This is a genomic window from Methylophilus sp. Leaf416, from assembly GCF_001424665.1.
Taxonomy (GTDB): Bacteria; Pseudomonadota; Gammaproteobacteria; order Burkholderiales; family Methylophilaceae; genus Methylophilus.
On the sequence record NZ_LMQS01000001.1, the window covers coordinates 173014 to 288356 of the forward strand.

The window sequence follows — 115343 nt, forward strand, 5'->3', positions numbered from 1 at the left end:
AACGAAACCAGATAGCCGAGTGCATTCAACAACCAGATAAAACCAAAGCTTAATACTTTGACGATGATGGGACCAATCACCGGTAACAAACCGATTAATCCGACTATCCACACAAATGCACCAGAAACAAAGCCTACCAGCAATGCCACGCCGGCCAGCATTTTGACATCCCACTGATGTTGCAGGCCCCAGTAAAGAAAAACAACCGTCAATATGGTGACTGGCAACATGACTTTCCAGTCTTGCCATCGCCATGAAGCTGCACTGTCTACAGGTTTGGCCGAAGGACGTCGAAGTCTGTTCTTGACCATGGCCCTATCCTTTTAAGTCGGCAATGGTGGTTGCCAGTGCATCCACTTGCGAACAGCGGTGCCAATGCGGTTTTTTTTGTGAGGCATCTGCGGCATAGCCCCAGGTCACCAGCACAAAATCCATATTGTGCGCATCTGCGGCCAGGCCATCTTCCAGCCGGTCGCCGATATACAGGCATTCCTCAATCGGCAATGCCAGGTCCTGCACAATACGGCCAACCATATCCGCTTTGCGACTTAGTGCAGGCTGAAAATAATCCAGGGCATACACACCCTGGAAAAACTGATCCCACTGCAAATGCCTGACAATTTTTTCGGTAGGGAATAATCGCTTATTGGTGGCGATGTATAACTTGTAGCCAGCCTGATGCAGTTGCTGCAACATCTCTGCCACACCATCAAACACAACCGATTTCAGGTAGCCGCTTGAGTCATAGTGTTCTTTAAACACCTTTGCCAGTGATTGCAATAATGCATCATCGTCTTGGCCGGAAAGCAATTGAAGGCTTTCAATCAGTGGCGGGCCAATCACATCATTGCTTAATGGCATTTTTAAAGGCGTCGCTGTGCTTTTGAATGCATGGGCATAGCCTTCCAGGATACTGGGGGCAGAATCGATCAAAGTGCCGTCCAGATCAAAAATCAGGTGTTTTTTCATGAGGTGCTTTATCTAAAAAAAAGTCGCATTGTTACGACTTGTATTGCGAGTAATGGCTATGTGGCAAAGCTGGGAGATTATTCCAGCCAGATGAAAGTCGCCATGCGCCCGGTATCCCCATCACGCCTGAAGCTAAAGAAAGATTCAGGTTCACTATAGGTGCATCTTCCGCCACCATAAATACGGGTAATTCCTGAACTCTGCAAACGTTGCCTGGCGATGGTATACAAATCACCCAGCCATTTATTGCCATGAGGACGGAATGCAGCTTCTGATTGCGCGTCCTGCACTATAAATTGTTGCCGTACTTCACCGCCGACTTCAAAGGCTTCCGGACCGATTGCAGGGCCTAGCCATGCCATTAAATGACTTGCCTCACCTGGCATCACTTCAACGGCAGCTTTAATGACACCATCACAAAGACTGCGCCAGCCGGCATGGATGGCGGCAACGACAGTGCCAGCTTCATCACAAAGCAACACCGGCAGACAATCTGCGGTCATGGTCACGCAAACGACTTCTTTGCGCGTTGAAAAACTGGCATCAGCAGTTTCAAGGCAACTCGAAGTACTGGCATCAATTACGCGTATGCCATGCACCTGCTGCAGCCAGACCGGTTCCGTCGGTAAAAACGGGCTTAATGACTGGCGGTTGTGCGCCACGTGTAATGGATTATCTTTAACATGATCACCCAGGTTCAGGCTGGCGTAGCTGCCGGTGCTGATACCCCCTGCCCGCGTCGTTTGTAACGCTTTAACGTTCGCAGGCGCAGGCCAATCTGGAATGATAAATTCGGGTTTATGCATCATCCTCGTCCGCTATCAGCGCTTCATCATCCCACTCTTCACTATCTTCCAGGTCGTCCTCAAGATCTTCATCGCCCCAGTCTTCATCATCGTTACCAATAAACAATCCGTTTTCGTCAACATTGAGGTCAACTGGTGATAAGGGTTCATCTGGCACTTCGGTGGCACGCATGGCCTCGAGCAAAGCACGCATATCATCCGCCAGCTCAATTTGCCACTCCATGTGTTCATTGGTTACCGGATGTGTCAGACCCAGTTTAATGGCATGCAGGGCCTGGCGTTTGAAATCGCCAATCACCGCACGCAATTCTGCAGACATCATTTTATGCGGGATGATATTGCCGATGCCGTACAAGGGATCGCCCACCATGGGCGCTTTTAAATGCTGTAAATGCACGCGGATCTGGTGCGTGCGCCCGGTTTCTAGATTGCAGCGCAGATAGGTATTGGTCCCAAAACGTTCCAATACCTGGTAATGCGTTACAGCAGACTTACCGCGGCGTATCACCGCCATCTTGACGCGCTGGTGTGGATGGCGCCCTATGGGCTGATCTACTTTGCCGTTGCGCCAGAGCTGGCCCCAGACAATCGCACGGTATTCACGCTTGACCGTATGCGCCTGTAACTGGCGCACCAGGCTGGTTTGCGCCTCTAGTGTTTTCGCCACGACCAGCAAGCCGCTGGTATCTTTATCCAGCCGGTGCACAATACCAGCACGTGGCACCTCTTTAAGTTGCGGCCGGTGGAACAGTAGAGCATTCAGTAAGGTGCCGCTCCAGTTCCCTGCAGCAGGATGCACCACCAGTCCGGCTGGCTTGTTGATCACAATCAGTGCATCATCTTCATAAACAATATCCAGCGGAATATCTTCGGGTTCAAATGCGTTGTCTTGCACGTTCACTGGTGGCGTGACGGTAATGCTCTCGCCTCCCCACACTTTGGTTTTGGCGGTTGGTGCTTTGTCATCAAGTAGCACCAGGCCTTCTTTGATCCAGCCTTGTAACCGGCTACGTGAATGGTCAGGCAGCATTTGCTGCAACACCAGATCCAGCCGCTGCCCACCAAGGTTGGTAGGCACGACCAGCTGTAAGGAAGCGCTTTCTTTCATATTTTCAAACGGCATCAGTTATAATGCCCTGAGTTTCCTTATATATAACGATATTGAACAACATGCTTCGCATTTTACCGCTTAACGCCCTGCTCACGCGTGCTTTTATTTTCATCGCCGCGCTTACCTTAAGCGCTTGCGCTATTTTTGGTGATCCCAATCCGCTTGATGAAACAAAAGGCTGGCCTGAGCAACGCCTGTACGCCGCCGGCCAAGAAAAAATGGTGGATAAAAACTACGATAAGGCGATCGAGTACTTCCAAAAGCTGGAAGCGCGTTATCCGCACGGTGCTTATGCCACCCAGGCACAACTTGAAGTGGCCTATGCTTATTACAAGAAAAGCGAACCGGTGTTATGCCTTTCTGCCGTTGACCGCTTTATCAAACTGCACCCGAACCACCCTAACCTCGACTATGCCTATTACCTGAAAGGCCTGGCCACCTTTAACGAACGCGGCGTTATCGAAAAATACACCAAACAGGAAATCAATGATCGCGACCCGAAAACATTGCGCGTGTCATTCAATGCGTTTAAGGAACTGGTCGAACGCTTTCCCAATAGCCGCTATGTGAAAGATGCCACGCAGCGTATGATTTTCCTGGTCAATACACTGGCTATGCATGAGATGCACGTAGCCCGTTATTACATGCAACGTAAAGCGTATGTCGCAGCGGTTAACCGCACCAAATATGTATTGGAAACCTATCCTAACTCAAGTGCTGTTGAAGAAGCACTGGTAACGATGATCAGCGCTTACGACGCTATGGGCCTCGATGACCTTAAAGAGGACACCTTGCGTGTACTCAAAACAAACTATCCGGAAAATCCTATGATTACCGGAAAAATCAACGAAGACGAAAAAGTCTGGTGGAAATTCTGGGAAAGCCTGTACCAGTAATTGATTAAAGTCTCGCCGGATACCGAAAAGCGCCAATCTTATGGCGCTTTTTTGTTTGGTAGTGACTCAAACCTTTTTATGGGTGTTGGTCTTTGCTACCAGTGCATCCATCGCGAAAGCTTCCAGCTCAAAAGGATTGTCATAATAAATATGCCGCCCTCTCAACCCCTGCCAAAGTCCCGCTAACAAATAAGCCGGGATAAACAGAATCCCCCAACGTTCAGCCTGCCGCACATGTACATGTTCATGCGGACGTAGCTGCTCAAGCCTTGTGGCTGAGAAACCCAATATTACATGCCCAAGCGTCATCGCCGCGAATCCGCGACGCATCATCCAGTATGCGAACCTGCCGCCATGCACCTCAACTACACCATGTGCAAGACGCGCTTTTGCGCCAAATAACATCCAGACTCCTGCAGCCAGCATACCGATCAGCGTGGTAGGTAACGTCCATAAAAGAATAAGTAAGCGCAAAATTTATTATCTTAAATATAACTAGCAGCCTGGTGGAGAAATTGACTTCAGAGTTGTCTTGGTGAAAACATAATGATAGCCATTCCCAACATTGCTACACCGGCACCGACAATATCCCACCCGGTCGGACGTATACCTTCTACCAGCCACAGCCAGATGATTGCCACGCCAATATAAACGCCGCCATAAGCCGCGTAGATACGTCCAGCTGCCGCAGGATGCAATGTCAGTAGCCACGCAAACACCGCCAGGCTAATGCCTGCAGGCACCAGCAACCACATGCTTTTTCCCTCTTTCAACCAGAGATAAGGCAGATAGCATCCTACAATTTCAGTCACTGCGGTCAGTGCAAACAACAAAAATGTTTTAATCAACTTATGCCTTATTGGTTTGATGCAGCAAAGCTTTCTTGGCTGCAACTTTCGCATCAAATTTGTCTTTGAGAACCACGAAACGCTCATGGGTGCCTGTAGCAATCAGGTCAATGTCATCGTGCGCTTCTACCTTGAATACTAATTTTCGATCATTTATTTCGATGAGCTCAACAGTAGCAGTGACGGTTAATCCAGGTGGCGTAGGCGACTGATGACTGACATTGATATGCGTGCCCACAGTTTGCTCATGTGGCTGATCAAGATAAGGCTGTATCGCCTTGATACATGCCCATTCCAGAAAGCCAACCATAAAACCTGTTGCAAACACTTCCGGCATCACCTGAAACTCTTCGGATTCCGGGTATAACGCCGGAACAGTTTTTGAAACAGGTACCAGGAACTGGTGCTGATATCTCAGGCCAGGTTGCAGCGCAGCATCCATAAAAATTACTCCTGCTCTGAAATAAGCAATTGATTATGGTCAGTTTTCAAGTAAAAAGTGCCGTTAGCATCAATCTGGATGGCTCGTATTCGGTAATCACTTAATACCGGCTCTGCATATACTAGCGTCGTGCCTTCACGGCGAACGCGGTACAAAGTGGTATTCCCCATACCGGCGACAAAAAAATCGTTATCCCAGAAATCGTTGCGACCGGTTTTCGGATATTTTGCGAGTGGGCCGATCCCAATCGAAGGCACAAATGTCATCAGCGGCTTCTCATGTCCCTCGTGGCTATTAAATTTGTTGCCGTAGTAGCCACTCATGCCATCACGCTCATAAATCGTGCCATAGCTGACTATTGGCCAGCCGTAGTTTTTGCCACGCTTGATCAGGTTGATCTCATCCCCACCACGCGGACCGTGATCGGTTAACCACAACTCATTACTTTCCCTGTCGTAAAACAGGCCGCCTGAAGGTGAGCGGAAACCGGTGGCATATACTTCTGTATTCAAACGCTGCAAGTCAATACGCATGACTTTACCAAGAGAAGTAGTTTTGTCCTGCACGCGGTCAGGTTTGGAAAAATCACCTATGCTTAAGTACAAGGTACGTTCATTTTCCCCCAACACCAGCTTGCCCCCCACCTGGTGACCGAGAATCGGTTCTTTAATGGCTGGTCGGCTGATATAAATCTCGCGGTCAAAGCTAACCTCGCTATTTTCAACATCCACCGCAAACTCGCTCACTGCCAGGCGCACACCGTTGGTTACTTCATCCCAGGCCGTATAGGCGACATAGAGGGTTTTGCCAATCAGCAGTGAGTCTTTGACGCCAGAAAGCTCTTTGCAATAAACGAGTTGCTTGCTGCTGCTCTCATCTGCCGAAGTATCACCGCCAGGTATAAATTTTGCCAATTGCTTGCCGGGCTTAACCAGCTCCATGGTTTCATTCTGGCGAACAAAATATACATCACCACACTTGCTGATAAACAAAAATAAATGTTTATCCAGGCGCTCAAACGGTCCACTTGGATATTGGTCTTCAAAAGGGAGCTTATAAACTTTTAGGGGTTGTGTGCCAAACACCGAGCTGATTCTTGGTGGCTCAGGCTCTTTGTTAGCATCTTTATCCGCTTGCGCAGCTTCACTGCCGGATAGCAGTAATCTTGGCACCACATCATCAGCAGCCTGTACATTCGGTGCAAGCATATTCAAGCTGAGTATCAGCCAACAGAGGGTAAATAATGTGGATTTTAAAAGTGGTCGGATTAACAATCGATGAGGTTGATAAAGCAAAACAAGGTTCTCCATTCTTATACTTACATACGAGTCGCAAGCACAGAAAAAAGTTTATAAAACGATTATATAAATTTTAAATTTACTACATAAATCAATAATATATTATTTTTTATTCATCCAATTTGTAATCATTATTTTCAGTAATAATGCAGCAATCATCACTGCCCATGCCACTAGTGTCAGTTTAATAAATACTGCAAAAGTATCCTGCTGGCAAACTTCAGCCAATAAGGGGTTAACAGTATCACAGCCAAAAGCCATTACCGCAAATGCAAAACCTGGCCCAAGGTGCAAAACGGCCAGGCCGTAAATCAATCCACGTAACATATGTTATTCCATGACAATGTTGCCATTAATTCCAGTTATCGATTTTGACATCGTCGCAAACTTTTGCTTGTGTGGCTTTGATGCTTACTCTATGAAAAATATCTGCAATACCGTCTACCAATACACTCAACAGCTTAACGTTTAAACGCCAGCACCAGTACCCCCATAGCTACCAACGCGACACCTAGCCAATCTCGCGCAGAAAGGCGTTCGCCCAAGAACAGGAAGGCAAATAACGCGACCAGCACCAGGCTGAATTTATCGACTGGCGCCACTTTCGAAGCTTCGCCCAATTGCAGTGCGCGAAAGTAACATATCCAAGAGGCTCCTGTCGCGACAGCGGATAAGCCTATGAATAATAATGAGCGCGCCGGCATGGTGAACGGATTGCTCCATTTACCTGCAAACCAGACAAAGGGTGCAAGCACGGCGGTGATGACCAGCGTGCGGATCAAAGTAGCCAAATCAGAATCAACGCCGGTGATACCGATTTTAGCAAAAATAGCTGTGAGGGCCGCAAAGCAGGCTGAAAGTGCTGCCCAGAAAAACCAGTCATTGATCATCACACTGCCCTTGTTTGCTAATCAACATTCTGACCAATGCGCCACAGCACACCTGAAGGATCGGTGATACAAAAATCGCGCATTTTCCATGGCTGTAGTTCTATCGGCCAAAGTTTTACGCCGTATTTATTGACCACACCGCTTTTCTCTACTTTCTGCCACCATGCGTCAACGTCTTCCACCAGCAGATGCATCATGAAATTTTCGGCAAAACCCTCAGCACAAAAATTTTGCAGTAAAAAACTCGAATTCCCAAAGTGGAAATAAGCGATACCGCCACCTTCTGAGGCCATGGTGAACCCAATGTCCTGATAAAACTGCCTGGATAATTCAAAGTCTTTGGCCGGAACGAATGCCTTGATTTCTGTAACTTTCAGGTTTGTCATGATGAGGTGAGCCTATCTAGTGAATTGCTTGTATGACTCAAGTATAAATCAAGCTCATCCCTTGCGTGTACCTGCCTCATATTCAAGGTACAAAGCCATGGCTACCTGCCCTATCAACTCCAGCGGCAAAGGCTGATCGAGTGGAAAGGATAAATTGCCTTTTTTGCCACGGTAGGGTTGCAATACATTGATTAATGCTAAATCCTTGGTGACAGGAGGATAGATGCCGATGTGTTGCTTGAATGCTGCGAAATAGAAAAATACATGTTGATTGGCGCGGAATGCAGGTATTTGATAACTGATACAACGCATTGCTTCCGGTAGCAAGGTCTCGACTTTTTCCTGGATAGAAAGCATTAAAGCCTGAATCTCAGGACTCAGGCTTTTGATATATTCCTCATGTGCGCTAAATGCCAAAGATGGCTCCTGGAAAGTTTAAGCTTCAATTTGCCAATCAGGATTCCAGACCACTTCCCAAAGATGTCCATCCGGGTCTTGAAAGTAGCCACCATAGCCACCCCAGAAAGTATCCTGTGCAGGCTTGGTGATGGATGCACCGCTTTTGCTGGCTTGCGCCATAACTTCATCAACCTCTGCTTTTGAACCGACGTTGTGTGCAATCGCAAAGCTAGTCGGGCTTGAAGGTAAAACTGGCAGCTTTGTATCATGTGCAAGGCTGTCCCGCGGCCAGAGTGCCAGCTTCAAGCCACCTTTCAGTTCAAAAAACACCACGGCACCATGTTCAAACTCTGTTCCCATGATCCCTTCAGTCGCTAACCCCATGCCATCGCGATAAAACCTGAGCGAGGCTTCCAGGTTATCTACGCCTAGCGTAATCATGGCAATCGAAGGTTTCATCGTTTACTTATCTGGTCAGGATGTATACGCATGTTGAAACGGCAGCGATAGACAAGCCAAAAGAAACAAACAGCATGGTTTTATAAGCGGCTACCTGTTTGTTTGCCACTTGTGCAGCCGCTTCAATTTGCTGGATAGCCTGCTGCATTTTCTCGGCCAGCACATGTATTGATTCTGCATTCTGCACAGCCGCAGCCTGAAGCTCTTGAATTTGCTTGGCCAGCAAAGGGTCAACCTTGGCAGCCGCTTCAGATTTGGAAGTAAAGGCAGGCACAGCAGAAGTGGCTACTTGCGCGATATACGGCGCCAACGCCTTGATAATAGGTAAAAACTGAATTGCCATAATAACCTCGCCAACATTATTTAACTTTGTCTGCATAGTACGGGCTGAATGCCTATACGTCCACTCTTGATAGCGAAACAGGTAGGTTGCGGAGTTTCAAATTGCTCCACTCTATTCGACAAAGTTATCTCTATCCTCAAGTAAGCTGAGAGTGATATCAACCGCGGCGAGCTGCTTCAATAGTGGCGATATCAATCTTTTGCATCTGCATCATCGCTTCGAAAGCACGTTTGGCCGCAGCACGGTCCGGATCGGTAATTGCAGCCACTAATGCGCGTGGCGTGATTTGCCACGAAATCCCCCACTTGTCCTTACACCAGCCACAGTCGCTTTCTTCGCCTCCATTATCCACAATCGCGCTCCATAAACGATCAGTTTCGGCCTGATCATCAGTAGCTACCTGAAAAGAGAAGGCTTCATTATGTTTAAAGACCGGGCCGCCATTTAATCCAAGGCAAGGAATACCTATTACCGTAAACTCAACCGTCAATGCATCACCTTGTTTGCCTGAAGGGTAATCGCCAGGCGCATAATGTACCGCACCCACCGTGCTATCAGGGAAAGTGGCGGCATAAAACGTTGCCGCTTCCAATGCATCGCCATCGAACCATAGACAAATTGTGTTTTTTGCAGCCATATCTCCTCCGCCGTGACCTTTAATAGTGCTGAGATTGGATCATAAATTAGTCATTAATGATGACAAAAAAATTTCAAAGCTGGTTCAATTGATGATCTTCATTGAATTTTATTTAAATCCATGCCTACAATTAATTTCATTAACCATATTGTTATATATTTCAATATATAAATAAAATTTAGTGCACCTGATAATAGAGATTAAAAAATGGATAGCCCACCTTTATCATCATCTCCGCCCAAGCTTTTCCCGAGCATTACTGAGCGTTTAACGACACTTCAATACAGCAAGCGCACCGAAGAATCTTATATTCAGTGGATTAAACGGTTTATTACTTTCCATGGCAAACGTCACCCACGGGATATGGGTGGTGAAGAAATAGAGGCTTATTTAAACCATCTGGCTGAAGAAAAGAAAGTTTCGGCCAGCACGCAAAACCAGGCCAAAAGCGCCCTGCGTTTTTTATATGAACAGGTGCTGGAACGTGAATTACCTGTGATGGAAAACTTGGTGAAAGTGAAAGCTCATAAAGCGCTGCCTCTAACCCTGACCAAACACGAAGTACAGGCCATCCTTTCAAACCTGAATGGCTCGATATGGTTGATCGCCAGCTTGCTATACGGCAGCGGCCTGCGTGTCATGGAGTGTTTACGGCTGCGCGTCACCGATATTGATTTCGCCAAACTTGAGATTTTTGTACGTGATACTGAAGGGTATAAAAACCGCATTACCCTGTTGCCTGCTAGCCTGGTTGAACCGTTGAAAGCGCATTTACTGGAAGTACAGTCATTACATGAAGAAGACCTTGCTAAAGGATTTGGCGAAACCAGAATGCCAGCAAGCTTAGCCAGGAAATATCCTGAGGCGGGTAAAGATTTGGCATGGCAATATGCCTTCCCTTCGAGCAGGCTTTCAGTTACCCAACAAACAGGGGCTATTTATCGCCATCATGCTGATGAAAAAACTGTACAACGTGCAATTAAAAAGGTGGTGAAACAGGCGGGGATTAAAAAATTAGTCACCCCCAATACATTCCGCCACAGTTTTGCTACCCATCTATTGCAGGGCGGGCAGGATATTCGTACCGTGCAGGAGTTACTGGGTCATGCCGATATAAGCACCACCATGATTTACACGCAGGTGGTGAATATTGGCGGGCGCGGCGTGGCTAGTCCACTCGATGTTATTTAGTGCTGCATTGATTGCAGATAATAGCGAATCGCACATAAGTTATGCAGCCGAAGATAGAATTTTAAGGCTGATTAAACGGGCAAACTGCATGGCTGGCATAGGATTGCCAAACAGGCTTCCCTGTCCTTCCTCACAGCTTTTCTCCCTTAAGTAGTTGTATTGGCTGCGGGTTTCAATGCCTTCTGCAATCGCTTGCAGATCAAAACCGTGTGCTATATCGAGCGTGGCACAAACCACTGAATCATCTTGCTTGTGCTCCAGCATGCCATGCACAAATGAGCGGTCAATTTTAATGCGCGTTAAAGGATAGGTCTTGAGCAAACTTAAAGAAGCATAACCAGTACCAAAATCGTCAAAAGCAATACCTACGCCAGAACTTTTTAACTTGCGCAGCGTTTCAAGCACCACTTCATCGCTATCCAGTGCAATATTCTCAGTCACTTCCAGCTCAAGAGCCTCGGGAGGCAAGCCATGTTTGGCCAATGTCTGCATGACTTCTTCCAGCAAGTTGCCTACTCTGAACTGTGCTTCAAACAGGTTGACGCCGATACGCAAATGGCTCGCGCCATGGCGTCGCCAGTATGAAACTTGAGCACATGCTTCATCAAGCACCCACGAGCCGACGATTGCAGCCAGCGGCCCGCCTTCCAGCGCTTGCATGAATGCAGCCGGTGCCAGGATGCCACGTTTGGGGTGATGCCATCGAATTAAGGCTTCTGCACCGGTAATGGCACCAGTGGCTAAACTGACTTGCGGTTGATAATAGAGCAGAAATTCGCCTTCATCAACCGCCCGGTGCAATTCCATGGCATATAGGCGACGTGTGACGGCTTCCATCCTTAGCGCTGAAGTAAACAGAAACGCCCGCCCACGCCCACCTATGCTTTTGGCTTTAAACAAGGCAAGGTCTGCATTGCTGACCAGCTCTAATGCTTCATGCGCTTGCAGAGGTGCCAGTGCTACACCACAGCTTGCTGCAACGCGTATTTCGTGACCATTAATGATGATTGGCTGCGCAATTTGAGAAATCAATACATTCGCAAACGCCAGTGCCTCTTCAGCATTGGTAATATTCGGGACGATGATGGCAAACTCGTCGCCGCCAATTCTGGCGACCAGGCCAGGCGCATTGACCACTGCAGACATGCGCATCGAGACGGCTTGCAGAACTTTGTCTCCGATCGTGTGGCCCAGTGTGTCGTTGACGTCTTTAAAGCCATCAAGGTCAATGATGAAGACAGCTGCCGGCTTGGGGATGAGCAATGTTTCTTCGACCACGCGATAAAACCTGCCGCGATTGGCCAAGCCGGTGAGTACATCAATATTGGCGCGCTGGCGCAGCTCAGTTTCTTCAATGCGCTGTGCAGTGATATCTTTCAAAATGGCTTCAAAACGCATTTTGCCGGCTTCTTTCCAGCTAAACAGTGATAAGCCCAACAGGAACTCGGTACCGTCTTTGCGCAAACCAAAAATTTCTGTTGGCGTTTCCAGGTAATCCAGCGAACCTGTTGCTACAGCACGATCTATAATATCTTTCAGAACAAAACGTTCACGCTCAGGGATAAGTATATCGATCGGCTGGCCTATCCCTTCTAACACCTCATAACCATGCGAGTCGGCTGCCGCCCGGTTCCAGGCAACAATCTGGCGATGCTCGTTAAACCAAACCACTGGTGAACCTGAGCTTCCGGCGTACTCTTCAAAACTGGGGCGGTTGCGGTTACTTGCAGTTTCAATACGCCTCAATTCCAGGCGGTCAGAAACCATTTGCGCTAACTCTTTCAGGCGGCGCTGATCTTCTTCTGAAAAATTAAAATGTGGCTGGTTATCTACCACACAGAGTGCGCCCAGCGCCAAACCATTTGGGGATAATAGTGGTACACCTGCGTAAAATCTGAGATTGGTTGCGCCGGTGACGAGGGGATTATCGTAAAACCTGTCATCAAGCGTTGCATCGGGCACCACCATGACTTGCGTCTGATTGATGGCATGCGCGCAGAATGAAACATCGCGGCTCATATCCGCTTCACCAATCCCCAAACTGGCAGCAAAGAACACTTGGTCGCTGCCTATGATGTTCACGGCGGCCACTGGCATGCCAAACATACGTGAAGCAATATGTACGACAGGATCTAAACTGGGTACCAGGCTTTCATTGTCGAGGCCATGCTCTGACAAAGCAGCTAATCGTTCTTGTTCAGTGACTAGTATTGCAGGACATTTCATCGCAGTCTCATGTTCCTGGAGCTTTGGATTAATGGGCTATGCCTAATAACTACTGGCTACTGACACATCATGCAAGTATCATGACATATATTTACATAAATACTAACCAGGAACTAGTCTGACTTTGCGGATTTATTTACACTTTGGCAACTATATTTTGCCAGTTTAATTCTTTTGTTTGTCCCCGATATGGCTTTGTCCGCGCACCTTGGCTAGCTTGACCTGTTTTTGACGCTCACGCAGCGATTCACGTTTGTCTTCTGTGAGTTTTTCAGAGCAATAAGGGCAAGAGATGCCTGCTTCGTATTGCTCACTCAACTTTTCTTCACTGGTCAGCGGCATGCGACAAGCGTAGCACTGGTCATGATCACCAACTTCCAGGCCATGTTTGACTGCAACGCGCTGATCAAAGACGAAACAATCGCCCTCCCATAAACTTTCTTCTTTCGGCACGGTTTCCAGGTATTTGAGGATGCCGCCCTGTAAGTGATAGACCTCTTCGAACCCTTGCTGCTTCATAAAGGAGGATGCTTTTTCGCAACGGATCCCGCCGGTACAAAACATGGCTACTTTTTTGTGCTTGGTTTTATCCAGATTGTCTGCGACATACTTCGGGAATTCACGAAAGGTGGTGGTTTTCGGGTCAACCGCATTTTTAAAAGTACCGATATGCACTTCGTAATCGTTACGCGTATCCAGCAAAATCACATCCGGATCAGAAATCAGCGCATTCCAGTCTTCCGGTTTCACATAGGTACCGACCACCTCGTTCGGGTCTACCCCCTGCACGCCCATGGTGACGATTTCTTTTTTCAGTTTGACCTTCATGCGATAGAAAGGGTGCGTGTCAGCCCAGGATTCTTTATGCTCAAGGTCAGCCAGGCGCGGGTCCTGACGCAGGTAATTCAAAATTGCTTTAATATCTTCCGGCTTACCGGCAATGGTGCCATTGATACCTTCATTCGCCAGCAGCAAAGTGCCTTTAATCCTGAGCATCAGGCATTGTTCCAGGATAGGTTGTTGCAGAGCTTTGTAATTATCCAGGGTAACGAATTTGTAGAGTGCGGCGGTAAGGTATTGACTCATTTGCGAAGTAGCTTTGTTTCAAAGAGTCGCATTTTACCACCCTAAGCCGCTGAATGAAAAAGGGAAATGTGCAAAAAAGAAAACGGGCTTAGCGCCCGTTTCATAATAATTGATCCAGATCAAATTTATTGAATCACTAAAATTTCTGCTTTGCCCAAACCGCCCATATCACCCATCCAGCGATGTACACGCAAACTGCTAATCTCGGCAAACCGGCTATCCAGCAATTTGAATGATTTATAAAGGATATTCAGGAAAGGTAATTTATGCGGCCCACAATCAATCCAGGTTGCTTGTGCCGCAGGTGTTTTTGCCAGCAAAAGCGTGCCGCGTTTCATGCCGTAACCTAGATAAGCACTGGTAGTGCCCAGCACACCCAAGGTTCCCGCCATCATGTCGGAAGCACAATAGTCTCCGACATTGCCTTCAATCAGCAACATGCCTCGGCGCATGCGATCACCAGCACGTGCGCCAGCATTACCCTTGCAGATGAGCACCCCATTTTGGAGTTGTGCACCCAGAAAATCGCCGGCATCCCCTTCAACAATCACCTGGCCAGTAGTCATGCCAAAACCAATATAAGCATGCTGTGAGTCGGTGTTTTTAAAGGTGACTTTCAATGTTTCAACACTGTTATCAACGCTTACCTCGAATACTTCACCCACAGTTGAATGTTTAGTCAGTTTGATAGCGGTAATTTCAGAGACTGTTTTACCCTGCAAAGCTTGTGGCGACAATGCACGGCAATCAATCTGGCGCGAGACGGGTTTGGCGGTTAAGACGATATGGCTCATACGGCCTCCCCACTTAAAATTGGACGCAGCTTGAAGTGATGCGGACCCAGTTTTCCACCATAGTTACCAGCAGAAATACGCAAAATGCCATTCTCTTTGCCCAAACCGCAAGCAGCTTCAATACCGGCTTTCATAGAAGCGGCAATATCTTCAAATGCCAGGCCATTCACCACAATCTCCATCACACTTTCTACACGCGGATCAAGCTCGCTTTTTACCGCGCCTTTTAATGTCGGACAGAAAGCATCATTGGTACTGGCAAACATTTTGGGATATTTGCTACCAACTTTGGAGCCTGAACGCACCACGCCACCCGGAAACGGCATGATCACATTCGGGAAAGTGCGCATGGCATCAATCGCCGCTTCACACGCAGTCAACACTTGCGCCTGGCTTGTGCCTAACACCAGAAAGTTACCGCCACCAATCGCGCGCACCATGCCAGTGGTTTCTTCGGTGAGAAACTCGCCATCCATCACGGGGATACGCCAGTAGCGCTTGAGCTTGCCTTCAGCATTGGGAATCTGTTTGGAGATTTGATTACCATCACCAAAAAAGCGCAAATGCTTGCCTAGGCTGATCATATCTTCGGACTCGATACCCGCAAAGGCGGCCGCAGTCGGACAAGTCAGGATACATTGCCCCATGCGGGTTTCCAGCTGCTGCATAAGCACTTTACTACCCATGGCAAACAACAGCACACTGACACCCGGACGGCCATCAGGCGTTTCGTTCTCAGTCAGTTCGCGTTCTATGCCTGCCTCTACACCACAGCCGATCACGCTGGTAGCAAAACCGGTCATGGCATTGGCTGCGTTGTAAGCCCAGCGCAAATTTTGCGCAGTGATCAATACGCGCGTGGCGCGCATATTGAAGGCTTCAGCAAAAGTGTCGTCTATTTCTACGCCGTTAATAACCATCATGCCCCCTGCACATGGTTAATGACATGGTTGCGGCCATCTTCCGCAATATGGTCATTACTGATTTTGAAGTGTTGCATTTGCATGGTGTGATAGCGATCAAAATACTGCTTGATGTCTTTCTCAACGCCCAGGTCAAATGCAGGCTTGGCAGTATGGGTAGCGCCCCATACTACTTTAATGACTTTTCCTTCTTTCACTACCAGTTCACCATCCTTAAACACCAGGTCAGGCTTGCTAAACATGGCTTCTTTGTCAGGCTGGTCGGTATAAACGGTAATATCGGCGGCGGCACCCACGCCCAAATGCCCCCGGTCTTGCAAGCCTATCAATTTGGCCGGCGCTGAACGTGTCATGGTGGCGATTTCGTAAAGCGTGTATTCGCGATCCAGCGCTTTCAGGTTACTCATCGCCTGCGCATCCAGGTTCAGTTTATCGAAAGCATCATTACGGAATGATTTGTCCATCAGCAAGCGGATCAAATGCGGATAGGTCGTAAATGGTGCACCGTTTGGATGGTCAGTCGTCAGGAACACACGCCATGGATCATCCACACTCAGGAACACCTCAAGGCCAATCGCCCACTGCAAGGCATTCACATAATTTTCGTCACGGTATTTGAATGGCACTACGCCGCAACCGGCATCGCACTCAATATCCATAATCACCGATTTTTTCGGGTTAGCCACTTTGGCGTTCAAATGCTGCATCATGTTGTCGCCAGAGGCAGTCACGGTCTGCCCGAACAGTATCTGGCCGACATCGGCAGTAATGTGTTTGTTTTGATTGATCGCTTCCGCAATATTGGCGGCGGCGGAAGAGAATTTCTTGTCGCCTTCAGTGCCGTAGCTATGGAATTGGATATGCGTTAAGTGCATAGGCAAACCATCACTGGCACCCATTGTATCCAGGGTAGTCTGGAAGTTGCCAGCTACCCCCAGGTTGTTACAGTGCACATGTAATGGTTTGGCGATACCAAGGTCATTCACAGCACGGCTCAGCGCCTGCAAAATACGGCGCGGCGTGATGTGGTAATGGCTGTGCTGCTGGTCCAGATCCTGGCGACGCTCGTTGAACTTGAACGCGGAGATACCACCCGGGTTTACCACCTTGATGCCTATGGTCTGTGTAGCATGCAAGGTCCAGGCAACGTAATCATTAATCGTTTTCTGGTCGGCATTCTGGCTGAGCAGGCGTAACAGGTAATCATCGTTGCCCAGCATGGCGTAGCCGCCTTTATCGATCATGGGTGTATCGCCCATTTCCATATGGGCCTGGCGGGCATTCACGGCCAGTATCGCCGGCTCAAATGCTGCGGTATAGCCCATCTCGATATAGCGCATACCTGTATCGGTGGTATTCGGCGTTGCGTGGTGGCTGCAATTGGCACCGCAAATATGCGCTTCAGGTTCCTGCATGCGGCGCATATCCTGGTATTCAGGGAGCAGCATGCGTGCAATATTCACTTTGCCGCCACCAATATGGCTGTGCATATCGATCGCACCAGCCATCACAATTTTGCCGTTCAACTCATGCGCCTGGTCGATTTTCTCGGTCTCGGCGGGCTTGGCGATAATGCGGCCATCACGGATATAGATATCTTCCAGTACGCCATCTTTATGATGGGCAGGATCAATTACCCTGGCATTTTTTAGCAACGTAATCATGCCTGCTTCCCTTCATTGGCTATGGCTTGTTCAATCAAAGCAACTACTTTAGATAAAGTAGGGACATCAGAAGGTTTGGCGGCTGTCAGCGGCAAAGTCACCGAGCCATCGACGCGGAATTGCTGACCGCCAGTATCCAGGCCTGGTGTGGCTACCGGGATAAACACCGCTGGCGGTGTGGTAAATTTGCTATCGGCTGCGCCCAGCACAATCACTGGCGAAACTTCGGCAGGCGGCATGGCTTCCGGGCTAAAACTGTTTACCCAGACGACTGCATCATGGTCTTGCCAGTGAGGCGCATCAATAATCACGCCATTGAGCCAGGTATGTGCGTAATTCACGCTGGTATCACCATCGCTGCCTCCCAGTGACAAGCCCATGGCGCGCGATTTCTGGTTCAGGGCAACCACGGTTTCGGTAATATTTTCTATGGTTAATTCTGCATGCTCGAAATGCAAGTCTTTGGACACCCAGACCAGGGTAGCGTATTTTGCGGCTTTTAGTGTTTCAGCCAGCGCGGCAAGGGTGCTGACTGGCACACCCGCAATATTTTCACCAGCCACAGGTTTGTTCATAATCAGTGCGCGCAAGGCAGACACAACTTCTGGCAAATGCTCCGAAGCACAGGCTATCATTTGCGGTGCGCGACCATCCGGCGAAACACCCGCCTGCGTTTTTAGCTTATCGCCACCCAGGTAAATAATCTGCCGGGCTGACGGTTCGGTAAACATGGCTTCGTCTACCCATACTACGCGCTCAAAAAAACGCGCATTGTGTGTGACCACATCGGTGCCTATCATGAGGATCACATCTGCGCGGTTGCGCACTTCAGTCAATGTCGTCGTTTGCCAGCCTCTATGCTGCAACACTTTCATATTGCGCAAAGTACTATCTGCATTCAAGTGTGTCATATCCGCACCGTTCTGGTTTGCAAGGCTGACCAATGCACGCGCGCCATGCACATCAGTACTGCTACCGGCGATCAAAGGCGATTGTGCCTGCTGGAGCAATTCGGCCGCTGCTTTTACCGCTTGCGCCAAGGAAACAGCTTGTCCATTAACCTGAGGCTGCACATTCAAAGAGGTAGACCGGGCGTAGAATTTCGCCGCCTTGCCACAAGAAAACTGCTGTTTGGCAATTGTATCCGCCGAAATATCGTCGCATAACAAGCCACACGCCGGGCAAGCATGCATAGTCTGTTCTGTATTTACCATATGTGGAAAGATCTCTCGTCTACGCTGAAAAAACTAACGCCATCGTTGAAAACAATCACATCATACAAACATCTAAACTAGATGGATAGAAAAAATAAAGCAGGGAATGCGCGTTATTTAGGCTATTGAAAATAAAGCTACCGGGAATCAATGATCCACTCATACATAAACAATCCGTAATCAAGGTTTATCAATCACGTTAAAAATAGTAGAATAGCTGTTTGATTTTTCTTGTTAATTAACTATATTGGAGTTCTCATGGCTTTAGAGCGTACACTTAGCATTATCAAACCAGATGCCGTTGCAAAAAACGTGATTGGTCAAATTTACACACGTTTTGAAAACGCTGGCTTGAAAATCGTGGCTGCTAAATTCACGCAATTGACACAAGCTGAAGCTGAAGGCTTTTACGCTGTTCACAAAGAGCGCCCTTTCTTCAACGACCTGGTTAAATTCATGATTTCCGGTCCTGTGATGATCCAGGCTCTGGAAGGCGAAAATGCTGTCCTGAAACATCGTGAACTGATGGGTGCAACCAACCCTAAAGACGCTGCCCCTGGCACTATCCGTGCTGACTTCGCTGAAAGCATTGATGCGAACGCAGTGCATGGTTCTGATAGCTTGGAAAATGCTGCGATTGAAATCAAATACTTCTTTGGATAATCATTGAATCGACGCCGGAAACGGCGTTTCCTGCTAAAAATGATTTCCTTATGGATTCATGTTTTAAAGCGTCATCATTTTTTAGCACGCCTTCACTGATTTAGCAGCCTGATGATTTAAAGGCGAATAATGCAGAAGGCCAATGATTGAAATCGAGAAATGGAATTTTGGTTAATTTACTGAATTTGAACCAACCGCAACTCGCCGAGTACTTCACCAGTATCGGCGAGAAGCCTTTCCGCGCCAAGCAGCTCATGCGCTGGATGCATCACTTCGGGGTACTAGACCTCGACCAGATGACCGATATCGCCAAAGTCCTGCGTGAAAAACTACGCCAGGAAGCCGAATTTAGATTGCCAGATGTACAGTTGGAACAAGTTTCCGACGACGGTACCCGCAAATGGCTCATCGGTACAAACAACCTGAAAGACGGCACTTCAAACAGTGTAGAAACCGTTTTTATCCCTGAAGATGACCGTGGCACTTTATGCATTTCCAGCCAGGTTGGCTGCGCACTTGAATGCACCTTTTGCAGCACAGGTCGCCAGGGCTTCAACCGTAACCTGACAGTATCTGAAATTATTGGCCAGCTTTGGGTAGCCAATCACTCTTTACGACAGGCTGAAGGCTATAACATGCTGCCCGCGAGTGACCGCATTATTTCCAATGTGGTCATGATGGGCATGGGCGAACCGCTCGCCAATTATGAAAATGTCGTGACTGCAATGCAGATCATGCTGGATGACAGTGCTTATGGCTTAAGCCGCCGTCGTGTGACTTTGTCGACTAGCGGCATGGTGCCGGCTATGGATAAACTGAAAGAAGATTGTCCGGTCGCGCTGGCCGTATCATTGCATGCGCCTAATGATGCCTTGCGTGATGAAATCGTGCCTATCAACAAAAAATACCCAATTAAAGAGCTGATGGCGGCATGTGAACGCTATCTTGTCAAAGCGCCGCGTGACTTTGTCACTTTTGAATATGTGATGCTGGATGGTGTGAATGACACACTTGAGCATGCCAGACAATTGCTGGACGTAGTGCGCAATGTGCCATGCAAGTTCAACCTGATCCCGTTCAACCCTTTCCCGAATAGCGGTTACGGAACTTCCAAACCAATGCAGGTGCGGGCGTTTCGTGATATGTTAATGCAGGCTGGCTACGTGGTCACTGTACGCAAAACCCGTGGGGAGGATATTGATGCTGCTTGTGGTCAACTGGCCGGTAAAGTGCTCGACAAAACCCGCCGAACAGAAAGAATCATCGCCATACAATCTGGTGCTATCCAGCCTGATGCTTTGCAATCTGGCCAATAAGTCATGAAAAAGAATTTTTTTGCGCAACACTTACTGATATTGCTGACTGCATGCGTGTGGCTGGCCGGTTGCGCACAAAATCCTACCACCGGAGCCAATACTGCGCCTTATGATCAGCAGCCCATCGGCCGTGAAACTGGCGATGTGGAATCCGCCCGTGTGCATACCGAACTGGGTGCAGAATATTTCCGCCTCAAACGCTACGATGTGGCACTGGAAGAATTCAATACAGCGATTGAACGTAGTGCCAGCTATGCGCTGGCTTATAACGGCCAGGGGCTCGTATATGCAGCCTTAGGCGATAAACCCCGTGCTGAAGCGGCGTTTCAGCGTGCGATTCAATTGCAGCCTGTAAACTCAGAATCTCATAACAACTATGGTCGCTTTTTGTGTGACCAGGGCCGTTACGAGGATTCGCAAAAAGAATTCATGCTGGCGGTTAAAAATCCACTGTACAAAACTCCGCAGGTGGCTTACTACAATGCAGCCGTCTGCGCCCTGCGCAGCAAACAGAAACCGCAAGCCGAGGCGTATTTCAGCAAAGCACTGCAAGTTGATCCCTTGGCGCATGCCAGTGCTTACCAATTAGCCAATTTGCAATTTGGCCGAGGCGACGCCACTGCCGCGATGAATACTTTGCAGAATAGTGTCAGCGTTGCCCCTACCCCTGAATCACTGTTGTTAGCCGTCCGCATCTACCGTGCTTTACAAATGCCGGATGAAGCGCATCATTACAGTGTGCAACTGCATAAATTGTTTCCAAATTCCAACGAAACCAAACAATTGTTGAAAATGGAGTAAATGCAAGTGACGTCAGAAGACAGAAATCACGTCAGCGCTCTACAGGCAGAGCAGGCAGAGAAACCCAAACGTGGGCGCAAGCGCAAAGTTGAGACCGGGGCTACGCCTGATCTAAGCTCAGGCAACGGCGCTGAAACCCACACTTTTGATACGCTTTCACCGGCAATTACAGGCGATAATGACAGCATGCAACCTTCTTCACCAGATAACGAATCACCCATCACTGAAGAGTCCCCTGTGGTTTTAACTCCAGGCTCAGGCTGCGGGAATATTTTAAAAGCCGCTCGTGAATCACAAGGCCTCAGCATCCATGAAGTATGCAGCCATCTGCGCCTCGGTCCAAAGCAGATCCAGGCGATTGAACAGGATGATTTTGACAAACTACCGCAACCCAGCATCGTGCGCGGATTTATCCGCAACTACGCCAAGTTGTTGAACATTGATGTCGCGCCAGTGCTGGAAGCCTATCAGCGCATGGTCCCTAGCACTGCACCTTTGCCACTGAGCGTCAGATCTAACGCCAGCCCGTCTATTATTGACAAGCCTGCGCGCGCTATTCGCCCGCAACGTATATTAACGTTTTTTATTTTTCTGATCCTGGCTGCGATTCTGGCTTACTTTTACGTGAACCATATCAAACCGCAAGCGCTCAAGAATGCCTCTCTGGCGCTTGATGTAGATGAAATCAGTGAAACTACCGGCCAGGAAATTAATGTTCCTGCACCCATGACTGACCCTGCTGTTCAACCTGGCATAGCGGCTGATGCAACAACGGCGCCTGAAGCCACTGTTGTACCTTCAACATTGCCAGCGACAGAACCTGCGGCTGGCAATCCGGCTGAAGTTGCACCAGCCATCGCTGCGGAACCGGCAAGCACACCTTCATCAACCTCTGATAGCACGATTGTCAGCACCCCTACCCCTGCTGCCAACAATGTTATAGAGAGCACGACGCTTAAATCTGCTGATCCGCAAAAAGCCGTCCTGGTATTTAAAGTCACTGAAGATTCCTGGGTGCGCATCGAAGATATGCAAGGTAAAAAAGTCTTAAGTGAAGTGCTGACAGCAGGTAGCGAGCACAATGTGACGGCTGAAAAACCAGTTAACGTCATTGTCGGCCACGCCCAGGGGACGCAACTGACGATTGATAATCAACCTTATGATTTGACGCAGGCGACACGTGGCCGTGTTGCGCGTATTCAACTGAAATAAACATGCTACCACGTCGAAATACACGCCAGGTGATGATAGGCCATGTCGCAGTCGGTGGTGGCCTCTATGGCACGACATCCTCACCGGTGGTCGTACAAAGTATGACCAATACCGACACGGCAGATGCTGAAGGCACCATACGCCAGGTGTACGAGTTATGGCAGGCCGGTTCTGAGGTGGTGCGTATCACCGTGAACACCGCTGAAGCCGCCGCACAGGTCGCTACCATACGCAAAGGCCTGGATGCATTGGGTTGCAATGTGCCGTTGGTAGGTGATTTCCATTTCAATGGCCACAAGCTGCTGCAAGCTTACCCCGATTGCGCAGAAGCCTTGGCTAAATACCGCATTAACCCTGGTAATGTCGGTAAAGGCAGTAAACGAGATGAACAGTTTGCCGCCATGATTGAGGCAGCCATCCATTACAAAAAGGCTGTACGTATTGGTGTGAACTGGGGTAGCCTGGACCAAGCCAAGATGGCGCAAATGATGGATGACAATGGCAAATTGGCCGAGCCGTTATCTGCCGATGCTTTGATGCGTGAAGCACTCATTCAATCAGCGCTGGAAAGCGCGCAACAGGCCATCGATCTGGGCCTGAGCCCCGACCAGATTATCATTTCCTGCAAAGTCAGCAACGTACAGGACCTGGTGCAGGTTTATACCGACCTTGGCCAGCGTTGCGATTATCCCTTACATTTGGGGCTCACCGAAGCAGGCATGGGCTCAAAAGGGATTGTCGCCTCAACCGCTGCGCTGGCGATTTTATTGCAATCAGGCATAGGCGATACCATACGCGTATCCCTGACACCGGAACCTAACGAATCACGCACTAAAGAGGTCGTTGTCGCGCAGGAAATCCTGCAAACCATGGGCATTCGTTCGTTCACCCCATTAGTGACTGCCTGCCCTGGTTGTGGACGTACCACCAGCACTTATTTCCAGGAACTGGCTTTGCAGATCCAGACCTGGTTACGTAACCAGATGCCGGTCTGGCGCAGCCAATACCCGGGCGTAGAATCATTGAATGTAGCCGTGATGGGCTGCGTGGTGAATGGCCCTGGGGAGTCCAAACTGGCCAACATAGGTATTAGCTTGCCGGGCACTGGCGAAACACCGGTCGCGCCAGTGTTTGTTGATGGGGAAAAAACGGTGACCCTCAAAGGTGACCATATAGCCGAGGAATTCCAATTGATCGTTGATGACTATGTGCGCGCACATTACGCAGAAGGCGGAAAATTGCGCGCAAGCAAACCCAGCGTGATTCCTATCGTCGCCATCTCCCAATAATTCAAGCAACAAGCGTTAGCAATGACCCAAAAATTCCAATCCATCAAAGGCTTCTATGACATTTTGCCGGAAGCCACCCCGCTCTGGTTCAAACTGGAAGACACCGCACGGAAAATCCTGAGCCAGTATGGCTACAACAATATTCGCATGCCGGTGGTTGAACCCACGGAATTATTTGTACGCAGTGTGGGTGAACATACCGATATTGTCGAAAAAGAAATGTATGCCTGGGAAGATGCGCTCAACGGCGACAAACTCACCCTGCGCCCGGAAGGCACTGCAGGCTGTGTCCGCGCCGTGGTCGAGCACAACCTGACTTACAACGGCCCTCAACGCCTGTGGTATATGGGCCCAATGTTCCGCCATGAAAACGTGCAGAAAGGCCGCCAGCGCCAGTTTCACCAGATCGGTGTTGAAGCATTTGGTTTTGAGGGCCCGGATGTAGATGCCGAGCAAATCGTGCTATTGGCTCGTTTGTGGCAGGCGCTAGGTATCCAGGACGTAGAGTTACAGATTAATAGCATTGGTGATGCCGATGAGCGAGCGCAATACCGTGAAACACTGATCAGCTATTTTGAGCAACATGCTGAGCTGTTGGATGAAGATGCCAAACGGCGTTTGCACCATAACCCCTTACGCATACTGGATAGCAAAAATCCGCGTATGCAAAACATCTGTGAGGCAGCGCCTAAACTCATGGATGGTCTGGGTGAAACGTCTAAACAACATTTTGCACAGTTGTGCGCCCTGCTTACTCAGTCCGGCATTGCTTACACCATTAATCATCGCCTGGTACGCGGCCTGGATTACTATAACCGCACCGTTTTTGAATGGGTGACAACAAAACTGGGTGCACAAGGCACCATCGCTGGTGGCGGGCGCTACGATACCCTGGTAGAGCGTATTGGTGGCAACCCTACCCCTGCCTGTGGCTTTGGTATTGGCCTGGAGCGTGTATTTCTGCTCATGCAGGAATACGGCATCAACGCTCAGAACCAGCCTGATATTTACCTCGTTAACGTGGGTGAGCTGGCAGAACAAAAAGCCTTTACCGTGGCGGAAACCCTGCGTAATATGGGGCTGAGTGTGGTCCTGCATGCTGGCGGGGGTAGCTTTAAATCACAGATGAAAAAAGCAGACCGTAGCGGTGCCCGCTTCGCTGCCATTTTTGGCGATGATGAAGCAGCTGCCGATGAAATTAGCTTGAAACCTATGCTTGGTCAGGGCGAACAAACCCGCGTCAGTATTGAGCAAGTGCCGGTTATCGTACAACCGGCTTGAGAAACACAAGGAAAACGGATGTCTGAATATACATACTCTTTTACATCCTTTTCAACGAAGTTGTTGCCTGCATCCAGAAAAGTCGATTGCGTATTTTTATAGCTTCATGAACGAAATCTTACGTATTGATCAGTTAAGTATCTATCCTGCCCATGCGCCGGAACGAAAACTGGTGCATCACGTATCCCTGTCATTAGCGCGCGGAAAAACCACCTGTATTGTCGGCGAATCCGGTAGCGGAAAAAGCCTCACTGCACTGAGCGTGATGAAGTTACTGTCTCCACAATTACATATGCAGGGCCAGGTGTTATTCCAGGGGCAAGACATCACAGGCCTGGGCGAAAAAGCCATGCAAAGCATACGTGGCCGACAAATAGGCATGATTTTTCAAGAACCCATGACCTCGTTAAATCCCGTGTTGACCGTAGGCTTTCAAATCGGTGAGCCATTGCAAACCCATTTAGGGCTTAAAGGCGTTGCACTCAAACAGAAAGTCGCCGATTTATTGCAGCAAGTAGGCATTGACCCGACCCGTGCCAATAGCTATCCAGATGAGCTTTCTGGCGGCCAGCGGCAACGGGTGATGATTGCCATGAGTATTGCTTGTGAACCGGCTTTACTGATCGCAGATGAGCCAACCACCGCACTCGATGTAACTGTTCAGGCACAGGTATTGGCTTTGTTGAAAGCACTCAAAGACCGCATGCAGATGGCGATGCTGTTTATCACGCATGATTTCGGCGTAGTGGCGGATATTGCCGATGAAGTCATTGTCATGTTCAGGGGTGAAATTGTGGAAGTGGGCAGCGTAGAGCAGGTACTGCATAGCCCGCAACACCCGTATACCAAAGCCTTGTTAGCTTGCGTACCAGACGCTGAAGGTAAAAAAACACTACAGCCTATGACCTATGATTGGTTAACCCCTGCCTGAGGGAGTGCATATGTCTGATTTCATTCTGCAAGCACATCACCTGGTAAAAACTTACACCCAGCGTACTGGCGCACTCGGGTTAGGCAATCATAGTATTCGCGCACTGGATGATGTCAGCCTGCAATTGAAACGCGGTACCACACTCGCGATTGTCGGTGAATCCGGTAGTGGGAAATCCACCTTGGCCCGTGGAATATTGCGCTTGTTACCGCTGGATAGCGGCCAAGTGGTATTTGACGGGGTAGATTTCCTGGCACTGGACAAATCTGCCTTACGGGTTGCCCGTCGCGATATTCAAATGATCTTCCAGGATCCATTTGCCTCGCTCAACCCCAGAATGCGGATAGGCGACATTATCGGTGAAGGCCTGGTCATCCACCGTATCGGCAATGCCAGCCAGCAGCGAGACGAAGTCATCAACATGCTGGAAAAAGTAGGATTAAAAGCTGAAGATGCGCAAAAGTATCCACACCAGTTCTCAGGTGGTCAGCGGCAACGCATAGGCATCGCACGTGCCTTGATTTTGCAACCCAAGCTCGTGGTATGTGATGAGCCGGTTTCTGCACTTGACGTCTCTGTACAGGCACAAATCCTGTTGTTGTTAAAACAATTACAACAGGAAATGGGGCTGAGTTACCTGTTTATTACCCACGATTTAAGGGTGGTCAGACATATTGCAGATGAAGTGCTGGTCATGCAAAAAGGCAAAGTAATTGAGCAAGGAAGCGTAGAAAACATTTATAATGCACCCCAGCAAATTTATACACAACAATTACTTAGCGCAATTCCCGGTCAGGGCTTGCGTGCAGCAACCGCATAATCACTCATACTAAAAAATAAGCAGGAAATATCATGGCGTACGATTTGGAAGAACAGGAACAACTCGACGAATTCAGAGTTTGGTGGAACAAAAACGGCAAGATGGCAATCCGCCTGGTATTGGTTGCTATCGTTGCCTATGCCGGCTGGCAAGGTTACCAATCCTGGATGAACAGTAAAGCCACAGCGGCTTCTACTGCCTATCAAACACTGGTCAGCACTTCATTGCTCGACGTAGATAGCAAAAAAGCCGAGCAAATCTCTAAAGATGCACAAGCATTACAAAATGATTTCAGCATGACACCTTATGCAGGCAGAGCTGCTTTGTTTGCAGCGCGCGCCTTGCATCTGGCGAAACAAAATGAAGCCGCCGAAAAACAATTGCACTGGGCGATGGCTGAAGCCAAAGAACCTGCTATCAAACAAATGGCTGCGATTGAAATTGCAGGTCTGCAAATCGAACGTAATGCACTGGATGATGCCAAGAAAACTCTTGAAGCTATCAACGACAAAGGGTTTGATGGACTGAAAAACACCATGCTGGGTGATATCTACATTGCAAAGAAACAGGATAAAGAAGCGAAAGAAGCCTATCTGCAGGCGCTTAAAGGTCTGGATCCTGAAGGTAAACTGTTTTACCTGACTCAGCAAAAACTGGACGCATTGGGTTAACATGCAACGCTTGTCCAGTCTCCCTGCCCTGCGTATGAAAAAACCAACCTCGATTAATGCTTTCACGCTGGCTGCCTTGTTATTGCTTGGCAGCAGCCTCACCGCGTGTACCGCGTTTAATGATGTGAAAACCAATTTGAGTGAAAGTATTTTCGGGGCTGAGCCTGCTAATCCGCCAGTTGAACTTGAAGATATCAAGAGTTCATACGAAACGCGCGTAGCATGGTCAACAGATGTGGGCGAAGCGGGTCGTTATACCTACGCGCCGGTGCTGGCTGATAACATGATTTATGCCGTCAATGCCGAGGGCAGCGTGATGCAACTCTCTGCTGACAATGGCAAAATCTTATGGCGCACTGAGCTGGATGAAGCCATTAGCAGCAGTGCTGGCATTGGTGGCGGGCTGGTACTGGCTGGCACCAATAAGGGTCATTTATTTGCGCTGAACATGAATGGCAAAAAGCTGTGGAGTGCGATTCTCAGCAGCGAGATTCAGGGACAACCGCGTTACTATGACGGTACCGTCATTGTCCGCACCAGTGATCATCATATTTACGGCATTGATGCTGCTGACGGCCGCCGCAAATGGGTATACGAACGCGCCACCCCATCGCTGTCACTTAAAAACCAGGCCGGGATTGTCGTGGATGGCGGTGCTATCTACGCAGGTTTTCCAGGTGGCAAACTGGTTGCTATCCGCGCCGACAATGGCAAACTCCTATGGGAAGCCACCGTCGCCCAGCCTAAAGGCGTGACTGAAATCGAGCGTATCGCAGATATCACCAGCCTGCCGTTTGTGGATGGCGCTTTCGTTTATGTAGTTGCTTACCAAGGCAAGGTAGCTGGCGTTGATCGCCAGCGTGGGCAGATTGCCTGGAGCCGTGATATTTCCAGCTATGTTGGCCTGACGGTTGATAACAGCAAAATTTATTTAAGCCACACCATTGGTTCTGTTTACTCTTTGGATAACAGCAATGGTAAAACTTACTGGCGCCAGGGTAACCTTGGTTACCGCCACCTGACCGTGCCATTACCGTTAAGTAATGTGGTTGCAGTGGGCGATCTCGAAGGCTATATACATTTATTAAGTCAGGATGATGGCAGCTTTGTAGGCCGCATTCAGCTTGGCTCCAAACCAATCATGTCACTGGTTGCGGGAACGAATAACCAGTTTCTGGCGCAATCACGTGATGGGCACATTTATGCCGTCACATACAAGTAATGTTACCTACCATTGTTCTAGTTGGCCGACCAAACGTCGGCAAATCCACTTTATTTAACCGCCTGACCCGGTCAAGAGATGCGCTAGTCGCTGACCTGCCTGGGCTGACACGTGACCGTCACTACGGCCGCGGCATGGGCGCAAGCCAGCCGTATCTGGTGATTGATACCGGTGGCTTTGAGCCGACTGCTGATAGCGGCATTCTGAAAGAAATGGCGAAGCAGACTTTACTAGCCATTGATGAAGCGGATGTGATTATTTTCCTGGTGGATGCCCGTGCTGGCCTTACGCCACAGGAATTCACAATTGCGCAGACTTTGCGTAGAGCCCAGCGCCCTGTATTACTAGCCGTCAACAAAACAGAAGGCATGCGCAAAGCCGTTGTCAGCGCAGATTTTCATGAGCTGGGCATCGGCGAGCCACTGTCGATTTCGTCTGCGCATGGCGAAGGCGTACGCGACTTGATCGAAATCGCACTTGAAACCATTGCTGATAAGCTGGAAGAAGAGTCCGCCCCCGTCAACCCAGATACGCCAAGAATTGCGATTGTTGGTCGTCCAAACGTGGGTAAATCTACCCTGGTGAATGCCCTGCTTGGTGAAGACCGGGTCATTGCATTTGATGAGCCTGGTACTACACGCGACTCAATTGAAATTGAACTTGAAAAAGACGGCAAAAATTACATCATTATTGATACCGCGGGTGTGCGCAAACGCGGCAAAGTGTTTGAAGCGGTCGAGAAATTTTCTGTCGTTAAAACCATGCAGGCGATTGAAGACGCCAACGTCGCCATTCTGGTAGTCGATGCCAAAGAAGGTATCACCGAACAAGATGCGCACGTGGCTGCGTATATCCTGGATTCTGGCCGTGCATTAGTGGTCGCCATTAACAAATGGGACGGTTTGCAAGACGATGAACGTGAGTGGATCAAACGCGAAATTGACCGTAAATTGCAATTCCTGGACTTTGCCAAATTCCACTATATTTCTGCCCTGCGTAAAAAGGGCCTGAATGAATTACTGGGTTCTGTTGATGTCGCCTTTAAAGCGGCCATGGCCAAACTGGCAACGCCTCAATTAACGCGCGTACTGGGTGAAGCGACCACGCAGCACCAGCCACCCATTACCCGTGGAATCCGCCCGAAATTGCGCTATGCGCACCAGGGTGGTAGTAATCCGCCGATTGTGGTTGTGCACGGCAATCATATTGATGGCATCAAGGATAGCTATACCCGTTACCTCGAAGGCATTTTCCGCAAAGCTTTCCAACTGGTCGGGACGCCATTAAGAGTGCAATATCACAAAGGTGATAACCCGTTTGATAAAGAAGACGAGCGCAAACAAGGCGAAGGCCTAGTAACCATGCGTCGCCGCAAGAACGAACTCAGAGCAAAACTCAAGCAACGCAACGAAAAAAATAAAACCAAAAAATAATACTCACTTGCATTCAAATAAAAAAGGGACATTGCTGTCCCTTTTTTATTGCTTCATTTCTATGATTTCTCTTGTGCGATTATCTAAGTATTGGCAAAAGGTTTTTGGCGTTCAATCCTAATTCTTGACCCATACTCGCACCCAGTTTTTTGGCAAAGCGGTCAACCACTGTTTCCTGGTAAGTGAAATCTACAATATCAGATTGCTTGATGATTTCACGTGCTACATAATCCGCGCTGCCTTCAGCATCGGCCAAGCCAAGTTTGATACTTTCTTCACCATTCCAGAACAAGCCACTGAACGTCTGTTCATTTTCTTTCAGACGGTTACCACGGCCTTCGCGCACCACTTTAATAAATTGTTGGTGAATCTGGTCCAGCATGTTTTGTGCAAAGGCTTGTTGTTTTGGATTCACGGGTGAGAATGGATCCAGCATGCCTTTGTTTTCACCAGCAGTCATCAACCGACGTTCTACGCCGACTTTTTTCATTAACTCGGTGAACCCATAGCCATCCATCAGTACACCGATAGAACCAACGATACTGGCTTTATCGACAAAGATTTTATCAGCCGCCACGGCTATGTAGTATCCGCCCGAAGCGCAGATATCTTCAACGACCGCGTATACGGGCACTTCAGGGTGCAATTTACGCTGACGATGAATTTCATCATTAATAATTCCAGCTTGTACCGGGCTGCCGCCTGGGCTGTTGATACGCAGAATAATGCCTTTGGTACCTTTATGGTCATAGGCGTCTTTCAGGCTGCTGATGACAGCATCAGCATTCACCTGGCCACCAGCCTCAATCACACCATTGATGTCTATCAGTGCAGTATGTGCCAGTGAAGAGTTTTTGTTTGCCCCTACCCAGCCCAATAACATCAGTAGCAAGAAAAAAAGGTAGATAAAAGTTAACGACTTGAATAACACAGACCAGCGTCTTGATACTTTTTGCTCTTGCAAGCCGGCTAATGCTATTTTTTCCAGACTGGAAATCGCGGCCCCTTGTGAAGGCTGGTTATTATTCAGTTCTGGCGACTGCTGGTTTTCTTCTTGCATATCAACTTTCATTAATAAATTTTAGTCACTCTAGTTTTGGTTACTTCAACAATTTTAATCAGTTTGCCACTAATTAGTCATTCTGCGCTAAAAGAAATGGCTAAAACTGATCCAGATGCACTGTCACAATACCGTCCTGTTCACTGACTGGGATAGGCGACAATGATTTACCCTGGCATGGTCCCACGATACAACGTCCGCTCTGAGGAGAATACATGGCGCCATGAGTCGCGCAAATCAACCATTCCTGGGTCATATTGAAAAATTTCCCATGTTCCCAGTCCAGCTCTACCGGTACATGCGCGCAACGATTCACGTACGCATAGGGTTTACCCTGAAAACGCACGACAAAACCAGTGGCGTGTGGCCCCAATATAGGCATGGCAAAGCGCAGCCCATCGCCCTTCTCCAGCAGATCGTCGCTGTTAAATTTCAATATGGTTTCATTCATATGGATTCCAGCAACCATGCGCTCAATGTTGTCACATCATTAAACATATGATTCGGCGAATACTGCTGTAAATGTGTGGCAGTTTGCGAGCCGTATGTCACGGCAGCTGTGATTACACCGGCATTCTTGCCCATTTGCATGTCATATTGCGAGTCGCCTATCATCAAGGTGCGCTCAGGCATGACCACCAGTTCATCCATCAACTCATCCAGCATTTGCGGATGTGGCTTCGAAAAACATTCATCTACCGTTTTGGTAGCACTGAAATATTTAGCAAGGCCAGATTGCTGCAAGGCAGTGTTCAATCCTCGTCGGCCCTTACCGGTAGCAACAGCCTGCTTACAGCCTTTTCGGGCGATGCTAGCAATCGTCTCAGCAATACCGGAAAACAGCAGAATAGTATTTTCAGCTGCGTAATAATGCTGGTTGTAATGGGTGATCAGCGCCTGTGCCTGAAAGTTGGGAATATCGCCAAAAAGTACCTCAATCGATTCACGCAAACCCAGACCGATGATGCTGCGCGCACGCGCTTCACTTAATGCGGGCAACCCTGCTTCGGCGGCCGCTTTAATCAGCGCCTGCGTAATCATGCCGGTGGAGTCCGCGATGGTGCCATCCCAATCCCAGACAATTAAATCAAACTGCTTCACATGTAACCTTCGTTTTTTAGATCAAGAAAAACATTATTCAGCATTTAGTTGACGCTGATATTGCAGGAAATTTTCCAGTTCTTCCGGTAAAGGAGCCACTAAATGTAACGGCTCTCCGGTTAATGGATGCGCAATACGCGTTTCGCTGGAATGTAAATACATGCGCTTCAAGCGCTGTTTGCTTAGCTGCTTGTTTAACGCAAAATCACCATATTTATCGTCACCGAGAATAGGAAAGCCCAGATGAGACAATTGCACGCGTAACTGATGCGTGCGTCCGGTAATCAATTTCGCCTGTAATAAACTATATTGCCCAAGTGGTTCTTGCAAATAAAACCAGGTTTCAGAAACTTGGGTTTCAACCTCAAACCTGCCTTTGGCTGCCTGCTGTTTTGCAATCACACCACTGGATTTGAGCGATTTCCGGCCGCCAGGTTCAGTGTTGAGTAAAGGTTGCTCAACTACATGTACTCGCCGCTCGCCACTTTCAGTGACAAACTTTTGCAAATCCAGCGTGACTTTCTTTTTCGCATCCTGCCACTGCCCCTGCACCATCATGACATAGCGTTTATCCATCTTGTGCTGGCGCATGGCTTCATGCAAAGCTGTTAAGGCAGAGCGCTTCTTGGCAATCATCAGTACGCCGGAAGTTTCCCGGTCCAACCTGTGCACTAACTCAAGAAATTTCGCTTGTGGCCTTTCCAGGCGTAATTGCTCAATCACACCAAGGCTGATGCCGCTGCCACCATGCACCGCCATACCGGCAGGTTTATTCAAGGCTAGCATGGCGTCATCTTCATAAATGACCATCTCTGCAAGCTTGGCTTTCACTATTGGCAAACCAGGTTTAGGCGCAGCTTCCGCAATACGTATGGGTGGCACCCTGACCTCGTCACCGAGTTGCAAACGATATTCGGCAGTGACCCGCTTTTTATTGACACGCACTTCACCGCTACGCAAGATGCGATAGACATGGCTTTTAGGGACGCCTTTGAGCACCTTAGCCAGGTAGTTATCCACGCGTTGTGTTTCAGACGCTTCATCTACAAGCAATAGCGTTACCCGGTCACTGGCCGGTTTATCCTGATGGCTGAAAGGCTTTTCAGGGCTTGCAAACGCCACCTGTAATGGTGATGATTGTGAATTCGAGGTCATATGCAGGTGTTGCTTTGCTTTATCAGGACTTATAGATATACTGTCGGCATTCTGGGTCTGCGTTTTTTCCGGTTTCGTCGACGATTTTTTATGATGCCGACATCGAATTAACCATTGTTACAGCCGCCATTTTACTGGCTCCGCGTGTAAATTCAGAATCAAAAAATTTTGGTGAATACCGCTCGCCATCAAGTAGCGATAATTAATAGAAATACGAAACGCGAAGCTCAAGCAGAATAATTAATGATATGAGCCCGGCGTTTGCCAAACCCGAATTTTAACGAATTTAGACTCTGCATAGGGTTTTATTTTAGTAGATAAATAGTGTTGGATCATACAGGTGGATAACAATCCTACACCTGCCAAACCTTTCATCAAGCTAGACTCTGTCAGATATATTGAGTATCAATATGATTGCCCTTGCGGTTCATTGACATACTTAAATATTGTGCATATTGATGCATGCATTGCTTTACTGCTTTGCAATTGCCATTGCACCTTACCCCACGTTAGATTCAGGTGGTTGATTCACAACCCTGGCTCGCCCTGTACTCATTCGTATTCTGCAGCTTCGTTTAGGAGCACTGCATGAAAAGAATGTTATTTAACGCAACGCAATCAGAAGAATTGCGCGTTGCCATTGTCGATGGACAAAAACTGATTGACCTGGATATTGAACATGCTGGCAAAGAACAGCGTAAAAGCAATATCTACAAAGGGGTCATCACCCGTATTGAACCTTCCCTCGAAGCCGCCTTTGTCGACTATGGTACCGACAGACACGGCTTTTTGCCTTTCAAGGAAATCTCTCGCAGCTACTTCAATGATAAACCTGAAGGTCGCGCCCGTATCCAGGATGTGATCAAGGAAGGCCAGGAAGTCATCGTCCAGGTCGATAAAGATGAGCGCGGCAGCAAAGGCGCCGCCTTAACTACCTTTATCTCGCTGGCCGGCCGTTACCTGGTGCTGATGCCTAACAATCCACGCGGAGGTGGTGTTTCCCGCCGTATTGAAGGTGAAGACCGCAATGAATTGCGCGACACCATGGCACAACTTGAAGTGCCAAATGGCATGAGCATTATTGCGCGTACTGCCGGGATTGGCCGTACCGCTGAAGAATTGCAATGGGACCTGAATTACCTGACTCAATTATGGCAGGCCATTGAAGATGCTTCCAACTTCCAGCCTGGCGCCTACCTGATTTACCAGGAAAGCAGTCTGGTCATCCGTGCGATCCGTGATTACTTCAGTGCTGATATCGGCGAGATCCTGATTGATACCATTGACGTACATGAGCAAGCATTACAGTTTATGAATCACGTGATGCCAGGCAATGTCACACGCGTCAAACTGTATCAGGATGAAATTCCGTTATTCTCCCGCTTCCAGATCGAACACCAGATTGAATCGGCATTCTCACGTGAAGTGCGTCTGCCTTCCGGCGGTGCGATTGTGATCGACCATACCGAAGCACTGGTATCGATAGATGTCAACTCAGGCCGCTCAATTAAAGGCGCTGATATTGAACAAACTGCATTCAATACCAACCTGGAAGCAGCGGAAGAAGTGGCACGCCAGATGCGCCTGCGTGACCTGGGTGGCCTGGTCGTGATCGACTTTATCGATATGGAAAACCAGCGCAACCAGCGTGACGTGGAAAACGCACTGCGCGATGCATTGCACCACGACCGTGCACGTGTACAAATGGGCAAGATCTCACGTTTTGGTCTGTTAGAGCTTTCACGCCAGCGCCTGCGTCCTAGCCTGGGTGAAACTAACCATATGACCTGTCCGCGTTGTAATGGTACCGGTCATATCCGTGGCATTGAATCAACTGCATTGCATATTCTGCGCATTACACAAGAAGAAGCGATGAAGGACAACAGCGCGATCATCCAGGTGCAACTGCCTGTTGAAGCCGCGACTTTCCTGCTCAATGAAAAACGTGCAGATATTCACAAAATTGAACAACGCACCGGGGTAGAAGTCATCCTCATCCCTAACATTCATATGGAAACGCCAAACTACAATATCGTGCGTATCCGCCTGGATGATGTAAACGAAGAAACCAATCAAGCCAGCTACAAAATGGTAGATCTGCCAACTGAGTCAGATTACCAGCATCGTTTAGAACAGGCAGCTGCCCCAGGCAAAGTTGAAGCATTGGTAAAAGGCATTACCCCGGCAACCTCTGCACCCATCGTGGAAGAGAAGCCTGTTTACGTAGCCGTAGAACCTAAAAAATCATTCTTCGGTGTGATTAAATCCTGGTTGGGCCTGGAAGAAAAAGAAGCCGTAGTAGAAGTCACCAAGCCAGCCAGAGAAACCAAAGACAATGGTCGTGACCGTAATAAAAACCGTAATCGTCGTGACCGTGACCGCCAACGCGAACGTCCACAACAAGAACGCGGCGAACGCCAGGCTAAAGACCAAGATACTTCTAATAAACCAAGACAGGAGCGTCCACAACAAGAACGCCCGCTGCAGGAAAGAAATAATCAGCAAGAAAGAAACAATAAAGACAGGCAACCACGTCAACCCGCGCAAGAAGCAGTAAAAACGGATGCTAACCAGGCGGCATTAACTGCGCAGCCAGCTGAGAATAGAGAGCGTAGCGAGCGTGGTAATCGTCGTAACCGTCATGGTCGTCGTGATCGTCGCCCGCGTGATGAATCTGCTAACAGCGAAAATGCAGAAAATTTAAACAACAACCAGACGGTTGAAGCGCAATCAGTAACGCCTACGCAAGCGCCTGCTGTAACAGCGCCCGCGGCCAATACTGAAGCAAATACACCAGTCGTTGAAACCAAGTCAGCGGCAAAAGCTAATGTTGCTGAAACTATTGAAACGGCTACGCCAGCAAAAACAACTGCTGAAGTGAAAGTCAATGAAAACGCTGGATCTGACGAAGCCGGTGCAGAAAAACCGGCCCGTAATCGCTCACGTGGCGGAAAAGCCGCTAACAAAACGCGTAGTAAAGCTGCAGATGAAGCGTCGGCTAACGCTGCGCCAGCCATTGAGTTAGTTGAAACCGCAGCATCTAGCAAAGTCAGCAATGATGCGGCTGCTGAAAAACCAGAAGCCCAGAAGAAACCGGCAGCTGCTCGCAAGCGCAAACCAGCCGCCGCCAAAGAAGCTAACGCTTCAACTGCAGATTCAGGTATTCAACTGGTAGAGACTAATTCTGGTGAAAGCAAAGCTGCAGAGACTAAAACTGATGCGCCAGCTAAACCTAAGAAACCACGTGCTACTGCCAAGTGGAAAAAAGATGAAGCTGCCACTGGCGAAGCGAATCAAATGGTGATGGTAGAAACGCAGAAGAAAGAGTAGATTTCACTTCTGGTGCTATACCTAACCAGCAAAAAAGAGAGCCAGTGATGGCTCTCTTTTTTATGGGGTGCTTTTAAAGATGCATTTCTACATGCTTACTGCCAGCGCAGCACACACCAATAACCAATCATGGTCAGTACAATCGATACAATCACATGGCTGCTAATGTGGAGTACCGCCCAACCATAATTTTGTTTCTGCATGAGGGTAAAAGCCTCTGCCGAAAAGGTGGAGAATGTTGTTAATCCGCCGAGGAAACCGGTAGTCATCAATAAACGCCACTCGGGTGATAAATTTGGCACACTTTGCAATATGCCAAGCGCAACGCCCATTAATAAACCGCCTATCGCGTTGGCTAGAAAAGTCCCCAGGGGTATGACCCCTACCCCATTCAAACTGACAGACAAGCCCCAGCGTATCCATGCACCAACACTCGCTCCTACCGCTACTGCTAGCCAAGATTTCATTTTATTGTCCTTCTAAAACCAATTCAGGCAATGTATCATAACTCGTTAACGATACTGCCTATCCACCTCATTCTGTTTGATTTAAAGAGATTCCCTTGCGTTTATTATTTGCCACCTCAGAAATTTTCCCACTTATCAAAACAGGAGGCTTAGCAGACGTCAGCGGCGCTTTACCAACAGCACTATTTGCCGCCGGTATGGATATACAGATTGTGTTACCCGCCTACCGTGGCATGCTGGCCACCTGCGAATCACCGCGATGGCTTGGATCATTGCAGGTGTTTCATGATATCAACTGTGATATTTACCAGACCAAACTTCCAGGTACGCAGATTCCACTACTCCTGATTGATTACCCCCAACTTTATGACCGAGAAGGTGGGCCTTACCACCATCCCGTGTATGGCGAATGGCAGGATAATGCTTTACGTTTTGGCGTACTTTCTAAAGTAACCGCCTTACTGGCGACTCCTAATGCATTACAAGCATGGCAACCGGAAGTGGTCCACTGTAATGACTGGCAAACCGGCCTTACCCCTTACTATCTACGCCAGATGAACAGTGAGGCCAAGTCTGTTTTCAGCATTCATAATTTAGCATTCCAGGGTAATTTTCATGCAGATTGGCGCTTCCGCCTCACCCTGGGTGAACAGGACTTCAAAGTAGAAGGCTATGAGTTTTATGGCCAGATCTCCTTCATGAAAGCAGGTATTTATTACGCTGATTCCCTATCTACAGTCAGCCCGACCTATGCCAGAGAAATTCAAACCGAGCAATTTGGTTTCGGCTTTCAAGGCTTGCTGAAACATCGCGCAGCAGACTTGACCGGCATTTTAAATGGCATTGACACGCAGGTATGGAATCCGGCGACGGATGCCTATCTGCCAGTACATTACCATGTTGATAAATTGCGCTGCAAAAAAGAGGTTAAACATGCGCTGCAAACTGAACTGGGATTAGCACAACAGGCAAATGTGCCTTTGCTTGGCGTTGTCAGCCGGCTGACACACCAAAAAGGCCTGGATATGCTGGCTACGATTTCCCATCAACTGTTGGAAAGCGGCTGTCAATTAGCGGTATTGGGAAGCGGTGAACCTTTGCTGGAGCAACAGTATCAAGCGCTCATGCAGCAATATCCGGGGCAAGTGTCTGTCACCATCGGTTATAACGAACCGCTATCTCATCGCATCATGGCAGGTACGGATATTTTTGTGATGCCTTCTCGCTTTGAACCCTGTGGCCTAAACCAAATGTACGGCTTGCGCTATGGCACAATTCCCCTGGTCGCTAAAACCGGCGGCTTAGCGGACTCAGTGCATGGTGGTGAAATTAAGGCAGAAGGCGTGCCTGCAAACATGACAGGATTTGTAATGCCGCAAAATAATCCGTGGACACTTTTGGTCACATTACGTCAGGCAATAAAGGTATTTGCCAATCCTAGTCAGTGGCAACAGCTACAAAAACAGGCCATGCTACAAGATGTCAGCTGGGAAACCAGGGCTGAAAACTATTCAAACCTTTATCAAACCGTTGTTTTAAAATAAAAAAATCAACTCTCACTTTTAAGCCATAAAAAAGGAGGAGAGCTGGCACAGAAGATGCTTATTACTAATCAAGCTTCTCCAAAGCTAACTTCTCCTCCCTCAGGACGCCCAAGTAGGCGTCCTTTTTTTATCTATTACTCAGTCTTGGCTGGTGGTGTCATGACCAGGAAATGTTCACGGTAATACTTCAGCTCATCAATAGATTCATAAATATCAGCCAATGCTTCATGGCGACTGGCTTTTTTAAAGCCTGAATAGATGTCCGGGCGCCAGCGACGTGACAACTCTTTAAAAACGCTGACATCCAGATTGCGGTAATGAAAGAATTGCTCCAGACGCGGCATGTAACGCGCCATAAAACGTCTATCCTGACAGATAGAGTTGCCACACATAGGTGATTTGCTCGCAGGTACATGTTCTTTCAGGAAAGCCAGCATTGCATCAGTAGCCGCTTCTTCATCCAGCGTAGAGGCTTTTACTTTATCAATCAGGCCACTGCGGCCATGCGTACCTTTATTCCATGCATCCATGCCATCCAGCACAGCATCAGATTGATGAATGACCAAGACGGGAGACTCTGCAATCACGTTGAGTTGCGCATCTGTCACAACGGCTGCCAGTTCAAGAATACGATCTGTATCCGGTAGCAAGCCACTCATTTCCATATCCAGCCAGATTAAATTGTCCTGATTAGTCGCCAATTGTGTGCCTCATGTCATGATTTCCATTAAAATGAAACATTATATTCAGTTCAGTGAACAAGGTGGATATAAATCCATCAAAATAGCTATCAATTACTCTAAGAATCCGTAACCTTTATGACTGAACTCTTTACTCAAATTTTTGTTGCTGTCATTGCGATCAGCCTCATCATCCGTGTCTGGCTTGGCTTTCGTCATATCCGTCATATCCAGCAACATCGCCAGCAAGTCCCTGCCGCCTTTAGTGAAAGCATCAGCTTAGAAGCGCATCAGCGCGCAGCTGATTACACATCGGCAAAAGTGAAATTGCGCCTGAGTGAAACGGTAATGGAATCAGTCGTCCTGCTGGCCTTAACATTAGGCGGTGTTCTGCAAATGTTGGACCAGCTTTGGTTACAGTGGCTGCCAGAACATGAAGTTATCCGCGGCGCTTTAGTTATTTGCTCGGCCATGTTAATTTCGAGTGCCGCTACCTTGCCTTTCGACTATATCCAGACGTTCAACGTGGATGAGAAATTTGGCTTTAACAAAATGTCCCGGGCGATGTTTTTCGCAGATTTGATCAAACACTCAATCGTAGGCCTTTTGCTAGGTGGCCCGATATTATTCGTGGCGCTTTGGCTGATGCGAGGCGCTGGCGACTGGTGGTGGTTGTACCTGTGGTTAATCTGGAGTGCGTTCAACCTGTTTATGCTGGCCGTATACCCTATCTGGATTGCGCCTTTGTTCAATAAATTCACACCGATGGAAGACCAAGGCCTGAAAGCACGTATTGAAGCATTGCTGAAAAAATGCGGTTTTGCCAGCCAGGGTTTGTTTGTGATGGATGGTTCTACCCGCTCTGGTCATGGCAATGCTTACTTCACTGGTTTCGGTAAAAACAAGCGCGTTGTGTTTTTCGATACTTTATTGGAAAAACTGAATGCGGATGAGATTGAAGCCGTGCTGGCGCATGAGCTAGGGCATTTCAAACATCAACATGTAATCAAGCGTATCGTCATGATGTTTGGCTTGAGCCTGTTGGGATTGGCTTTGCTAGGCTTTTTAATGAAGCAGGACTGGTTTTATAACGGGTTGGGCGTTGCCCAAGCAAGCAATCATATGGCCTTGCTGCTGTTTATGATTGTCAGCCCGGTATTCATGTTTATTCTGCGCCCATTGCTGGCAGCTTATTCACGTACCAATGAGTTTGAAGCCGATCACTATGCGTCACAACAATCTCGCCCTCAATACCTGATTGATGCACTAGTTAAGTTATATCGCGATAATGCCTCGACACTGACACCTGATCCACTGCATTCGGCGTTTTATGATTCGCACCCACCTGCAAGTTTGCGCATTGCGAAATTGCAGACCTACGCATGAAAACATTAGTCATCATCGCTTTATCAACATTCGTATTCAATAACGCCTATGCTGCTGGCTCTCCCGACTTTCAAGCAGGTGAAAAGCTGGTTAAAACGCACTGCATTTCCTGCCATGCCAGCAGCTTCGGTGGCGATGGCAGCGGCATTTACACCAGGGAATACCGCAAAGTGCGCTCATTTAATGGCCTGAAAGCCCAGGTCACCAACTGTAATACCATGCTTAATCTCAAGTGGTTTGATGACGATGAGCAACAGGTAGTACAGTATCTTAATCACACCTACTATCATTTCTAATATGCTTGAAGAAGGATTGATAGTCTCTGCGTTTGGCAAGCGCTATAACGTTGAATTGGCTGATGGGCGCGTACTCAGTTGTGTTACGCGCGGCAAAAAAGTCGATAACGCTGCGGGTGACCGTGTGTCAGTCAAACTGACTTCACATAAAGAAGGCGTGATCGAGAAAACCCTGGTGCGCGATACCCTGCTCTACCGCAGCAACGCCTTTAAAAGCAAAATTCTTGCAGCCAATGTCACACAGATATTGATCGTGCTGGCCACCCAGCCCAGTTTTTATGAAGACCTGCTAAACCGCTGCCTGATCGCGGCTGAAGCTGCTGGCATACGCGCAGTGATTATTCTGAACAAGAGTGATTTGCCTAACCCAGATGCGGTGGAAAAGCTTGCCCGATATGCACAGTTAGGCTACATCTCCTTACCACTCAACGCCAAAGAATCGGTAGATGCTTTACGGCCTATCCTCGCCGGACATACGAGCATACTGGTTGGACAATCCGGGATGGGTAAATCAACCATTATTAACGGCTTATTGCCCGAGGTACGTAGTAAGACCCAGGAAATCAGTACTACCCTAGATAGTGGCAAACATACCACTACGGCTACCCATCTTTATCATCTGGATGTTGACAGTGCCATCATAGACTCCCCCGGCCTACAAGAATTTGGGTTATACCACATCGACAATATCGCGCTCGAATATGCTTTTGTTGAGTTTAGGCCGCATATTGGCCACTGCAAATTCAATAACTGCACGCATACACATGAGCCTGAATGCATGATCCTGGAAGCCGTTGCCAAAGGTGAAATCGCCCCAGCAAGACATCAGATTTTCCAGCAGATACGTGCTGAAAACGCTGTCCATATTTACGGTTAGGCGCTAACTACTTCTTCTTTAGTCCAATGATTTTTAATGCAGATTAAACTGCTGCCCGCTCTGAATTTTATTTTTATTGTCAGCACTCTATAAAGCAAAACACCCTGCCGAAGCAGGGTGTTTTTAAGTCTACGCTTTTCTACGCGTAATGTGAGACAAGTCTCAAATTACAGTGCAAAAACGTTTAGTGCACCGCCGCCAGGAGCAGCGTTGTACTTGGTCAACTCTTTGTAACCACCAGCAGCACCCAGTGCGTCGGTGTCACTTGTCATACCCAGGTTCATCGCCACGCCAGCCCAACCACCGATACCTGAAAAGATACCAACGTATTGTTTACCTTTGTTACCGTAGGTGAATGCGTTACCAATCGCACCTGAACCAACCTGGAATTTCCACAACTCTTTACCGGATTTGGCATCAACCGCTTTGAACCAACGATCCAGAGTACCGTAGAACACCAAATCAGATGCTGTTGTCAGAGCGCCACTCCATGCAGAGAATTTCTCTTTGTTGTACCAAACTTTTTTGTTGGTCATTGGATCATAAGCGCCGAAGCCACCCATCACACCGTCAGGACCAGCAAACATAGTCAAAGTCGCACCCACCCATGGTTGGCCAGCAACGTATTTGGACTCAACTGGCTCGTATGTCATACATACGTGGTTCAGTGGAGAATACATCAAACCGGTTTTTGGTGAGTAAGCAGCTGGTTGTTGGTCTTTAGTACCCAACGCAGCCGGGCAAATGCCTTTAGCGTTGTAGTCCTGGTGAGTTGAATAACGGCCATCTTTGCTTGGTACGCCTGTTTTCAGGTCTACGTCATTTGCCCAGTTAACGAATGGATGTACTTTTTCAGCAGCAATCAAAGAACCTGTGTTTGCATTCCATGTGTAAGCAAAACCGTTGCGGTCATGGTGCCAAGCGTATGTTTTGCCACCTTTGTCGAACAGGATGACTTCGTTTACGCCATCGTAATCCCACTCATCATGTGGTGTCATTTGCATCGCCCATTTGGCCACGCCAGTGTCCAGATCACGTGCAGTCACAGTCATGGACCATTTGTTGTCGCCTGGACGTACATCCGGGTTCCAAACAGATGGGTTACCAGCACCGTAGTAAACCAGGTTTGTTTTTGGATCATACGGCCACCAGCCCCACACGGAACCACCACCATGTTGCCAGCCATCTTTGATCGCTTGTGGTTTCAACCAGGTACGTGTACCCAATTCTTTTTCGCCACCTTTGATTTGTTCAGCCGTCAAACGTTTGAAAGAACCACCTTCTCTGTTACCGCCGTTTACGTCTTGGTAAACTGACAGTGCGTTATACAGAGGATTGTCTTTGTTAGTGTTTGCGTCATGCAATGTTTCGCTGTCCGGGCCTGTTGAGTAGGCTTTCCATGCAGTGGAACCATCTTTGATGTTATAAGCCTGGATAAAGCAACGTACGCCGAATTCAGCACCTGAACAACCGGTCAATACTTTGTCTTTAATCACGTGTGGCGCGTTAGTGTTAGTCGCACCTACTTTTGGATCTGTGTTTTTAACTTCCCAGATTTTTTTGCCGTCTTTAGCATCTAAAGCAACCAGCATACCGTCATTCTGTTGCAAGAAAATTTTACCGTCGCCGAAACCCAGGCCACGTGTCACGTTATCACAGCACAGTACCGCTTGAACGCTAGGGTCTTGTTTAGGGAAATAGGACCAAACGATTTTTTGGTTATCATTCAGATCCAGAGCGTAAACGTTGTTTGGGAAAGCAGATACCAGGTACATCATATTGCCCACAACCACTGGTGAACCTTCGTGACCACGGTTTACACCGGTAGCGAATGTCCAGGCGGCTTTCAGGTTTTTGATGTTGCCCTTGTTAATTTGTGCCAAAGCGCTATAGCCCTGGTTATTGTGTTGGCCACGTGGATGTGCCCAGTTATTTGGGTCTTTCATCGCGGCTTCTTGGTCAGCAGCTGCAAACGCCATCACTGGCAAGGCAAGTGCTACGCTAGCAGCAACACCAAAAGCAGTTTTGATTTTCATCATAGTTATATCTCCGAAGATAAATCACATGTAGCAATATTGAAGAAACATTTAAACATTGCGGAATGCTTAAAGTTTGCAACCGGACTAGGCTTCCAGAGCTTTTTAACCATCTGGTAACAGATGTATCACTTTATTAAGCGGTTGTAACTGTAATATAGATAGCCAGGGATAACAGCCAGCCAGTTCAGGGTTTTATTCATGGGCCAGATAGGGAATTTTTCCGAAAACTTTGTTGAATTGATTTTTTTTTGTATCATTCTGTTATTGAGGGACATGTCCTAGTGTGACCTTCAAGTAATTTCGACATCTTCATTTGCAAAGATGATGCTTTTTTACTTGATAAATTTAAGGTAAACACTGGCTGTGCTCAGACCCTGGCATTACTCTCTGGTATTAGACAAAGACTCCTCTTCGTCCATCCATCAACAACTCATAGGGCATTTCCGCACCATGATTGAAGGCGGAGCCTGGCTTGGCGGTAGCGCCCTGCCCAGCTCACGCGACATTGCACAACGCCTGGGGATTAACCGCAAAACAGTTTCCCGTGTGTACGAAGAGCTTTCAGCCTTAGGCCTGATCTATACGCAGCCTAAGCGCGGTACTTTTGTATCAAGCGCATTACCATCAGCTTTAAATGAATCAGAGACATACCCCCCTTTGCAGCGCCAGCAGGTAGACCCTTATTCGAACAGCATTCACCACCTGATCCAGAAAACCAGTTTGCACCACATCCGTAGAGCAGCTTTGCACATGCACAAGCTGCAAGCGCATGATTACGATGCCACCGGATTGTTTAACCTTAAACATATGCTGGCTAATCTATTGGCGCATGAAAGAAGGTTCCTGGTGTCTCCTGACCATATCGCCTGCGGAAGCTGGCTAGCGCTGCAATACGCTGTCATCCAAAGTATCAGGCCCGAAGATGGATTGTTGCTGGCGGATCATCATACAAGCGCGGTGATGATCAAGAGCCTGCAAAAACAAGGTATTAGCGTTATTCAACTGCCGGAAAGTAATGGCAATCAGGCAATAAACTTTACCGAGCAGATCGAAAAGTATTGTATTAATTATCCCGTAGCGGCGGTCTGGTGTAATAGCTCGACACTCTTTAATCATGAGAGTGATGCAGCCGGCCAAACGCTGCTTATCCAAAAATTAGCTGACTACCACTTATTGTTGATTGATGACCAGCGTGGCAGTTTTCCATTAAGCCAGCAAAACCATCCACCCTTAGCCAGCAAATACGCTAAAAGCATGATGCTGGGAAGCTTGTACGGCAACTTTTGCGACACTTTTAACTTGTGCTTTGTCGCCAGCAATGAGAACCTTTCCAGCGAGTTTCTGAACGCCTTGAATGAGCAACACCAACAATCCTCATTGCTCAATATGCTGGCTCAAAGTGAGTTGATCAAACGCGGAGAATACAAAAAACTGCTGACTGGTATTTATCGCTTCATGCAAACCCCTGATGCCAAATTGTTGACACCAGCATAAGTTATGCATACAACCAAATGGTTGTAATCAACCACCTAAAATTCAGGAAAAACTCCCATTGACTGAAAAAAACGTTTTTTCAATCATCAGTTTAAATGCACACCTCAAACTGGCATACAAAATGCTGGTTACAAGCAGGGAGTGAACTATCACTAGGACCGATATGGGCAACTGCAAATTTGCCCATATCGGGGTAGACACTCCCTAACTTGCATATTGATCTCATGCAAAAAAGGCACCGCTGCCGCGGTGCCTTTTTGAACATCTTGAATGCCTGAGTAAACTTACAGGCTATTCAATTCACTTATTACTCTTGGCCAATTTGGTAAACTTCATAACTGGTTTCAACGATTTTGCCAGTCGTTGCGTCTACTTCAACTTTCACTTCTTCGTTGTCAGCTTCAAGAATATCAAACTCGTAGGAAGCTTTACCATCGGGCTCAAGTTCGTATTCTGTTTCTACGACCTTGCCTGGATGTGCTGCTAAAGCGGTGGCTTTTGCATCTTCTTCAGATACTTTTGCCAGAGCCTTGAATCTTTCATCATCAGCAGTCACTTCTTCTTCTACCTCAGTGATTTTGCCAGTTTTGGCATTGCACTCGATATCCCAGGCCTTACCATCGTTAGATTGTACGTCAAACTCATAAACCAGTTGCTTACGCTCAGACTTGGCTTCCAGTTTAACGATTTTGCCGTCATGCTTGGACAAAGCTGCTTTTACGCATTTACCCAGGCTGTCATAGGCTTTTGGCTTGATAGTTTCGTGGTCAGCAAACGCCTGACCAGACAATAGACCGCACAGGGCGGCAGTGATAATTGACACTTTTTGCATTTTTGATCTCCGTGTTAAAGTCATGATGAGGGTGCGATGCGCAAGCTAGGTACTCTCACACCGCGATTCATAACGCGAAAAGGATATCAAAAACGTAATTAGTTGTTTTAAATATTACATTCTGTTAACAAAATGGCTAAAAATAGCCATTTGTGATGAATTTTACAAACTGGACTATACAGCGACTGGCGCCTTAATGGCCGGATGTGGATCATAACCTTGCAGCGTAAAGTCTTCAAAACTGAAAGCGAAGATGTCCTTTACTTCCGGGTTAATAAGCATCGTAGGCAACGCACGTTCTGAGCGCGACAATTGTTCCTTCACCTGTTCCATATGGTTATTATAAATATGCGCATCGCCAAGCGTATGGACGAAATCACCTAATTGCAGATCGCAGACTTGCGCGACCATCATGGTCAGTAAGGCATAAGAAGCAATATTGAATGGCACACCGAGGAAAATATCTGCGCTGCGCTGATACAGCTGGCAGCTCAATTTACCATCCGCCACATAAAACTGGAAAAATGCGTGACACGGCGGCAGCTTCATTTGGTCAACATCAGCCACGTTCCAGGCAGACACGATCAAACGACGTGAGTCTGGCGTCTTCTTGATCTGGTTTACGACTTGTGTGATCTGGTCTATGTGAGAACCGTCAGGCTTAGGCCAGTTGCGCCATTGGTAGCCATATACAGGGCCAAGATTGCCTTCAGCATCCGCCCACTCATCCCAGATTTTTACGCCGTTTTCTTTCAAGTAGGCAATGTTGGTGCTGCCTTTTAAAAACCACAGAAGCTCATGAATAATAGATTTTAAATGGACTTTTTTGGTCGTCAGTAACGGAAAGCCTTGCGCCAGGTTAAAACGCATCTGGTAACCAAATACAGAAATCGTACCGGTGCCGGTACGGTCAGTTTTCTGGTGCCCGTGTGCAAGCACGTGGTTTAGCAGGTCATGATATTGTTGCATACATGGACTCCGTCAGTTTGAGATGGTTAGGTATTGGCAACAATGAAGCTTTTGATTAAATCTACATTGGCATCCAGTACGGTAGACTTCTGTGGCAAGTCTTCCAGGCCTTCCAGGCTGGCCGGACGTTCAGGCACTTCACCCAGCGCTTCCACGATAGCATCTTCGAATTTGGCGGCCAACGCTGTTTCCAACACTAGCATGGGCACATTCGGGTCGCGTTTTTCCAAGGCGACTTTTAAGCCATCTGCAGTATGCGTATCGATAGTGACGCCGTATTTTTCTTTGGTTGCGCGTATGGTTTGCAGGCGATTTGCATGATTGCTGCTACCGGACACGAAACCGAAATCACCTACCTGGTCGAAATAGCCCTCGGTGTTCAAGTCAAACTTGCCACCGTGATCAACTGCCGTCCATAGCTCGCGTATCCTGGCGCTATCACGGCCTACCAGGTCATAAACAAAACGCTCAAAATTGGAGGCTTTGCTGATATCCATGGACGGACTGGAGGTCTGGTAAGTATTAGCAGCGCCACGTGGCGCATAAACACCGGTCTTGAAGAATTCATCAAGAACGTCATTCTCATTCGTCGCTACTATCAATTGCGCAATCGGCAAACCCATCATGCGGGCGATATGGCCAGCACAGACATTACCAAAGTTGCCACTTGGGACGCTGAAACTGACTTTCTGGTCATTACTGGTGGTGACTGCCAGGTAACCCTTAAAGTAATACACGATTTGTGCCGCAATACGGCCCCAGTTGATGGAGTTCACGGCACCGATTTTATATTGCGCTTTGAAAGTGTGGTCGTTGGATACGGCTTTAACGATATCCTGTGCATCATCAAACACGCCTTTCACGGCAATATTGAAAATATTGTCATCTTGCAGGCTGAACATTTGCGCAGTCTGGAAGCGGCTCATTTTCTGGTAGGGCGATAGCATAAATACGCGCACGCCTTTTTTGCCGCGCATGGCGTATTCAGCGGCGGAGCCGGTGTCGCCTGAAGTGGCGCCCAGGATATTGGTCGTCTGGCCGGTTTTGGTCAGCACGTATTCAAACAGGTTACCCAGCAACTGCATGGCCATATCTTTAAAAGCCAGGGTTGGGCCATTGGAAAGACTTAACAGGTACAGGTTATCTTCCAGCTTAATGGTCGGTGTGATATCTTCGGCAGATTGCCCCGCACGTGTATAACCATATACGTCAGCGCGATAGGTTTTGTCGATAATGGCTTGCAGGTCGGTATGCGGGATATCGTTGTTATCCACCAGGCGCGACAAAATCGCAAACGCCAGCTCACGGTAATTCATACTGCGCATGGCCGTCAAATCAGCGTCACTGAATTGCGGGTATTGCTCAGGCAGGTATAAGCCGCCATCTGGCGCCAGGCCACCCAGCAAAATTTCACTAAAACTCGAGGCGGCAGACTGTCCGCGGGTACTGATATATTTCATTACATTAAACCTAATAATTTATAGCCACATTATGCAAAACTAGCTTAGCGCGACAATGTTTCCAGACGGATTTTGGTCACTGCGCCGGCGATTGCAGGTAAGGCTTCAATCTTGGCGATACCGGCATCCATGGTTTTTTCTTGGGTGGTATGCGTAAGAATAATGATATCTGCCTCGGCTTCACCTTCTTGCGGTTCTTTTTGCAGCATGGCATCAATCGAGATCGCTAAATCTGCCAGGATCTTGGTCACATCAGCCATCACACCTGGCTTGTCGGAAACACGTAAGCGAAGGTAATAACCAGACTGTATTTCGGCAATCGGCAATACCGGCAACGCTTGCTGCTGATCCAGTTGGTAACCCAGGAAAGCCACTCGCTGCTCTGCAGTAGTGCCATGCAAGCGCGCAATGTCGACCAGATCAGCCACCACCGCACTGGCGGTAGGTTCAGCACCGGCACCAGCACCGTAGTACAAGGTTGGCCCTACTGCATCACCTTTCACCACGACAGCGTTCATCGCGCCATCGACATTGGCAATCAGGCGTTTTTCAGGGATCAAGGTTGGATGCACGCGCAACTCAATGCCCGCTTCGGTTTTTTTGCTGATGCCCAACAATTTAACTCGATAACCTAACTCTCCCGCATACTGGATATCCTGGGTGGTCAGTTTGGTGATGCCTTCAGTAAAGGCCTGTTCAAACTGCATCGGCGTACCAAATGCAATGCTGGCCATGATGGTCAGTTTGTGGGCGGCATCAATGCCTTCCACATCAAAGGTCGGATCGGCCTCTGCGTAACCCAGACGCTGTGCTTCTTTGAGCACGTCCGCAAAGGCCAGGCCTTTGTCACGCATTTCAGTCAGAATAAAGTTGGTGGTGCCATTGATAATGCCGGCTACCCATTCAATTTTGTTCGCACTCAAACCTTCACGCAATGCCTTGATGATAGGGATACCACCCGCCACTGCCGCTTCAAAGGCCACAATTACGCCCTGCTCAGCCGCTGCCTTAAAAATCTCGTTGCCGTGTACGGCCAGCAAAGCCTTGTTAGCGGTAACCACATGCTTACCATTAGCAATGGCTTGCAACACCAGTTCTTTGGCGATGGTATAGCCGCCAATAAGCTCGACCACCACATCCACTTCAGGATTATTGACAACCGCAAATGCATCATCGGTCACAGCAACCTGGCCGCCAGTCACTTGCCTTGCCAGTTCCAGGTTTCGGTCAGCCACTTGCACGATGCGGATATTGCCGCCAATGCGGCGCGCGATATCAGACTGGTTGCGCGTCAGCACGGTATAAGTGCCGCCGCCAACTGTACCTATGCCCAATAAACCTACTTTTAATTCTTTACCGACTTTTAGTTCTTTCATATCCACATTCTATAACTTAGCAAACCTCTAAATAAATCATTGGCACGTGCTTGCACGTGCTATTTGGTATGTTTCTTACGGTAACCGTCCAGATAGCGGCCTATGCGCGTCATCGCTTCTGTCAGGTCATCGACATTGGGTAAAAATACCACCCTGAAATGGTCAGGTGACGGCCAGTTAAAGCCCGTGCCTTGTACCAGCAATACTTTTTCTTCCAGCAATAAATCCAGGATAAATTGCTGGTCATCATGGATCGGATAAACCTCAGGATCCAGTCTTGGGAAAAGATACATGGCTGCTTGCGGCTTGACACAGCTCACACCAGGCAAGGCGGTCAACATGTCATAAGCCAAATCGCGTTGCTTACACAGGCGTCCGCCGGGTGCGACCAGATCATTGATACTTTGATAGCCGCCCAGCGCTGTCTGGATAGCCAACTGCCCAGGCACATTGGCGCAAAGCCGCATGGAGGCCAGCATATTCAAGCCTTCAATGTAATCCTTGGCAGGTTTTTTATCACCTGAAATGATCATCCAGCCCGAACGGTAGCCACAGGCGCGGTAATTTTTTGACAAACCATTGAAGGTCACGAACAGGACATCATCTGCCAGCGAAGCAATTGAGGTATGCGTGTTACCGTCATACAACACTTTGTCATAGATTTCATCTGCAAAGATCACCAGGCCGTGATGACGCGCAATCTCGATAATGCCTTCCAGGATTTCTCGCGGGTACAAGGCACCGGTCGGGTTGTTCGGATTAATAATCACAATACCCTTGGTATTGGCAGTGATTTTATTTTCGATATCTTTCAGATCCGGCAACCAGCCAGACTGTTCATCACAGATATAGTGACGTGCACTACCACCAGCCAGATTTACCGCAGCGGTCCACAGTGGGTAATCCGGCATTGGAATCAACACCTGGTCGCCATTATTGAGCAAACCCTGCATGGCCATTACGATCAGTTCAGACACGCCATTACCGACAATAATGTCGTCTATGGTCACCCCTTCAATTTTCTTTTGCTGGGTGTAGTGCATGATGGCCTTGCGGGCTGAAAAAAGGCCTTTGGAATCAGTATAGCCGGAGGCCTGATCCATATTCAGGATGACATCCTGCACGATTTCTTCAGGCGCGTTAAAGCCGAAAGGCATCGGGTTACCGATATTCAGCTTGATAATCCGTTGACCGTCTTCTTCCATCTGGCGGGCACGCTGTAAAACCGGGCCGCGGATGTCGTAGCAGACATTACTTAATTTATTTGATTTATTGACTGGCTGCATACTCTGTTAACAAACACATTTGGCGTGTGTTAAGCTCTTAAAGTAAAACTTTCATTCTACCTGCAAAGCCTTTCTTCATCAATGAACGCCTGATGAACCAGACGATGAAGTGACGGTCATGCACGGTATAATTTCTGTTTTATTTTTGAATGTGAGAGATGAACACAAAAGCATGAAATTACACTTGCACAGCAGTGATCAGCAATACCAGATTAATGGGGTAGATAGCCAGTCAATTACCATCAATCACCAGCCATATACACAACCCCTGATTGTCAGTGATGATGCACTCACTACAGACTGGTTTAGCGGCGCATGGGAGTCTCTGGATGCAGAAAGACTAACCGCAATATTGGCGTTCACGCCTGAAATAGTGCTACTGGGTACGGGTGATAAGCAACGCTTTATTCACCCCAAACATACCCAGGTTTTTCTGTCGCAAAATATCGGTGTCGAATGCATGACTACCGCGGCTGCCTGCCGCACCTTCAACATACTGACAGCAGAAGGACGCAAAGTCGTCGCTGCCCTGCTGCTGGAAAAACACCTGGTGACTGACTAATCATTGTGGCTTTAATGTCACCTGCACTTCGTCAGCGGTTACACGCAAATTAGTCGGCTGGTATCGTGTCCCGCCATAGGTCAACTCTTCCGGTTTTACTTCATACAACACCAGCTGATTCAACCATTTCCCGCCCATATCTTTAGCCACCTGCTGCAACATGCCATTCCATTGGTTGTTGGCGCCATCGAGTTGAATAGTGTCGATTGCTGGCTGATCCAAAACCACGGCATTTCGCTCAGTATCGAACTTCAGTAAGCCTGACAGAGTCGCCTTGCCGGTTGCCGTATTCGCCAATAAATCACTGGCAATACTGGCGTCCATAGTGGTATGCACCCGGCCGGTCGCCGGATCAAGCTGCACCTGTGCATTAGACAATTGCACATGAAACGCGCGCATGACGGTGAATGGTTTTTCCAGTTTGTGATTCAGTTTCTGCTGAATCTGGCTCGCACTCATCCTGACAGTGCGTTCGCCCATCATGGTGGCACACCGGCTGAGCAAAAATATGACTAACAATCCTGAAAAAATAATTTTAAAAAGACGCATTTGTAAGCCTTCTTTAACACTTGCAACATTGGTCAAAAATTGACATTCACTTATCCTAGCTATTATAAAATGCTTCGCAATGAAGAAAAGTTCTTATTCTCAACTAGACTCGTTTAAACAGCCTGGTGTTGCACGCGGTTTTACATTAGTTGAACTAGTGATTGTCATGCTGATTTTATCAATCCTGGCGGCCACCGCTTACGCCCGTATCTCGCAAACCGGCTCCCAGGCAAGACTGGCCTCCCTGCAATCATTTAAAGCAACGGTGCTGTCGGTAGCCACCATGGCAAAAGGCGTATGCATGGCGGATCCCCAGTGCGATATTGATCCCAGCAATGTCACTTCATCCACCATGATTGAAGGTAATAACATTTTATTCACCGGCAGATACCCGGTAGGCTTGGCACCTAATAACGCCGCGGGCCTGGATCAATTGATACAGCCCGGTAGCAGATTCACCATCCAGCCTGAACTTTCGGATATCAATCGCGCCACTTATTTCCTGGCCGGCGCACATGACGAGCAACATTGCAAATTGGAATACAGCATCACTTCCGCCGCATCTACACCTTCAGCATTATCTGTCACTATTGATAGCAGTGGCTGTTAAAAACTTGGGAATGCAGCCTGAAGAAAAAACGCGAAAGTTAGAATCAGGCATGCAGAAACCGGAATAAAATAAAGTGTACTTCTGAAGCCAGAAGTACACTTTATTTATTTTAGAGATTTTTGGTTGATAAGGTCAAAGTAGCGTTAGTACCACCGAAACCAAAGCTGTTTGAGAGTGCAGTTTCAATCTTGGCCGATTTGATAGGCTCACGCACGATGTTGAGGCCTTCTGCAGCCGGGTCTAGATTATCAATATTGGCAGAGGCAGCGATAAAGCCGTGCTGCATCATCAACAAGGTGTAAATAGCTTCATTCACACCTGCAGCCCCCAATGCATGACCTGACAATGACTTGGTGGAAGCAATTGCAGTTTTGCTATCGCCAAATACCGTGCGGATAGCTTCCAGCTCTTTAGTATCACCTACTGGTGTGCTGGTACCATGGGTATTGATGTAATCAATCTGGCTGATATCCAGCCCCTGCAAAGCTTGCTGCATGCAGCGCACTGCGCCTTCCCCACTAGGCGCGACCATGTCGTAGCCATCTGAAGTTGCGCCGTAGCCAACAACCTCGGCGTAAATCTTGGCACCACGCGCTTTGGCATGTTCATACTCTTCAAGCACCACAATGCCGCCACCGCCGGATATCACGAATCCATCGCGATCAGCATCATAAGTGCGCGAAGCTTTATCCGGTGTATCATTATATTTGCTGGATAGCGCACCCATGGCATCAAACAGGTAGCTCATGGTCCAGTGCTCTTCTTCGCCACCACCGGCAAACACTATATCCTGTTTACCGAGCTGGATTTGCTCAACACCAGCACCAATACAGTGTGCACTGGTTGAACAAGCTGAGCTGATACCGTAATTCACACCTTTGATTTTGGCGCCAGTGGCCAGGCAGGCAACAATACCGCTGCTCATGGTTTTGGTCACCATATAAGGGCCAACCCGGCGTATGCCTTTTTCTTGCAGCGTATTAGTACCTTCGAGCATACTCTCAGTCGATGTGCCACCCGCACCTACAATCAGGCCGGTGCGCACATTGGAAACCAGGTCTTCAGGCAGGTTGGCATCAGCAATGGCTTCTTGCATGGCTAGCCACGCATAAGCATGTCCTTTCGCCATAAAACGCAATAACTTGCGGTCGATGAGCGCTTCGATATCCAGATCTTTGATAGACCCAGCCACATGCGAACGCAAACCGCGCTCAGCATACTCCGGTTGATAGGTAATCCCTGAACGGCCTGCTTTCAGGCTGTCCAGCACTTCCTGTTTGTTATTACCAAGACTTGATACGATACCAAATCCTGTAATCACTACGCGACGCATTGCGCCTCCTTAAGACTTCAAAAACGGTAAGGACCTCCAGGTAAGCTACGATCAGCTCACCTTCGTTACCATACATTGTTACTTGTAAAAAATTTTACTGATATATCAACTATATAACGCGTCAAATTTTTTACTCACCAAGTCTGGCTTATAAAGTTAAACCTATAAAAGCTTCCCTAAAAATTATCGGTGGTGGTAAACAAACCAACACGTAAATCACTGGCATTATAAATCTCGCGGCCATCGACTTCCATACGTGCATCTGCAATACCCATCACTAGCTTACGCATGATCACCCGCTTTAAATCGATGTGATAGCGGATCAGTTTAGCCTTAGGCAACACCTGGCCCGTAAATTTAACTTCACCTGAACCAAGCGCGCGTCCACGACCCAGGCCACCTTTCCAGCCCAGGAAGAAACCAACCAGTTGCCACATGGCATCCAAGCCAAGACAGCCAGGCATTACCGGGTCACCAGTAAAGTGGCATTGAAAAAACCATAAGTCAGGAGTGATATCCAACTCAGCAATAATTTCACCCTGCCCGTATTTGCCGCCATCATCAGATATTTTTACAATCCGGTCAAACATTAGCATAGGAGGCAAAGGCAGTTGTGCATTGCCCTCACCAAACATCTCACCCCGGCCACAGGCCAACAACTCTTCTTTACTGAAACTACTTTTCCTAGACATGTAATTTTGATTTATTAGTATAAAACAATATTTTCGCCGGAAATTGCGTTTAGTCAAAGCTTTTTGTCATTTCAAAAATATACAGACCTGTATACTTTTAAATAAAACCTAGGTAAGATTCCCTTAATTGTTACGGAATTTTACAAATTCAAAACCAAGGTTTTATTAAGGCTTGAATAATAATTCGCAACAAACGGCTGTTTAGAAATTACAATTTAGTTACAATTACCTTTCAAAAAATTATCTTACGTCAGGAAATCAGCAATGCAAGATCAACAATTAGCCGATTGGCGAGCACACGCGTTAAAACTTGAATCAGAAGTCAATAAAGTGGTGGTGGGTCAGGAAAGCCCAGTGCGCCTGATCACCACAGCCGTATTTGCTCGCGGCCATGTATTGCTTGAAGGTGATGTGGGTGTTGGTAAAACGACTTTGTTACGTGCATTTACCCGTGGTATTGGTGGCGGCTACCAGCGTATTGAAGGTACGATAGACCTGATGCCGAATGACCTGGTCTACCACACTTACCTGGGTGAAGACGGCAAACCGCACGTTAGCCCAGGCCCGTTACTTATGTCCGGGCAAAACCTTTCTATTTTCTTCTTTAACGAGATTAACCGTGCCCGCCCACAGGTACATTCGCTGATGCTGCGGGTGATGGCCGAGCGCACCCTGACTGCGTTTAATAAAGAACATTACTTCCCGCACATGCTGGTATTCGCTGACCGTAACCAGGTGGAGCGTGAAGAAACATTCGATATTCCGTCTGCGGCGCGTGACCGCTTTATGATGGAAATTCCGATTCTGGTGCCTCCTGCGCACGACATTATGGAGTCGCTGATTTTTGATACGCGCTTCCATGATGTGGATCAACTTATCAGCAATGTTGAAGAAGACATCTTGAAGTTTGATCAACTCAACAGTTTTGCCAAAGTGATCCAAGACAATATCTCTGCCACGCCTGCCCTGCGTAAATATGCGTTGAACCTGTGGCTGGCAACTAAAGACCCACTGGCGTATGGCATTAAAGTATCTAACGTCGATATGAAACGCCTTGTGTTATCAGGTGCTAGCCCGCGCGGTATGGGTATGTTGTTACGTGCAGCACGTGTTAATGCCTGGTTAAACCAGCGCGATGCCGTCATTCCGGAAGATATTCATGCTGTATTCCACGAAACGATTGCTCACCGCCTGGTATTCAGCCCTGTTTATGAAATGCGCCGTACTGAAATTGCGCGTGAAATGCTCTCCGGTATTGTTAACGCCGTTGCTGCGCCTTAACGTGGGTTTGAGTTCATAGCAATGGATTACATCAAGGAATTCAGTTATCACATCAGCTGGCGCTCCCGCTCCCGCCGTCCTGGCCGCCATAAAAGCAACCAGCGCGGCATGGGTATGGAATTTCGCGGGCACACAACTTTACTTGCCTACCCTGATCCGCGCCGGATTGATATACGCCAAACCATCCGCGACCCGATGGAACAGGTGTACGTGCGAATTTTCAACCAGAAAAGTGCCACGCCGGTATTTGTCATGTGTGACTTGTCCGGTTCAATGCAGTATGGCGTGCCACATACCAAACTGACTACCGCCGCAGAAATTACACGTTCAGTGGCACAGTCTGCCACTCGAAATGGTGACCCGGCAGCGTTCGTCGGCTTTGATGATGAATTACGCGATGAATGGCTGAGCACGCTTTCAGCCAGGCCGCACAGCATGCTGGAACTAGCAGACAGGCTGGAAAATCATTTGCCAAATGAAGTAGGTGCCGGGGCATTGCTTGATAGCGCCAGGGTATTACCGCGCGAACGCTCGCTGATTTTCCTGGTTTCTGACTTCCATATGCCGCTAGGGCAACTGGAAGAAGCGTTGCTATTGATGTTGCGCCACCACATTGTGCCGGTTGTGTTATGGAACAGTACCGAATACAAAGACCTGCCGGAATTTGGCGTAACCAGCATTAATGACCCGGAAACCGGCGAGCGCCGTACGCTTTTTCTGCGTGCCTCTTACCGCCAGCGGATTCTGGATACCTTTGCCGCGCGTCGCCAGGCGATTGAAGATATGTTTATGAAATTTGATATGCAGCCATTTTTTGTGGAAGACCAGTTTGATGCAGATATGCTGACTGATTATTTCCATCAATATGTGACTGTCTGAGGAAAGCGATTGATGAAAGCGCAAAAAACCTTATTCGCCTGTTTGCTCATGGCAATGCTGACCGCAACCACGTTGCCAGCCATTGCCGATGTAACATTGCCGAATGTAGACAATAAATATGTGACGGTGAAGGAAATAAACCCTACGCGTGATGCAGGCTATGTGGTCGGCGACAAGCTGGAACGCACCATCATCCTGACCGTGAAGAAGCCTTATGAACTGATTAAAGAATCATTGCCGATTGTCGGTTATGAACATCGCTATCGTGGCCAGGTATCCGGCGTCGAGTTGGCAAACATCAGTGTTGAAGATGAAACATTCTCTGACCGCAGTGTGCATACCATCCACCTTATTTATCAAGTGTTTAAATCTGGTCGCGTAGTGCGTCCGGCCATCCTGCGCGGTGAAATCGTCAAACTACGTCACAACGGTAAAACAGAATTACGTCAACTGCGCTTTCCATCGTTTAATTTCAGGACTTCCCCACTATCTGTATATGGTGAAGTCAACCTGAAAAACGAGATGAGCCCGTTCATTCCGCCCTTCACTATAGATACCAAAAAAGAAGAACAAGCCCTGAAGATCGCTGCCGGCGTACTTGCCCTTAGCCTGCTGGGATTATTATATATTCTGGGCGCCCGCACCTGGCTGCCGCGCATGGGGGGTGCCTTTGCCAAGGCTTATCGAAGTGTAGGCAAGTTACCCGACAACCAGCAAGGCTTGCAACAGGCGATTGAGGTTGTCCATCAGGCAATCCAGAAAGTCGCCGGGCATAGCGTATTTGGTAATAATGTAGACCAATTTTTGCAGGAAAAACCTGCCTACCAGCCCGCAAAACCAGAGATCGAGCGTTTCTTCAATTTATCACGCCAAGTCTTTTTTGACTCCAAAACACCGCTAGATCTTGGCATGCCTGCCAAGCAATGGTTACGTACTTTCTGTCGCCATATGCGTGATTGCGAACGCGGCCTGACACCTGACTTGAATTCAGTCTCGAAACCAGGGGCAAAATAGCATTATGGCATTCACTCACCCCTGGGTTTTGTGGGCGTTACCGCTGGCATTGCTGCCGCTGTTGCTTGAACGCTCACATAGCAAACATTATTCATGGATAGGCCTGTTACCTCCGGATCCATTATCAAGCATCATTGGCCTGCTGTTAAAAGCCCTGGCTGCATTAAGCATCTTATTTGTGATCTTAGGTCTGGCAGGCCCGCATACACTTGAGCAAAAAGCACTGCGCACCGGTATTGGCGCTCAAATCGGTCTGGTGCTAGACCGTAGTGCCAGTATGGATGATGCTTTTGTAGGCGACAAAGATGGCCATATCGGCGAAACCAAATCAGTCGCGGCTGCGCGTATCATCACCAATTTTATTAAAGGTCGCCGTAATGACATGATGGGCGTGATTACCTTTAGTAACTCGGCCATGTATGTATTGCCATTAACCGAGAATAAAGAGGCGGTGCTATCTGCGGTGCAGGCCACTGCCGGTAACTCTTTATTTCAAACTAATATCGGTGGCGGCCTCACCAGTGCGGTGGAACTGTTTAAAGATGTGCCCGACTCCGGTTCACGCGCGATTATCCTGATCTCGGATGGTGCCGGACGCGTCAGTGATATGGTGCAACAAAAACTGCGTGACTGGCTGCAACGCTACAACATCGGCCTTTACTGGATTGTGTTGCGCCAGCCTGGCGGCATCACCATTTTTGACCCTAAATATACCGAAAGTGGTTACGACGGCCATATGCCAACAGAAGTATTGCTTTATCAATATTTCCAGACCTTGCGCACCCCTTTCAGTGCATATGAGGCATCAGACCCGCGCTCACTGGAAGCAGCGATTGCCGACATTAACAGCAAAGAAAAAAAACCAATTCAATATATGGAAAAAATCCCCGGCCATGATTACACCAATTTGTGTTACTGGATTGCCATCGTCATGATTGCGATTCTGCTGGCGGTTAAATATCTGGAGATCAACACATGGCGCTCAGCGTAAAAAAACTGGTCATTGGCCTGATCGTGGTAGCGGTTGCCGCGACGGCGACCATCATATATAGCTGGCAACGGATTCAGCAAGCCAAGGATTTCAACCAAGCGATCACCACGGCCAAGACACCGCAAACGGATCAGCAAAGTTTTGAAGCCAAATATGCAGTGGCTTACTGGCTGGCAAAAAATGAGCGTTACAAAGAAGCTACCTTGCTGTTTGCCAAGCTGATTGATGGTTCGACGCCTGTGCAACGCGCGGCCATTTTGCATAACATTGGCAATATGTTTTTCCTGAAAGCGATTCAGGTCACTGGTGGCAACGATAACAGCACGCGTGATGAAGTTGAATACCTGTTAACCCAGGCGATGACCTCTTATAAAAGTGCACTTAAGGCAGATAACAACCACTGGGGCACCCGCCGCAATTATGACCGCGTCATGAGCTTGTTGCCTGAGAAACCCACGCCAGGTGTAGGCGAATCTGATAATCCGGGTTTGATCATGGGCAATATCCCTAATGGTCTGCCTTAAATGCAGGCGTTTATGCTTGCTTACTCACTTGATCAGTTAAAAGTATGAATATCTGGCTCAGACGATTTGTTAAACACCGTGATTCTGCCCTGCTCGGATTAGCACTGCTATTCCTGCTGGCGGCAGTTTTACGCCCTAGTATTCCGTTCAAACATAATATCTATACCTACTTTCTGGTTGCAGATATTTCGCAGAGCATGAATACGTCAGATATGACTATCCGTGGCAAAAAAGTCACGCGTCTGGCTTATATGCAAAACATGATGCATGAAGTCGTAGGCTCGCTGCCATGCGGCACTAAAATCAGCATTGGCCTTTTTGCTGGTAACTCAGTCGCGGCCATGTATTCGCCGATTGAAGTCTGCAAAAACTTTGCGGCCATCCAGGATACGATAGATCATCTGGATTGGCGTATGGCCTGGTCAGGCAACAGCCGCTTGCGTGAGAGCCTGTTAGTGACCGCAAAAGTGGTTCGCGGCATGTCTGAGGCTTCGCAAGTAGTCTATTTTACAGATGGCGAAGAAGCCCCGAGATTGCATGCTTTCAACACTAAAAATCTGGAAGAATTTCAAGGTGGTGACGACTGGATTTTTGTCGGCATAGGTTCAGAAGAAGGCGATGCTATCCCCAAGCTCAGCGAAGATAACCAGGTGATCGGTTACTGGTCTAATGAAAGCTTCGCCATGCAACCAGGCATTGCGCAGATTTCTGAAAGCACCCTGGGTGTGCGTGATGACAACGTCGCGGGTGAAAATGATCGCTATATATCCAAAATGGCCGCTGAATACATGCAAAGCCTTGCTCAGGAGATAGGTGCCAAGTTTATTAAAGGTGATAGCAGCTACACGGTGATCCAGGCCATGAAGGCCCAAAAACCTGCACGCCGTGATATTGCCCCATTACCCCTGGGCTGGTTATTCGCCACTTTGGGCGGTTTGTGTATTGTAGGCACTTATGCCAGCCGTCATCCATTACGCCAGATCAAGCAGAATCTTAAAATCTACCGCAATGAAATTAGAGCAAAATTGTTTGCACGTAGCGAGGCAGTTGCCCACGACAACCATTTTCAATAACTTTATAAACCAGCCTGATTTACCTCTGTCATCCTAGGCCAGTGATGCAGGCACTCATGAGAAGTCACCATGAAAAATCATTGGCTAAGATTCTGGCTGCACCATCGCGACACCATTTTACTTACTACAGCGTTGCTCTGCCTGCTGGGCGCAGTCTTAGTGCCTAGCATCCCCATCAAACGCAATGTACATACCTACTTCCTGATCGCAGATATTACCCAGAGCATGAACTCTGCGGATATGTCGATAAACCACCGACCCGTCAGCCGCCTGGAATATACCAAGCGCATGATGCACGAAATAGTCGCTCAACTGCCCTGCCATACCCGTGTCAGCATAGGTTTATTCGCCGGGGATGCGGTTGCCGCACTATATACGCCTTTGCATGTTTGCCGCCATTTTTCTGCCTTGCATGAAACCATAGATCACCTGGATTGGCGGATGGCATGGACCGGCAACAGCCAATTGCGCGAAAGCTTAGCTATCACAGCCAAGCTGCTACGGCAAATGCCCGAAGCGACTAAAGCGGTGTTTTTTACCGATGGCGATGAGGCGCCCTTGCTGCATGCGTTCAATACCCGCAACCTCAGGGATTTTCAGGGCGGGGATGGCTGGTTTTTTGTTGGCATAGGCACTGAAAAAGGTACCGGCATCCCAAAACTGACAGAAGACAACCAGATGATTGGTTACTGGTCGAATGAAAGTTTTGCCGTGCAACCGAACATTGCACAAGTCACCGCCAGCAAAAGCAGTGGCCGCGATGACAGCGTCGCGCTCTCTGACTATGATCGCTTCATCTCCAAGCGCGACTCGACTTATCTGCAAAAACTGGCGCAGGAAATCGGCGCGCAATATATCAATGGCGATGATACCTACGATGTATTGCAAACCATCCAATCGCACAAATCACCGCGCTATGAAATTGTGCCCTTTTCGATTGGCTGGCTACTGGCTACGCTGGCGGGCATATGTTTGCTAGGCACCAGTCTGCATCATGAGACCCTGCGTCAACTTAAACAAAAGTTTGGCATTTATCGCAAACAGCTTAAATCTAAATTGTTCAACCGCAGTGAAGTTGTCGCGCACGACAACCATTTTCAATAGGTTATTCGCGCAGCCCCCACTTTAACCAGACACGCAATGCTTTTTGGGAAATGGTATCTGCTTGATCAAACAATATCAGCAAGCGCTTGGGTCGTAGCCATTGCCATAAAAGCGGCTTTTGATGATGGGCATTATTCATCTGCTCGGATGCATCAGTTTTTAATTCTGTATAGGCAATGTGTAGCACCATACATCCATGATGCACCACGCTATCGGACAATACTTCAATCCGCCATAACTGCCCCAGTGCATTCATAATTATCATTTCCCCGAACACATCTACACTCAACTGTTGCACACTAAATCGCCAATGAGTAGCGACAAGCTGTGTCCATTGCCAAAAGCAAGCTGTGGCATAGAAAAAAGTGCCTGCGAATGCCCACCGCGGCGACAAGCTTAACCAGAGAGAAAACAGCACAGCGATTGAAAATACCAGCCACCACCCCCATAAAAATTTAGAAGGGTGAAAGCGCAAGGTTATTTCACTTGGTAGAATAGGTTTTTTCATCACGTTTGTGTGAAGCTGTTGGTGACAACATCCACACTATCAACAGAAAGTCATTTATGTCCAGCGCAGCTTGGCAACAATTCTTAATTTCACAGGGTGCTCAGTTTAACGAATCAGGCGAAGCTTCATTTGTCGCGCCTGAGATTCCGGCTTCAGGCCAATTATTCGACCTCTCAGTGGATGGCCTGATCGCCGTCAGCGGCGCTGATGCCCAGACCTTCCTGCAAGGTCAATTCACTAACGATATTAAGCAGTTGGCTGAAGCCTCACAATTTACCGGCTACTGTACGGCAAAAGGCCGCCTGCTGGCACTGTTTTATGCATTCAGCATCAACGAAGTAATTTATCTGCAATGCCCGCGCGCACTGATTCCAGATTTGGTAAAACGCTTGCGCATGTTTGTCATGCGCAGCAAGGTAGTGGTCGAAGATGTCAGTGAGCAATTTGTGTGTATCGGACTGGCCAGTGCTGACTCGGCAGCCCACATACAACACCTGCCATTACACCCGCATCAAACCAGCCATAGTGCATTAGGTACATTAATTCGTTTGACTAATAGCCATGGAAAGCAGCGCGCGGAACTGGTGGTGAATGCAGACCAGGCAGAACAAGTCTGGAAAACATTTTCGGCCACATTTAGCCCAACCAGTACCAATCAGTGGGATGCACTGGAAATCCAGGCTGGTATTCCGCAGGTGTATGCAAGCACGCGCGAGCAATTCGTACCGCAAATGATCAACCTCGATGCACTCAATGGCATTAACTTCAAAAAAGGGTGTTATACCGGTCAGGAAATCGTCGCACGTACCCATTACCTTGGCAAGGTAAAACGCCGCACATTACTTGCCACTTTACCCGCTACCACAGTCACGCCAAATCCCGGTGATGCAGTGCATGATGCCCAGCAACAGGAAGCGGGCCAGATAGTGCGTGCCGCGCCAAATCTGCAAGGTGGTTGGTGGGTATTAGCAGAATGCAGGCTGGAAGCCAAAGCTGCCGGCAGTATTTTCTGGCAAGAATATGAGCTGGCTTTTACTGAGCTCCCTTACGCATTGCCATAAGCAAACTCTATACATAAAAAAATGGCGCTTCAGGCGCCATTTTTTCAACTATATCTAATTACTATTGCTCTGGTATTGCAGCTGGGACATCCGGCGTTCCAGGATTCACGATGGACTCCTTAGACGGCACATTGGTGACGACACCTTTGGATGCCGGAGGATTAGCATTTTTGCGTTGCATCACCTGATAGAACACTTCGTCCTGCTTAATCATGCCTAATTCACTGCGCGCACGTTCTTCAACTGCTGATTGACCTTGTTTCAGGTCACGCACTTCAGCGCGCAATGTTTCATTCCGTTGCCGGTAATAATCATTGCGCTTTTCATGCGCTTCAATCTGCTGCGAATATTGCCAGACACGTGACCAACTGCCCTTGCCCAACCACAATGGATATTGCAGCAGGGCAATCAGGACAATGAAGATCACAGTCAGTTTGCGCACATCGACCTAGATGCGTTATCAGACTTGATTACTTGAACAACTGGTAGAACGCTGACAAACCAGCGTAGCTAGTCGCGTCGCCCAACTCTTCTTCAATACGCAGCAACTGGTTGTATTTGGCTACGCGCTCTGAGCGGCACAGGGAACCGGTTTTGATTTGCAACGCGTTAGTAGCGACAGAAATATCGGCAATCGTCGTATCTTCCGTTTCACCTGAGCGATGTGAAACTACCGCTGTGTAGTTAGCACGTTTAGCCATTTCGATCGTCTGGAAAGTCTCAGTCAGGGTACCGATCTGGTTCACTTTGATCAGCACAGAGTTAGCTGCACCTTTCTGGATGCCTTCACGCAGGATTTTCGGGTTGGTCACGAACAAATCATCACCGACCAGTTGCGTGGTTTTACCCAGGCGTTTGGTCAACAGGTCCCAGCCGTCCCAGTCGAACTCGCTCATACCATCTTCGATGGTGATGATTGGGTATTTACCAGTTAAAGTCGCCAGGTAATCACTGAACTCGGCAGAGCTCAATGAAGCGCCTTCTGATTCCAGGTGATATTTACCATCCTTATAGAATTCAGTACTCGCGCAATCCAGGCCCAAATAGATATCTTTACCTGGCTCGTAACCAGCAGCTTCAATCGATTCCATAATCAATTGCAAAGCTGATTCGTTAGATGGCAAATTAGGTGCGAAACCGCCCTCATCACCTACTGTGGTTGCCAAACCTTTGTCATGCAGTGTTTTTTTCAAGGCATGAAAAATTTCAGCACCAGCGCGCAACGCTTCACGGAAGGTTGGCAAGCCAGCCGGTACAATCATGAACTCTTGAATATCGACAGAGTTGTCAGCATGCGCACCACCGTTGATGATGTTCATCATTGGTGTTGGTAATTGCATGAAGGCTGAACCGCCCAGGTAGCGATACAAAGGCAAGCCACTTTCTTCAGCGGCAGCACGGGCACAGGCCATCGAAACACCCAGAATCGCATTGGCACCCAGGCGGTCTTTGTTTTCTGTGCCATCCAGCTCAATCAGGGTTCTGTCGATAAAGCTTTGTTCTTCCGCATCCAGGCCCAGAATCGCTTCGGTAATTTCGGTATTTACGTTTTCAACTGCAGTTAATACACCTTTGCCTAGATAGCGGCTTTTGTCGCCATCACGCAACTCTACGGCCTCTTTGGTACCGGTAGACGCGCCTGAAGGCACGGCTGCACGGCCAATGACACCACTTTCCAGCAATACATCCACTTCAACCGTTGGGTTGCCGCGTGAATCCATTATCTCGCGGGCGATAATATCTACAATTGCGCTCATTCTATTTTCCTTATGTTTTTAACTTAAACTTTACGAATACATGCGAAATCAATTTAAAGAGTTTGCTCCAGGCAAAATCCATTAAAGGGTATGTTCGGCGAAACCGGCTTTTTTAACCAGCTTGTCCATATCAACCAGCAAATGCAGCAAATCTTCCATTTTGCCTAATGGCCAGGCATTCGGGCCATCTGATAGCGCTTTACTTGGGTCAGGGTGAGTTTCCATAAAGATACCGGCAATGCCACTGGCAACTGCTGCACGCGATAATACGGGCACAAATTCACGCTGACCGCCGCTTTTCTCGCCCTGCCCGCCTGGCTGTTGTACCGAGTGGGTGGCATCGAATACTACCGGGCAATTGGTTTCACGCATAATTGCCAGGCCGCGCATATCCGAAATCAGCGTGTTGTAGCCGAATGAAGCACCACGTTCGCAGACCATAATGTTGTCTACGCCACCGTTAGCCTCTTTGGCTTTATTCACGACCTGTTTCATATCACCAGGCGCTAAAAACTGGCCTTTTTTGATGTTCACAGGTTTGCCGGACTGGGCACAGGCGACAATGAAATCGGTCTGGCGGCACAGAAAAGCCGGTGTTTGCAATACGTCTACCACTGCAGCCACATGCGGCACTTGTTGTTCGTTATGCACATCGGTCAGGATAGGTACGCCGATTTGCGCACGCACTTCGTCAAGTATCTTCAAGCCTTCTTCCATGCCAAAGCCGCGAAAGGTTTTGGTGGAACTGCGGTTGGCCTTGTCATAAGAAGATTTATAGATAAATGGCACACCGACACGCTCGGCAATCTCTTTTAACTGACCGGCAGTATCAATCGCCATTTGCCTGGATTCAATCACACACGGGCCTGCAATCAAAAATAGCGGATGCTCGATACCTACATCAAAACCACATAACTTCATGATAATCCCTTGCTTGAAAATTAAACTTTGCTTTTTTGCGCCAGTGCCGCTTGCACATAGGCTTTAAACAAAGGATGGCCGTATCTTGGGTTGGAAGTGAATTCCGGGTGGAACTGGCACGCGACAAACCATGGATGCTCGGTTTGTGGCAATTCAATCATTTCGCAGAGCTCTTCACGAGGAGTACGTGCAGATACCACCAGGCCCGCAGCTTTCAACTGATCCACATAATGATTGTTCACTTCATAACGGTGACGGTGGCGCTCGTTCACTTCGCTGCCATAAATGCTGGCAGCCAGCGTATTAGGCTCGATCGGCGAGCTTTGTGCGCCCAAACGCATAGTGCCGCCAAGGTCAGAATGTTCATCACGCTTCTCAATTTTGCCGCTGGCATCTTGCCATTCGTCGATCAGGCCGATCAGTTTATGTTCGGTAGATGGATTGAATTCCGTGCTATTAGCATCCTTGAAACCAGCAACATTGCGGGCAAACTCGATCACAGCGAGTTGCATGCCCAGACAGATACCCAGATAAGGCACTTTGTTTTCACGGGCAAATTGAATCGCCTTGATTTTGCCTTCGGTACCGCGCACACCAAAGCCACCAGGAATCAGGATGGCATCCATGCTTGTTAAGGCATCGGTACCGGACTTTTCGATATCTTCACTGTCGATATAGTGGATCTTCACTTTTGATTCGGTATGTATGCCAGCATGAATCAGCGCTTCGGTCAAAGATTTATATGACTCGGTCAGATCAACATATTTGCCGACAAAGGCAATATCCACCTGCGCTTTAGGGTTGGCAACTGCATAGCTGATTTTTTGCCAGGCAGATAAATCCGCCGCTTTAGCCAGAATATTTAGTTTATGACAGACAATTTCGTCCATCATTTGCTCATGCAGCAAGCCCGGGATTTTGTATATGGAGTCACTGTCGATCGCGCTGATCACCGCTTCGAACGGTACGTTAGTGAACAAGGCAATTTTGCGCTTTTCATCTTCCGGGATTTCGCGTTCGGCGCGGCACAATAAAATGTCTGGCTGAATACCAATTTCACGCAGCTCTTTAACAGAGTGCTGGGTTGGTTTGGTTTTCAATTCGCCTGCAGTCGGAATCCACGGCAACAAAGTTAAATGCACATAACAGGCATTATTTTTACCTTCTTCAAAACCCATCTGGCGAATGGCTTCAAGGAAGGGTAATGATTCAATATCACCCACCGTACCGCCGACTTCCACAATCGCCACATCGGCACCTTCGGCACCACGTTTAATATGTGATTTAATTTCGTCAGTAATGTGCGGAATCACTTGTACAGTCTTGCCCAGATACTCACCACGACGCTCTTTTTTAATCACGGTTTCGTAAATCTGGCCGGTAGTGAAGTTATTGCGTTTGGACATTTTGCTGCTGATAAAGCGCTCGTAATGCCCGAGATCCAAATCAGTTTCTGCGCCGTCATCGGTGACGAATACTTCGCCATGCTGAAAAGGCGACATGGTGCCTGGGTCAACGTTGATATACGGGTCAAGCTTGAGCATGGTCACTTTAATGCCACGCGATTCGAGAATAGCGCCTAAACTAGCCGCTGCGATACCCTTTCCAAGAGAAGAAACTACACCGCCGGTTACGAATACATATTTGGTCATGGATGAGGTACTTTGAGATTGTTGCAGACGGGAGAACATTTTACCGCAAAGCCCCCTCGCCGACAATGAAGGTTAGGGATAAAATCTCGCACCAACTCGCCAACCAGCCACTTCAAACATACAATTAAATCATGCCAGACTATCAATCGAACACTCCTGCCCTGTGGCAATCCTTATTACCGCAACCTGATGCCAACAGCCACAAATATAGCCGTGGTTATGTATTGATCCAGGGCGGATACCCCATGACAGGCGCAGCCAGGTTGGCTGCGCTAGCTGCTGCACGCAGTGGTGCAGGTATCACTGCCATTGCCGTGCCGGAAAACGCATTCAGCATTTACGCCAGCCAGTTGTTAAGCGTGATGGCGAAACCCTATTCAAACATCGCTGACTTGCATGCACTTATTCTGGATGCAAGAGTCGGCGCTTTACTGATAGGGCCAGGCGCTGGCAATTCGACAGACACACGGCAGACAACGCTTACCATGTTGCAAAGCGGGAAACCGGTGGTGATTGATGCAGATGCACTCAGTACATTTGCGCGACAACTTGATAAGCTAAGCAAAACCATCACTGCCGCTTGTGTATTGACGCCGCATGCTGGCGAGTTTCAACGTTTATTTGGCATTAATCCTGCCAGCAACCTGGATGAAAGAATCAGCCAGGTACTTCAGGCAAGTCAGCAGACCAATGCAGTGATACTTCTTAAAGGCGCCCACACTGTGATTGCAGCGCCAGATGGCAGAGTCATTGTGAACGAGGATGCGCCACCGACATTGGCTACGGCTGGCGCAGGTGATGTGCTGGCTGGAATGATCTCCAGCTTATTGGCGCAAGGTATGCCTGCGCTGGAAGCGGCAGCAGCGGCTGCCTGGATCCATAGCGAAGCTGCAAGATTATTTGGGATCGGGTTAATGGCAGAAGATTTGCCGGAATTGGTGCCACAGGTACTGGAACAGTTGCTTGCCTGAACTTAACACTCAGCAAGCATCAGAAATACTATTCCCGAGTACGCTGTTTGTTTTTCATTAACTGGTTCTGTTCGCGCTTCCAGTCTTTTTCGCGCTCGACATCGCGTTTGTCGTGTTGCTTCTTGCCTTTAGCCAGGCCTATCTGCACCTTCACCCTACCACGCGTGAAGTGCATATCCAGAGGCACAATGGTGTAACCGGCACGCTCGACCTTACCAATCAACTTGGCAATTTCTTCATTATGCAATAACAGCTTACGCGAGCGTATAGCATCCGGACGTACATGCGTGGAAGCAGCGCCCAATGGCGTCACATGGCAGCCAATCAGGTAAATTTCGCCACGCATAATCACCACATAGGCTTCTTTAAGGTTAATGCGGTTATCGCGGATGGCTTTCACTTCCCAGCCCTCGAGCACGACGCCGGCCTCGTACTTATCTTCGATAAAATAGTCAAAAAACGCTTTTTTATTTTGCGCGATGGTCATAACGCTGGTTTGCCGGCTTAAATCACTTAAAATAGCATTTTAACCCAAAACCAAACTCCGTTCCGGCGCTATATTCAATAATGGCTCAAGTAGAAAAAACCGTATTAGTGATGCACTCCTGCGAAACCATGTTTCAGCTGGTCGATGCTGTCGAAGATTACGCCAGCTTTTTACCATGGTGCGGCGGCAGTGACGTCATCGAACGCACCGAACAGGTGACGCAAGCCACTATCCATATCCGTTATCACGGCATCGTGCAGCATTTCACAACCCGCAACCACAAACAGTTTCCACACCAGATGGATATCACCCTGGTCGATGGTCCTTTCAAGCAACTAACTGGCCACTGGCACTTTATTGCCCTGCGCGAAGATGCCTGCAAAATAGAATTCAAGCTGGAATATGTATTCGCCAACGGCCTGATTGAGCGCATTATTGCGCCAGTGTTCAGTCACATTGCCAACACCTTTGTCGATAGCTTTGTGAAGCAGGCAAACAAGCTTTACTCAAATAACCAAACATGACTGAAGAGATTTCTGACCTGATGACTGTGGAAGTTGCTTATGCGCTACCGCAGAAGCAGGTGATTATTTCAATTGATGTTAAAACGGGCACGACGGCACTGGAAGCAATTCAACAGTCACAATTATTGCTGGCGTATCCGGAGCTATCATTGAAAAATTGCAAGATAGGTATATTTGGCAAAGTCACTAGCTTCGATGCCATATTAAAGCCTTTGGACAGAGTTGAGATTTATCGCCCATTGATTGCCGACGCTAAAGAAGCGAGGCGCTTAAGAGTTGCAACAAAAAAAGGAAGTGCAACAAACAAAGAAGTTGCTGCGAAAAGAGGCCGTGCTGCCAAAAGTAGTCAGCAAAAATGCCAAAAAGAATGATGCTTCAAAGGATTTCGCTATTCAACTGGACAATTTTCGTCAATTTCGAACTGCGCACGCGCCAGGTTTTCACGAATTTGCTCATCGCTTAAATACTCTTTTTCACCCATCTCATTCACCGTCTGCATCCGCCCGCCAACCGCATAGTTACGATAATTAGATCTGGCTGCGGCACAGTTTTGCGCTTTCATCCGTGTTTCAGCAGCTTTGGCGACAGCCGCCGCTTCATCAGACATCTGTGTCTTTGGTTTGCCTTTTCCAGAAGCAGTTTCTTGGTCAGCGGGTGCTGCCGTCGCATCTTCTTTATAAGCATCTGCGCGGGTTAACGGGTATTCACTGGTGACGGTAGCCGCTTTAATCTTCTGCGTACCTTCCTTGCCGGCAGGTGGCGGCATATCCGAATAATTGACCACGCCTTTGGCATCACGCCATTTGTAAATCTCCGCGTGCGCGGTCACATGCATCAAGCAGGCTATCAATACTATATTCCGCATCACTTCCATAAATTTCACTTTTGATTTCCGCCTCACCAGTCGCTACTTCGTTACTACCATCCGGAATGACTATGCATAAACCATGCCAGACAGCCTCAATTTGACTGCAAAAAACGCAAAACGCTTTGTCAAGGCAAAACGAAATCGGTATAATTATATTTTGGAGATAAGGATTCCACATGCGTTTGTTGCAACAAGCTCTAACCTTTGACGACGTTTTACTCGTTCCAGCCCATTCTACTGTGATGCCCCGCGATGTAAGCCTGCGCACAAAACTTACAAAAAACATCACACTTAACATTCCCCTACTCTCTGCCGCTATGGACACCGTGACGGAAGCCCGCATGGCGATTGCCCTGGCACAGCTAGGCGGCATGGGCATTATTCACAAGAATATGTCGATAGAGATGCAGGCTTCACGCGTCTCACGCGTTAAACGCTTTGAATCTGGCGTCGTGATTGATCCGGTGACCATACACCCGGCAATGACAGTGCGTGAAGTGATTGAGCTGACCAAGCACCATAAAATTTCAGGCTTACCCGTATTACAAGATGGCAAAGTGGTTGGCATTGTGACTAACCGTGACCTGCGTTTTGAGACTAATCTCGACCAGGCTGTCAGCAACGTGATGACCTCGCAAGATCGCCTGGTGACAGTGCGTGAAGGTGCAAGTCGTGAAGAAATCATGGGCTTGCTGCACAAGCACCGTCTGGAGCGTTTGTTAGTGATTGGCGAGCAATTTGAGCTCAAAGGCCTGATTACGGTGAAAGATATTCAAAAATCCACCGACCATCCGCTAGCCTGTAAAGATGAAAAAGGCCGTTTACTGGTCGGCGCTGCGGTTGGTGTAGGTGATGGTACCGATGAACGTATTGCCGCTCTGGTAGAAGCTGGTGTTGATGCAATCGTTGTCGATACTGCACATGGCCACTCACAAGGTGTTCTGGATCGCGTCAAATGGGCAAAAACCCGTTACCCCAACCTGCAAGTTATCGGTGGCAATATAGCCACAGCTGATGCCGCATTGGCCCTTGTAGATCATGGTGCCGATTGCGTAAAAGTAGGTATTGGCCCGGGCTCCATCTGTACCACGCGTATTGTGGCTGGTGTCGGCGTGCCGCAAATCACTGCCATCAGCAACGTCGCGAAAGCACTGGAAAAATCCGGCGTGCCGTTTATTGCCGATGGCGGTATACGCTTCTCCGGTGATATTTCAAAAGCCATTGCAGCTGGCGCAAACAGCGTGATGCTGGGCGGTATGTTTGCGGGTACTGAAGAAGCCCCTGGCGAAGTCGAGTTATACCAAGGCCGTTCGTATAAATCATACCGTGGCATGGGCTCTATTGGGGCCATGCAAAAAGGTTCTTCTGACCGTTACTTTCAGGACAACACGGCGAATGCTGACAAACTGGTTCCGGAAGGCATCGAAGGCCGTGTGCCTTATAAAGGCAGCGTACTGGCAGTTGTGCACCAATTAATGGGCGGCCTGCGTGCTTCCATGGGCTATGTCGGATGCTCTACCATTGAAGATATGCGTAGCAAGGCAGAATTTGTACAAATCACCAGTGCCGGCATGCACGAATCGCATGTACACGATGTACAAATTACCAAAGAAGCACCGAACTACCGTATTGATTAAATCTTACTGTTTAAACTAAACCTGGCCACAGAGGACACCGAGCGCACAGAGATTTTACTCTGTAACCTCTGTGTCCTCTGTGCACTCTGTGGCTAAAAAATGTCTCACTCAAAAATTCTTATTCTTGATTTCGGTTCGCAAGTTACCCAGCTGATCGCCCGCCGTGTGCGCGAAGCACACGTCTACTGTGAAATCCATCCCTGCGATGTGTCTGACGAATTTGTCCGCAGCTTTGGTGCCGATGGCATCATCCTCAGCGGCAGTCATGCCAGCGTCTACGAGGAAGAAACCGACAAGGCGCCCCAAGCCACGTTTGAGCTCGGTGTGCCTGTACTGGGTATTTGCTATGGCATGCAAACCATGGCGCAACAGCTGGGCGGCAAGGTTGAAGCCGGCCATAAACGTGAATTTGGCTATGCGCAAGTGCGCGCCCGCGGCCACTCTGCCCTGTTCCGCGATATCCAAGATGCAACCAATGCTGAAGGTCATGGCCTGGTCGATGTCTGGATGAGCCATGGGGATAAAGTTACAGAGTTACCGACCGGCTTCAAAGTGATCGCCAGCAATGATACGACGCCGATTGCAGCGATGGCGGACGAAGATCGCAAATTTTATGCGGTGCAATTCCACCCGGAAGTCACCCACACCAAACAAGGTCAAGCTATGCTGGAGCGCTTTGTATTGGAGATTTGCGGCGCAAAACCTGACTGGATCATGGGCGACTACATTGCTGAAGCAGTAGCCAGTATCAAGGCGCAGGTAGGCGATGAAGAAGTGATTTTAGGCTTGTCCGGCGGGGTCGATTCCTCAGTGGCAGCTGCACTTATTCACCGCGCCATTGGCGATCAGCTAACCTGTGTATTCGTAGACCATGGCCTGTTACGCCTCAATGAAGGCGATATGGTGATGGAAATGTTCGCTGGCCGTTTACATGCGAACGTAATCCGTGTCGATGCCAGTAAGCAGTTCATGGGCAAGCTGGCCGGTGTCAGCGACCCGGAAGCCAAACGCAAGATTATCGGCGGCGAATTTGTAGAAGTATTTAAGGCTGAAGCGGCCAAACTAAAAGCCAGCGGCGCGGGTCATAAAGGCGCCACCTTCCTTGCACAAGGCACGATTTACCCGGATGTGATTGAATCCGGCGGCGCTAAATCGAAAAAAGCAGTCACCATCAAGAGCCACCATAATGTAGGTGGTTTACCCGAACAACTAGGCCTGAAACTGCTTGAACCCCTGCGTGACCTGTTCAAGGATGAAGTGCGCGAACTCGGTGTAGCACTTGGCTTGCCGCGCGATATGGTCTATAGACACCCTTTCCCCGGTCCTGGCCTGGGCGTGCGCATTCTGGGTGAGGTGAAAGCCGAATTCGCCTTGCTGTTGCAACGTGCCGATGCCATTTTCATTGAAGAATTACGTAATACCGTAGACGAAAAATCCGGCAAAACCTGGTATGACCTGACCAGTCAGGCGTTTACCGTGTTCCTGCCGGTCAAATCCGTTGGTGTGATGGGCGATGGCCGTACTTATGATTACGTAGTAGCCTTGCGCGCGGTGGTTACCAGCGACTTTATGACCGCACACTGGGCAGAATTACCTTACAGCCTGCTCGGCAAAGTGTCTAACCGCATTATCAACGAAGTGCGCGGCATCAACCGTGTGGTTTACGACATTTCCGGTAAGCCACCCGCCACCATCGAGTGGGAATAACCCTTAACTTTGATTCGATCTCATACTAAACAGAGAACAAGACAATGAGCACAAAACCGATTATCCTCACCGGCGACCGCCCTACTGGCCCTTTGCATCTGGGGCATTTTGTCGGCAGTTTGCGCAACCGCGTGAAATACCAGCATGAATACAAGCAATATGTGATGCTGGCTGACGCACAGGCGCTGACCGACAATATGGATGATATTGATAAAGTGCACCGTAATGTGGTCGAAGTGGCGCTGGATTACCTGGCGGTGGGCATAGACCCCAAGTTATCGACCATTTTCATCCAGTCTCAGGTGCCAGAGCTGACTGAACTGGCGTTCTACTACCTGAACCTGGTCACCGTTGCGCGTCTGGAAAGAAACCCGACAGTGAAAGAAGAGATCCGCCTGCGTGACTTTGAGCGAGATATTCCGGCCGGTTTCCTCACCTACCCGGTTAGCCAGGCGGCGGATATCACTGCATTCAAGGCGACGCTGGTTCCGGTCGGTGAAGACCAGATCCCGATGATAGAACAAACCAACGAGATCGTACGCCGCTTTAACCGTACTTATAAAAACGCCAGCACCAAGCAGGAAATCCTGGTGGAAACCAAAGCCCTGGTGCCGGAATTGGGCCGCTTGCCGGGCATTGATGGCAAAGCCAAAATGAGTAAATCTCTGGGCAATGTGATTAACCTCGGTGCAACAGCTGACGAAGTCACCAAGGCAGTCAAACGCGTTTACACAGACCCATTACATTTAAAAATCGAAGACCCTGGTCATGTTGAAGGCAATATTGCGTTCACTTACCTGGATGCGTTTGATACCGACAAAGCCGCTGTTGCTGAACTGAAAGCGCATTACACGCGTGGCGGCCTGGCGGACAGCATTGTAAAAAAACGCCTGGAAGCGGTTTTGCAGGAAATGCTGGAACCTATCCGCACCCGCCGTGCCGAACTGGCTGGCGACAAAGGTTATATCTTGCAGTTGCTACGTGAAGGCACTGAGCAAGCGCGTGAAGTGGCCGCGCAGACCATGAGTGAAGTACGCGCTGCACTGGGATTAACCTATTTCTGATTACCGACAGGGAATATCACACTACACAATGAGTCGCGGATTTGTAAAGGAAGATGATCTGGAACTGGCGGGTACCGACCTGCCTGAGCGGCCGGTCAGCCTGCATACAAACTACGTGACTCCAGATGGCCTGCAACAATTGCAGCAGTCTGTAAAAACACTGGAAAGCCAGCGTCCGCAATATGCCGCGCGCAAGGAAGACCCGAACGCGCAACAGAAACTGGCCGAGATAGACCGTGATTTACGCTATTTATTTGCCAGGCTGGAATCTGTACAACCGGTTGATCCTGCCCAGCAACCGCGACATACCGTATTGTTTGGCGCGACAGTGACTGTAGAAGATGAGGAAGGCCAGCAGTTGCAGTTCAAAATAGTCGGCGAAGATGAAGCCGATATTGCCCGGCATAAAGTCAGCTATGTATCTCCGCTGGCTAAAGCGTTACTGGGTCGCAAAGTCGGCGACAGCACTATCTGGCAACGACCGGCAGGGCCGTTGCAATTAGACATTTTAAATATTGAATATTGAAGACTAAATGAAAGTATCACAAGCCATCAACGAACGGCGTTCTGTTAAGAGCTACGACCCTGACCACCGTATGACAGAAGCGGAAATTCAGCAACTGATGTCGCTGGCAATGCTTTCCCCGACCGCATTCAATATCCAGCACTGGCGCTTTGTAGTGGTAACTGACCCGGTGCTGCGTCACCAGATTCGTGCTGTGAGCTGGAACCAGGCGCAAGTGACCGATGCTTCGTTGCTGATTATTTTGACTGCTGACCTTAAAGCCTGGGAGAAAGACCCTGCACGGTACTGGGTCAATGCGCCCAAGCAAGCCAGTGATTACCTGGTGAAGGCTATCCATGACTATTACACAGATCACGCCCAGGCCGAACGGGATGAAGGCATGCGTTCGGGTGGCATGGCAGCCATGACATTGATGCTGGCCGCCAAGGAAATGGGTTATGACACCTGCCCTATGGATGGCTTTGACTTCGACGCGGTTGGCAAACTGATTAACCTGCCGGCGGACCATGTGCCGGTGATGTTTGTAGTAGTAGGCAAACCACTGGAAGCTGCCAAGCCGCGTAGCGGGCAACTGCCACTAAATGAAGTCGTCATTTACAACCGTTTTGAATAATTTTGCGTGACTTTGAATAAAGCACGCAGCCTTGATTAGCGATTTAATTAACTATTTTTTGAGAGTTCTTGCATGTTAGTTGCAAACAATATCACCATGCAGTTTGGATCCAAGCCACTGTTTGAAAACGTTTCCGTTAAATTCGGCGACGGTAACCGCTACGGCCTGATCGGCGCCAACGGTTGCGGTAAATCTACCTTTATGAAGATCCTGGCCGGCGTACTGGAACCTACCAGCGGCAATGTCAGCCTGGATCCCAATGAGCGTATGGCTTTCCTGAAACAGGACCAGTTTGCCTACGAAGACCAGCGTGTGCTGGATGTGGTCATGATGGGCCACGAACAAATGTGGAAAGCCATGCAGGAGCGTGATGCGATTTACGCCAATCTGGAAGCCACTGAAGACGATTATATGCGCGCCGCCGAACTCGAAGGTGAATTCGCTGAATATGACGGCTACACCGCTGAAGCACGTGCTGGCGAGTTGCTGTTAGGCGTAGGTATTCCTATCGAGCAACATACAGGCCTGATGAGTGCGGTAGCTCCGGGCTGGAAATTGCGTGTATTACTGGTGCAAGCTTTATTCGCTAATCCAGACGTATTGCTGCTAGATGAACCAACCAACAACCTGGACATCAACACCATCCGCTGGCTGGAAGATATCGTCAACAACCGCGACTGCACCATGGTCATCATTTCGCATGACCGTCACTTCCTGAACCAGGTCTGTACGCATACCTGTGATATGGATTACGGCAAAATTACCTCCTACCCAGGTAATTACGACGATTATATGGAGGCCAGTATTGCTGCGCGTAATCAGCAGGCCAAAGACAATGCCAAAGCCAAACAGCAGATTGCCGATCTGCAGGACTTTGTACGCCGCTTCTCTGCCAACGCGTCTAAAGCCAAACAGGCTACCAGCCGCGCCAAGCAGATTGATAAAATCAAAGTGGAAGAATTCAAGCCTTCCAGCCGCCAGTATCCATTCATCCGCTTTGAATTCGACGACAGGGAAAAACTGCACCGTAACGCGGTAGAGCTGAAAAAGCTCAGTCATGGCTTCGACAAACCATTATTTAACAATGTGGAAATGATGTTTGAAGCCGGTGAGAAAGTCGCGATTATTGGTGAAAACGGTATTGGCAAAACCACCTTCCTGCGTGCATTGGCCGGCGATTTACAGCCCAAGCATGGTGAAGTGAAATGGGCAGAAAAAGCCAAACTCGGTTATTTTGCGCAGGACCACGAATACGAGTTTGAAAAAGGTGAAGACCTGTTCGAATGGATGACTGCTCAGCGCCAGCAAGGCGATGATGACAACACTGTGCGCAGCATGCTGGGCCGTTTGCTGTTCCCTACCGAAGCTACCAAGAAGTCAGTGAAAGTGCTTTCCGGTGGTGAAAAAGGCCGCATGCTGTACGGCAAGCTGATGCTGGCTAAAACCAATGTGTTGCTGATGGATGAACCGACCAACCACATGGACATGGAATCCATTGAAGCGCTGAATACCGCGCTGGATAAATACAAAGGCACCCTGTTTTTTGTCAGCCATGACCGTGAATTTGTGAGTTCAATCGCCACGCGCATTATTGAAATCAAGGCTGATGGCATTGTTGATTTCACTGGCAATTATGAAGACTACCTGGCCAGCCAAGGGATTGAATAACCCCAGCACCAATCTATTGACTACCTGAGCGAATACCGACGCTGCCTGTGAACTCAAAATACCGTGTACTTTGATATTCGTTGGTTGCTCTTCACCTAGCTCACTCATTGGTTGAATGCTTGGAAATGAATAAGTGATACATTCCGATACATAGCCCTCAGCTCCTGACAAACACCCGATACATTCGGGTGTTTTAATGTCAACATTGCAATTTCGCAATGATGATTGAAAAGGATACATCATGAAATTAAAACAATTGGCTATCGCAAGTACTTTGGCTTTGGTATCCATGACTGCCTTAGCAGAGCATGGCGCTACCTGCGGTAAAGGCAAATTCGACAAAACAACCTGGCAAGAGCACCGCGCAGAACATTTTGAAAAGCACCAGGAAAGATTGCACACCGTGCTGCAACTGACTGCCGCTCAGGAAAGTGCCTGGAATACTTACCAGTCGCAAATCAAGCCTAAAGACAAAGCTGAACGCCCTGACGTCGCTGCTCTGGAAAAGCTGAACACTGTACAGCGTCTTGATAAAATGGAAGCGCTGGACAAAGAACGCGATGCTGAACAAGCACAACGTGCTAAGGCAATCCGTACGTTCTATGCACAGCTGAACGACTCGCAGAAAAAAGTGTTTGATGAGAATGCTTTCCCGCATCCTCACCATGGCAGACGCGGTCATGATCATGGCGGCCCTCAGCATGACAAACCACACCACGATAAGCCACAATCATAATCACAGGTAATACATATAAACCGGCCTGAATGGCCGGTTTTGTGCTCAAATATTTACTTCAACTGACAGAGATACCCAGCGATGACAGAAACCAGCCACGATACCCATGTTCTGGTGGTAGATGATGATGACGCAATCCGCGACCTGCTTTGTGATTTTCTGCAGGAAAATCAGCTGAGCACATATCAGGCCGCCAATCATGCGCAAATGTGGCAAGTACTGCAACAAAAAGTACCAGATGTCATCATCCTCGATATCAATATGCCGCAACGCAACGGCATAGAACTTTGTCGCGAGCTGCGCGAATCACCCAAGTACCACAGTATTCCCATTATCATGCTTACCGCACGTAGTAGCTCGCTGGATACCATCATGGGCCTGGAGACGGGTGCGGATGATTACGTAGCCAAACCGTTCGAGCCATTGGAACTACTCTCGCGTATACGCAGCGTGATACGCCGTAGCCGTATGGTGGCAGAAAATGCTGGCAAGCAAAGCGAAGAACTGGATAACGGCATTTTGCGCCAGATTGCGTTTAACGAATGGACGCTGGATATCCAGAACCGCACGCTGATTGATAAATTGAATACCAGCATCCCGCTCTCAAACGCAGAATTCAAGTTTTTGCGCTTTATGCTGTTACACGCCAACCGCCCGCTTAGCCGTGACCAGTTAATGGAAGAAATGCATGGCCGCGAGGCAGGACCTTTCGACAGATCCATTGATTTACAAATTAGCAGGATCAGGCAAAAAATCGAAATCGACAGCAAAAATCCCACTGTGATCAAGACCTTGCGTAATGAAGGTTACCTGCTCACCGCCGATGTGCGCTATGTCAAATAAAGGGACCTGACGATATGCTGAAAAATCTGTTAGGAGCCATGTCAGTCAGGATTTTCCTGATAGCCGTCATTGGCATCCTGCTCACCGCCACAGTCGTCAATGTGCTGGGCCAGCGTGATTCACGTGTCAACGAATCCCGTCTGCGCGACCAGTTTGCGTTTGACCGCATCGAAAGCATGATCCGCATCCTGGAAATCACCGTGCCCGAAAAGCGTTCTGAAATCCAGGATGTATTCAAGCGTATGGGCAGCAGTTTAAAGCTCGGCGCCGTGCCTCCAAAAAACGTACCTGCCTTACCGGCAGAACTGGAAAACCTGAATACCCTGCTAGTACCTGAAATTGCCGATGTGATCAGCATCACCACCCAGGGCCGCTGTAGTGCACGTAACCGTCCGCCTGAACCCCCACGTGAATTTGGCCCGCCACCACCTCAACCAGGCTATTGTCTGGCGGTATACACACATTTGCAGGACAACACACCCGTATTAATCCAGCTACGCTATGGCGGGCATCGGCCACCACCAGGCCACCCGCCTGAGCGTAATCCGCTTGCCTTCGTGCTGGCGTTACTGGGGCTGATCAGCATTATCTGGGTGGTTGCCTCCGTGGCAACACAACCATTACGCAAACTGGCAAACGCCGCACTGCAACTGGCGCACAACATAGAAAATCCGCCGTTGCCGGAGAATCAGGGGTCAACTGAAGTACGCCATGCTGCCAAAGCCTTCAATGAAATGCAGCGCAGCATCCTCAAGCATGTGCAGGAACGTGGCTTTATCCTCGGCGCAATCGCGCATGACCTGCAAACGCCGTTGACGCGTTTACGCTTGCGCCTGGAGAAAGTCAAAGACGCAGAACTCAAGCAAAGCCTGGTCAACGACCTGACCGCAACGCAGGAAATGGTGCGTGAAGGCCTGGACTTTGCAAGACTATGCAGCGAGAACGTCGATAAAAACCGGGTAGACCTCACGGCCCTGGCGACTGCTGTCTGCGATGATTTTGAAGAAGCAGGACATGCTATCCATAAAACCCTGCCCGACGAAGCCATCACCATCATGGGCTCGGCACACCTGCTTACACGCTGCCTGAACAACCTGTTAAATAACGCCATTCATTATGCACAATCGCCTACCCTCACCATTCAGGTGAAAGCGTCTCGCGTACTATGCACTATCTCGGACGAAGGCCCGGGCATTCCGGCACAAGAGCTTGATAATGTGCTGGAACCCTTCAGAAGGCTGGAAGATTCACGCTCCAGACATACTGGCGGTACAGGTCTAGGTTTATCCATTGCGCGCATGATTGTTGAAAAACACGGTGGTAGTATGACCTTGAGCAATAAACCGTCACCTGAATCAGGGTTAGTGGTGCAAATCGATTTGCCTTTGAACTGAATTTAGAGCTTAAGTATCTATTGAATCAGTGCGTTAGCAAGGTGTAGACTAGCGCCCTTTCAGTATTCTATTGCTGCGAAAAACGGAGAAGTGGCAGAGCTGGTTGAATGTACCTGACTCGAAATCAGGCATACGTGAAAGCGTATCGAGGGTTCGAATCCCTCCTTCTCCGCCAAAATTATTTGGCTAAAATTTAGCTGCAGGAAAGAGTCTTTCGGTAATTTCCGTTGATCAATTTTGAGTGGGCTCAATACATACTTAATCAACTCAGGAAGAACTCCCACGTACACAATTAATGATTCCCTGCATTCTAGCTAAGGGCTTTTTTGCCAACTAGGACGGATTGAAATGAGGTTGTTATTTGTTTCAAGCTGTGGTGAATCAGCCCCATCCCCGATTTAACAGGTATTTCCGAGTTTATAAGGCATCTTTTACAGGATGCCTTTTTCTATTATGGGACTGGACGTTTAAGTTTTGCCCCATATCACGACCTTTTTAAAGTAAAAAAATTTTTCCTCTACAGCCCATTCAAAAGCTGCCTACGTAGTTTAACGTATTAATAAACAACAGCTTAGGTGCGAGCATAGTGCCATAAACTAACACTTTAACAAGCTTGGCTGATGGTTAGCCTATGCAGTAATCACTTAGCATACAACCCGCCATCGCCCCACGACCATCCATTCAGAACCTGGCGGTTTTGATAAAAGTTTTTATGTATTTTTAACTCAGTGGAGTCTTTCAAAATGGCGGAACATACTTGCAGTCCCGGTTGTAATCATGGCATCACCCCGGAAAACGAGGGGTTGATCAAAGAAGAGTTTCACGAAGCTCGAAGATCATTTTTGAAAGATGCGTTTGCTGTTGGCAGCAGCACGGCCGCCTTGGGAGCATTGGGAATTACCATGTCGCAAAGTGCGTTTGCACAAAGCCCAAAAGTAGGCGCCGGTGCAGGGCGTGCCAGCCATTATTATGTGCCAGCCAATGACAAAACCGTTCACTGGGGCTTTTTCAGTAAATCCCTCAAGCCATTGATCGAGGTTGAGTCCGGTGACTATGTCACGCTGGAAACCCTCACCCACCATGCCAATGACGACGCCGAGCGTATGGTGCGCGGTGACCCTGGTGCAGAAAGCGTGTTTTACTGGGACAGTAAGCGCAAAGGCGTGGACCGCCGCGGCATTGGTGCGATGAATGCCAAAGTGGGCGCAGGTGGCGGTTTGGGCGTGCATATCTGTACAGGACCTGTTGCCATCAAGGGTGCTGAACCAGGCGATATACTGGAAGTACGTATTGTAGATGTCACCCCAAGAGCCAGTGCCAATCCACTTTACAAAGGCAAGGCGTTTGGCAGTAATGCGGCAGCCTGGTGGGGATTTCATTATGGCGACACGGTGGAAGAACCCAAGAAACGCGAGGTCATCACTATTTATGAAGTCGATGCCACGGGTGAAAGAAACTACGCCAGTGCGGTGTATAACTTTCGCTGGACACCGCAGACCGACCCTTTTGGCGTGGTGCACCCGATTATTGATTACCCTGGTGTACCGGTGGACCACAAAACCATACAGGAAAACCACAATGTGCTTAAAAACGTGCGGGTGCCTATCCGTCCGCACTTTGGCACCATGGGCGTGGCGCCTGCCGAAGCGGATATGGTCAACTCCATTCCGCCCAGTTATACCGGCGGCAATATAGATAACTGGCGCATAGGCAAAGGCGCTACCTTGTACTACCCTGTTTCGGTTAGCGGTGGATTATTCTCTGTAGGCGACCCCCATGCTTCACAGGGCGATTCCGAACTCTGTGGAACCGCGATCGAATGTTCACTCACCGGAACATTCCAGCTGATTTTGCACAAAAAAGCCAGCCTGCCAGGCACCCCTCTGGAAAGCCTGAAGTATCCATTGCTGGAAACGCAGGATGAATGGTTGCTGCATGGCTTTAGCTATCCTAATTATTTGGCAGACTTGGGCGCGGATGCGCAGAACAGTATTTTTGCCAAGTCATCAGTAGATTTGGCTTTGCGTGATGCCTATCGAAAAATGCGTGACTTCCTGATGAGCACGCAGGGATTGACTGAGGATGAGGCCATTTCACTGATGTCGATTGCGGTAGATTTCGGGATTACCCAGGTAGTCGATGGCAACTGGGGCGTGCATGCTTTGGTGAAAAAAAGTATTTTCCCGCCACGCAAAACCTGATTGAAGTGCTGGTAACTAACAGGGACAAAACACCATCCCTGTTATCTCAGGTGTTTAAATACAAACAAGCCGGTTGTTTTGCACATGGCTAAACAACCGGCTTCTGGATTCAGAAAATTGAATGTTCACTGCTTTACTTTAACGCACGAATCTCAGGCAAATTTCTCCACCAGCCATAGACATCCATGCCACAGCCAAACACATAACGGTTTGGCACCGTTAAGCCAACTACATCCGCTTGCAGCGGTTTGACACAACCATTATCTTTATCAGCCAGTACGGCAGTCAATACCTGTGTGGCACCTGCTTTCTGGCAATACTGCACGACTTCTGCCAGGGTAATACCTTCATCCAGAATATCATCGAGTACGACCACTGTTTGTGCAGTCATATCAAACTCAGGCTCCTTGGCCCAGACGATTTCACTTCCTGACGTGCCATGATAGCGATTGGCTTGCAGGTAATCGAGGCGCGCTGGCAGTTGCAGCCTTTGCATTAACTGGCCTGCCAGGTAAAGTCCGCCGCGCATCACACACAATAGTAATATTGACTGGCCAGCCAGTTTATCGTGCAATTCTTGCGCTATCTGATCCAGTGCCTTGGTGACATCAGCTTCGGTAAAGACGATGTCAGAATGTGCAAGCCAGTAGTCTGGCGACTGGTTATCGGGATCTTGCATGATCAAAAGCTGGTTAGATAGCCAGGGTTTTCAGGTATTCCCTGAAGCTGCCGGAAATTTCATCATGCTGCAATGCCAGTTCAACGTTGGCTTGCATAAAGCCCAGCTTGCTGCCGCAATCATAGCGTTTACCTTTGTAGCGGTAGGCTTTAACTTTTTCAAATTCCATCAAGGCAGCAATACCGTCAGTCAGTTGAATTTCACCACCCTTGCCTGGTTTAACTTTTTCCAGGCACTCAAAAATACGTGGCGATAATACATAACGGCCAACGACTGCCAGGTTAGAAGGCGCCTCTTCCGGTTTTGGTTTTTCAACCATGCCTTTGACCAATAACAGATCATCAGTTTCTGCAACCGCGTCCACTATGCCATAGCTGCTGGTTTCTTCTGGAGCAACGGTTTCAATACCCAGGATAGAACATTGATTTTGCTCATAGACATCAACCATTTGTTTGGTAATCGATACATCACCGCACAGTAAGTCATCGGCTAACAATACGGCAAACGGCTCATCACCCACGACTGGTTTGGCGCATAACACCGCATGACCTAAACCCAACGCTTGTGACTGGCGGATAAATACGCAGCTGACCCCTTTAGGCAAAATGCTATGCACGATATCCAGTAATTTTTGTTTACCTGCAGCTTCCAGCTCAGCTTCGAGCTCGTAAGCTTTGTCAAAGTGATCGGCAATTGAGCGTTTATTACGCCCGGTGATGAAAATCAGTTCGGTGGCGCCCGCTGCAATAGCTTCTTCAGCAGCATATTGAATCAATGGCTTATCAACCACAGGCAACATTTCCTTAGGGCTGGCTTTGGTTGCCGGCAAGAAACGTGTGCCTAATCCGGCAACTGGAAATACTGCTTTTGTAATTTTTTTCATGGTCGTATCCTAAAAAATTTCTAGTTTTAAATAATAAATAATCAGTAAAAGTGATCAATCATCAAAAAAATAATCTGGTATTAAAGCTGTGTCATAGATTTCATTTTTGGAGATTTCATTTTGAGTGACTGCAATTTTAACAAAAGAACACCACCTGCAAGTAACGCTGTAATCGCATTGGCGATGATCACCGGCCAATCGCCAATTAAAAGCCCGTACACCAGCCATAAAATAACGCCTAGCGTGAAAATTGTATACATAGGCAACGATATCCCGCTTAAATCACGCGTGCGCCAGGATTTGATGACTTGCGGCACAAATGCTACCGTAGTGCACATCGCCGCTACCGAACCAATACAGGTGTTTAGTAAACTCATTTCAAATCATCTACTTCGGCACCAAATGCTTGCAACTTGAGTTTTTTCAGCTGATCACGTAACTGGGCGGCTTTTTCAAACTCCAGGTTTTTGGCTGCATCATGCATGGCTTTTTCTACCCGCTTGAGTTCTTTGGCCAGCGTTTTCTCACTCATGTTCTCGTAACTAGCCTGTTCTTGCGCGGCTTTACGTTCACGGTGTGCTTCATCTTTATCGTACACGCCTTCAATCAGGTCTTTAATCCGCTTGGTCACCCCTTTAGGCGTGATGCCATGCTTTGCATTAAACGCTTCCTGGATAGTACGGCGACGGTCAGACTCATCCATCGCCAGTTTCATGCTGCGTGTGATCTTGTTGGCGTAAAAAATCACTTTACCATTCAGGTTACGCGCCGCGCGGCCGGCTGTCTGGATCAACGAGCGTTCAGAGCGCAAGAAGCCTTCCTTATCGGCATCGAGCACCGCTACCAATGAAACTTCGGGGATATCCAGACCTTCACGCAACAGGTTGATACCCACCAGCACATCAAACTCCCCCAGGCGCAAATCACGGATAATTTCTACCCGTTCTACCGTTTCAATATCACTATGGAGGTAGCGCACTTTAACGCCATGCTCGGACAAATAATCGGTAAGATCTTCTGCCATACGTTTGGTCAGCGTGGTAGTCAGCACGCGTTCGCCAATCGCTACGCGTTCTTTAATTTCGCCCAACAGGTCATCCACTTGCGTATCAGCGGGTTTAACAATGATTTTAGGGTCTATCAAGCCGGTCGGACGCGCAATCATTTCCACTACTTGCTGCTGATGGTTTTTTTCGTAATCCGCAGGCGTCGCAGATACAAACACGCATTGACGCATAATGCGCTCAAACTCTTCAAACTTGAGCGGGCGGTTATCCATCGCTGAAGGCAAACGCCAGCCGTAATCCACCAGGTTTGCTTTGCGTGATCGGTCACCCAGATACATCCCGCCGATTTGCGGCACCGTGACGTGGCTTTCATCGATGATCATCAATGCATGCTCCGGCAGATAATCGATCAGTGTCGGCGGCGGGTCGCCAGGTTTACGGCCTGTCAAATGGCGACTGTAGTTCTCAATGCCTTTGCAAAAGCCAATTTCATTGAGCATTTCCAGGTCGAACCGCGTGCGCTGTTCAATCCGCTGCGCTTCAACCAGCTTGTTTTCACTCAGATAGACTTTAACGCGGTCGCGTAATTCGGCTTTGATGGTTTCCATCGCACGCACCGTCGCTTCCCGCGCAGTCACATAATGGCTGGATGGGAAAATACGGAAATTATGGATTTTATTAAATACCTGGCCGGTCAGTGGATCAAACAACTGAATGCTGTCGATTTCGTCATCGAACATGCTGATGCGCACCGCTGTTTCACTGTTTTCAGAGGGAAATACATCCACAATATCGCCACGGACACGGAAGCAACCACGGCCAAAATCAAAATCGTTACGGTCGTATTGCATCGCAATCAAGTGCGCCACAATATCTTTTTGCTCAATCTTCAGGCCCTGATGCACATGCAGCACCATGCCATGATATTCACCCGGGTCTCCGATACCATAAATGGCTGAAACAGTTGCCACGATTACCGCATCTTCACGCTCAAGCAACGCCTTGGTCGCTGCCAAACGTAATTGTTCGATGTGTTCGTTAATACTGGAGTCTTTTTCGATAAACAGGTCGCGTGAGGGCACATACGCTTCCGGCTGGTAATAGTCGTAGTAACTGACGAAGTATTCCACCGCATTATTGGGGAAAAACTCTTTGAATTCGCTGTAGAGCTGGGCCGCCAGGGTTTTGTTTGGCGCCATGACGATGGCCGGTTTACCGGTCCGTGCAATCACATTGGCCATGGTGTAAGTTTTACCGGAGCCGGTCACGCCGAGCAGGGTTTGAAACTTCAAACCATCTTCAATGCCTTTAGTCAGTTTTTCTATGGCCTGAGGCTGATCCCCGGCCGGAGGAAAAGGCTGGTGTAACTCAAACTTGCTACCTGGAAAGGTGACGATCACGAAAACAATCTGATTAAATAAACAATAGTCTCATTTTAACTGCTTTTGGTTCAATGGGCGTGTGATTTACATTTGACAACGCAGCATTTAAGGAGAACTATTGGCTTTGAAAGTAGTCCTCTGTTGGATGTCTGAAAAATCACTCTGGAGATTGGCTTGAAGCTTTTACTATCGGTGTTTATTGTAATATTTTCTGCCTCTTCGCATGCTTATAACCAGCAGGCATTGATGGAAGCTTATTTTGGCGTCGTCATGATCCGTGGCTACAACGAGGATGGCGGCATGGCCTACGGTTCAGGCGTGGTAGTCGCTGACCATACTGTGGTGACCAATTGCCATGTGCTACGCGCCACCAAACAACCATGGGTTTCGCGTGGTGAAGATGCCTACCCGATCACCAGCGTCCGCGCCGATGTATGGCACGACTTGTGCCTGGTCACATCACCGACCCTGCCGCTTAAGCCGGTCGTACGCGGTAATAGCTATGCATTGACACGTGGGCAGGAAATAAGCGCCATCGGCCATTCCAATGGCGTGCCCGCACCCATCACCTCCATTGGTGAGATTCAAGGTCTTTACTCGACCCCTTCCGGCAATATGATACGCAGTAGCGCTAAATTCCTGATGGGCGCCAGCGGCAGCGGATTATTCGATATGGATGGCAAACTGGTTGGCATCAACACTTTTAAAACCGCGGGTTACGGCCGCAGCATCCATTTTGCTTTACCAGTGGAATGGCTGGAAACTTTGGAGAAAATGCCCGCCAGTACCGAGTTCCCCGTGCGTGGCAAAGCCTTATGGGAAGAAGATGAAGATAAAAAACCCTACTACATGCAAGCAGCGGTGCCAGAGTCACGCCAGGATTGGGCTAACATGGAGAAAATTAGTGCCATATGGACCCAGAATGAAACTAGCAACGCAGATGCCTGGTTTAGCCTGGGATTGGCTGAACAATCATTGAAACAATTTGATGCAGCAGCTACTGCCTATCAAAAAGCAGTCAGCCTGGATGGCCAGTTTGTAGAAGCCTGGTTCAGGCGCGGCGAAGTCGCACAGCGCTTGGGCGACGACAAAACCGTGAAAGACATTGAATTGCAACTGCAGAAAATTGACCCGTTGCTGGTATCGGTTTACCAGAACTATCTTAGTTGCGAGCAAAACTGCCAGAAACAGTAAGTTAAACGATCTATGAAACCCGTTTGATTGCGCCAAAAATCTGTTTAAAACTGGTGTCATTCACTTCCACCGCACGTGGTTTTTGCGTAAAATGTTGCGTTTTTCATTTTTTTGCAGGCACGAAAGTCTAGCCTGCTTGTGCACATACCGATCAACAAGGACGCCATTTTGAGCAAACCTGCCGCCAACGTGCTATCTGCGCGAGTTTTATCCATTAAAGAATCCCCTACTTTGGCGATCACCGCCAAAGCCGCCAAATATAAATCCGAAGGCCGTCCGATTATTGGCCTGGCAGCAGGTGAGCCAGATTTCGATACACCACAACATATTAAAGATGCAGCCAAAGCAGCCATCGACGCAGGTTACACAAAATACACGCCCGTCAGTGGCATTCCAGCCCTGAAAAAAGCCATTGTTAACAAATTCAAGAATGAAAACGGTTTTGATTATGCCGTGAATGAAGTGATTGTTGGCGTAGGCGGCAAGCAAACCATTTTCAACCTGTGTCTGGCAGTATTGAACCCTGGCGATGAAGTGATCATCCCAGCGCCTTACTGGGTCAGTTATGCCGATATCGCCATGGTGGCTGAGGCCAAACCGGTGATCCTGGAATGTGGTATTGAACAAGGCTTTAAATTACTGCCTGGCCAGCTGGAAGCAGCGATTAACAGCAAAACCAAACTGGTGATGTTCAATTCGCCTTCTAACCCGACCGGCGCAGTCTACTCTTTGGAAGAATTAAAAGCATTGGGTGAAGTGTTGCTCAAACATCCACACGTATTGATCGCTACCGATGACATGTACGAACACGTCAACCTGACCGGTGATCAATTCCATAACATCCTCAATGCCGCGCCTGGCTTGAAAGACCGCTGTATCGTGCTTAATGGCGTATCCAAAGCGTATTCCATGACCGGCTGGCGTATTGGTTATGCGGCTGGCCCGGCTTACATCATCAAGGCGATGGAAATCCTGCAAAGCCAGTCGACCAGCAACCCGACTTCTATTTCACAGTATGCCGCTGAAGCCGCCCTGAGTGGCTCACAGGACTGTATCAAACCGATGGTCGCTGCCTTTAAAGAGCGCCATCAATATGTGGTTGACCGATTCAATGCCATGCCGGGCTTAAGCTGTTTAATGGCTGGAGGTGCTTTCTATGCTTTCCCGGATGCGCGTCAGGCGATTGCAAATCTGCATCAGGCTGGCAAAATCAAAGAAACTTCAGACATGGCGCTGGCAGAATACCTGCTGGAAGAACACAATGTCGCGGTGGTGCCAGGCTCTGCATTTGGTGCTGAAGGGTATTTCCGTATCTCGTTTGCTACCAGCATGGATAACCTGCGCGAAGCATTGGACAGGATAGAACAAGCGCTTAAAGCCTAATCCTGCACTCAAAATAAAAAAGCGCCATCAGGCGCTTTTTTATTATTCCAGCACTAAGATTATCTAGTCATTCAGAAAGTCTTTCAGAGGGCTATTCGGTAACCCGATATCTGCACTTGCCGTTTGCGTCATCAGGTCTGCCAGTTCCGTAATCGGCATCGCGGCTGGAGACACTACCGCATGATGATCGCCGGAAATCAACACATCATGAATATTCAAAGCATCTGCAGGGCTTGTATCTTGCAGCGCCTGCTCGGTGATTGAAGTATGCGCGATTGAAACAAAAGCGCTTGCCTCTTCTTGCAGCATGGATGCCAGCGGCGGCGTTAAATCAATCGCATCATTCAATTGCAAAGCAGCCAGCACATGTTGAATCACCGCCGGATTCACTGCATGCTCACTGATATCCATGGTATGCGGCGATGCAGACACTTCGTCAGACAATGTGACCGACTGTTGTTCGGCAAATTGAACCATCTCGCCACTGATCGCCTGCATGGCAACCTGTGCGCCAGCCACGGTCACTAACTGATCGCCGGCATGCAATGTATCGCCCGCTTTCAACTGAATATGGTGACCATACTGATCCACAATTTCCGCAGTACCAGTCATACCAACCACTTTTCCTAAAACTGTACGCATAAGCATCTCCTGTTACCGCTATTATAAACGACCTTGCCCCAATAAAAAATTGACCCGTTTGGGTAACAAAAGTGCGATCTGACCATGCAAACCTCTTGACTTTTATGACTGCATATCAAGCAAAACCGGCATTTAAACTGCGCATCGAAAAATATGGAGAAATTCGCAAAAAGTGGTTGACCAAGGGGCACGGTCTCAGTAATATAGCGCCTTCAAACGACGTACCGATTCCTCAATAGCTCAGTCGGTAGAGCGCCGGACTGTTAATCCGTAGGTCCCTGGTTCGAGCCCAGGTTGAGGAGCCAAATTAAAAAAGCCTTGTAGAAATACAAGGCTTTTTGCTTTTCTAGTCTCTACATTTTCTACGCGTTTCTATGCTTGCGGTTTTTCTGCTGCCAGCATCTCACAAGCCAGTGCACCTACATCACGGACTGCTTTTTCTATCACCAAAGTCCACAGATGGCTGAAGTTAAGCCTTATGTAGTGCGTCAGTTCTTTCCTGAGTGTAAAAATCGTACCTGGCGCAACCGTGATGCCATTATCGATAGCGGCACGATAGAGTTCCAGCGCATCCAGCGCTTGAGGCAGCTTTACCCAGATGACGTAACCGCCCTTGGGCACAGAAAGCTCCGTACCTACAGGGAAGCTCTGTTCGATCACATTACGCATCAGCACATAGTTTGAACGCAAGGTATGACGTAATTGTTTGAGATGCTGCTCGAAACTATCGCGCTGCATGAATTTGGCAATTGCGATTTGCGGGGCTGAAGTCAGCGACAGGCTGTTCAGGAACATCAACCGCTCAACTTCTTGCCGGTAACGGCCAGCAGCCATCCAGCCAACGCGATAGCCTGGGGCCAGCGATTTGGAGAACGATGAGCAATGCAGCACCATACCGGTACGGTCAAAAGCCTTGGCGGGCAAAGGCGCTTGCTCGCTGAAATACAGTTCCCCATACACATCATCTTCAATCAGCGGAATCTGCTGTTCTGCAAGAAATTCCACTAAGGCTTGTTTCTTGGCATCGGGCATCACAAAACCGAGCGGATTCTGGAAGTTGCTGGTGAGGATAACGGCAGCGACGCGCACATTGTCGGTAACGGCACGTAACGCATCCAGATCAATACCGGAGTCTGGATGAGTGCGGACCTCAGCCACTCTCATGCCCAGGCGCTCTACTGTGTGGGCCAGCGCGTAGTAGCCTGGGGATTCCAGCGCGATGGTATCCCCTGCTTTGGCCACGGCTTGCAGGCAAAGGGTGATGGCTTCGGTAGCCCCGTGCGTGATGACGATATCGTCAGGCGATACATCCATGCCATTAGTAAGGTAACGCCTGGCAATCTGCTGGCGTAGCATCTCATTGCCTGGTGGCAGGTCGCTGAGAACGCCCCACTCACCCTGGTCATCGGTCAGGGCTTTTTCATACTGGTGGATTTTCTTGAGCGGAAACAGTTGCGGATCAGGGAATGGCGAGCCTAACGGGACCGTACCGAATTCGCGAATGGATTTGAGTGTGGTGAGGACCAGTTTGCTGGCATCGACTTCGGATAGATTGATATCTTTTGCCAGCGCTGAAGTTTGTTTCTGTTGCAGGCGTTTGCGTGGAGTGACGTAATAGCCCGATTGCGGATGGCTGCTGATCACGCCTTCCTGTTCCAGCAGTAAGTAACCACGTAAAACCGTACTGATGCTGAGACTATATTTTTCGCTGGCTTGGCGGACTGAAGGGACTCTGTCTCCCGGTCGCAAAACGCCTTCATCTATCATTGCGCGTATGCGGGCGGCAAACGAGACATAAAGCTTCATGGTGGTAAGACTGGGGAGAAACGCAGATGCGGACCATTATACGCCAGCGATATGCGGCGTAGCGGCGATATTGATGAAATATAAAGCGGCTTAAATTTAAGATGAACTCAATTTAAGCCGACTGCAGCGCGAGCGTGATTTCCTCTCCTGCGGGTGTCAGGGCCGCAACCAGGCGCTCTTTTTCCATCATGACATCGACCAGTTGCTGCTCGCTGAGTGCAGTCATCAGGCGTTGCAGTGTACTCATGCGTAATTCCAGACGCTTGCAGATAGCCGCCAGCGGAACCTGTGCCCGTCCATGCCCATGTTCTGCATGTAGCAAAGCCAGGATGCCCAGCATACGCACAGCACTGGTATCTAGCGGGGAAGGATCAATCCGGTCAGGATGATCAACACTGATACTTTCTTCTATGGAAGCGTCATACTGGTCGTAATCAAGCAGCATTGGCAACCTCAGAAGCTTTCTCGATGATCACCGGAATCGATTTTGAAGTCGGTGTACGTGAATGATCGGCAACACTTTCTAACGGCACCAGGTTATTGGTCTCCGGGTAATAGCCACTCAGGCAACCTTGCGGAATGTCGTATGAAACGACCATGAAGTTATCTGCGCGCCGTGTAATGCCGTCCTGCCAGACACTGACCAGGTTTATCCAGTCACCGGCTTGCAAACCCTGGCGCTCAATATCGGCAGGATTCATGAAAATGACCCGACGCTGGCCGAAGACGCCACGGTAACGGTCATCCATGCCATAGATGGTGGTGTTGTACTGGTCATGCGAACGGGTAGTCATTAACACAAACAACTGGTCACCATATTGCTCGCGTGCCTGATGGATAGGCGAGTTTTGCGGGATAGCCTGTAACGTGAATTCAGCCTTACCAGAAGGCGTATTCCAGATCCGCTGGCTTGAAGGGACCGGCATGCGGAAACCGCCCGGAGTCTTGATGCGCTCGTTGTAATCCCTGAACGCCACCGGCATCGTCTGCTCAATGATGTCGCGGATCTTGCTGTAATCCTTGATATATTCCAGCCACGGCGTTTTGCTGTTTTTCAGCGTGGCATGTGCCAGACGGGCGACAATGGCAGGCTCGGACAGCAGTTGTGGTGAAGCTGGCTTGTTCATACCGTAGGAGATATGCACCATGCTCATGGAATCTTCAACAGTGACGCCCTGCGGACCGGTTTCCTGAGTATCGATCTCTGTTCGTCCCAGGCATGGCAGTATCAGCGCTTCTTTACCATGCACCAGGTGGCTGCGGTTGAGCTTGGTGGTTACATGCGCAGTCAGTTCGCAATTGCGCATGCCTTGCCAGGTACGGTCGGTATCGGGTGTGGAAATCGAAAAATTACCGCCCAGGCCGAAGAAAAATTTCACCTTGCCGTCTATCATCGCTTCAATTGAGGCGACTGCATCATAACCTGGCGTTTTCGGTACATTCAGATCAAATACACGATCCAGGCTTTGCAGGAATTCCAGCGGCATTTTTTCGTAAATGCCAACAGTACGGTTTCCTTGCACATTGCTGTGTCCGCGCACCGGGCACAGGCCAGCGCCTTCCTTGCCGACATTACCGCGCAGCAACATTAAATTCACTAACGTCTTAATCGTCGCCACACCATGTTTGTGCTGGGTGATACCCATGCCCCAGGTGGAAATCACACGGTCGCCGGTGGCATAGATACGGGCGATTTCTTCAATCTGCGCTAATGATACGCCAGACTCTTCAACAATCACGTCCCAGCTTTCCTGGCGGGCGTCAGCGGCAATGGCTTCAAAGTTATTGGTGTGCTGGGCAATGAAATCCACATCTACCACACGCTCCGTACCTTTAACTATTGCGACATCATCCCACTGGATTACAAACTTGATCATGCCCTTGATCAGCGCCAGGTCCCCTCCCAGTTTCGGCTGGATAAACAGGCTGCTGATCTGGCTGCCTTTGAAGGACAGCATATCGAACGGACTTTGCGGGTCGGCAAAACGCTCAAGGCCGCGCTCTTTTAATGGGTTAATAGCCACAATCCGCGCACCACGTTTCGCAGCTTCACGCAGTTCACCCAACATACGCGGGTGATTGGTCGCCGGGTTCTGGCCGAAAATCAGTAAGGTGTCGGCATGCTCAAAATCCTGCAGGGTCACCGAGCCTTTACCTACACCAACGGTTGCCGGCAAAGCAATACTGGTGGATTCATGGCAAAGATTAGAACAATCCGGGAAATTATTAGTACCGAATTCACGTACGAACAGCTGGTACAGGAAAGCGGCTTCATTGCTGGCGCGTCCAGAGGTATAAAACACAGCTTCATCCGGGTCTGCCAGGGCATTTAAATGCTCAGCCATCAAGGCAAAAGCATCATCCCATAATACAACTTCGTATTTATCTGTGACCGGGTTGTAGCGCATCGGGTGAGTTAAACGGCCTTCATTTTCAAGGTCGAAATCGCTCCACTGCATTAACTCTGTCACCGTGTGTTTGGAAAAAAATTCGGGAGGAACCCGTTTGTTGGTGGCCTCAGCAGCTACCGCTTTCACACCGTTTTCGCAAAACTCAAAAGTCGAGGTATGCTCTTTATCCGGCCAGGCACAACCAGGGCAATCAAAGCCATCCGGCTGGTTTTGCGCCAGCAGGGTCAGTACGCCTTTCACAGGAATCTTCTGCAAGGCGAGTTGCGCGGCGACTTGCTTGAGTGCTCCCCAGCCTGCGGCAGGGTGATGGTATGGCTTGATTGTGGCTTTTGGTTGAGACATAGTTCCTGCTGTTCGGCAAACTTTTCTGGCGAAAACCTTAATAACGGCTAAATCTGGGAGGTATGTAGTGGGTGATAACCAGAAATCGCAAACGGATGAATGATGTGTTACATCCTAAGCCAGTCAATGCAAGGAAAACAGATACAGAAACGCCAAATTTTTAGAGTACAGTTATCCATTACCAAGCCTTAAAAACTTTAAGCGGCAAACTTTTAACATGCATGCAACTATCCCCAATCAAACCTGCTCAATGTAATAACCTTGGGCACTCTGATAATATTCATGAAGCATGATTTAGCTTGCCCTGTGGATAGCCGTTAGCATCAAACGCGTTACAAAGGATAAGAATGTCTGATTTGGCATTAACGTTAGCAAGAATCCAGTTTGGATTCACCATCTCGTTCCATATTGTATTCCCGGCAATCACCATCGGCCTGGCAAGCTATCTCGCGGTGATTGAAGCCAGTTGGCTAAAAACCAAAAATACTGTCTATCTCGACCTGTACCACTTCTGGATCAAAATATTTTCACTGTGTTTCGGTATGGGCGTGGTGTCCGGCCTGGTGATGGCCTACCAGTTTGGCACGAACTGGGCTGGTTTCTCCTCTGTGGCTGGCAGCGTCACAGGGCCACTGCTTGCTTATGAAGTATTGACCGCTTTCTTTCTTGAGGCTGGCTTTTTAGGCGTGATGCTGTTCGGCTGGAACAAAGTCGGGCCCGGCTTGCACTTTACTTCCACCGTAATGGTGGCGATTGGCACCCTGGTTTCAGCGACCTGGATATTAGCCTCCAACAGCTGGATGCATACCCCGCAAGGTTTTGAGCTGGTCGCTGGTAAAGTCATCCCGGTGGACTGGTTCAAGATTATTTTCAACCCATCTTTTCCATACCGCCTGGTGCATATGGTAGTCGGCGCCTATTTGGCAACCGCACTATTCGTCGTATCTGCGGGCGCCTGGCAATTGCTGCGAGGCAAAAACCATCCTGGCGTGCGCAAAATGATGTCTATGGGCTTATGGCTGATATTATTGCTCGCGCCTATGCAGGCCGTGATCGGTGACCTGCATGGCCTGAATACCCTCAAGCACCAACCCGCTAAAATCGCTGCGATTGAAGGCCACTGGGAAAATCCGCCAGGTCAGGCAACGCCATTGGTCTTATTTGGCTGGCCGGATATGGCACAAGAAAAAACGCATTTTGCGGTTGAAATCCCTGTGTTGGGCAGCCTGATCTTACGCCATTCACTGACTGAGCAAATTCCTGCTCTAAAAGACTTTCCGGCACAAGACAGACCCAATGCCACCATTGTATTCTGGACCTTCCGCCTGATGGTAGGCCTGGGGATGCTGATGATTTTGCTGGCAGTGACTTCGTTATGGTTGCGTGTCAAAGACCGTTTGTACCAGAGCACCCCATTCCAGAAATTCGCCATTGCCATGGGACCCGCCGGAGTGATTGCCATATTAGCGGGCTGGTACACCACCGAAATAGGCCGTCAGCCATGGGTAGTCTATGGCGTGTTACGCACCGCAGATGCGGTAACGCCACATACGACAACCGAAGTTGCACTCACCCTGGGCTTATTCGTGGTGATCTATCTGGCATTATTCGGCATGGGCACCTTATATGTGTTGCGACTGATTAATATAGGCCCGAAAACCGGAGAAGCATTGCAAGGGGATGCGATTTCCATCAACCCGACCGATGTAGACGAGTTTGCACTGGCACCAGAATTTCATCCTGATAACAAGGTGCCGGCAGCACCGGCTAATACAGACAAAACAGACAAAAAGGATCAATAAATGGGCTTATCACTGGACTTATCATTGGTATGGGCCATCATCATCCTGTTTGGCATCATGATGTATATCATCATGGATGGTTTTGATCTGGGCATCGGCATCCTCTACCCGTTCTTTCAGGAGAAGCACGACCGCGACCTGATGATGAATACCGTCGCACCGGTATGGGATGGCAACGAAACCTGGCTGGTCTTGGGCGGGGCCGGCTTGCTGGCAGCGTTCCCCCTCGCCTACTCGGTGATTTTGAGCGCACTTTCGCTGCCACTGTTATTTATGCTGATGGCGCTGATTTTTCGCGGGGTGGCATTTGAATTCCGGTTCAGGGCGACTGATGAAGAGCGGCATTTCTGGGACAAGGCTTTTCTATGTGGCTCGATTGCGGCGACTTTCTTCCAGGGCATGACGCTAGGGGCTTATCTGCAAGGCATCAAAGTTGTCAACGATGCCTATGCCGGCGGGCCGTTAGACTGGATCTCGCCTTTTTCGATTTTCACCGGCCTGAGCTTGCTGGTGACTTATGCCTTGCTGGGATGTACCTGGCTAATCATGAAAACATCAGGAGATTTGCAGAAAACCTGTTACAAGCTGTCACGCCAGATTTCAGTATTCCTGTTTGCCACTATCGTCATCATTAGTATCTGGACGCCATTGATGGATCACGGTATCGCTGATAGATGGTTCACCATGCCCAATTTGCTACTTCTTTCGCCGGTGCCGCTGCTGGTGGCATTTTTCTTTTACCGGCTGCAGAAATCACTAAGCGATAAATCCGAAACCACACCTTTTATTTACACACTTTGCCTGATCCTGCTTGGCTACATGGGCCTGGGCATCAGTATCTGGCCTAACATTATTCCGCCACATATTTCCATTCACGCCGCGGCTGCACCGCCACAAAGCCAGATGTTTGCCCTGGTTGGGGCATTGGTTATTATCCCGATTATCCTGATTTATACAGGCTGGGCATATTACGTATTCCGCGGCAAAGTGAACCCGGACGATGCTTATCACTGATAGAGGTATGCGATGACTGGCACAACACGGAAAAGCAGTTTTGCTAAAAGATTAGGCTGGTTGCTACTGATCTGGCTAGGCAGTATCGCCGCTCTCACGCTTGTGAGTTTTATGATTAAGTTACTCATGAAAGCAGCAGGCTTTAATAGCTAAACAGCCAACACTACATAACAGACAGGCACGATGAATCAACAGCCGCGAATCTTTTTCATTTTTTCCGGTCACCATAGAGATGGCCTTTTAAATTAAATTTATATTTATAAACATCTTGCCTGTTCAAAGATGGCCCGTTTAACATGCAAGTCAAAGTCAACTAACCTATAAACCACTCCATTCAACCTCGATGACAGAGCAGCAAAAAATAAAATGGCGGCGTTTGCGTGCCTGCAGTGCCTGCGATCTGGTCAGTGCCATTCCGGTGTTGCGCCCGGGTGAGCACGCCAACTGCCCGCGCTGCGGCCATGTGCTGGCAAGGCGGTATCTGCACCCGGTACAGCGTAGTATTGCATTGGCTGTCACTGCCCTGTTGAGCTTGATGATTGCGGTCGCCTTCCCGTTTATCAGCATGGATACCAATGGCCTGGATAGCCAGATTGCCTTGCCGGAAACCGCGGCGACACTGGTGAATGTGAACCAGCCACTGGTGGCGCTGATTGTGAGTGCGACGGCGATCATCCTGCCCGGGTTGTACCTGATCGGTGTCATCCTGATGCAGGCAAACGTATTGCGTAGAGTGCCGCGCGCCTACAGTGACGTGATTGCCCGGTTATTCTCGCAACTGCATCCGTGGATGATGGCCGATGTATTTATCATCGCGGCGCTGGTGAGCCTGGTTAAGCTGACTGACATTGGCGAAGTGCATCTGGGCGCTTCATTCTGGGCATATTGCGTATTTGCCATATTATTATTGATGACCACGCGCTCAGTGGATATTGATTTGTTATGGTTAAAGCTGGCCGGCGAACCCTCGCCGGACCCATCCATCCGTTGCGGCATTAACGCGAGAGACCAGCATGTGATCGGATGCTCCACCTGTGGCCTGGTCAACGCGATACCCGAAACCAAAACTCCATCCGCATTGATATGCATCCGTTGCGGCAGTACCTTGCACAAGCGTAAACCCAACAGCCTGCAATTTACCTGGGCCTTGTTGCTGACAGCGGCCGTGTTATATATTCCGGCCAACGCTTACCCGATGATGATCACGACCTCGCTGGGCCAAAGTCATTCTTCGACCATTATTGGTGGCATGATAGAACTCTGGCAGCACGGCTCGGAACCGGTGGCGGTGATCATCTTTGTCGCCAGTGTCATGGTACCGATTATCAAAATGCTGATACTGGCACTCTTGCTATGGCTGGCGCGACATCCCGGCCCGTTGAATGCGCATCAGAAATCTGCGTTGTACCGGATCACCGAGTTAATTGGCCGCTGGTCTATGGTGGATGTTTTTGTCGTCGCCATCATGGTGGCGCTGATACAATCCGGCAACCTGATGTCAGTATTACCCGGCCCTGCGGCACTGGCATTCAGCGCAGTGGTGATTACGACCATGCTTGCCGCCATGGCATTTGATCCCCGTTTATTGTGGGATACACAAGGAAAACCTAATGACAGAGCACTCTAATAATCAGCCGCCCAATGATGCGCTGCCGCCTAATGATCAGAGCAAAAACGATCAGCAAGCTGATAATCAAGATACTGGTGACCTGCCACAAAAGGATCACCAGCTGGCAAACGTCAACACAGCCAGAATCTCGCCTATCTGGATTGTGCCTGTGGTTGCCCTGCTGATAGGCTTATGGCTGGCTTATGACAATTACACTAAGGTTGGCAAACAGATCACGCTCTCCATGACCAATGCCGAAGGCATTGAAGCCGGTAAAACAAAAATCAAGGTACATAGCGTCGATATCGGCCAGATCGAGCAAGTGACCTTGTCGGATGACCTTACCCATATTGAAGTCATCGCCCGCATTACGCCTAAAGCCCAGCCTATGCTGGTCAAAGATACCCAACTGTGGGTAGTTAAACCACGTATCGGGCTGGAAGGCATTAGTGGATTAAATACCGTGATTTCGGGTTCTTATATTCAACTGCAACCGGGCAAAAGCCTGGAAGAAACTGACCAGTTTACTGTACTTGATCAACCGCCTATTTCCCTGAATGGCGCCAAGGGTGTGCATGTAAACCTCGAAGGTAAAGTGGGCAACGCCTTACGCGTCGGTGATCCGGTCACATACCAGGGTTTACGTGTAGGCCGTGTCGTCAGTGCCACCTTTGACCCGAAACAGCGCAAGATGCAGCACGAGCTGTTTATCGAACACCCTTACGATGTATTAGTCACCAAGAATTCGCGTTTCTGGACCGCTGTCGGCATAGACGTAAAACTGGATGCGCAAGGCTTCAGGGCGAATATCCCTACGGTGGAGTCATTGATTGCCGGTGGTGTCAGCTTTGGTCATCCGGATGATATCCCGATGGGGCAACCGGTACGCTCGGAGACCACCTTTGAACTGTTTGCCAATGAAGAAGCCGCACGCCAGCAAACCTACGACCAGTACATTGAATATGTGCTGCTGGTGGATGACACCGTGCGCGGCCTGAACAAGGGCGCGCCTGTGGAATTCCGCGGCCTGCGCATAGGTACCGTCATGAGTGTGCCATGGAAATTCAATTCGCCTGAGCGTAAAAAAGAATTCCGTTACGCAATTCCGGTGCTGATTCACCTTGAACCCGGGCGCTTGGCCGATAACGGCCAGGCAAACCTGGAAGAATGGAAAACCCGCATTGGTCATATGCTGCAGCGCGGGCTACATGCCACCCTTAAATCCGGCAACCTGCTCACCGGCTCGGTTTATGTCGATTTGAATATGGATCAAAAATCACACAAACCCTATAAGCGCGAGCGCTTTGAAGGTTTGCCGGTATTGCCGACCAGTGCGACCAGCCTGGCCCAGATCGAACAGAAACTGTCTGACCTGCTGGATAAACTGAATCAGCTCAAGGTGGAGCCTGTGCTTTCCGGCCTGGATAAAAACCTGCAGCAATCAGAAGTAACGATGAAAGAGATTCGTGCGCTCAGTGAGCAAGTGAACAAGTTTATCAGCCAGCCTGAATTGCAGCAGATGCCTGCCAACCTGAATAAGACCATGCAGGAACTGCAAGCGACGCTCAAAGGGTTGTCACCGGACTCGCCTGCTTATCAGGAGCTGACGACTACCTTGCAACGCCTGGATAAAGCCCTGCGTGATATACAACCGTTGGCGCGCACTTTAAATGAAGAGCCAAGCGCGGTGCTGTTTGGTCGCAAGCCTGGCAATGACCCGGTGCCGCAAGCACCGGCTAATATACAAGCACCGGCCAACCCGTAAGGAATTCGCAATCATGATCACTACAAACTACTTACGTAACGGCCTGATGCTAGTTCTGGCATGCAGCCTGGGCGCTTGCTTGAAATCCAACCCACCGGTAAAAAGCGAACGTTACAGCCTGCCTGAAGTGCAAGCATCAGCCAGCGCGGCACAGGATAAATCGGCGACCAGAACACTGGTGCTCAATAAAATCCAGCTGGCTGATTACCTGGACAGTGACAGGATCGTAGTCCAACTGGACGATATTACGTTACATCCGGCACGTGACCATTTATGGGTAGATAATCTGTCACAAGAATTAAGCCGAGGCTTGCGCACCCGCCTTTCCAGCCGTCTTGCTGATACCGCAGTGGTTGACCCGCTGCCTGGCGCACCGTTAAAAGCCAACAGCCTGCAACTCACCATAGACCAGTTCCACGGCCAGATGCAGGGCTATGCGGTGCTCAGCGGCCATTGGCAATTGCTTTCAGCCGACCGTGCGCCGTTGCAAAACCAGTCATTTAAATTTACAACGCCATTGAGCGAGAGTGGCTATCCTGCACTGGTACGCGCATTGGGCAACAATCTTGACTTGCTCAGCGAGCAAATTGCTGCGCAAATACAACATAAGCAATAGACATTCGCATTGATAACGCTGATAGTGACTACAGGATTGATTTAAGCGGACTGTAAGGTTGAAATGATTTAATTAAGTTAAAGTTAATTAATTTAGGAGCCTCTGACATGTACTCATTTTTTCGTTTATTAAGCATCGCTGGCTTGAGCATGAGTTTGCTGGTTGCCTGTAGCGACAATGAAGCTTCCATTGAAAAAGCCTATGAGTCTGCTCACGAAGAGACAAAGGAGGCCGCTGGAGAAATTAAAGCGGCGACATCAGAGGCTGTCGAGGCCGCTAAAGAGGCAGCGGCAGTAGCCAAAGAGCACATTAAAGAAACCACCGAGGCTACTGAAAAAGCAGTATCCGATCACTAGGATTGATAGCCGTTTGATTCATAAAGCACCCGCATTTCATATGCGGGTTTTTCATGTCATGCAGCAACGTTAGTTAGTAAACCTTTGCTTTTCTTAATCAACTGGCCCAGCTATAACCCAGGAATTTTTCATGTACACTGCCCCGTGATTTGCAGCGTTTACTGGAAAATTTAAATTGCCACGTTATCGGTTTTGGACGCTCATAACGCTTTGGATCAGCCTTATTCCACTAGGATTCGGCCTGATATCTTCAGGGTTTAGCATGATGCCACCGGCATCAACGGCTCCGGCATTGCTCGGCACAACCTGCATTAATCAGCAAGGTGTGCTGGTAGCCAGCATTCCATTACAGGGCGGCAAGTTTGTCTGCCAGAGCGTGCTGAAAATTGCACAAGCCAACCAGTACGTCATCGATTTCAAAAACACCTCGACCATCGCCCGTTTCCAGCACGAAATTTTCGAGGAAAATATTGCTGAAAACAAAGTGATTGAAAAGCCGGCTATGCTGGCAATGATGAAAGGCGGCTTAAGCAGTTCTGAACGTAACCCTTTCGTGTTGCGGCATGGCCGCATCGTCAGCCTCAATCCCGGCACATACCGTCTGATCACCTGGCTGCAATCGCCCTACTATCTGGCGCCGCCCGTGCTGATGCTTTCCGACCTAGCCAGTTATCAGCAACAAACTAATATCAGTGCGGCAATCAGCCTGTTATTACTAGGTATTTTATTGGGATTATTTACCTATTATGCGACGATAGGCATGTTAGCCGGCCGCATTACCGAACGCCTTTACGCGTCTTTCCTGTTTGGACACCTGGTATTTCATGCGGCAGCGCTTGGCATTTTTAACCAGTTTTTTGAGTGGCACTGGTTTTACCTCACCGGCCTGCCCTTGCTGATTGCCAACCTGGCATATGTCAATTTCGTTTGCCACCTGCTAGGTATCAATCCATTTCACCGCCCGCGTCTCTACCGGCTTTCGCTGATCATCAGCGGCCTGCTGATCGCGTTGATCATCTTAGGAATGATTTTTCCTCACTGGATGCTGGATATGGCACGTGTAGGCATCCTGCTATTGCTCGGCTTTGGCCTGGCCTGCGGTTTGCGCCTGAGCCTGCAACGCCAAATCATCGCGCAACTTTACCTGCTTGCCACTATCAGTTTCGGCCTGCTCGCGATGATGGCCACAAACAACACGCAACCCACTTTCACCATAGAACAACTCGGGCTGTTTGCGGTTACTGTGCACGCCATCCTGGTCTCATTGCTGGTAGCCTACAAAATCACCCGCCTGCATCAAGAGAAAGAGCTGATGCTGGTCGAACTGCAAAATACGCGTTCACTGGCACTGACCGACAGGCTGACCGGCATTCCCAACCGTCACGCGCTGGAAAACAAGCTGTTACAAATGCCGCAGCATAGCTGCCTGATGTTTCTGGATATGGATAACCTGAAACAGTTGAACGACCATTTCGGCCATGAAACGGGTGACCATCTGCTCACACTTTTTACCAAGATTTTATCCAGTAAACTCAGCGAGCATGGCAAGCTTTACCGCTTGGGAGGTGATGAATTCGCCATCCTTTGCCATGAAGATGATGTGGAGTGGTGCCAGCACCAGCTTGAATATACCCACCTGCAATTACACAAAGAAGGCTTTGGCGGTGCAGGTGCCAGTATGGGCGTTGTATTTGCGCATGAGGCCAACAGCACAGAAGCGCTATTACGCATCGCCGACAAGCGTATGTATGAAAACAAGCGTTCGCGCAAAAACCGCAAAGAAATGCTGCACGTCATGCGCCCTTAGTGTCGTCCAGAAAGTGCATCTGTGTACCCCACGCGCCGGAATGATTTATACTCAAGCAAAATCCATTATTTATTCAATACTCTCGCATTTCATCTCATGTGAAATTTTCAATCGGGCATTTTTAATCAAGCGCCAGTCATACACAGACACGCTGCGCTAGTAAAATCCTCATGGCACATACCGGTGATTGCAGAAAGTATTAAAGAAAGAAGTAATGCCGTTACTCACCACACTGCTTGTACTGATTGTCTGCGCCCGCCTGCTTGGGCAACTTTTCAGCCGCTTTAATCAGCCCGCCATCATTGGCCAAATGGTTGCCGGTGTCATTCTTGGCCCCAGCATTCTCAGCCTGATCACCCCTACACCTGCCTTGTCAGGCATTTCCGAGTTGGCGGTATTCCTGATTGTGTTATCCGCTGGCCTGGAAATGAATTTCAAGGAGGTCATCGACTCCATGCGCGGTAAAGGCATCGTGATTGCCTTACTTGGGTTTATCCTGCCGCTCACCGGCGGCATCCTGATCGGCGTCAGCTTTGGGCTGGATGTCAGCCGTACTATTTTCCTGGGCTTATGCGTTTCCATTACCGCGCTGCCAGTCACCGTCAGCATCCTGCAAAGCTTCAAGCTACTCGATTCAGACATTGCCCGTTACTCGGTCGCTACCGCCATCTTTAACGACATTGCCGCCCTGCTGGTACTAGGCGTCATCCTGAATCTGCCTGAACAAAAATCCTACCACGCGGTCAGCATTGCCATCTTTAATGCCAGCTCAAAATTGATCTTGCTGATACTGATGATTCTCGGTGTCAGTCTGCTGATCAAAAAAGTGGTGGATACTGGCGTCAACCTGCATTTATGGTCAGAGAAACTGGTTGCGCTGATCGGTAATGAAGCCCTGTTCGGCATCCTGCTGTTATTCGTGCTGGTATTCGGCTCCGTCAGTGCAGCGCTTGGCTTCCACTTTGTGATTGGCGCTTTCTTTGGTGCACTGCTGATAGATCGTAACTTCTTCCTGCCCTCCCGCTACAAAGAATTAGAGTTAACGCTAGGTTCTATCACTGGCGGTTTTCTGGCGCCGGTGTTCTTTGCCTACCTGGGGCTGGAGTTCAAGGTGCAGATCATCGAATCATTCTGGTTTGTGACAGTCGTGCTCATCGTATCTATCGCGACCAAGATACTGGCTGGCTGGCTGGGCGGACGTTTGATCGGTTTGGCCAAGAGCGATGCACTGGGCATAGGCTTTATCCTCAATGGCCGGGGCGTGATGGAACTGGTGATTGCCAGCATCGCCTATGAACGCGGTTTTATCGGCCAGGAACTGTTCTCGGTGCTGATATTAATGGGGGTAATCACCACCATGATCACGCCGTTGATGTTCAGAAAATGGATCATGCCGCAGCTAGAAGCCAGAGCCAGCGAGGCGTCTTCACGGCGCCAGCAATAAAAAATCAGGTTCAGCAATAAGGTTAGACAAGGTTGTGTGCTTTTATTAAAGCATTCTGACACTTGAAAATTCTTTGCGGGTTCAAAATAACCAGCTAAGATTCATACATAATAGCGAATTCCTAGTCGCTAATGCCTAAGGCTAACTTTTGTTGCTTTCCCGACTTTTTCATAATTGTTTAATACTGTTCACAAGCCTGCTGCTTGCTCACTCAGTATTTGCCCACCCGTTGCTAGGCTTAACAGGGTGTGTGAATGAACATGGGCAGTCGGTAGAAAGCATTCCGCTACACGGTGGAAAATTTTCCTGCCACACCACACTCAAGATTACGCAAGCTGACAGCTATGTCATTGATTTTAAAAACACCACCGTCATTGCCAACTTTAGCCATCACCTCACCGCGGCTGATGGCAAAACCTATGATGCGCATGGCGGTTTAAGCAGCCGTGAAACGAACACTTACCTGTTACGTCACGGGCGCAGGTTTGACCTGACGCCAGGTACCTACCAGCTGACCACCGAGCTCAACTCTCCCTACTATCTGGCGCAACCTGAATTGTTTATCGCCAGCGAACCAGATTACCTGAACCAGATACTGAAGAGTTCGGCAGGCGCCATCCTGATGCTGGGTGTGCTGATGGGCATCTTCTTTTATTACATCTCTATCGGCATCGCCCCCGGTCATACCACCGAGCGCATGTATGCCTTGTTCATCCTGGGCAACCTGATTTTCCAGGGCACAGCCCTGGGCGCCTTTGCGCAACTGGCAAACACACACTGGTTTTACCTCAGCAGCGCCCCTATCCTGCTTTCCAATATGGCTTATGTCAGCTTCGTCTGCAACCTGCTGGGGATCAACCGTACGCAAACGCCCAAGCTGCATAAACTTGCATTGCTGGTCTATGCGGTGTTGCTCGCGCTCTTGATCAACGGGTTTGCCAACCCGAACTGGATGCTGGAAATGGCACGCACCGGCGTCGCAATCTTCCTGACCTTTGGTTTTATTTGCGGCAGCTACTTTAGCTGGCGTAACGATCGCACTGCACAATTCTATCTGATCGCCATCACGGTGTTCGGCGTGCTGGGCGGCATGTCTATCAGCGCGCAGAAACTCAGCACCAATATCTGGACCATAGAGCAAATGGGCTTAATCGCCGTGACTGTAGAAGCCGTTCTACTGGCGCTGGTGCTGGCCTACCAGATCAATCACCTGCATAAAGACAAAGACCGCATGCTGGTTGAATTGCAGAATACGCGTTCACTAGCCATGACTGACAGGTTAACCAACATCCCCAACCGCCATGCGCTGGAAAGCAAAATGGTGAATTTCCCTGAACATGGCTGCCTGATCTTTCTGGATATGGATAACCTCAAGCACTTCAACGACCATTTCGGCCATGACGTCGGCGATAACCTGTTGAAAAACTTTAGCCTGTTCCTCAACCAGCGCCTGGAGGGCGATGCCCAGTTATACCGGCTGGGCGGTGACGAGTTCGCGATTTTATGCCATCAGGACCAAGTTGAATGGTGCGAGCACCAGATAGAAGCCACCAACAAGCAGCTTCAAAACACCGGCTTTATTGGCGCAGGCGCCAGTCAGGGCGTGGTATTCGCCAATGAGGCCAGCACACCGGAAGAGTTGATGCGCATCGCCGATAAGCGTATGTACGCCAACAAACGCGCACGCAAAGACCGCAAGGAAATGTTGCAGGTTTTTCAAAACGAGCGCGCTTAAAAACCATCATCACTACACTCCCTCAACCTGAACCGTCTTCCAGCGCAATGATGGGTGCAGCTCTCTTATTGTGGGCGTTCCGGCTGAAAAAGCGATCAAAAGCTTGATAATGATGTTTGTGCCTAGCCTCCCTTGCGGAGGCTTTTTATCTGCACTTCACACAAAATTCATTATTTGGACCCTCCACATCCGTTATAATGCCGCCACCTTTGGGGAGTAGCCTGCTTCGTCCTAATCAGTTTTTGGGATGCGAAGTGCCTGTGTCAACATAATCGACGTAAGTCGTGGTGCAGGCGGCCGTTTTCGGTTGGCGAGACTAATGGATATCAGTGCGACAAAAGTCGGGCGTGCTGCTATCTGTTAATTTCGTCCCGACTAGAGAACCCAATATGAACTTCACCTCCATCGCGCTGATCGCGCTAGCCATGTCCACCGACGCGTTTGCCGCAGCTATCAGCAAAGGCGCAGCGCTCAAACATCCCAAACTGTCAGAAGCACTACGCACCGGGTTGATTTTTGGTGTCATCGAAGCCATCACGCCCTTAATCGGCTGGGCCATTGCCACCTTCACCATCAAAACTTTTGCGTCACATTACATTACCGATTGGGATCACTGGATCGCCTTCACCCTCCTGCTCGCCCTTGGCCTGCATATGATTTACGCAGGCTTTCAACCAGCAGAGCCTGCAGAAGAAAAACCAACCAGTCACTCCTTCTACATACTCGCAATCACCGCATTCGCCACCAGCATTGATGCGATGGCTGTTGGCGTCAGTTTGGCGTTTATGGAGGTGAATATATTCGTAACTGCCGCAGCCATTGGACTTGCTACGTTTACGATGGTGACTATTGGCGTGATGCTTGGGCGAGTGTTGGGGTTGATGTTTGGAAAGCGCTCGGAAGTGGTTGGTGGTTTAGTGTTGATTGCGATTGGATCTTATATTCTCTATGAGCACATTGTTTTGAACTAGAATAATTAGTTTCTAATTCGTAGAATGCATATCGACTTTCATTAAAACTCAAGGGAGAGGATTTATGGAAATACTGATACAAAACTGCAATTGCATCGACGAAGCAAAAATCCAGCTTATTGAAGGCAAAATAAATATCAAATATGCAATGAACGGAACAGGAAAAAGCACCATTGCTAAGGCTATAGAATCTTCAATAAAAGGCGAATCCGCACTTGCTACACTAAAGCCATTCAAACATGGCGACAAAACTGAAAAACAGTATTTGCCAATCGTAACTGGCGCGGAGTCTATAAAAACAGTCGCGATATTTAATGAGGAATATATAAAACAATTTACTTTCAAACCTGATGAAATAATTAATAATAGCTTTGAAGTATTTATTCGAAATAAAGAATATGACGAAAGAATGGAAGCTATTGAAGCATCAGTGAAGGAAATTAAAGAAACGTTTTCTAATAATGAGGAGTTAGATTCGGTTATTAGAGATCTTGGTGAGTTAAAAGGCACATTTGGAAAGTCAGCTAATGGTTACTCAAAAGCAGGAGCTTTACATAAAGGCATAGGTAACGGTAACAAACTGGAAAACATACCTGCCGCTTTAGAACCATATAAAGCTTATTTGCGAAACGCCAATAATGTCAGCTGGTTACAGTGGCAGCTAAAAGGAAAAGATTATCTCGACATTGCCGATAACTGCCCTTATTGCGTAACGCCAACAGAAGAAAAGAAAAAAGAAACCATACTATCTGTTGCTAAAGAATATGATTCAAAAATGATTGAACATCTGAATAAGATACTGCAAATTATTGGCAATCTTAGTAAGTACTTCAGTGATGAAACCAATGAAAAACTTCGGAAAATAACAACAAATAACTCAACAATTTCTACAGAGGAAATTAGTTATCTAACAGAAATTGGTGGAAATGTAACCATACTAGAAGAAAAATTAACATCTCTGAAATATATATCATTTCATTCATTTAAAGACGTCGATAAAGTCATAGAGAAATTAACAGAATATGAAATCAAAATTGAATATCTGGCGAAGCTTGACTCAAGTCATACGCGCAAAATCGTTGATTCAATAAATGAAAAACTCAAGGCTCTAATTAACAAAGCCACAGATATACAAAAAGCCGTTGGCATTCAAAAATCAAATATCCAAAAAACAATTCAAGCTTACAAGAAAGAAATAAACTCCTTTCTACAATATTCCGGCTACAAATATTTCGTTGATATAGAAGACGAGAACAATGTGTACAAAATGAAACTAAAGCACATTGATTCTACAAATGCAGTACAAAAGGGTGATCAATATTTGAGCTTTGGGGAAAGGAATGCATTTTCTCTAGTGCTATTCATGTATGACTCTCTGAAAAACAATCCAGATTTAATTATTTTAGATGATCCAATTTCTTCTTTTGACAGGAACAAAAAATACGCCATCTTAGAAACTCTATTTCGAAGAGAGAAAAGTTTCAAAAATAAAACTGTACTCATGTTAACTCATGACTTCGAACCAGTTATTGATGTCATACACACCCTCTCTGGAAAATTCCAAGAGCCAATTGCAAGTTTCCTAACTTCATCCTCCGGTAAAGTTGTAGAAATACCAATTACAAAACAAGACATTATTACGTTTAATGAAGTCTGCTCAGTGAATCTAGCTGCTGGATGTGATGACATCGTAAAAGCTATTTATTTGCGCAGGCGATATGAAGTTAATGGAGAGAAAGGAAACGGATATCAACTAATTTCTAATTTACTTCATAAGCGTGCAGTTCCTCTTTGGATCGGCACTGGAATAGAAAGAGATATGACAGCACAAGAAATTAGTGCTGCCGTCAGCGAAATTGAGGTAGCAATAGATGGTTTTAATTACGATGCTCTATGTAACAGAGTGAACGATGATGCACAGATGATCGGGGTTTATACTTCAGCAACAAATAATTACGAAAAACTCCAAATATACAGAATTATATACATGGACAAATCTTTGCATGAGAGCGACATTATCTCTAAATTTATCAAAGAGTCATTTCATATCGAAAATGACTATTTAATGCAATTAAATCCAGCAAAATATCCAACAACACCAAATTACATTATTGAAGAATGTGACAAAATGATTAGTGTTGCTACGGTTGCAAAGGCTGCTTAAATTTTTAGTTTTCTCACAAAATAAAAGTCTCAGTGAATGAGACTTTTATTTCTTATTCTTAACTTGAGATTAGGATGTATAAGCACCATATAATTTTAAACACTTAGCACCACCAACAATCATCCGCGTTAAAATACCTCCACTCTCGTTTTATTAGAACTCATATGGATAAACGTATCCCCGTTACGCTGCTAACTGGTTTTTTGGGCAGCGGCAAAACCACCCTACTTAATAAACTGCTGCATAACCCGGCGATGAAAGACACCGCCGTGATAATTAATGAGCTTGGCGAAGCAGGATTGGACCAGATTTTTGCCAATAGCCAGATTTCGCAAACCATTGAGAGCGAGCATATTGCCGATAACACGGTGTTGTTGAGTTCTGGCTGTTTGTGCTGCTCACTCAAAAACGAGCTGGCAGATACCATGCGCGATTTGTTCTTCAAACGCAGTTTGCAAGCAGTGCCGGAATTTAACCGACTGGTGATTGAAACCACTGGCATGGCTGACCCTGGCCCGATTTTAGCCAACCTGATGAATGAGCCGGTGATTGAATCGGTTTACAGATTAGACGCAGTGGTGGTGACGATTGATGCGGCTTACGGTTTGCAGCAGATTGAAACGCAAAAAGAAGCACTAAAACAGGCGGCGGTGGCGGATGTATTGCTGATTACCAAGAAAGACACGGCTACACCTGAGCAGATTAGCGCTTTGCAGGCCAAGCTGAGTGCGATTAATCCGAATGCGACTCAGCAATTTGTGTTGCATGGTGAAATCGACCCGATGCAGATTATTGATGTGGGGCTGTTTGATTTTGCCAATAAGCAGGCTAACCCTCAGCGCTGGTTGAAAGCACCTTCTAGCGGCTTTAGCGCAGCTAAAAAAGGCACGATTCCACAAGCACCAGCGCATGATGATGTGACAACGTTTACCGTCTATTTGCCTAAGCCGATGGCATGGTCAGATTTTAAAGGCGTGATCCTCAAGCTGTGCCAGGTGCATGGTGAAAACCTCTTACGTTTAAAAGGCATTCTGCATGTGGAAGATGCGCCGGCACCGCTGGCGATACACGCGGTGCACTTTACGCCCTACCCGCCTACGCTGCTGGAAGGCTGGGATGAAGATGAGCCGATCAGCCGGATTGTGATTATCGGCAAAGGTATCGACGAAGCAGCAATCCGCGAGATGTTGATGCAATTTTGATCTGGGAACGATTTTAGAAAAACAGCGTCATCTGGATGGTTTAATCAATTTGTCATTGAAGTGACGCTGTAGAAGTTTAATGTGCAAAAGCACAGGATTTTTTGGAGTAAGTAATGGGACGTTATTTAGAAAAAATATTAGAAGGCTGGATTTTCCAGAGCCGCTGGTTGATGGCACCGATGTACCTGGGTTTGGTCGGTGGTTTGTTTATTTTGCTGGTTAAATTTGGCCAGGAATTCTTCCACATTGTTTCGCACCTGGCTTCGTTCTCGGAGCAGGAAACCGTGCTGTCACTGCTGGCTCTGGTGGATATCACGCTGGTCGGCAACCTGCTGATCATGGTGATTTTCAGTGGGTATGAAAACTTTGTCTCACGCATTGATACGGCGAATAGTGAAGACAGACCTGAGTGGATGGGTAAAGTCGATTACTCCGGCCTGAAGATCAAGCTGATTGGTTCGATTGTGGCGATTTCTGCCATCGACCTGTTGAAAGCATTTGTGCACCAGAGCTCTGGCACTGCCAGCTTCACTACCGAGCAAATGGCATGGCTGGTCGGCATTCACCTGACCTTTATCATCACCGGCGTGCTGTTCGCCTGGATGGATAAAATTGCTGGTCACAGTCATGGCAAAGGTAAGTCAGATCATTAAGTAATTTGTCAGCGCAGAAGTTATACTGATTCAAACAGCAAAGACTGTACCCGGAAATGTTCGTGAGAACTATTTCAAAAATTAATCAGATAACCTTGGGAAAACCAGTATGATCAAAAAAATTGTTTTATTAGCTTTAGTTAGTATGTTGCTTTCAAGCTGTGTAGTCTTGCGTGACCGGGATCATTGCCCGCCGGGCCAGGCTAAAAAAGGTAATTGCTAAATTACTTGATTGAAATAAAAAAGCCTCACATCTGTGAGGCTTTTTGTTTTGCTGGATTTGTTAATTAAGCACTTTTTTTGCGACGTGCGATTAAACCAGCGATACCGAGACCCACCATCATCAAACTCAGGCTTTCTGGCTCAGGCACTGCCGAAGCTACAGATGTCACTGCAGTATATTGCAGGCTCAGGAAGCCGTTGAAAGGCAACTGCCAGCCTTGGCCCGGGATCGTGCTGTTATAGGCATTGCCAAGACCAAACCCCGATGCGTCTGCTGCAGTTTGGGTACGTGACAGCTGAATACCAGTCACGCTTGCGTCACTACTGGTGAGGTAGGCAATGTATTTGGTGCCAGCATTCAGGTTCAGGCCCAGGTTTTCAAATGACAAGGTTGTGTAACCGCCTGCAGCATTGTATGTATCCACCGCGTTGAACGTAGAGGTTAACAAGTTGCTGCCAACGGTATTTACTGCCTGGTTCTGGGCGTTGGTACCTGGGTTCCACTGGGCGACGTTCAGCTGGAAGGAGGCTGAAGTATTACCAACTGCGTAGAAGCTGAACGATGACAGCAGGCTGTCGGATGTCAGTGAGAACACCTGGCCTACTTTAGGTGAATCACCGCTCGGGTTGGCTGCATTGCCGAAAGAGGCAAATGGCAAGCCAGTGTTGGCGCCAGCTGGCACGTTGGTGTAAACCGCCGCTGAGGCGCTACCGGCGAAAGCCAGCAACAGGCCGGCAACTACTTTCATTTTTAATGCTGATGAGGTCATGATTTTTTCCTTAAGGTTGGCGATGGCGCGATGTTAGAACCGCTCTCTAACACAGCCAAATTATCCTTGGAATATTTCAGCTATTTGAAAAAATCTGCCCCACCCTAGTCCGCAGAATGGAAGCTATCCATACACAATAAGGGTACAAACCATGCTTGTAAATTTATATAAAACTATAAGCCTGATGAATTTTAAACGGCAACAAAGGTCAGTATTGTTAACAATGCTTGGTAAGGCTGGAATAAATGGAAGAAAAAGTATTTTTCAATTTTGATGGCGTCACTGTCAGCAATAGCAGATTCATCGTCCGTAGCCAGACGTATGCCATGCAAAGCGTGACTTCGGTGAAGCCGGGTATCGTTGAGCCGAAACACGGACTGGCTATCCTGTTTCTATTTATAGGATTTTTGCTGTTGATTGGCGAAATGCTGGAGTTATATGACGCGGGCGTATTGCTGATTGCAGGTGCTGTTGCCATCGTGATAGGCCTGGTCGCATGGTTTATCGAAAAACCCAGGTACTCGGTGATTTTGAACACATCAGCCGGTGAGCACCACGCGTTAATCAGCGAGAAAAAGCAGGATATCGAACACGTGCTGCAAGCGCTGAACCAGGCGATTGTCAGCAGAGGCTAGTCTTAAACCTTAGGGATGGCTGAATACTACCCCTTGCATATACAACCTGCTGTCAGGATCAATATTTGGCTGGAACAAACATCTCTTTAGGTACCGGCCCGCGTATGTAATCGGCGTTATGCACGCGTTTCGGCAATACCACCGGTTTATGTTCCACGTTGCCATATTCAATCTGGCTGAGCAAATGGCTGATACAGTTGAGACGCGCTTTCTTTTTATCCACCGCTTCAACCACCCACCAAGGCGCTTCAAGGATATGCGTGCGCTCCAGCATCACTTCTTTTGCTTTGGTGTATTGCTCCCACAGGCGGCGTGATTCCAGGTCCATGGGGCTCAGCTTCCATTGTTTTAACGGGTCGTGAATACGCGTCATAAAGCGCAAGTGCTGTTCGTCGTCTGTGATTGAAAACCAGTACTTGATCAGGATGATGCCGGAACGCACCAGCATCTTTTCGAACTCGGGCACCGAGCGGAAAAACTCTTCGTATTCATCGTCGTTGCAAAAGCCCATCACTTTTTCTACCCCGGCGCGGTTATACCAGCTGCGGTCAAACAGCACGATTTCGCCACCGGCTGGCAAGTGTGAAATATAACGCTGGAAATACCATTGTGTGCGTTCACGCTCGCTCGGTGCCGGCAATGCGGCTACCCTGCACACACGTGGATTCAGGCGCTGAGTTAACCGTTTAATCACCCCACCCTTGCCAGCGGCATCACGGCCTTCAAATAGCACCACGACTTTCAGCTTGTTTTGCACTACCCAGTCTTGCAGCTTGACCAGCTCACCTTGCAGCCGGAATAACTCTTTAAAATAAGTCTGGCGCTGAGATACCGAGGTTTGCGATTTTTCTGTGTGCAGACCATAGATTTCAGAGGCGTCCGCAAACTCATTCAGGATCTGGTCCATGCGCTCGTCGTCGAGCTCCATCTCGAGTTCTTCATCAAAACTATCCATCATTTCATTGTTGAATCGCTCATCAGCATTGGGGATTTCGTCAGAGATGGTCATGTGGTTTTCCCAAAGTCTATTTAATTGAATAATCAAAAAATGCTAGATTTTTTTTATGACAGTTTGATGACTATTTCATTTTCAGGCATTTCTAAACAGTCAGGCGTTGTCATCAAACTGTCATCTTCAAAAACAATACTGCTGATATCTCGATAAAAATCAGGCGAATATTTATGGATACTTCAGCGGCTAGCTCTTCGTCACGCTTTCAGAGCGTGTCACCTTCCAGGCCAAATCTGGACAAAAAACCCAGCACACTGACCACGGTTATTTTCATAGGCCTGATGCTGATAGGTTTAATCTACACCGGCTTCAGCCTGATGAGCGACGTGAATGACACCGGTGCCCCAACCACCACCTGGCTACCGTTTATATTATTAGGCGTGGCACTGGTGATTGCGCTTGGGTTCGAATTCGTCAATGGTTTCCATGACACTGCGAACGCAGTGGCAACGGTGATTTATACGCACTCATTACCTGCCAACTTCGCAGTGATCTGGTCAGGCATGTTCAACTT

Annotated in this window: 114 protein-coding genes, 2 tRNA genes and 1 riboswitch (2 of these 117 only partly in view); of the genes, 63 read left to right on the plus strand and 53 right to left on the minus strand. The window is 48.5% G+C overall.

Annotated features, from left to right (window positions below):
- The 4 genes from ASG34_RS00765 to rluD all read right to left on the minus strand — a co-directional run.
- A protein-coding gene (locus ASG34_RS00765) for a hypothetical protein (RefSeq protein ID WP_055825317.1) crosses the window boundary here: on the minus strand, window positions 1-311 show its 5' portion. The gene continues 109 nt to the left of window position 1, outside the view; only the first 311 of its 420 coding nucleotides appear in the window; it begins with the start codon at window positions 309-311; its stop codon lies beyond the left edge, outside the window.
- 4 nt (window positions 312-315) lie between these two features.
- Entirely contained in the window at window positions 316-969 is a 654-nt protein-coding gene (locus tag ASG34_RS00770; RefSeq protein WP_055825320.1) for an HAD family hydrolase, read from the minus strand.
- Window positions 970-1046: 77 nt separating this feature from the next.
- Window positions 1047-1778, minus strand: a complete 732-nt coding sequence (pgeF, locus tag ASG34_RS00775; protein ID WP_088178510.1) for a peptidoglycan editing factor PgeF — start codon at window positions 1776-1778, stop codon at window positions 1047-1049.
- Entirely contained in the window at window positions 1768-2898 is a 1131-nt protein-coding gene (gene rluD / locus ASG34_RS00780; RefSeq protein WP_055825325.1) for a 23S rRNA pseudouridine(1911/1915/1917) synthase RluD, read from the minus strand. The genes pgeF and rluD overlap by 11 nt, the downstream gene beginning before the upstream one ends.
- A 47-nt stretch (window positions 2899-2945) precedes the next feature.
- On the opposite strand from rluD, the gene ASG34_RS00785 reads away from it, so the two are divergent.
- On the plus strand, window positions 2946-3782 hold the full coding sequence (locus ASG34_RS00785; protein WP_055825328.1) for an outer membrane protein assembly factor BamD: 837 nt from the start codon (window positions 2946-2948) through the stop codon (window positions 3780-3782).
- 66 nt (window positions 3783-3848) lie between these two features.
- Here ASG34_RS00785 and ASG34_RS00790 read toward each other — a convergent pair whose 3' ends face one another.
- The 11 genes from ASG34_RS00790 to ASG34_RS00840 all read right to left on the minus strand — a co-directional run bounded on the left by ASG34_RS00790 (window position 3849) and on the right by ASG34_RS00840 (window position 9484).
- Window positions 3849-4256, minus strand: coding sequence for a hypothetical protein (locus ASG34_RS00790; protein WP_235559624.1), 408 nt, complete (start codon window positions 4254-4256; stop codon window positions 3849-3851).
- Between the two features lie 47 nt (window positions 4257-4303).
- Window positions 4304-4684, minus strand: a complete 381-nt coding sequence (locus ASG34_RS00795; RefSeq protein ID WP_200934418.1) for a YnfA family protein — start codon at window positions 4682-4684, stop codon at window positions 4304-4306.
- The gene (locus ASG34_RS00800; protein WP_055825334.1) at window positions 4632-5072 is read right to left on the minus strand and encodes a thioesterase family protein; all 441 of its coding nucleotides are present in this window, start codon (window positions 5070-5072) and stop codon (window positions 4632-4634) included. Before ASG34_RS00800 ends, ASG34_RS00795 begins: the two co-directional genes overlap by 53 nt.
- Window positions 5073-5077: 5 nt before the next feature.
- Window positions 5078-6280 (minus strand): PQQ-dependent sugar dehydrogenase, encoded by a 1203-nt coding sequence (locus ASG34_RS00805; RefSeq protein WP_055825337.1) that lies wholly within the window; start codon window positions 6278-6280, stop codon window positions 5078-5080.
- Window positions 6281-6472: 192 nt separating this feature from the next.
- Window positions 6473-6697: a hypothetical protein gene (locus ASG34_RS00810; RefSeq protein WP_055825340.1), complete on the minus strand. Its 225-nt coding sequence runs from the start codon at window positions 6695-6697 to the stop codon at window positions 6473-6475.
- A 134-nt stretch (window positions 6698-6831) separates the two neighbouring features.
- A complete protein-coding gene (locus tag ASG34_RS00815; RefSeq protein WP_055825343.1) occupies window positions 6832-7260 on the minus strand; it encodes an EamA family transporter in 429 nt (142 codons plus the stop codon).
- Between the two features lie 17 nt (window positions 7261-7277).
- Window positions 7278-7646, minus strand: a complete 369-nt coding sequence (locus tag ASG34_RS00820; protein ID WP_055825346.1) for a VOC family protein — start codon at window positions 7644-7646, stop codon at window positions 7278-7280.
- 54 nt (window positions 7647-7700) lie between these two features.
- On the minus strand, window positions 7701-8063 hold the full coding sequence (locus ASG34_RS00825; protein WP_055825348.1) for an iron chaperone: 363 nt from the start codon (window positions 8061-8063) through the stop codon (window positions 7701-7703).
- Window positions 8064-8081: 18 nt separating this feature from the next.
- Window positions 8082-8504: a VOC family protein gene (locus ASG34_RS00830; RefSeq protein ID WP_055825352.1), complete on the minus strand. Its 423-nt coding sequence runs from the start codon at window positions 8502-8504 to the stop codon at window positions 8082-8084.
- A 7-nt stretch (window positions 8505-8511) separates the two neighbouring features.
- Complete coding sequence (locus tag ASG34_RS00835) at window positions 8512-8847, minus strand: hypothetical protein (RefSeq protein WP_055827196.1); 336 nt, start codon at window positions 8845-8847, stop codon at window positions 8512-8514.
- Between the two features lie 157 nt (window positions 8848-9004).
- Window positions 9005-9484 carry a VOC family protein gene (locus ASG34_RS00840; protein WP_055825355.1) on the minus strand — a complete coding sequence of 160 codons (480 nt, stop codon included), beginning with the start codon at window positions 9482-9484 and terminating at the stop codon, window positions 9005-9007.
- A gap of 207 nt (window positions 9485-9691) precedes the next feature.
- On the opposite strand from ASG34_RS00840, the gene ASG34_RS00845 reads away from it, so the two are divergent.
- Window positions 9692-10675 (plus strand): integron integrase, encoded by a 984-nt coding sequence (locus tag ASG34_RS00845; RefSeq protein ID WP_055825358.1) that lies wholly within the window; start codon window positions 9692-9694, stop codon window positions 10673-10675.
- Window positions 10676-10714: 39 nt separating this feature from the next.
- Here ASG34_RS00845 and ASG34_RS00850 read toward each other — a convergent pair whose 3' ends face one another.
- The 6 genes from ASG34_RS00850 to ASG34_RS00875 all read right to left on the minus strand — a co-directional run bounded on the left by ASG34_RS00850 (window position 10715) and on the right by ASG34_RS00875 (window position 18582).
- Window positions 10715-12901 (minus strand): putative bifunctional diguanylate cyclase/phosphodiesterase, encoded by a 2187-nt coding sequence (locus ASG34_RS00850; RefSeq protein ID WP_055825361.1) that lies wholly within the window; start codon window positions 12899-12901, stop codon window positions 10715-10717.
- A 165-nt stretch (window positions 12902-13066) separates the two neighbouring features.
- Window positions 13067-13987, minus strand: coding sequence for an oxygen-dependent tRNA uridine(34) hydroxylase TrhO (gene trhO, locus ASG34_RS00855; protein WP_055825364.1), 921 nt, complete (start codon window positions 13985-13987; stop codon window positions 13067-13069).
- A 125-nt stretch (window positions 13988-14112) separates the two neighbouring features.
- On the minus strand, window positions 14113-14781 hold the full coding sequence (locus ASG34_RS00860; protein WP_055825368.1) for a formylmethanofuran dehydrogenase subunit C: 669 nt from the start codon (window positions 14779-14781) through the stop codon (window positions 14113-14115).
- Window positions 14778-15701 (minus strand): formylmethanofuran--tetrahydromethanopterin N-formyltransferase, encoded by a 924-nt coding sequence (fhcD, locus tag ASG34_RS00865; RefSeq protein ID WP_055825372.1) that lies wholly within the window; start codon window positions 15699-15701, stop codon window positions 14778-14780. Before fhcD ends, ASG34_RS00860 begins: the two co-directional genes overlap by 4 nt.
- Window positions 15701-17368: a formylmethanofuran dehydrogenase subunit A gene (locus ASG34_RS00870; RefSeq protein ID WP_055825375.1), complete on the minus strand. Its 1668-nt coding sequence runs from the start codon at window positions 17366-17368 to the stop codon at window positions 15701-15703. The genes fhcD and ASG34_RS00870 overlap by 1 nt, the downstream gene beginning before the upstream one ends.
- Window positions 17365-18582 carry a hypothetical protein gene (locus ASG34_RS00875; RefSeq protein ID WP_055825378.1) on the minus strand — a complete coding sequence of 406 codons (1218 nt, stop codon included), beginning with the start codon at window positions 18580-18582 and terminating at the stop codon, window positions 17365-17367. The genes ASG34_RS00870 and ASG34_RS00875 overlap by 4 nt, the downstream gene beginning before the upstream one ends.
- 258 nt (window positions 18583-18840) lie before the next feature.
- On the opposite strand from ASG34_RS00875, the gene ndk reads away from it, so the two are divergent.
- The 11 genes from ndk (at window position 18841) to der (ending at window position 30221) form a co-directional block, all read left to right on the plus strand.
- The gene (gene ndk / locus ASG34_RS00880) at window positions 18841-19245 is read left to right on the plus strand and encodes a nucleoside-diphosphate kinase (RefSeq protein WP_055825381.1); all 405 of its coding nucleotides are present in this window, start codon (window positions 18841-18843) and stop codon (window positions 19243-19245) included.
- 167 nt (window positions 19246-19412) lie between these two features.
- Window positions 19413-20561 carry a 23S rRNA (adenine(2503)-C(2))-methyltransferase RlmN gene (gene rlmN / locus ASG34_RS00885; protein WP_055825384.1) on the plus strand — a complete coding sequence of 383 codons (1149 nt, stop codon included), beginning with the start codon at window positions 19413-19415 and terminating at the stop codon, window positions 20559-20561.
- Window positions 20562-20564: 3 nt separating this feature from the next.
- Entirely contained in the window at window positions 20565-21362 is a 798-nt protein-coding gene (pilW, locus tag ASG34_RS00890; RefSeq protein ID WP_055825387.1) for a type IV pilus biogenesis/stability protein PilW, read from the plus strand.
- Window positions 21363-22574: a RodZ domain-containing protein gene (locus ASG34_RS00895; protein WP_055825389.1), complete on the plus strand. Its 1212-nt coding sequence runs from the start codon at window positions 21363-21365 to the stop codon at window positions 22572-22574.
- A gap of 2 nt (window positions 22575-22576) precedes the next feature.
- Complete coding sequence (gene ispG, locus ASG34_RS00900) at window positions 22577-23863, plus strand: flavodoxin-dependent (E)-4-hydroxy-3-methylbut-2-enyl-diphosphate synthase (RefSeq protein WP_082487944.1); 1287 nt, start codon at window positions 22577-22579, stop codon at window positions 23861-23863.
- Between the two features lie 21 nt (window positions 23864-23884).
- Window positions 23885-25144, plus strand: coding sequence for a histidine--tRNA ligase (hisS, locus tag ASG34_RS00905; protein ID WP_055825392.1), 1260 nt, complete (start codon window positions 23885-23887; stop codon window positions 25142-25144).
- A gap of 106 nt (window positions 25145-25250) precedes the next feature.
- A complete protein-coding gene (locus ASG34_RS00910; RefSeq protein WP_055825395.1) occupies window positions 25251-26075 on the plus strand; it encodes an ATP-binding cassette domain-containing protein in 825 nt (274 codons plus the stop codon).
- A gap of 10 nt (window positions 26076-26085) precedes the next feature.
- Entirely contained in the window at window positions 26086-26895 is an 810-nt protein-coding gene (locus tag ASG34_RS00915) for an ATP-binding cassette domain-containing protein (protein ID WP_082504764.1), read from the plus strand.
- Between the two features lie 32 nt (window positions 26896-26927).
- Window positions 26928-27566, plus strand: a complete 639-nt coding sequence (locus tag ASG34_RS00920; protein WP_055825399.1) for a YfgM family protein — start codon at window positions 26928-26930, stop codon at window positions 27564-27566.
- A gap of 1 nt (window position 27567) precedes the next feature.
- Complete coding sequence (bamB, locus tag ASG34_RS00925) at window positions 27568-28788, plus strand: outer membrane protein assembly factor BamB (protein ID WP_082504765.1); 1221 nt, start codon at window positions 27568-27570, stop codon at window positions 28786-28788.
- A complete protein-coding gene (der, locus tag ASG34_RS00930; protein ID WP_055825400.1) occupies window positions 28788-30221 on the plus strand; it encodes a ribosome biogenesis GTPase Der in 1434 nt (477 codons plus the stop codon). Before bamB ends, der begins: the two co-directional genes overlap by 1 nt.
- Before the next feature lie 79 nt (window positions 30222-30300).
- Here the strand turns inward: der and ASG34_RS00935 are convergent, their stop codons facing one another.
- The 4 genes from ASG34_RS00935 to ASG34_RS00950 form a co-directional block, all read right to left on the minus strand.
- Window positions 30301-31281 (minus strand): S49 family peptidase, encoded by a 981-nt coding sequence (locus ASG34_RS00935; RefSeq protein WP_055825405.1) that lies wholly within the window; start codon window positions 31279-31281, stop codon window positions 30301-30303.
- Window positions 31282-31381: 100 nt separating this feature from the next.
- On the minus strand, window positions 31382-31732 hold the full coding sequence (locus tag ASG34_RS00940; RefSeq protein WP_055825408.1) for a Rieske (2Fe-2S) protein: 351 nt from the start codon (window positions 31730-31732) through the stop codon (window positions 31382-31384).
- Complete coding sequence (locus ASG34_RS00945; RefSeq protein ID WP_055825411.1) at window positions 31729-32382, minus strand: HAD family hydrolase; 654 nt, start codon at window positions 32380-32382, stop codon at window positions 31729-31731. Before ASG34_RS00945 ends, ASG34_RS00940 begins: the two co-directional genes overlap by 4 nt.
- Window positions 32383-32415: 33 nt before the next feature.
- Window positions 32416-33537 carry a pseudouridine synthase gene (locus ASG34_RS00950; protein ID WP_082504766.1) on the minus strand — a complete coding sequence of 374 codons (1122 nt, stop codon included), beginning with the start codon at window positions 33535-33537 and terminating at the stop codon, window positions 32416-32418.
- A 588-nt stretch (window positions 33538-34125) separates the two neighbouring features.
- Between ASG34_RS00950 and ASG34_RS00955 the strand changes: the two genes are divergently transcribed.
- Window positions 34126-36867, plus strand: coding sequence for an Rne/Rng family ribonuclease (locus ASG34_RS00955; protein ID WP_055825414.1), 2742 nt, complete (start codon window positions 34126-34128; stop codon window positions 36865-36867).
- A 95-nt stretch (window positions 36868-36962) separates the two neighbouring features.
- Here the strand turns inward: ASG34_RS00955 and crcB are convergent, their stop codons facing one another.
- Window positions 36963-37334: a fluoride efflux transporter CrcB gene (gene crcB, locus ASG34_RS00960; RefSeq protein ID WP_055825417.1), complete on the minus strand. Its 372-nt coding sequence runs from the start codon at window positions 37332-37334 to the stop codon at window positions 36963-36965.
- 95 nt (window positions 37335-37429) lie between these two features.
- Between crcB and glgA the strand changes: the two genes are divergently transcribed.
- Window positions 37430-38878 carry a glycogen synthase GlgA gene (gene glgA, locus ASG34_RS00965; RefSeq protein WP_055825420.1) on the plus strand — a complete coding sequence of 483 codons (1449 nt, stop codon included), beginning with the start codon at window positions 37430-37432 and terminating at the stop codon, window positions 38876-38878.
- A 134-nt stretch (window positions 38879-39012) separates the two neighbouring features.
- Here the strand turns inward: glgA and orn are convergent, their stop codons facing one another.
- Window positions 39013-39579, minus strand: a complete 567-nt coding sequence (gene orn, locus ASG34_RS00970; RefSeq protein WP_055825424.1) for an oligoribonuclease — start codon at window positions 39577-39579, stop codon at window positions 39013-39015.
- A gap of 117 nt (window positions 39580-39696) precedes the next feature.
- On the opposite strand from orn, the gene ASG34_RS00975 reads away from it, so the two are divergent.
- Genes ASG34_RS00975 through rsgA form a run of 3 tightly spaced genes read left to right on the plus strand, consistent with a single transcriptional unit; the run spans window position 39697 to window position 42117 of the window.
- Window positions 39697-40944, plus strand: a complete 1248-nt coding sequence (locus ASG34_RS00975) for a M48 family metallopeptidase (RefSeq protein WP_055825426.1) — start codon at window positions 39697-39699, stop codon at window positions 40942-40944.
- A complete protein-coding gene (locus tag ASG34_RS00980; RefSeq protein WP_055825428.1) occupies window positions 40941-41240 on the plus strand; it encodes a c-type cytochrome in 300 nt (99 codons plus the stop codon). Before ASG34_RS00975 ends, ASG34_RS00980 begins: the two co-directional genes overlap by 4 nt.
- A gap of 1 nt (window position 41241) precedes the next feature.
- Entirely contained in the window at window positions 41242-42117 is an 876-nt protein-coding gene (gene rsgA / locus ASG34_RS00985; protein WP_055825431.1) for a ribosome small subunit-dependent GTPase A, read from the plus strand.
- Between the two features lie 167 nt (window positions 42118-42284).
- Here the strand turns inward: rsgA and ASG34_RS00990 are convergent, their stop codons facing one another.
- A complete protein-coding gene (locus ASG34_RS00990) occupies window positions 42285-44156 on the minus strand; it encodes an outer membrane protein assembly factor BamB family protein (protein ID WP_055825434.1) in 1872 nt (623 codons plus the stop codon).
- 363 nt (window positions 44157-44519) lie between these two features.
- Between ASG34_RS00990 and ASG34_RS00995 the strand changes: the two genes are divergently transcribed.
- Window positions 44520-45650, plus strand: coding sequence for a GntR family transcriptional regulator (locus ASG34_RS00995; RefSeq protein WP_255352308.1), 1131 nt, complete (start codon window positions 44520-44522; stop codon window positions 45648-45650).
- Between the two features lie 307 nt (window positions 45651-45957).
- On the opposite strand, the gene ASG34_RS01000 is transcribed toward ASG34_RS00995, so the two are convergent.
- The 5 genes from ASG34_RS01000 to ASG34_RS01020 form a co-directional block, all read right to left on the minus strand.
- Window positions 45958-46482 carry a PepSY domain-containing protein gene (locus tag ASG34_RS01000; protein WP_055825440.1) on the minus strand — a complete coding sequence of 175 codons (525 nt, stop codon included), beginning with the start codon at window positions 46480-46482 and terminating at the stop codon, window positions 45958-45960.
- 174 nt (window positions 46483-46656) lie between these two features.
- A complete protein-coding gene (locus tag ASG34_RS01005; protein WP_055825443.1) occupies window positions 46657-47451 on the minus strand; it encodes a thymidylate synthase in 795 nt (264 codons plus the stop codon).
- 26 nt (window positions 47452-47477) lie between these two features.
- Window positions 47478-48911, minus strand: a complete 1434-nt coding sequence (gene thrC, locus ASG34_RS01010) for a threonine synthase (RefSeq protein WP_055825444.1) — start codon at window positions 48909-48911, stop codon at window positions 47478-47480.
- Between the two features lie 44 nt (window positions 48912-48955).
- A complete protein-coding gene (locus ASG34_RS01015; protein ID WP_055825449.1) occupies window positions 48956-50287 on the minus strand; it encodes a homoserine dehydrogenase in 1332 nt (443 codons plus the stop codon).
- A 59-nt stretch (window positions 50288-50346) separates the two neighbouring features.
- The gene (locus tag ASG34_RS01020) at window positions 50347-51573 is read right to left on the minus strand and encodes a pyridoxal phosphate-dependent aminotransferase (protein WP_055825452.1); all 1227 of its coding nucleotides are present in this window, start codon (window positions 51571-51573) and stop codon (window positions 50347-50349) included.
- A 172-nt stretch (window positions 51574-51745) separates the two neighbouring features.
- On the opposite strand from ASG34_RS01020, the gene ASG34_RS01025 reads away from it, so the two are divergent.
- Complete coding sequence (locus ASG34_RS01025; protein ID WP_055827211.1) at window positions 51746-52135, plus strand: Mth938-like domain-containing protein; 390 nt, start codon at window positions 51746-51748, stop codon at window positions 52133-52135.
- Here the strand turns inward: ASG34_RS01025 and ASG34_RS01030 are convergent, their stop codons facing one another.
- Window positions 52136-52684: a DUF1439 domain-containing protein gene (locus ASG34_RS01030; RefSeq protein WP_235559626.1), complete on the minus strand. Its 549-nt coding sequence runs from the start codon at window positions 52682-52684 to the stop codon at window positions 52136-52138.
- 79 nt (window positions 52685-52763) lie between these two features.
- Here ASG34_RS01030 and ASG34_RS01035 point away from each other — a divergent pair, with 79 nt between their 5' ends.
- Window positions 52764-53294, plus strand: a complete 531-nt coding sequence (locus ASG34_RS01035; protein ID WP_055825455.1) for a prepilin-type N-terminal cleavage/methylation domain-containing protein — start codon at window positions 52764-52766, stop codon at window positions 53292-53294.
- 109 nt (window positions 53295-53403) lie between these two features.
- Here ASG34_RS01035 and fabB read toward each other — a convergent pair whose 3' ends face one another.
- The gene (gene fabB / locus ASG34_RS01040) at window positions 53404-54627 is read right to left on the minus strand and encodes a beta-ketoacyl-ACP synthase I (RefSeq protein ID WP_055825458.1); all 1224 of its coding nucleotides are present in this window, start codon (window positions 54625-54627) and stop codon (window positions 53404-53406) included.
- Between the two features lie 176 nt (window positions 54628-54803).
- The gene (gene fabA / locus ASG34_RS01045) at window positions 54804-55319 is read right to left on the minus strand and encodes a 3-hydroxyacyl-[acyl-carrier-protein] dehydratase FabA (protein WP_055825461.1); all 516 of its coding nucleotides are present in this window, start codon (window positions 55317-55319) and stop codon (window positions 54804-54806) included.
- 264 nt (window positions 55320-55583) lie between these two features.
- Between fabA and ASG34_RS01050 the strand changes: the two genes are divergently transcribed.
- From ASG34_RS01050 to ASG34_RS01080, 7 genes are all read left to right on the plus strand, one after another.
- Complete coding sequence (locus ASG34_RS01050) at window positions 55584-56600, plus strand: AAA family ATPase (RefSeq protein ID WP_055825465.1); 1017 nt, start codon at window positions 55584-55586, stop codon at window positions 56598-56600.
- 21 nt (window positions 56601-56621) lie between these two features.
- Window positions 56622-57479: a DUF58 domain-containing protein gene (locus ASG34_RS01055; protein WP_055825468.1), complete on the plus strand. Its 858-nt coding sequence runs from the start codon at window positions 56622-56624 to the stop codon at window positions 57477-57479.
- A 12-nt stretch (window positions 57480-57491) separates the two neighbouring features.
- Entirely contained in the window at window positions 57492-58493 is a 1002-nt protein-coding gene (locus tag ASG34_RS01060) for a hypothetical protein (RefSeq protein WP_055825471.1), read from the plus strand.
- Window positions 58494-58497: 4 nt separating this feature from the next.
- The gene (locus ASG34_RS01065) at window positions 58498-59484 is read left to right on the plus strand and encodes a vWA domain-containing protein (RefSeq protein WP_055825474.1); all 987 of its coding nucleotides are present in this window, start codon (window positions 58498-58500) and stop codon (window positions 59482-59484) included.
- Complete coding sequence (locus ASG34_RS01070; protein ID WP_055825477.1) at window positions 59469-60008, plus strand: hypothetical protein; 540 nt, start codon at window positions 59469-59471, stop codon at window positions 60006-60008. Before ASG34_RS01065 ends, ASG34_RS01070 begins: the two co-directional genes overlap by 16 nt.
- Before the next feature lie 44 nt (window positions 60009-60052).
- Entirely contained in the window at window positions 60053-61081 is a 1029-nt protein-coding gene (locus tag ASG34_RS01075) for a vWA domain-containing protein (RefSeq protein ID WP_055825480.1), read from the plus strand.
- A 69-nt stretch (window positions 61082-61150) separates the two neighbouring features.
- Window positions 61151-62185: a VWA domain-containing protein gene (locus ASG34_RS01080; protein WP_055825483.1), complete on the plus strand. Its 1035-nt coding sequence runs from the start codon at window positions 61151-61153 to the stop codon at window positions 62183-62185.
- A gap of 1 nt (window position 62186) precedes the next feature.
- On the opposite strand, the gene ASG34_RS01085 is transcribed toward ASG34_RS01080, so the two are convergent.
- Complete coding sequence (locus tag ASG34_RS01085; protein WP_235559627.1) at window positions 62187-62693, minus strand: hypothetical protein; 507 nt, start codon at window positions 62691-62693, stop codon at window positions 62187-62189.
- Window positions 62694-62749: 56 nt separating this feature from the next.
- Here ASG34_RS01085 and ygfZ point away from each other — a divergent pair, with 56 nt between their 5' ends.
- Window positions 62750-63754: a CAF17-like 4Fe-4S cluster assembly/insertion protein YgfZ gene (gene ygfZ, locus ASG34_RS01090; RefSeq protein ID WP_055825486.1), complete on the plus strand. Its 1005-nt coding sequence runs from the start codon at window positions 62750-62752 to the stop codon at window positions 63752-63754.
- Between the two features lie 61 nt (window positions 63755-63815).
- On the opposite strand, the gene ftsB is transcribed toward ygfZ, so the two are convergent.
- The 4 genes from ftsB to ASG34_RS01110 form a co-directional block, all read right to left on the minus strand.
- Window positions 63816-64196 (minus strand): cell division protein FtsB, encoded by a 381-nt coding sequence (ftsB, locus tag ASG34_RS01095; RefSeq protein WP_082504767.1) that lies wholly within the window; start codon window positions 64194-64196, stop codon window positions 63816-63818.
- Window positions 64197-64224: 28 nt separating this feature from the next.
- Complete coding sequence (gene eno / locus ASG34_RS01100; RefSeq protein WP_055825491.1) at window positions 64225-65511, minus strand: phosphopyruvate hydratase; 1287 nt, start codon at window positions 65509-65511, stop codon at window positions 64225-64227.
- Between the two features lie 81 nt (window positions 65512-65592).
- Window positions 65593-66432 (minus strand): 3-deoxy-8-phosphooctulonate synthase, encoded by an 840-nt coding sequence (gene kdsA / locus ASG34_RS01105; protein WP_055825494.1) that lies wholly within the window; start codon window positions 66430-66432, stop codon window positions 65593-65595.
- A gap of 20 nt (window positions 66433-66452) precedes the next feature.
- Complete coding sequence (locus ASG34_RS01110) at window positions 66453-68084, minus strand: CTP synthase (protein WP_055825496.1); 1632 nt, start codon at window positions 68082-68084, stop codon at window positions 66453-66455.
- Window positions 68085-68215: 131 nt separating this feature from the next.
- Between ASG34_RS01110 and ASG34_RS01115 the strand changes: the two genes are divergently transcribed.
- Entirely contained in the window at window positions 68216-69055 is an 840-nt protein-coding gene (locus ASG34_RS01115) for an NAD(P)H-hydrate dehydratase (protein ID WP_055825498.1), read from the plus strand.
- 28 nt (window positions 69056-69083) lie between these two features.
- On the opposite strand, the gene smpB is transcribed toward ASG34_RS01115, so the two are convergent.
- On the minus strand, window positions 69084-69575 hold the full coding sequence (smpB, locus tag ASG34_RS01120; RefSeq protein WP_255352312.1) for an SsrA-binding protein SmpB: 492 nt from the start codon (window positions 69573-69575) through the stop codon (window positions 69084-69086).
- Window positions 69576-69622: 47 nt separating this feature from the next.
- Between smpB and ASG34_RS01125 the strand changes: the two genes are divergently transcribed.
- Together ASG34_RS01125 and ASG34_RS01130 are read left to right on the plus strand one after the other, a co-directional pair.
- The gene (locus tag ASG34_RS01125) at window positions 69623-70066 is read left to right on the plus strand and encodes a type II toxin-antitoxin system RatA family toxin (protein ID WP_055825502.1); all 444 of its coding nucleotides are present in this window, start codon (window positions 69623-69625) and stop codon (window positions 70064-70066) included.
- Window positions 70063-70437 carry an RnfH family protein gene (locus tag ASG34_RS01130; RefSeq protein WP_055825505.1) on the plus strand — a complete coding sequence of 125 codons (375 nt, stop codon included), beginning with the start codon at window positions 70063-70065 and terminating at the stop codon, window positions 70435-70437. Before ASG34_RS01125 ends, ASG34_RS01130 begins: the two co-directional genes overlap by 4 nt.
- 17 nt (window positions 70438-70454) lie before the next feature.
- Here the strand turns inward: ASG34_RS01130 and ASG34_RS01135 are convergent, their stop codons facing one another.
- On the minus strand, window positions 70455-70931 hold the full coding sequence (locus ASG34_RS01135) for a DUF4124 domain-containing protein (RefSeq protein ID WP_235559628.1): 477 nt from the start codon (window positions 70929-70931) through the stop codon (window positions 70455-70457).
- 179 nt (window positions 70932-71110) lie between these two features.
- Here ASG34_RS01135 and guaB point away from each other — a divergent pair, with 179 nt between their 5' ends.
- The 11 genes from guaB to ASG34_RS01190 all read left to right on the plus strand — a co-directional run bounded on the left by guaB (window position 71111) and on the right by ASG34_RS01190 (window position 83323).
- Window positions 71111-72571, plus strand: a complete 1461-nt coding sequence (gene guaB / locus ASG34_RS01140; protein ID WP_055825511.1) for an IMP dehydrogenase — start codon at window positions 71111-71113, stop codon at window positions 72569-72571.
- Between the two features lie 99 nt (window positions 72572-72670).
- Window positions 72671-74278: a glutamine-hydrolyzing GMP synthase gene (gene guaA / locus ASG34_RS01145; protein WP_055825514.1), complete on the plus strand. Its 1608-nt coding sequence runs from the start codon at window positions 72671-72673 to the stop codon at window positions 74276-74278.
- Window positions 74279-74322: 44 nt separating this feature from the next.
- Window positions 74323-75342 (plus strand): tryptophan--tRNA ligase, encoded by a 1020-nt coding sequence (gene trpS / locus ASG34_RS01150; RefSeq protein ID WP_055825517.1) that lies wholly within the window; start codon window positions 74323-74325, stop codon window positions 75340-75342.
- A 28-nt stretch (window positions 75343-75370) separates the two neighbouring features.
- Window positions 75371-75868: a GreA/GreB family elongation factor gene (locus tag ASG34_RS01155; protein WP_055825520.1), complete on the plus strand. Its 498-nt coding sequence runs from the start codon at window positions 75371-75373 to the stop codon at window positions 75866-75868.
- 7 nt (window positions 75869-75875) lie between these two features.
- Window positions 75876-76481, plus strand: a complete 606-nt coding sequence (locus ASG34_RS01160; protein WP_055825523.1) for a nitroreductase family protein — start codon at window positions 75876-75878, stop codon at window positions 76479-76481.
- A 72-nt stretch (window positions 76482-76553) separates the two neighbouring features.
- The gene (locus tag ASG34_RS01165; RefSeq protein WP_055825526.1) at window positions 76554-78149 is read left to right on the plus strand and encodes an ABC-F family ATPase; all 1596 of its coding nucleotides are present in this window, start codon (window positions 76554-76556) and stop codon (window positions 78147-78149) included.
- A gap of 241 nt (window positions 78150-78390) precedes the next feature.
- The gene (locus ASG34_RS01170; RefSeq protein WP_055825528.1) at window positions 78391-78885 is read left to right on the plus strand and encodes a Spy/CpxP family protein refolding chaperone; all 495 of its coding nucleotides are present in this window, start codon (window positions 78391-78393) and stop codon (window positions 78883-78885) included.
- A gap of 81 nt (window positions 78886-78966) precedes the next feature.
- Complete coding sequence (locus ASG34_RS01175; RefSeq protein ID WP_055825531.1) at window positions 78967-79728, plus strand: response regulator; 762 nt, start codon at window positions 78967-78969, stop codon at window positions 79726-79728.
- Window positions 79729-79742: 14 nt separating this feature from the next.
- Window positions 79743-81122: an ATP-binding protein gene (locus ASG34_RS01180; protein ID WP_055825533.1), complete on the plus strand. Its 1380-nt coding sequence runs from the start codon at window positions 79743-79745 to the stop codon at window positions 81120-81122.
- An 84-nt stretch (window positions 81123-81206) separates the two neighbouring features.
- Window positions 81207-81297, plus strand: a tRNA-Ser gene (locus ASG34_RS01185).
- 568 nt (window positions 81298-81865) lie between these two features.
- Window positions 81866-83323, plus strand: a complete 1458-nt coding sequence (locus ASG34_RS01190; protein ID WP_055827222.1) for an acetamidase/formamidase family protein — start codon at window positions 81866-81868, stop codon at window positions 83321-83323.
- Window positions 83324-83456: 133 nt separating this feature from the next.
- On the opposite strand, the gene ASG34_RS01195 is transcribed toward ASG34_RS01190, so the two are convergent.
- From ASG34_RS01195 to uvrB, 4 genes are all read right to left on the minus strand, one after another.
- Window positions 83457-84002, minus strand: a complete 546-nt coding sequence (locus tag ASG34_RS01195; protein ID WP_055825535.1) for a hypoxanthine-guanine phosphoribosyltransferase — start codon at window positions 84000-84002, stop codon at window positions 83457-83459.
- Between the two features lie 13 nt (window positions 84003-84015).
- Window positions 84016-84885: a UTP--glucose-1-phosphate uridylyltransferase GalU gene (galU, locus tag ASG34_RS01200; RefSeq protein ID WP_055825536.1), complete on the minus strand. Its 870-nt coding sequence runs from the start codon at window positions 84883-84885 to the stop codon at window positions 84016-84018.
- An 80-nt stretch (window positions 84886-84965) separates the two neighbouring features.
- Complete coding sequence (locus tag ASG34_RS01205; protein WP_055825539.1) at window positions 84966-85262, minus strand: SemiSWEET transporter; 297 nt, start codon at window positions 85260-85262, stop codon at window positions 84966-84968.
- On the minus strand, window positions 85259-87292 hold the full coding sequence (gene uvrB, locus ASG34_RS01210) for an excinuclease ABC subunit UvrB (RefSeq protein WP_055825542.1): 2034 nt from the start codon (window positions 87290-87292) through the stop codon (window positions 85259-85261). The genes ASG34_RS01205 and uvrB overlap by 4 nt, the downstream gene beginning before the upstream one ends.
- A 156-nt stretch (window positions 87293-87448) precedes the next feature.
- Here uvrB and ASG34_RS01215 point away from each other — a divergent pair, with 156 nt between their 5' ends.
- Both ASG34_RS01215 and ASG34_RS01220 read left to right on the plus strand, forming a co-directional pair.
- The gene (locus ASG34_RS01215) at window positions 87449-88468 is read left to right on the plus strand and encodes a trypsin-like peptidase domain-containing protein (protein WP_055825545.1); all 1020 of its coding nucleotides are present in this window, start codon (window positions 87449-87451) and stop codon (window positions 88466-88468) included.
- A 168-nt stretch (window positions 88469-88636) separates the two neighbouring features.
- On the plus strand, window positions 88637-89851 hold the full coding sequence (locus ASG34_RS01220; protein ID WP_055827225.1) for a pyridoxal phosphate-dependent aminotransferase: 1215 nt from the start codon (window positions 88637-88639) through the stop codon (window positions 89849-89851).
- Between the two features lie 63 nt (window positions 89852-89914).
- Here the strand turns inward: ASG34_RS01220 and ASG34_RS01225 are convergent, their stop codons facing one another.
- Window positions 89915-90493, minus strand: coding sequence for a hypothetical protein (locus ASG34_RS01225; protein WP_055825548.1), 579 nt, complete (start codon window positions 90491-90493; stop codon window positions 89915-89917).
- Window positions 90494-90722: 229 nt separating this feature from the next.
- Between ASG34_RS01225 and ASG34_RS01230 the strand changes: the two genes are divergently transcribed.
- Window positions 90723-90798, plus strand: a tRNA-Asn gene (locus ASG34_RS01230).
- Between the two features lie 67 nt (window positions 90799-90865).
- On the opposite strand, the gene ASG34_RS01235 is transcribed toward ASG34_RS01230, so the two are convergent.
- The 3 genes from ASG34_RS01235 to ASG34_RS01245 form a co-directional block, all read right to left on the minus strand.
- Complete coding sequence (locus ASG34_RS01235) at window positions 90866-92299, minus strand: aminotransferase-like domain-containing protein (RefSeq protein ID WP_055825550.1); 1434 nt, start codon at window positions 92297-92299, stop codon at window positions 90866-90868.
- A 112-nt stretch (window positions 92300-92411) separates the two neighbouring features.
- Entirely contained in the window at window positions 92412-92744 is a 333-nt protein-coding gene (locus tag ASG34_RS01240) for a hypothetical protein (protein ID WP_055825551.1), read from the minus strand.
- Window positions 92734-95052 (minus strand): FdhF/YdeP family oxidoreductase, encoded by a 2319-nt coding sequence (locus ASG34_RS01245; RefSeq protein WP_055825553.1) that lies wholly within the window; start codon window positions 95050-95052, stop codon window positions 92734-92736. Before ASG34_RS01245 ends, ASG34_RS01240 begins: the two co-directional genes overlap by 11 nt.
- A 347-nt stretch (window positions 95053-95399) precedes the next feature.
- On the opposite strand from ASG34_RS01245, the gene ASG34_RS01250 reads away from it, so the two are divergent.
- The 15 genes from ASG34_RS01250 to ASG34_RS01310 all read left to right on the plus strand — a co-directional run bounded on the left by ASG34_RS01250 (window position 95400) and on the right by ASG34_RS01310 (window position 112190).
- Window positions 95400-96854, plus strand: coding sequence for a cytochrome ubiquinol oxidase subunit I (locus ASG34_RS01250; protein ID WP_055825555.1), 1455 nt, complete (start codon window positions 95400-95402; stop codon window positions 96852-96854).
- Window positions 96855-97868, plus strand: a complete 1014-nt coding sequence (gene cydB, locus ASG34_RS01255; protein WP_055825557.1) for a cytochrome d ubiquinol oxidase subunit II — start codon at window positions 96855-96857, stop codon at window positions 97866-97868.
- 12 nt (window positions 97869-97880) lie between these two features.
- Entirely contained in the window at window positions 97881-98021 is a 141-nt protein-coding gene (locus tag ASG34_RS13740) for a DUF2474 family protein (protein WP_082504768.1), read from the plus strand.
- 190 nt (window positions 98022-98211) lie between these two features.
- Entirely contained in the window at window positions 98212-99495 is a 1284-nt protein-coding gene (locus tag ASG34_RS01260; protein WP_082504769.1) for a PqiA/YebS family transporter subunit, read from the plus strand.
- The gene (pqiB, locus tag ASG34_RS01265) at window positions 99479-101242 is read left to right on the plus strand and encodes an intermembrane transport protein PqiB (RefSeq protein ID WP_082504770.1); all 1764 of its coding nucleotides are present in this window, start codon (window positions 99479-99481) and stop codon (window positions 101240-101242) included. Before ASG34_RS01260 ends, pqiB begins: the two co-directional genes overlap by 17 nt.
- A 13-nt stretch (window positions 101243-101255) precedes the next feature.
- A complete protein-coding gene (locus ASG34_RS01270) occupies window positions 101256-101858 on the plus strand; it encodes a PqiC family protein (RefSeq protein WP_088178511.1) in 603 nt (200 codons plus the stop codon).
- A gap of 107 nt (window positions 101859-101965) precedes the next feature.
- Window positions 101966-102214 carry a hypothetical protein gene (locus tag ASG34_RS01275; protein ID WP_055825560.1) on the plus strand — a complete coding sequence of 83 codons (249 nt, stop codon included), beginning with the start codon at window positions 101966-101968 and terminating at the stop codon, window positions 102212-102214.
- Window positions 102215-102476: 262 nt separating this feature from the next.
- The gene (locus ASG34_RS01280) at window positions 102477-104021 is read left to right on the plus strand and encodes a GGDEF domain-containing protein (protein ID WP_055825563.1); all 1545 of its coding nucleotides are present in this window, start codon (window positions 102477-102479) and stop codon (window positions 104019-104021) included.
- Window positions 104022-104235: 214 nt separating this feature from the next.
- Window positions 104236-105465 carry a cation:proton antiporter gene (locus ASG34_RS01285; RefSeq protein ID WP_055825567.1) on the plus strand — a complete coding sequence of 410 codons (1230 nt, stop codon included), beginning with the start codon at window positions 104236-104238 and terminating at the stop codon, window positions 105463-105465.
- 250 nt (window positions 105466-105715) lie between these two features.
- Window positions 105716-107200, plus strand: a complete 1485-nt coding sequence (locus tag ASG34_RS01290) for a GGDEF domain-containing protein (protein WP_235559629.1) — start codon at window positions 105716-105718, stop codon at window positions 107198-107200.
- An 8-nt stretch (window positions 107201-107208) separates the two neighbouring features.
- Window positions 107209-107307: a PEP-CTERM sorting domain-containing protein gene (locus ASG34_RS14280; RefSeq protein WP_369814564.1), complete on the plus strand. Its 99-nt coding sequence runs from the start codon at window positions 107209-107211 to the stop codon at window positions 107305-107307.
- Between the two features lie 96 nt (window positions 107308-107403).
- Window positions 107404-107580, plus strand: a riboswitch (yybP-ykoY riboswitch).
- Between the two features lie 9 nt (window positions 107581-107589).
- The gene (gene mntP / locus ASG34_RS01295; RefSeq protein WP_055825571.1) at window positions 107590-108171 is read left to right on the plus strand and encodes a manganese efflux pump MntP; all 582 of its coding nucleotides are present in this window, start codon (window positions 107590-107592) and stop codon (window positions 108169-108171) included.
- A 64-nt stretch (window positions 108172-108235) separates the two neighbouring features.
- Entirely contained in the window at window positions 108236-110335 is a 2100-nt protein-coding gene (locus tag ASG34_RS01300; RefSeq protein WP_200934419.1) for an AAA family ATPase, read from the plus strand.
- A gap of 164 nt (window positions 110336-110499) precedes the next feature.
- Complete coding sequence (locus ASG34_RS01305; RefSeq protein WP_055825573.1) at window positions 110500-111537, plus strand: CobW family GTP-binding protein; 1038 nt, start codon at window positions 110500-110502, stop codon at window positions 111535-111537.
- A 113-nt stretch (window positions 111538-111650) separates the two neighbouring features.
- Window positions 111651-112190: a TIGR00645 family protein gene (locus tag ASG34_RS01310; protein ID WP_055825577.1), complete on the plus strand. Its 540-nt coding sequence runs from the start codon at window positions 111651-111653 to the stop codon at window positions 112188-112190.
- A gap of 287 nt (window positions 112191-112477) precedes the next feature.
- Here ASG34_RS01310 and ASG34_RS01315 read toward each other — a convergent pair whose 3' ends face one another.
- Window positions 112478-113182 (minus strand): PEP-CTERM sorting domain-containing protein, encoded by a 705-nt coding sequence (locus ASG34_RS01315; RefSeq protein ID WP_055825581.1) that lies wholly within the window; start codon window positions 113180-113182, stop codon window positions 112478-112480.
- Window positions 113183-113427: 245 nt separating this feature from the next.
- Between ASG34_RS01315 and ASG34_RS01320 the strand changes: the two genes are divergently transcribed.
- Window positions 113428-113817, plus strand: a complete 390-nt coding sequence (locus tag ASG34_RS01320; RefSeq protein ID WP_055825584.1) for a DUF6232 family protein — start codon at window positions 113428-113430, stop codon at window positions 113815-113817.
- Between the two features lie 58 nt (window positions 113818-113875).
- On the opposite strand, the gene ppk2 is transcribed toward ASG34_RS01320, so the two are convergent.
- Window positions 113876-114826, minus strand: a complete 951-nt coding sequence (gene ppk2, locus ASG34_RS01325) for a polyphosphate kinase 2 (RefSeq protein WP_055825587.1) — start codon at window positions 114824-114826, stop codon at window positions 113876-113878.
- 173 nt (window positions 114827-114999) lie between these two features.
- Between ppk2 and ASG34_RS01330 the strand changes: the two genes are divergently transcribed.
- Window positions 115000-115343, plus strand: the 5' end (the start) of a protein-coding gene (locus ASG34_RS01330; RefSeq protein WP_055825590.1) for an inorganic phosphate transporter. Its footprint extends 1285 nt past the window's final position; the window shows 344 of its 1629 coding nt (coding positions 1-344); its start codon is at window positions 115000-115002; its stop codon lies beyond the right edge, outside the window.

Excerpts from the sequence above, each read along its gene's own strand:
- fhcD (WP_055825372.1), bottom strand. The coding sequence starts at position 15,701 with ATGGTTATTAACGGCGTAGAAATAGACGACACTTTTGCTGAAGCCTTC.
- ASG34_RS00990 (WP_055825434.1), bottom strand. The coding sequence starts at position 44,156 with ATGATGAAAATCAAAACTGCTTTTGGTGTTGCTGCTAGCGTAGCACTT.
- ASG34_RS01065 (WP_055825474.1), top strand. The coding sequence starts at position 58,498 with ATGGCATTCACTCACCCCTGGGTTTTGTGGGCGTTACCGCTGGCATTG.
- ASG34_RS00910 (WP_055825395.1), top strand. The coding sequence starts at position 25,251 with ATGAACGAAATCTTACGTATTGATCAGTTAAGTATCTATCCTGCCCAT.
- hisS (WP_055825392.1), top strand. The coding sequence starts at position 23,885 with ATGACCCAAAAATTCCAATCCATCAAAGGCTTCTATGACATTTTGCCG.
- ASG34_RS01070 (WP_055825477.1), top strand. The coding sequence starts at position 59,469 with ATGGCGCTCAGCGTAAAAAAACTGGTCATTGGCCTGATCGTGGTAGCG.
- ASG34_RS01170 (WP_055825528.1), top strand. The coding sequence starts at position 78,391 with ATGAAATTAAAACAATTGGCTATCGCAAGTACTTTGGCTTTGGTATCC.
- ispG (WP_082487944.1), top strand. The coding sequence starts at position 22,577 with ATGCTACCACGTCGAAATACACGCCAGGTGATGATAGGCCATGTCGCA.
- ASG34_RS01155 (WP_055825520.1), top strand. The coding sequence starts at position 75,371 with ATGAGTCGCGGATTTGTAAAGGAAGATGATCTGGAACTGGCGGGTACC.
- ASG34_RS01260 (WP_082504769.1), top strand. The coding sequence starts at position 98,212 with ATGACAGAGCAGCAAAAAATAAAATGGCGGCGTTTGCGTGCCTGCAGT.
- ASG34_RS00805 (WP_055825337.1), bottom strand. The coding sequence starts at position 6,280 with ATGCTTGCACCGAATGTACAGGCTGCTGATGATGTGGTGCCAAGATTA.
- rluD (WP_055825325.1), bottom strand. The coding sequence starts at position 2,898 with ATGCCGTTTGAAAATATGAAAGAAAGCGCTTCCTTACAGCTGGTCGTG.
- ASG34_RS00980 (WP_055825428.1), top strand. The coding sequence starts at position 40,941 with ATGAAAACATTAGTCATCATCGCTTTATCAACATTCGTATTCAATAAC.
- ASG34_RS00800 (WP_055825334.1), bottom strand. The coding sequence starts at position 5,072 with ATGGATGCTGCGCTGCAACCTGGCCTGAGATATCAGCACCAGTTCCTG.
- ASG34_RS01030 (WP_235559626.1), bottom strand. The coding sequence starts at position 52,684 with ATGCGTCTTTTTAAAATTATTTTTTCAGGATTGTTAGTCATATTTTTG.
- fabB (WP_055825458.1), bottom strand. The coding sequence starts at position 54,627 with ATGCGTCGCGTAGTGATTACAGGATTTGGTATCGTATCAAGTCTTGGT.
- ASG34_RS01110 (WP_055825496.1), bottom strand. The coding sequence starts at position 68,084 with ATGACCAAATATGTATTCGTAACCGGCGGTGTAGTTTCTTCTCTTGGA.
- ASG34_RS01275 (WP_055825560.1), top strand. The coding sequence starts at position 101,966 with ATGTACTCATTTTTTCGTTTATTAAGCATCGCTGGCTTGAGCATGAGT.
- galU (WP_055825536.1), bottom strand. The coding sequence starts at position 84,885 with ATGAAAAAAATTACAAAAGCAGTATTTCCAGTTGCCGGATTAGGCACA.
- ASG34_RS01320 (WP_055825584.1), top strand. The coding sequence starts at position 113,428 with ATGGAAGAAAAAGTATTTTTCAATTTTGATGGCGTCACTGTCAGCAAT.
- ASG34_RS00770 (WP_055825320.1), bottom strand. The coding sequence starts at position 969 with ATGAAAAAACACCTGATTTTTGATCTGGACGGCACTTTGATCGATTCT.
- ASG34_RS01005 (WP_055825443.1), bottom strand. The coding sequence starts at position 47,451 with ATGCAACAATATCATGACCTGCTAAACCACGTGCTTGCACACGGGCAC.
- ygfZ (WP_055825486.1), top strand. The coding sequence starts at position 62,750 with ATGTCCAGCGCAGCTTGGCAACAATTCTTAATTTCACAGGGTGCTCAG.
- ASG34_RS01245 (WP_055825553.1), bottom strand. The coding sequence starts at position 95,052 with ATGTCTCAACCAAAAGCCACAATCAAGCCATACCATCACCCTGCCGCA.
- ASG34_RS01035 (WP_055825455.1), top strand. The coding sequence starts at position 52,764 with ATGAAGAAAAGTTCTTATTCTCAACTAGACTCGTTTAAACAGCCTGGT.
- kdsA (WP_055825494.1), bottom strand. The coding sequence starts at position 66,432 with ATGAAGTTATGTGGTTTTGATGTAGGTATCGAGCATCCGCTATTTTTG.
- ppk2 (WP_055825587.1), bottom strand. The coding sequence starts at position 114,826 with ATGACCATCTCTGACGAAATCCCCAATGCTGATGAGCGATTCAACAAT.
- ASG34_RS00785 (WP_055825328.1), top strand. The coding sequence starts at position 2,946 with ATGCTTCGCATTTTACCGCTTAACGCCCTGCTCACGCGTGCTTTTATT.
- ASG34_RS01135 (WP_235559628.1), bottom strand. The coding sequence starts at position 70,931 with ATGCGGAATATAGTATTGATAGCCTGCTTGATGCATGTGACCGCGCAC.
- ASG34_RS01020 (WP_055825452.1), bottom strand. The coding sequence starts at position 51,573 with ATGCAGCCAGTCAATAAATCAAATAAATTAAGTAATGTCTGCTACGAC.
- ASG34_RS01300 (WP_200934419.1), top strand. The coding sequence starts at position 108,236 with ATGGAAATACTGATACAAAACTGCAATTGCATCGACGAAGCAAAAATC.
- ASG34_RS01175 (WP_055825531.1), top strand. The coding sequence starts at position 78,967 with ATGACAGAAACCAGCCACGATACCCATGTTCTGGTGGTAGATGATGAT.
- ASG34_RS01130 (WP_055825505.1), top strand. The coding sequence starts at position 70,063 with ATGACTGAAGAGATTTCTGACCTGATGACTGTGGAAGTTGCTTATGCG.
- ASG34_RS00810 (WP_055825340.1), bottom strand. The coding sequence starts at position 6,697 with ATGTTACGTGGATTGATTTACGGCCTGGCCGTTTTGCACCTTGGGCCA.
- fabA (WP_055825461.1), bottom strand. The coding sequence starts at position 55,319 with ATGTCTAGGAAAAGTAGTTTCAGTAAAGAAGAGTTGTTGGCCTGTGGC.
- ASG34_RS01180 (WP_055825533.1), top strand. The coding sequence starts at position 79,743 with ATGCTGAAAAATCTGTTAGGAGCCATGTCAGTCAGGATTTTCCTGATA.
- ASG34_RS00955 (WP_055825414.1), top strand. The coding sequence starts at position 34,126 with ATGAAAAGAATGTTATTTAACGCAACGCAATCAGAAGAATTGCGCGTT.
- ASG34_RS00835 (WP_055827196.1), bottom strand. The coding sequence starts at position 8,847 with ATGGCAATTCAGTTTTTACCTATTATCAAGGCGTTGGCGCCGTATATC.
- guaB (WP_055825511.1), top strand. The coding sequence starts at position 71,111 with ATGCGTTTGTTGCAACAAGCTCTAACCTTTGACGACGTTTTACTCGTT.
- ASG34_RS00830 (WP_055825352.1), bottom strand. The coding sequence starts at position 8,504 with ATGAAACCTTCGATTGCCATGATTACGCTAGGCGTAGATAACCTGGAA.
- ASG34_RS00935 (WP_055825405.1), bottom strand. The coding sequence starts at position 31,281 with ATGCAAGAAGAAAACCAGCAGTCGCCAGAACTGAATAATAACCAGCCT.
- pilW (WP_055825387.1), top strand. The coding sequence starts at position 20,565 with ATGAAAAAGAATTTTTTTGCGCAACACTTACTGATATTGCTGACTGCA.
- der (WP_055825400.1), top strand. The coding sequence starts at position 28,788 with ATGTTACCTACCATTGTTCTAGTTGGCCGACCAAACGTCGGCAAATCC.
- ASG34_RS01055 (WP_055825468.1), top strand. The coding sequence starts at position 56,622 with ATGGATTACATCAAGGAATTCAGTTATCACATCAGCTGGCGCTCCCGC.
- ASG34_RS01075 (WP_055825480.1), top strand. The coding sequence starts at position 60,053 with ATGAATATCTGGCTCAGACGATTTGTTAAACACCGTGATTCTGCCCTG.
- ASG34_RS01310 (WP_055825577.1), top strand. The coding sequence starts at position 111,651 with ATGGGACGTTATTTAGAAAAAATATTAGAAGGCTGGATTTTCCAGAGC.
- ASG34_RS00860 (WP_055825368.1), bottom strand. The coding sequence starts at position 14,781 with ATGAGCCATATCGTCTTAACCGCCAAACCCGTCTCGCGCCAGATTGAT.
- mntP (WP_055825571.1), top strand. The coding sequence starts at position 107,590 with ATGAACTTCACCTCCATCGCGCTGATCGCGCTAGCCATGTCCACCGAC.
- ASG34_RS00975 (WP_055825426.1), top strand. The coding sequence starts at position 39,697 with ATGACTGAACTCTTTACTCAAATTTTTGTTGCTGTCATTGCGATCAGC.
- trpS (WP_055825517.1), top strand. The coding sequence starts at position 74,323 with ATGAGCACAAAACCGATTATCCTCACCGGCGACCGCCCTACTGGCCCT.
- ASG34_RS01240 (WP_055825551.1), bottom strand. The coding sequence starts at position 92,744 with ATGCTGCTTGATTACGACCAGTATGACGCTTCCATAGAAGAAAGTATC.
- ASG34_RS01060 (WP_055825471.1), top strand. The coding sequence starts at position 57,492 with ATGAAAGCGCAAAAAACCTTATTCGCCTGTTTGCTCATGGCAATGCTG.
- ASG34_RS00940 (WP_055825408.1), bottom strand. The coding sequence starts at position 31,732 with ATGAATGAAACCATATTGAAATTTAACAGCGACGATCTGCTGGAGAAG.
- ASG34_RS00795 (WP_200934418.1), bottom strand. The coding sequence starts at position 4,684 with ATGCGAAAGTTGCAGCCAAGAAAGCTTTGCTGCATCAAACCAATAAGG.
- ASG34_RS00850 (WP_055825361.1), bottom strand. The coding sequence starts at position 12,901 with ATGAAATGTCCTGCAATACTAGTCACTGAACAAGAACGATTAGCTGCT.
- ASG34_RS01305 (WP_055825573.1), top strand. The coding sequence starts at position 110,500 with ATGGATAAACGTATCCCCGTTACGCTGCTAACTGGTTTTTTGGGCAGC.
- ASG34_RS01085 (WP_235559627.1), bottom strand. The coding sequence starts at position 62,693 with ATGAAAAAACCTATTCTACCAAGTGAAATAACCTTGCGCTTTCACCCT.
- ASG34_RS00920 (WP_055825399.1), top strand. The coding sequence starts at position 26,928 with ATGGCGTACGATTTGGAAGAACAGGAACAACTCGACGAATTCAGAGTT.
- ASG34_RS01025 (WP_055827211.1), top strand. The coding sequence starts at position 51,746 with ATGAAATTACACTTGCACAGCAGTGATCAGCAATACCAGATTAATGGG.
- ASG34_RS00840 (WP_055825355.1), bottom strand. The coding sequence starts at position 9,484 with ATGGCTGCAAAAAACACAATTTGTCTATGGTTCGATGGCGATGCATTG.
- crcB (WP_055825417.1), bottom strand. The coding sequence starts at position 37,334 with ATGAAATCTTGGCTAGCAGTAGCGGTAGGAGCGAGTGTTGGTGCATGG.
- ASG34_RS00875 (WP_055825378.1), bottom strand. The coding sequence starts at position 18,582 with ATGGTAAATACAGAACAGACTATGCATGCTTGCCCGGCGTGTGGCTTG.
- bamB (WP_082504765.1), top strand. The coding sequence starts at position 27,568 with ATGCAACGCTTGTCCAGTCTCCCTGCCCTGCGTATGAAAAAACCAACC.
- ASG34_RS00915 (WP_082504764.1), top strand. The coding sequence starts at position 26,086 with ATGTCTGATTTCATTCTGCAAGCACATCACCTGGTAAAAACTTACACC.
- ASG34_RS00950 (WP_082504766.1), bottom strand. The coding sequence starts at position 33,537 with ATGACCTCGAATTCACAATCATCACCATTACAGGTGGCGTTTGCAAGC.
- pgeF (WP_088178510.1), bottom strand. The coding sequence starts at position 1,778 with ATGATGCATAAACCCGAATTTATCATTCCAGATTGGCCTGCGCCTGCG.
- ASG34_RS00870 (WP_055825375.1), bottom strand. The coding sequence starts at position 17,368 with ATGATTACGTTGCTAAAAAATGCCAGGGTAATTGATCCTGCCCATCAT.
- ASG34_RS01190 (WP_055827222.1), top strand. The coding sequence starts at position 81,866 with ATGGCGGAACATACTTGCAGTCCCGGTTGTAATCATGGCATCACCCCG.
- ASG34_RS00815 (WP_055825343.1), bottom strand. The coding sequence starts at position 7,260 with ATGATCAATGACTGGTTTTTCTGGGCAGCACTTTCAGCCTGCTTTGCG.
- ASG34_RS00820 (WP_055825346.1), bottom strand. The coding sequence starts at position 7,646 with ATGACAAACCTGAAAGTTACAGAAATCAAGGCATTCGTTCCGGCCAAA.
- ASG34_RS00845 (WP_055825358.1), top strand. The coding sequence starts at position 9,692 with ATGGATAGCCCACCTTTATCATCATCTCCGCCCAAGCTTTTCCCGAGC.
- pqiB (WP_082504770.1), top strand. The coding sequence starts at position 99,479 with ATGACAGAGCACTCTAATAATCAGCCGCCCAATGATGCGCTGCCGCCT.
- ASG34_RS01250 (WP_055825555.1), top strand. The coding sequence starts at position 95,400 with ATGTCTGATTTGGCATTAACGTTAGCAAGAATCCAGTTTGGATTCACC.
- ASG34_RS01080 (WP_055825483.1), top strand. The coding sequence starts at position 61,151 with ATGAAAAATCATTGGCTAAGATTCTGGCTGCACCATCGCGACACCATT.
- ASG34_RS01195 (WP_055825535.1), bottom strand. The coding sequence starts at position 84,002 with ATGCAAGATCCCGATAACCAGTCGCCAGACTACTGGCTTGCACATTCT.
- ASG34_RS01165 (WP_055825526.1), top strand. The coding sequence starts at position 76,554 with ATGTTAGTTGCAAACAATATCACCATGCAGTTTGGATCCAAGCCACTG.
- eno (WP_055825491.1), bottom strand. The coding sequence starts at position 65,511 with ATGAGCGCAATTGTAGATATTATCGCCCGCGAGATAATGGATTCACGC.
- rsgA (WP_055825431.1), top strand. The coding sequence starts at position 41,242 with ATGCTTGAAGAAGGATTGATAGTCTCTGCGTTTGGCAAGCGCTATAAC.
- ASG34_RS01285 (WP_055825567.1), top strand. The coding sequence starts at position 104,236 with ATGCCGTTACTCACCACACTGCTTGTACTGATTGTCTGCGCCCGCCTG.
- thrC (WP_055825444.1), bottom strand. The coding sequence starts at position 48,911 with ATGAAATATATCAGTACCCGCGGACAGTCTGCCGCCTCGAGTTTTAGT.
- ASG34_RS00895 (WP_055825389.1), top strand. The coding sequence starts at position 21,363 with ATGCAAGTGACGTCAGAAGACAGAAATCACGTCAGCGCTCTACAGGCA.
- ASG34_RS01160 (WP_055825523.1), top strand. The coding sequence starts at position 75,876 with ATGAAAGTATCACAAGCCATCAACGAACGGCGTTCTGTTAAGAGCTAC.
- ASG34_RS01270 (WP_088178511.1), top strand. The coding sequence starts at position 101,256 with ATGATCACTACAAACTACTTACGTAACGGCCTGATGCTAGTTCTGGCA.
- ASG34_RS01235 (WP_055825550.1), bottom strand. The coding sequence starts at position 92,299 with ATGAAGCTTTATGTCTCGTTTGCCGCCCGCATACGCGCAATGATAGAT.
- guaA (WP_055825514.1), top strand. The coding sequence starts at position 72,671 with ATGTCTCACTCAAAAATTCTTATTCTTGATTTCGGTTCGCAAGTTACC.
- ASG34_RS01015 (WP_055825449.1), bottom strand. The coding sequence starts at position 50,287 with ATGAAAGAACTAAAAGTCGGTAAAGAATTAAAAGTAGGTTTATTGGGC.
- ASG34_RS01205 (WP_055825539.1), bottom strand. The coding sequence starts at position 85,262 with ATGAGTTTACTAAACACCTGTATTGGTTCGGTAGCGGCGATGTGCACT.
- ndk (WP_055825381.1), top strand. The coding sequence starts at position 18,841 with ATGGCTTTAGAGCGTACACTTAGCATTATCAAACCAGATGCCGTTGCA.
- ASG34_RS01050 (WP_055825465.1), top strand. The coding sequence starts at position 55,584 with ATGCAAGATCAACAATTAGCCGATTGGCGAGCACACGCGTTAAAACTT.
- ASG34_RS13740 (WP_082504768.1), top strand. The coding sequence starts at position 97,881 with ATGACTGGCACAACACGGAAAAGCAGTTTTGCTAAAAGATTAGGCTGG.
- trhO (WP_055825364.1), bottom strand. The coding sequence starts at position 13,987 with ATGAGTCAATACCTTACCGCCGCACTCTACAAATTCGTTACCCTGGAT.
- ASG34_RS01280 (WP_055825563.1), top strand. The coding sequence starts at position 102,477 with ATGATGCCACCGGCATCAACGGCTCCGGCATTGCTCGGCACAACCTGC.
- ASG34_RS01225 (WP_055825548.1), bottom strand. The coding sequence starts at position 90,493 with ATGCGTACAGTTTTAGGAAAAGTGGTTGGTATGACTGGTACTGCGGAA.
- ASG34_RS01315 (WP_055825581.1), bottom strand. The coding sequence starts at position 113,182 with ATGACCTCATCAGCATTAAAAATGAAAGTAGTTGCCGGCCTGTTGCTG.
- ASG34_RS01000 (WP_055825440.1), bottom strand. The coding sequence starts at position 46,482 with ATGCAAAAAGTGTCAATTATCACTGCCGCCCTGTGCGGTCTATTGTCT.
- ASG34_RS01125 (WP_055825502.1), top strand. The coding sequence starts at position 69,623 with ATGGCTCAAGTAGAAAAAACCGTATTAGTGATGCACTCCTGCGAAACC.
- cydB (WP_055825557.1), top strand. The coding sequence starts at position 96,855 with ATGGGCTTATCACTGGACTTATCATTGGTATGGGCCATCATCATCCTG.
- ASG34_RS01115 (WP_055825498.1), top strand. The coding sequence starts at position 68,216 with ATGCCAGACTATCAATCGAACACTCCTGCCCTGTGGCAATCCTTATTA.